The organism is Ascidiimonas aurantiaca (assembly GCF_037646345.1).
GTDB lineage: Bacteria > Bacteroidota > Bacteroidia > Flavobacteriales > Flavobacteriaceae > Ascidiimonas > Ascidiimonas aurantiaca.
In genome coordinates this window covers 1-111,731 of the sequence record NZ_JBBEWR010000015.1, presented here as the reverse complement: position 1 = coordinate 111,731, position 111,731 = coordinate 1, and the positions used below count along the sequence as shown (strand labels likewise).

112 protein-coding genes are annotated in these 111,731 nt (G+C 38.5%); 58 read left to right on the top strand and 54 right to left on the bottom strand.

Annotated elements, in window-relative coordinates; translation table 11 throughout:
- Window positions 1-202: 202 nt before the first annotated feature.
- Window positions 203-520 carry a DUF6933 domain-containing protein gene (locus WAO84_RS17240; RefSeq protein ID WP_422614493.1) on the bottom strand — a complete coding sequence of 106 codons (318 nt, stop codon included), beginning with the start codon at window positions 518-520 and terminating at the stop codon, window positions 203-205.
- Between the two features lie 244 nt (window positions 521-764).
- On the opposite strand from WAO84_RS17240, the gene WAO84_RS14925 reads away from it, so the two are divergent.
- The 5 genes from WAO84_RS14925 (at window position 765) to WAO84_RS17235 (ending at window position 6,405) form a co-directional block, all read left to right on the top strand.
- Window positions 765-1,670, top strand: coding sequence for a DUF6607 family protein (locus tag WAO84_RS14925; RefSeq protein ID WP_340066799.1), 906 nt, complete (start codon window positions 765-767; stop codon window positions 1,668-1,670).
- A 1-nt stretch (window position 1,671) separates the two neighbouring features.
- On the top strand, window positions 1,672-3,171 hold the full coding sequence (locus WAO84_RS14920) for an ankyrin repeat domain-containing protein (RefSeq protein ID WP_340066798.1): 1,500 nt from the start codon (window positions 1,672-1,674) through the stop codon (window positions 3,169-3,171).
- 1 nt (window position 3,172) lies between these two features.
- Window positions 3,173-3,661, top strand: coding sequence for a DUF2271 domain-containing protein (locus tag WAO84_RS14915; protein ID WP_340066797.1), 489 nt, complete (start codon window positions 3,173-3,175; stop codon window positions 3,659-3,661).
- Window positions 3,662-3,674: 13 nt separating this feature from the next.
- On the top strand, window positions 3,675-5,870 hold the full coding sequence (locus WAO84_RS14910) for a PepSY domain-containing protein (RefSeq protein WP_340066800.1): 2,196 nt from the start codon (window positions 3,675-3,677) through the stop codon (window positions 5,868-5,870).
- Window positions 5,871-6,228: 358 nt separating this feature from the next.
- Window positions 6,229-6,405, top strand: coding sequence for a DUF2135 domain-containing protein (locus WAO84_RS17235; protein ID WP_422614492.1), 177 nt, complete (start codon window positions 6,229-6,231; stop codon window positions 6,403-6,405).
- A 131-nt stretch (window positions 6,406-6,536) separates the two neighbouring features.
- Here WAO84_RS17235 and WAO84_RS14905 read toward each other — a convergent pair whose 3' ends face one another.
- Genes WAO84_RS14905 through WAO84_RS14895 form a run of 3 tightly spaced genes read right to left on the bottom strand, consistent with a single transcriptional unit; the run spans window position 6,537 to window position 11,182 of the window.
- On the bottom strand, window positions 6,537-7,841 hold the full coding sequence (locus WAO84_RS14905; RefSeq protein ID WP_340066796.1) for a hypothetical protein: 1,305 nt from the start codon (window positions 7,839-7,841) through the stop codon (window positions 6,537-6,539).
- Between the two features lie 11 nt (window positions 7,842-7,852).
- Window positions 7,853-8,743, bottom strand: coding sequence for a DUF4625 domain-containing protein (locus WAO84_RS14900; RefSeq protein ID WP_340066795.1), 891 nt, complete (start codon window positions 8,741-8,743; stop codon window positions 7,853-7,855).
- Window positions 8,744-8,800: 57 nt separating this feature from the next.
- Window positions 8,801-11,182, bottom strand: coding sequence for a TonB-dependent receptor (locus WAO84_RS14895; RefSeq protein ID WP_340066794.1), 2,382 nt, complete (start codon window positions 11,180-11,182; stop codon window positions 8,801-8,803).
- Window positions 11,183-12,236: 1,054 nt separating this feature from the next.
- Here WAO84_RS14895 and WAO84_RS14890 point away from each other — a divergent pair.
- Window positions 12,237-14,342 carry a serine hydrolase gene (locus tag WAO84_RS14890; RefSeq protein ID WP_340066793.1) on the top strand — a complete coding sequence of 702 codons (2,106 nt, stop codon included), beginning with the start codon at window positions 12,237-12,239 and terminating at the stop codon, window positions 14,340-14,342.
- 77 nt (window positions 14,343-14,419) lie between these two features.
- Here WAO84_RS14890 and WAO84_RS14885 read toward each other — a convergent pair whose 3' ends face one another.
- Window positions 14,420-15,556: a TlpA family protein disulfide reductase gene (locus WAO84_RS14885; protein WP_340066792.1), complete on the bottom strand. Its 1,137-nt coding sequence runs from the start codon at window positions 15,554-15,556 to the stop codon at window positions 14,420-14,422.
- Between the two features lie 221 nt (window positions 15,557-15,777).
- Between WAO84_RS14885 and WAO84_RS14880 the strand changes: the two genes are divergently transcribed.
- Window positions 15,778-16,977, top strand: a complete 1,200-nt coding sequence (locus WAO84_RS14880; RefSeq protein ID WP_340066791.1) for a PDZ domain-containing protein — start codon at window positions 15,778-15,780, stop codon at window positions 16,975-16,977.
- Between the two features lie 151 nt (window positions 16,978-17,128).
- Here the strand turns inward: WAO84_RS14880 and WAO84_RS14875 are convergent, their stop codons facing one another.
- The 3 genes from WAO84_RS14875 to WAO84_RS14870 form a co-directional block, all read right to left on the bottom strand.
- On the bottom strand, window positions 17,129-17,341 hold the full coding sequence (locus WAO84_RS14875) for a YgaP family membrane protein (protein ID WP_340066790.1): 213 nt from the start codon (window positions 17,339-17,341) through the stop codon (window positions 17,129-17,131).
- 159 nt (window positions 17,342-17,500) lie between these two features.
- Window positions 17,501-17,599: a hypothetical protein gene (locus WAO84_RS17230; RefSeq protein WP_422614491.1), complete on the bottom strand. Its 99-nt coding sequence runs from the start codon at window positions 17,597-17,599 to the stop codon at window positions 17,501-17,503.
- Complete coding sequence (locus WAO84_RS14870) at window positions 17,578-18,129, bottom strand: Crp/Fnr family transcriptional regulator (RefSeq protein ID WP_340066789.1); 552 nt, start codon at window positions 18,127-18,129, stop codon at window positions 17,578-17,580. Before WAO84_RS14870 ends, WAO84_RS17230 begins: the two co-directional genes overlap by 22 nt.
- 223 nt (window positions 18,130-18,352) lie before the next feature.
- Here WAO84_RS14870 and WAO84_RS14865 point away from each other — a divergent pair, with 223 nt between their 5' ends.
- Window positions 18,353-18,994 carry a 4'-phosphopantetheinyl transferase family protein gene (locus WAO84_RS14865; RefSeq protein WP_340066788.1) on the top strand — a complete coding sequence of 214 codons (642 nt, stop codon included), beginning with the start codon at window positions 18,353-18,355 and terminating at the stop codon, window positions 18,992-18,994.
- Here the strand turns inward: WAO84_RS14865 and WAO84_RS14860 are convergent.
- Genes WAO84_RS14860 through WAO84_RS14840 form a run of 5 tightly spaced genes read right to left on the bottom strand, consistent with a single transcriptional unit; the run spans window position 18,984 to window position 23,632 of the window.
- Window positions 18,984-20,144: a metal ABC transporter permease gene (locus WAO84_RS14860; RefSeq protein ID WP_340066787.1), complete on the bottom strand. Its 1,161-nt coding sequence runs from the start codon at window positions 20,142-20,144 to the stop codon at window positions 18,984-18,986. The two genes, WAO84_RS14865 and WAO84_RS14860, sit on opposite strands and share 11 nt — an antisense overlap.
- On the bottom strand, window positions 20,125-21,264 hold the full coding sequence (locus tag WAO84_RS14855) for a metal ABC transporter permease (protein WP_340066786.1): 1,140 nt from the start codon (window positions 21,262-21,264) through the stop codon (window positions 20,125-20,127). The genes WAO84_RS14860 and WAO84_RS14855 overlap by 20 nt, the downstream gene beginning before the upstream one ends.
- A 14-nt stretch (window positions 21,265-21,278) precedes the next feature.
- Entirely contained in the window at window positions 21,279-22,034 is a 756-nt protein-coding gene (locus WAO84_RS14850; RefSeq protein WP_340066785.1) for a metal ABC transporter ATP-binding protein, read from the bottom strand.
- Between the two features lie 9 nt (window positions 22,035-22,043).
- Window positions 22,044-22,982: a metal ABC transporter solute-binding protein, Zn/Mn family gene (locus WAO84_RS14845; protein ID WP_340066784.1), complete on the bottom strand. Its 939-nt coding sequence runs from the start codon at window positions 22,980-22,982 to the stop codon at window positions 22,044-22,046.
- On the bottom strand, window positions 22,979-23,632 hold the full coding sequence (locus tag WAO84_RS14840) for a metal-dependent transcriptional regulator (RefSeq protein ID WP_340066783.1): 654 nt from the start codon (window positions 23,630-23,632) through the stop codon (window positions 22,979-22,981). The genes WAO84_RS14845 and WAO84_RS14840 overlap by 4 nt, the downstream gene beginning before the upstream one ends.
- A gap of 103 nt (window positions 23,633-23,735) precedes the next feature.
- Between WAO84_RS14840 and WAO84_RS14835 the strand changes: the two genes are divergently transcribed.
- From WAO84_RS14835 to WAO84_RS14780, 12 genes are all read left to right on the top strand, one after another.
- The gene (locus WAO84_RS14835; RefSeq protein ID WP_340066782.1) at window positions 23,736-26,102 is read left to right on the top strand and encodes a TonB-dependent receptor; all 2,367 of its coding nucleotides are present in this window, start codon (window positions 23,736-23,738) and stop codon (window positions 26,100-26,102) included.
- Between the two features lie 3 nt (window positions 26,103-26,105).
- Window positions 26,106-26,591, top strand: coding sequence for a thioredoxin family protein (locus WAO84_RS14830; protein WP_340066781.1), 486 nt, complete (start codon window positions 26,106-26,108; stop codon window positions 26,589-26,591).
- Between the two features lie 129 nt (window positions 26,592-26,720).
- On the top strand, window positions 26,721-27,530 hold the full coding sequence (locus WAO84_RS14825; RefSeq protein ID WP_340066780.1) for a sulfite exporter TauE/SafE family protein: 810 nt from the start codon (window positions 26,721-26,723) through the stop codon (window positions 27,528-27,530).
- Window positions 27,531-27,697: 167 nt separating this feature from the next.
- On the top strand, window positions 27,698-29,113 hold the full coding sequence (locus WAO84_RS14820) for an MBL fold metallo-hydrolase (protein WP_340066779.1): 1,416 nt from the start codon (window positions 27,698-27,700) through the stop codon (window positions 29,111-29,113).
- Window positions 29,114-29,263: 150 nt separating this feature from the next.
- Window positions 29,264-29,620, top strand: a complete 357-nt coding sequence (locus WAO84_RS14815) for a rhodanese-like domain-containing protein (RefSeq protein ID WP_340066778.1) — start codon at window positions 29,264-29,266, stop codon at window positions 29,618-29,620.
- A 79-nt stretch (window positions 29,621-29,699) separates the two neighbouring features.
- Window positions 29,700-30,962 (top strand): NAD(P)/FAD-dependent oxidoreductase, encoded by a 1,263-nt coding sequence (locus WAO84_RS14810; RefSeq protein WP_340066777.1) that lies wholly within the window; start codon window positions 29,700-29,702, stop codon window positions 30,960-30,962.
- Window positions 30,963-31,301: 339 nt separating this feature from the next.
- Complete coding sequence (modA, locus tag WAO84_RS14805) at window positions 31,302-32,072, top strand: molybdate ABC transporter substrate-binding protein (RefSeq protein WP_340066776.1); 771 nt, start codon at window positions 31,302-31,304, stop codon at window positions 32,070-32,072.
- A 1-nt stretch (window position 32,073) separates the two neighbouring features.
- On the top strand, window positions 32,074-32,469 hold the full coding sequence (locus WAO84_RS14800) for a TOBE domain-containing protein (RefSeq protein WP_340066775.1): 396 nt from the start codon (window positions 32,074-32,076) through the stop codon (window positions 32,467-32,469).
- Complete coding sequence (gene modB, locus WAO84_RS14795; protein WP_340066774.1) at window positions 32,466-33,140, top strand: molybdate ABC transporter permease subunit; 675 nt, start codon at window positions 32,466-32,468, stop codon at window positions 33,138-33,140. Before WAO84_RS14800 ends, modB begins: the two co-directional genes overlap by 4 nt.
- Window positions 33,137-34,009: an ATP-binding cassette domain-containing protein gene (locus WAO84_RS14790; protein ID WP_340066773.1), complete on the top strand. Its 873-nt coding sequence runs from the start codon at window positions 33,137-33,139 to the stop codon at window positions 34,007-34,009. Before modB ends, WAO84_RS14790 begins: the two co-directional genes overlap by 4 nt.
- A gap of 139 nt (window positions 34,010-34,148) precedes the next feature.
- Window positions 34,149-35,033: a DnaJ C-terminal domain-containing protein gene (locus WAO84_RS14785; RefSeq protein WP_340066772.1), complete on the top strand. Its 885-nt coding sequence runs from the start codon at window positions 34,149-34,151 to the stop codon at window positions 35,031-35,033.
- 8 nt (window positions 35,034-35,041) lie between these two features.
- The gene (locus tag WAO84_RS14780; protein WP_340066771.1) at window positions 35,042-35,332 is read left to right on the top strand and encodes a chaperone modulator CbpM; all 291 of its coding nucleotides are present in this window, start codon (window positions 35,042-35,044) and stop codon (window positions 35,330-35,332) included.
- A gap of 220 nt (window positions 35,333-35,552) precedes the next feature.
- Here WAO84_RS14780 and WAO84_RS14775 read toward each other — a convergent pair whose 3' ends face one another.
- Window positions 35,553-36,002, bottom strand: a complete 450-nt coding sequence (locus tag WAO84_RS14775; RefSeq protein WP_340066770.1) for a hypothetical protein — start codon at window positions 36,000-36,002, stop codon at window positions 35,553-35,555.
- 225 nt (window positions 36,003-36,227) lie between these two features.
- Here WAO84_RS14775 and trxB point away from each other — a divergent pair, with 225 nt between their 5' ends.
- From trxB to WAO84_RS14760, 3 genes are all read left to right on the top strand, one after another.
- Window positions 36,228-37,196 carry a thioredoxin-disulfide reductase gene (gene trxB / locus WAO84_RS14770; RefSeq protein ID WP_340066769.1) on the top strand — a complete coding sequence of 323 codons (969 nt, stop codon included), beginning with the start codon at window positions 36,228-36,230 and terminating at the stop codon, window positions 37,194-37,196.
- A 182-nt stretch (window positions 37,197-37,378) separates the two neighbouring features.
- Window positions 37,379-40,468 carry a SusC/RagA family TonB-linked outer membrane protein gene (locus WAO84_RS14765; protein WP_340066768.1) on the top strand — a complete coding sequence of 1,030 codons (3,090 nt, stop codon included), beginning with the start codon at window positions 37,379-37,381 and terminating at the stop codon, window positions 40,466-40,468.
- A gap of 3 nt (window positions 40,469-40,471) precedes the next feature.
- A complete protein-coding gene (locus WAO84_RS14760; protein ID WP_340066765.1) occupies window positions 40,472-41,965 on the top strand; it encodes a SusD/RagB family nutrient-binding outer membrane lipoprotein in 1,494 nt (497 codons plus the stop codon).
- 54 nt (window positions 41,966-42,019) lie between these two features.
- On the opposite strand, the gene WAO84_RS14755 is transcribed toward WAO84_RS14760, so the two are convergent.
- From WAO84_RS14755 to WAO84_RS14730, 6 genes are all read right to left on the bottom strand, one after another.
- The gene (locus tag WAO84_RS14755; protein WP_340066764.1) at window positions 42,020-43,069 is read right to left on the bottom strand and encodes an aminotransferase class I/II-fold pyridoxal phosphate-dependent enzyme; all 1,050 of its coding nucleotides are present in this window, start codon (window positions 43,067-43,069) and stop codon (window positions 42,020-42,022) included.
- Window positions 43,066-44,082: a dipeptide epimerase gene (locus tag WAO84_RS14750; RefSeq protein WP_340066762.1), complete on the bottom strand. Its 1,017-nt coding sequence runs from the start codon at window positions 44,080-44,082 to the stop codon at window positions 43,066-43,068. Before WAO84_RS14750 ends, WAO84_RS14755 begins: the two co-directional genes overlap by 4 nt.
- 118 nt (window positions 44,083-44,200) lie before the next feature.
- The gene (locus WAO84_RS14745; RefSeq protein WP_340066760.1) at window positions 44,201-44,929 is read right to left on the bottom strand and encodes a head GIN domain-containing protein; all 729 of its coding nucleotides are present in this window, start codon (window positions 44,927-44,929) and stop codon (window positions 44,201-44,203) included.
- 58 nt (window positions 44,930-44,987) lie between these two features.
- Window positions 44,988-46,649, bottom strand: coding sequence for a PspC domain-containing protein (locus WAO84_RS14740; protein ID WP_340066759.1), 1,662 nt, complete (start codon window positions 46,647-46,649; stop codon window positions 44,988-44,990).
- The gene (locus tag WAO84_RS14735) at window positions 46,646-46,984 is read right to left on the bottom strand and encodes a PadR family transcriptional regulator (protein ID WP_340066758.1); all 339 of its coding nucleotides are present in this window, start codon (window positions 46,982-46,984) and stop codon (window positions 46,646-46,648) included. The genes WAO84_RS14740 and WAO84_RS14735 overlap by 4 nt, the downstream gene beginning before the upstream one ends.
- A 99-nt stretch (window positions 46,985-47,083) precedes the next feature.
- The gene (locus WAO84_RS14730; RefSeq protein ID WP_340066757.1) at window positions 47,084-47,554 is read right to left on the bottom strand and encodes a DUF4870 domain-containing protein; all 471 of its coding nucleotides are present in this window, start codon (window positions 47,552-47,554) and stop codon (window positions 47,084-47,086) included.
- A 145-nt stretch (window positions 47,555-47,699) separates the two neighbouring features.
- Here WAO84_RS14730 and WAO84_RS14725 point away from each other — a divergent pair, with 145 nt between their 5' ends.
- Complete coding sequence (locus WAO84_RS14725) at window positions 47,700-48,155, top strand: DUF4442 domain-containing protein (RefSeq protein ID WP_340066756.1); 456 nt, start codon at window positions 47,700-47,702, stop codon at window positions 48,153-48,155.
- A gap of 78 nt (window positions 48,156-48,233) precedes the next feature.
- The gene (locus tag WAO84_RS14720) at window positions 48,234-49,031 is read left to right on the top strand and encodes a TIGR00266 family protein (RefSeq protein ID WP_340066755.1); all 798 of its coding nucleotides are present in this window, start codon (window positions 48,234-48,236) and stop codon (window positions 49,029-49,031) included.
- A gap of 6 nt (window positions 49,032-49,037) precedes the next feature.
- Here the strand turns inward: WAO84_RS14720 and WAO84_RS14715 are convergent, their stop codons facing one another.
- Window positions 49,038-50,297, bottom strand: coding sequence for a D-alanyl-D-alanine carboxypeptidase (locus WAO84_RS14715; RefSeq protein ID WP_340066753.1), 1,260 nt, complete (start codon window positions 50,295-50,297; stop codon window positions 49,038-49,040).
- Between the two features lie 154 nt (window positions 50,298-50,451).
- Between WAO84_RS14715 and WAO84_RS14710 the strand changes: the two genes are divergently transcribed.
- Window positions 50,452-50,652, top strand: coding sequence for a hypothetical protein (locus WAO84_RS14710; RefSeq protein ID WP_340066751.1), 201 nt, complete (start codon window positions 50,452-50,454; stop codon window positions 50,650-50,652).
- A 136-nt stretch (window positions 50,653-50,788) separates the two neighbouring features.
- Here the strand turns inward: WAO84_RS14710 and WAO84_RS14705 are convergent, their stop codons facing one another.
- The 10 genes from WAO84_RS14705 to WAO84_RS14660 all read right to left on the bottom strand — a co-directional run bounded on the left by WAO84_RS14705 (window position 50,789) and on the right by WAO84_RS14660 (window position 55,146).
- The gene (locus WAO84_RS14705; protein WP_340066750.1) at window positions 50,789-51,013 is read right to left on the bottom strand and encodes a hypothetical protein; all 225 of its coding nucleotides are present in this window, start codon (window positions 51,011-51,013) and stop codon (window positions 50,789-50,791) included.
- A 20-nt stretch (window positions 51,014-51,033) separates the two neighbouring features.
- On the bottom strand, window positions 51,034-51,210 hold the full coding sequence (locus WAO84_RS14700; RefSeq protein ID WP_340066748.1) for a hypothetical protein: 177 nt from the start codon (window positions 51,208-51,210) through the stop codon (window positions 51,034-51,036).
- Between the two features lie 340 nt (window positions 51,211-51,550).
- Entirely contained in the window at window positions 51,551-51,721 is a 171-nt protein-coding gene (locus WAO84_RS14695) for a hypothetical protein (protein ID WP_340066747.1), read from the bottom strand.
- A 539-nt stretch (window positions 51,722-52,260) separates the two neighbouring features.
- Window positions 52,261-52,461 carry a hypothetical protein gene (locus tag WAO84_RS14690; protein WP_340066746.1) on the bottom strand — a complete coding sequence of 67 codons (201 nt, stop codon included), beginning with the start codon at window positions 52,459-52,461 and terminating at the stop codon, window positions 52,261-52,263.
- 34 nt (window positions 52,462-52,495) lie between these two features.
- Entirely contained in the window at window positions 52,496-52,699 is a 204-nt protein-coding gene (locus WAO84_RS14685; protein WP_340066744.1) for a hypothetical protein, read from the bottom strand.
- A 27-nt stretch (window positions 52,700-52,726) separates the two neighbouring features.
- A complete protein-coding gene (locus WAO84_RS14680) occupies window positions 52,727-52,939 on the bottom strand; it encodes a hypothetical protein (protein WP_340066743.1) in 213 nt (70 codons plus the stop codon).
- Window positions 52,940-53,011: 72 nt separating this feature from the next.
- Entirely contained in the window at window positions 53,012-53,176 is a 165-nt protein-coding gene (locus WAO84_RS14675; RefSeq protein WP_340066741.1) for a hypothetical protein, read from the bottom strand.
- Between the two features lie 287 nt (window positions 53,177-53,463).
- Window positions 53,464-53,640, bottom strand: a complete 177-nt coding sequence (locus tag WAO84_RS14670; protein WP_340066740.1) for a hypothetical protein — start codon at window positions 53,638-53,640, stop codon at window positions 53,464-53,466.
- A 284-nt stretch (window positions 53,641-53,924) separates the two neighbouring features.
- A complete protein-coding gene (locus tag WAO84_RS14665) occupies window positions 53,925-54,134 on the bottom strand; it encodes a hypothetical protein (protein ID WP_340066738.1) in 210 nt (69 codons plus the stop codon).
- 67 nt (window positions 54,135-54,201) lie between these two features.
- Window positions 54,202-55,146: a LysR substrate-binding domain-containing protein gene (locus WAO84_RS14660; protein ID WP_340066737.1), complete on the bottom strand. Its 945-nt coding sequence runs from the start codon at window positions 55,144-55,146 to the stop codon at window positions 54,202-54,204.
- Window positions 55,147-55,260: 114 nt separating this feature from the next.
- On the opposite strand from WAO84_RS14660, the gene WAO84_RS14655 reads away from it, so the two are divergent.
- The gene (locus WAO84_RS14655; protein ID WP_340066736.1) at window positions 55,261-55,740 is read left to right on the top strand and encodes a Dps family protein; all 480 of its coding nucleotides are present in this window, start codon (window positions 55,261-55,263) and stop codon (window positions 55,738-55,740) included.
- A gap of 53 nt (window positions 55,741-55,793) precedes the next feature.
- On the opposite strand, the gene WAO84_RS14650 is transcribed toward WAO84_RS14655, so the two are convergent.
- The 7 genes from WAO84_RS14650 to WAO84_RS14620 form a co-directional block, all read right to left on the bottom strand.
- On the bottom strand, window positions 55,794-56,225 hold the full coding sequence (locus WAO84_RS14650) for a DUF2141 domain-containing protein (protein ID WP_340066734.1): 432 nt from the start codon (window positions 56,223-56,225) through the stop codon (window positions 55,794-55,796).
- Between the two features lie 137 nt (window positions 56,226-56,362).
- Window positions 56,363-57,697, bottom strand: a complete 1,335-nt coding sequence (locus WAO84_RS14645; protein WP_340066732.1) for a DUF58 domain-containing protein — start codon at window positions 57,695-57,697, stop codon at window positions 56,363-56,365.
- A 3-nt stretch (window positions 57,698-57,700) separates the two neighbouring features.
- Window positions 57,701-58,687: an AAA family ATPase gene (locus tag WAO84_RS14640; protein WP_340066731.1), complete on the bottom strand. Its 987-nt coding sequence runs from the start codon at window positions 58,685-58,687 to the stop codon at window positions 57,701-57,703.
- A 4-nt stretch (window positions 58,688-58,691) separates the two neighbouring features.
- On the bottom strand, window positions 58,692-59,891 hold the full coding sequence (locus tag WAO84_RS14635; protein WP_340066730.1) for a DUF4350 domain-containing protein: 1,200 nt from the start codon (window positions 59,889-59,891) through the stop codon (window positions 58,692-58,694).
- Complete coding sequence (locus WAO84_RS14630) at window positions 59,892-60,617, bottom strand: DUF4129 domain-containing protein (RefSeq protein ID WP_340066728.1); 726 nt, start codon at window positions 60,615-60,617, stop codon at window positions 59,892-59,894.
- Complete coding sequence (locus WAO84_RS14625; RefSeq protein WP_340066727.1) at window positions 60,614-61,492, bottom strand: hypothetical protein; 879 nt, start codon at window positions 61,490-61,492, stop codon at window positions 60,614-60,616. The genes WAO84_RS14630 and WAO84_RS14625 overlap by 4 nt, the downstream gene beginning before the upstream one ends.
- Entirely contained in the window at window positions 61,485-62,441 is a 957-nt protein-coding gene (locus WAO84_RS14620; RefSeq protein ID WP_340066726.1) for a stage II sporulation protein M, read from the bottom strand. Before WAO84_RS14620 ends, WAO84_RS14625 begins: the two co-directional genes overlap by 8 nt.
- 51 nt (window positions 62,442-62,492) lie before the next feature.
- Here WAO84_RS14620 and WAO84_RS14615 point away from each other — a divergent pair, with 51 nt between their 5' ends.
- Both WAO84_RS14615 and WAO84_RS14610 read left to right on the top strand, forming a co-directional pair.
- On the top strand, window positions 62,493-63,209 hold the full coding sequence (locus tag WAO84_RS14615; protein ID WP_340066725.1) for an RDD family protein: 717 nt from the start codon (window positions 62,493-62,495) through the stop codon (window positions 63,207-63,209).
- Window positions 63,206-63,808, top strand: a complete 603-nt coding sequence (locus WAO84_RS14610; protein ID WP_340066723.1) for a trimeric intracellular cation channel family protein — start codon at window positions 63,206-63,208, stop codon at window positions 63,806-63,808. The genes WAO84_RS14615 and WAO84_RS14610 overlap by 4 nt, the downstream gene beginning before the upstream one ends.
- A 2-nt stretch (window positions 63,809-63,810) precedes the next feature.
- Here the strand turns inward: WAO84_RS14610 and WAO84_RS14605 are convergent, their stop codons facing one another.
- Window positions 63,811-64,530 (bottom strand): peptidylprolyl isomerase, encoded by a 720-nt coding sequence (locus WAO84_RS14605; protein WP_340066721.1) that lies wholly within the window; start codon window positions 64,528-64,530, stop codon window positions 63,811-63,813.
- Between WAO84_RS14605 and WAO84_RS14600 the strand changes: the two genes are divergently transcribed.
- Both WAO84_RS14600 and WAO84_RS14595 read left to right on the top strand, forming a co-directional pair.
- Window positions 64,529-65,185 (top strand): NUDIX hydrolase, encoded by a 657-nt coding sequence (locus WAO84_RS14600; RefSeq protein WP_340066719.1) that lies wholly within the window; start codon window positions 64,529-64,531, stop codon window positions 65,183-65,185. The two genes, WAO84_RS14605 and WAO84_RS14600, sit on opposite strands and share 2 nt — an antisense overlap.
- Before the next feature lie 33 nt (window positions 65,186-65,218).
- Window positions 65,219-66,022, top strand: a complete 804-nt coding sequence (locus WAO84_RS14595; protein ID WP_340066717.1) for a lysophospholipid acyltransferase family protein — start codon at window positions 65,219-65,221, stop codon at window positions 66,020-66,022.
- Between the two features lie 62 nt (window positions 66,023-66,084).
- Here the strand turns inward: WAO84_RS14595 and WAO84_RS14590 are convergent, their stop codons facing one another.
- Both WAO84_RS14590 and WAO84_RS14585 read right to left on the bottom strand, forming a co-directional pair.
- Window positions 66,085-66,717: a hypothetical protein gene (locus tag WAO84_RS14590; protein WP_340066715.1), complete on the bottom strand. Its 633-nt coding sequence runs from the start codon at window positions 66,715-66,717 to the stop codon at window positions 66,085-66,087.
- 1 nt (window position 66,718) lies between these two features.
- The gene (locus WAO84_RS14585; protein ID WP_340066713.1) at window positions 66,719-67,213 is read right to left on the bottom strand and encodes an RNA polymerase sigma factor; all 495 of its coding nucleotides are present in this window, start codon (window positions 67,211-67,213) and stop codon (window positions 66,719-66,721) included.
- Between the two features lie 314 nt (window positions 67,214-67,527).
- Here WAO84_RS14585 and WAO84_RS14580 point away from each other — a divergent pair, with 314 nt between their 5' ends.
- Entirely contained in the window at window positions 67,528-68,829 is a 1,302-nt protein-coding gene (locus tag WAO84_RS14580; RefSeq protein ID WP_340066711.1) for an NAD(P)/FAD-dependent oxidoreductase, read from the top strand.
- Window positions 68,830-68,850: 21 nt separating this feature from the next.
- Here WAO84_RS14580 and WAO84_RS14575 read toward each other — a convergent pair whose 3' ends face one another.
- Both WAO84_RS14575 and xerD read right to left on the bottom strand, forming a co-directional pair.
- Window positions 68,851-70,545 carry a glycoside hydrolase family 13 protein gene (locus tag WAO84_RS14575; RefSeq protein ID WP_340066710.1) on the bottom strand — a complete coding sequence of 565 codons (1,695 nt, stop codon included), beginning with the start codon at window positions 70,543-70,545 and terminating at the stop codon, window positions 68,851-68,853.
- Complete coding sequence (gene xerD, locus WAO84_RS14570) at window positions 70,542-71,450, bottom strand: site-specific tyrosine recombinase XerD (RefSeq protein ID WP_340066709.1); 909 nt, start codon at window positions 71,448-71,450, stop codon at window positions 70,542-70,544. Before xerD ends, WAO84_RS14575 begins: the two co-directional genes overlap by 4 nt.
- Window positions 71,451-71,629: 179 nt before the next feature.
- Here xerD and WAO84_RS14565 point away from each other — a divergent pair, with 179 nt between their 5' ends.
- The 5 genes from WAO84_RS14565 (at window position 71,630) to WAO84_RS14545 (ending at window position 75,830) form a co-directional block, all read left to right on the top strand.
- The gene (locus WAO84_RS14565; protein ID WP_340066707.1) at window positions 71,630-72,166 is read left to right on the top strand and encodes a porin family protein; all 537 of its coding nucleotides are present in this window, start codon (window positions 71,630-71,632) and stop codon (window positions 72,164-72,166) included.
- A gap of 197 nt (window positions 72,167-72,363) precedes the next feature.
- Window positions 72,364-73,899, top strand: a complete 1,536-nt coding sequence (locus WAO84_RS14560) for a hypothetical protein (protein WP_340066705.1) — start codon at window positions 72,364-72,366, stop codon at window positions 73,897-73,899.
- Between the two features lie 82 nt (window positions 73,900-73,981).
- Complete coding sequence (aroQ, locus tag WAO84_RS14555) at window positions 73,982-74,401, top strand: type II 3-dehydroquinate dehydratase (protein WP_340066703.1); 420 nt, start codon at window positions 73,982-73,984, stop codon at window positions 74,399-74,401.
- Window positions 74,402-74,406: 5 nt separating this feature from the next.
- Complete coding sequence (locus WAO84_RS14550; RefSeq protein WP_340066702.1) at window positions 74,407-75,108, top strand: Dph6-related ATP pyrophosphatase; 702 nt, start codon at window positions 74,407-74,409, stop codon at window positions 75,106-75,108.
- A gap of 170 nt (window positions 75,109-75,278) precedes the next feature.
- Window positions 75,279-75,830, top strand: a complete 552-nt coding sequence (locus tag WAO84_RS14545) for a porin family protein (protein ID WP_340066701.1) — start codon at window positions 75,279-75,281, stop codon at window positions 75,828-75,830.
- 93 nt (window positions 75,831-75,923) lie between these two features.
- Here WAO84_RS14545 and lpdA read toward each other — a convergent pair whose 3' ends face one another.
- The 6 genes from lpdA to WAO84_RS14515 all read right to left on the bottom strand — a co-directional run bounded on the left by lpdA (window position 75,924) and on the right by WAO84_RS14515 (window position 80,881).
- Window positions 75,924-77,315: a dihydrolipoyl dehydrogenase gene (lpdA, locus tag WAO84_RS14540; RefSeq protein ID WP_340066700.1), complete on the bottom strand. Its 1,392-nt coding sequence runs from the start codon at window positions 77,313-77,315 to the stop codon at window positions 75,924-75,926.
- A gap of 88 nt (window positions 77,316-77,403) precedes the next feature.
- A complete protein-coding gene (locus WAO84_RS14535; RefSeq protein WP_340066699.1) occupies window positions 77,404-78,417 on the bottom strand; it encodes a YncE family protein in 1,014 nt (337 codons plus the stop codon).
- Between the two features lie 48 nt (window positions 78,418-78,465).
- Window positions 78,466-78,873 (bottom strand): peptide-methionine (R)-S-oxide reductase MsrB, encoded by a 408-nt coding sequence (gene msrB / locus WAO84_RS14530; RefSeq protein WP_340066697.1) that lies wholly within the window; start codon window positions 78,871-78,873, stop codon window positions 78,466-78,468.
- Window positions 78,860-79,366, bottom strand: coding sequence for a peptide-methionine (R)-S-oxide reductase MsrB (gene msrB / locus WAO84_RS14525; RefSeq protein ID WP_340066695.1), 507 nt, complete (start codon window positions 79,364-79,366; stop codon window positions 78,860-78,862). The genes msrB (WAO84_RS14530) and msrB (WAO84_RS14525) overlap by 14 nt, the downstream gene beginning before the upstream one ends.
- A gap of 90 nt (window positions 79,367-79,456) precedes the next feature.
- Window positions 79,457-80,002: a collagen-like protein gene (locus WAO84_RS14520; protein WP_340066694.1), complete on the bottom strand. Its 546-nt coding sequence runs from the start codon at window positions 80,000-80,002 to the stop codon at window positions 79,457-79,459.
- A gap of 6 nt (window positions 80,003-80,008) precedes the next feature.
- Complete coding sequence (locus WAO84_RS14515; RefSeq protein WP_340066692.1) at window positions 80,009-80,881, bottom strand: alpha/beta fold hydrolase; 873 nt, start codon at window positions 80,879-80,881, stop codon at window positions 80,009-80,011.
- 78 nt (window positions 80,882-80,959) lie between these two features.
- Here WAO84_RS14515 and WAO84_RS14510 point away from each other — a divergent pair, with 78 nt between their 5' ends.
- The 7 genes from WAO84_RS14510 (at window position 80,960) to WAO84_RS14480 (ending at window position 91,804) form a co-directional block, all read left to right on the top strand.
- On the top strand, window positions 80,960-82,900 hold the full coding sequence (locus WAO84_RS14510; RefSeq protein ID WP_340066691.1) for an alpha-1,4-glucan--maltose-1-phosphate maltosyltransferase: 1,941 nt from the start codon (window positions 80,960-80,962) through the stop codon (window positions 82,898-82,900).
- 2 nt (window positions 82,901-82,902) lie between these two features.
- Window positions 82,903-84,537 carry a maltokinase N-terminal cap-like domain-containing protein gene (locus tag WAO84_RS14505; RefSeq protein ID WP_340066690.1) on the top strand — a complete coding sequence of 545 codons (1,635 nt, stop codon included), beginning with the start codon at window positions 82,903-82,905 and terminating at the stop codon, window positions 84,535-84,537.
- 10 nt (window positions 84,538-84,547) lie between these two features.
- Complete coding sequence (gene glgB, locus WAO84_RS14500) at window positions 84,548-86,455, top strand: 1,4-alpha-glucan branching protein GlgB (protein WP_340066688.1); 1,908 nt, start codon at window positions 84,548-84,550, stop codon at window positions 86,453-86,455.
- 60 nt (window positions 86,456-86,515) lie between these two features.
- The gene (locus WAO84_RS14495; RefSeq protein ID WP_340066687.1) at window positions 86,516-88,918 is read left to right on the top strand and encodes a glycoside hydrolase family 31 protein; all 2,403 of its coding nucleotides are present in this window, start codon (window positions 86,516-86,518) and stop codon (window positions 88,916-88,918) included.
- A gap of 37 nt (window positions 88,919-88,955) precedes the next feature.
- A complete protein-coding gene (locus WAO84_RS14490) occupies window positions 88,956-89,768 on the top strand; it encodes a M48 family metallopeptidase (RefSeq protein ID WP_340066685.1) in 813 nt (270 codons plus the stop codon).
- An 81-nt stretch (window positions 89,769-89,849) separates the two neighbouring features.
- Entirely contained in the window at window positions 89,850-91,160 is a 1,311-nt protein-coding gene (locus WAO84_RS14485; RefSeq protein ID WP_340066684.1) for an MFS transporter, read from the top strand.
- Window positions 91,161-91,285: 125 nt separating this feature from the next.
- The gene (locus WAO84_RS14480; RefSeq protein ID WP_340066682.1) at window positions 91,286-91,804 is read left to right on the top strand and encodes a DUF6252 domain-containing protein; all 519 of its coding nucleotides are present in this window, start codon (window positions 91,286-91,288) and stop codon (window positions 91,802-91,804) included.
- Window positions 91,805-91,886: 82 nt separating this feature from the next.
- Here the strand turns inward: WAO84_RS14480 and WAO84_RS14475 are convergent, their stop codons facing one another.
- From WAO84_RS14475 to WAO84_RS14460, 4 genes are read right to left on the bottom strand one after another with little or no spacing between them, the layout of a single operon-like run.
- Entirely contained in the window at window positions 91,887-92,615 is a 729-nt protein-coding gene (locus WAO84_RS14475; RefSeq protein ID WP_340066681.1) for a head GIN domain-containing protein, read from the bottom strand.
- Between the two features lie 22 nt (window positions 92,616-92,637).
- The gene (locus WAO84_RS14470; protein WP_340066680.1) at window positions 92,638-93,714 is read right to left on the bottom strand and encodes a hypothetical protein; all 1,077 of its coding nucleotides are present in this window, start codon (window positions 93,712-93,714) and stop codon (window positions 92,638-92,640) included.
- Entirely contained in the window at window positions 93,695-94,237 is a 543-nt protein-coding gene (locus tag WAO84_RS14465; RefSeq protein WP_340066679.1) for a hypothetical protein, read from the bottom strand. Before WAO84_RS14465 ends, WAO84_RS14470 begins: the two co-directional genes overlap by 20 nt.
- Before the next feature lie 2 nt (window positions 94,238-94,239).
- Complete coding sequence (locus tag WAO84_RS14460) at window positions 94,240-94,785, bottom strand: RNA polymerase sigma factor (RefSeq protein WP_340066678.1); 546 nt, start codon at window positions 94,783-94,785, stop codon at window positions 94,240-94,242.
- Between the two features lie 289 nt (window positions 94,786-95,074).
- Here WAO84_RS14460 and lon point away from each other — a divergent pair, with 289 nt between their 5' ends.
- Both lon and cmk read left to right on the top strand, forming a co-directional pair.
- Entirely contained in the window at window positions 95,075-97,525 is a 2,451-nt protein-coding gene (gene lon / locus WAO84_RS14455; protein ID WP_340066676.1) for an endopeptidase La, read from the top strand.
- Window positions 97,526-97,666: 141 nt separating this feature from the next.
- The gene (gene cmk / locus WAO84_RS14450; protein WP_340066675.1) at window positions 97,667-98,362 is read left to right on the top strand and encodes a (d)CMP kinase; all 696 of its coding nucleotides are present in this window, start codon (window positions 97,667-97,669) and stop codon (window positions 98,360-98,362) included.
- Window positions 98,363-98,385: 23 nt separating this feature from the next.
- Here the strand turns inward: cmk and WAO84_RS14445 are convergent, their stop codons facing one another.
- Window positions 98,386-98,766, bottom strand: coding sequence for a LysM peptidoglycan-binding domain-containing protein (locus tag WAO84_RS14445; RefSeq protein WP_340066674.1), 381 nt, complete (start codon window positions 98,764-98,766; stop codon window positions 98,386-98,388).
- 259 nt (window positions 98,767-99,025) lie between these two features.
- On the opposite strand from WAO84_RS14445, the gene rpsA reads away from it, so the two are divergent.
- The 12 genes from rpsA (at window position 99,026) to WAO84_RS14385 (ending at window position 111,087) form a co-directional block, all read left to right on the top strand.
- The gene (gene rpsA, locus WAO84_RS14440; RefSeq protein ID WP_340066673.1) at window positions 99,026-100,804 is read left to right on the top strand and encodes a 30S ribosomal protein S1; all 1,779 of its coding nucleotides are present in this window, start codon (window positions 99,026-99,028) and stop codon (window positions 100,802-100,804) included.
- A 153-nt stretch (window positions 100,805-100,957) separates the two neighbouring features.
- The gene (gene pyrR, locus WAO84_RS14435; RefSeq protein WP_340066672.1) at window positions 100,958-101,497 is read left to right on the top strand and encodes a bifunctional pyr operon transcriptional regulator/uracil phosphoribosyltransferase PyrR; all 540 of its coding nucleotides are present in this window, start codon (window positions 100,958-100,960) and stop codon (window positions 101,495-101,497) included.
- 28 nt (window positions 101,498-101,525) lie between these two features.
- A complete protein-coding gene (locus WAO84_RS14430) occupies window positions 101,526-102,452 on the top strand; it encodes an aspartate carbamoyltransferase catalytic subunit (protein ID WP_340066671.1) in 927 nt (308 codons plus the stop codon).
- Between the two features lie 7 nt (window positions 102,453-102,459).
- Window positions 102,460-102,792: a ribonuclease Z gene (locus WAO84_RS14425; protein ID WP_340066670.1), complete on the top strand. Its 333-nt coding sequence runs from the start codon at window positions 102,460-102,462 to the stop codon at window positions 102,790-102,792.
- 6 nt (window positions 102,793-102,798) lie between these two features.
- Window positions 102,799-103,704, top strand: a complete 906-nt coding sequence (locus tag WAO84_RS14420; RefSeq protein ID WP_340066668.1) for a ribonuclease Z — start codon at window positions 102,799-102,801, stop codon at window positions 103,702-103,704.
- A 99-nt stretch (window positions 103,705-103,803) separates the two neighbouring features.
- Window positions 103,804-104,451 (top strand): pyridoxamine 5'-phosphate oxidase, encoded by a 648-nt coding sequence (gene pdxH / locus WAO84_RS14415; RefSeq protein ID WP_340066667.1) that lies wholly within the window; start codon window positions 103,804-103,806, stop codon window positions 104,449-104,451.
- A 12-nt stretch (window positions 104,452-104,463) separates the two neighbouring features.
- Window positions 104,464-104,949, top strand: a complete 486-nt coding sequence (locus tag WAO84_RS14410; protein WP_340066666.1) for a SixA phosphatase family protein — start codon at window positions 104,464-104,466, stop codon at window positions 104,947-104,949.
- A 1-nt stretch (window position 104,950) separates the two neighbouring features.
- Window positions 104,951-107,053 carry a polyphosphate kinase 1 gene (gene ppk1, locus WAO84_RS14405; RefSeq protein ID WP_340066665.1) on the top strand — a complete coding sequence of 701 codons (2,103 nt, stop codon included), beginning with the start codon at window positions 104,951-104,953 and terminating at the stop codon, window positions 107,051-107,053.
- A gap of 11 nt (window positions 107,054-107,064) precedes the next feature.
- Window positions 107,065-107,961, top strand: a complete 897-nt coding sequence (locus tag WAO84_RS14400; protein ID WP_340066663.1) for a Ppx/GppA phosphatase family protein — start codon at window positions 107,065-107,067, stop codon at window positions 107,959-107,961.
- A 245-nt stretch (window positions 107,962-108,206) separates the two neighbouring features.
- A complete protein-coding gene (locus WAO84_RS14395) occupies window positions 108,207-109,148 on the top strand; it encodes a hypothetical protein (RefSeq protein WP_340066661.1) in 942 nt (313 codons plus the stop codon).
- Window positions 109,149-109,310: 162 nt separating this feature from the next.
- The gene (locus tag WAO84_RS14390; RefSeq protein ID WP_340066660.1) at window positions 109,311-110,345 is read left to right on the top strand and encodes a ligand-binding sensor domain-containing protein; all 1,035 of its coding nucleotides are present in this window, start codon (window positions 109,311-109,313) and stop codon (window positions 110,343-110,345) included.
- Window positions 110,346-110,508: 163 nt separating this feature from the next.
- Window positions 110,509-111,087, top strand: coding sequence for a putative glycolipid-binding domain-containing protein (locus WAO84_RS14385; protein WP_340066659.1), 579 nt, complete (start codon window positions 110,509-110,511; stop codon window positions 111,085-111,087).
- The last annotated feature ends 644 nt before the right edge of the window (window positions 111,088-111,731 follow it).

Genomic DNA, 111,731 nt, shown 5'->3' with positions numbered 1-111,731 from the left:
TACTTTTGTTTTACGTTACTAACGTCAAAAGTAAGTAAAAAGTTTGTTTTGTGCAAATGTTGCTTAACGGTCTCGTATAACCGTCAGTTACGGGTTAAATAAGCGATTATTTTCGGTTTAGCACTGGCGTTAGCAATTCCGAGTGGATTCGGACGTAGTCGAATCCGCCGTAATTGCGGTTATACATTGTTGTAAACCGTTTTTATCCCATTATTAATTTCCTCATTTCTTTAGTCGAATAGGTATAATCAGACATTTTTCGTCCTTTTCCAATATGGATTGGACTTGTGTTCATTCGGTTGGTCAATTCTTTAATCGGCATATTTTCTAAATTTCCAAAATCATATTTCCACCAGTCCAGTTCGTATAATCGTTGGTTTTGAAATCCAGTTGTACTTCGGTCATTGTCGGTCGTGAAAAATTCAAGCTCGCCAATCATTGACTCTATATTCTCAAATTCCGTTATAATTCCGTCGTAAGTTAATTGTCCGTAGAGAGCGTTTTTAAAAATTTGTTCGATATTTTTTTAATCCGATGCTTTTGTGTATGACAGATCTAAATATATCCTAAAGCATATATATAGCAATTTTAAAAGACACCCTTGAAATGTCTTGTAAATGAAACAAGTAAAATAAACCAAGTGACAATCGCATTTTCACATTCAAGAAAAAAATAAAACCATTCAAAATAATTTCACTGGTTTTATTTAGATTAAATTTAAATAGTTATTTTTGCGCAATAATTCAATAAAAAACAATCTTGCGATGAAAATAGCAATTTATCTTCCGTTTATTTTATTTACACTTTTTGGGGCAAATGCGCAAAGCAAAAAAAACTTGGATGCCGATGCCATTAAAAAAATGTGCGGCTGTTACGAAGTTACGTTCAATTTTGCTGAGACTTTCAATTACAGTAAGGACTCACTTTACCAGCCTTCCAAAACAAAACTTGATGTAGGTTTGGAGTGGGCACAATTGGTAACCGATGAAAAAGGGAAAATTGTCATTCAGCATATCCTTCAAATGGGAGAGGCTTCTAACCCTTATATAATAAAGCACTGGAGACAGGATTGGATATATGAAAACCAGGATTTTTATATGTATGACGGTGATAATAACTGGAAATACATCAAGAAGCCAAAAAGTGAAGTAAAAGGGCAGTGGACCCAAAAAGTCTATCAGGTAGATGACAGTCCCCGTTACGAAGGTTCAGCTACATGGGTACATGTAGATGGAAAAAGTTATTGGGAAAATACAACAGATGCTCCTTTACCTAGAAGAGAATACACCACGAGAAGTGACTATAATGTAACCGTAAGAGGTAACCGGCAGGAGATCACCCCCTATGGCTGGGTACATGATCAGGACAATGACAAAGTACTACGAGAAGCTGGAAAAGAAGATATTATAATAGCTAAAGAAAAAGGGTACAACGTATATAAACGTGTGGATGACAGTCGTTGTGCCGGAGCTAGCAAATGGTGGGCAGAGCATCAGGAAAAATGGTCTCTGGTGCGTTCTAAATGGGATGAAATATTTGCCCGCAATAAAGATCTATCCCTTGAATCTAAAGTTGATAATAAAACATTGTATAAATATCTTTTTTCCGAAGAATATCAGGCCGCGGCAGATATTAGTGAAGTTATCGAGTCTTTTGTGAAAAAATCATAATATGAAAATAGTTAACATAGCTATTATAGCACTCATTTTTCTATTAACAGGAGCGAGTGTCATAGCACAGGAAAATGTGTTTCTGGCAAGAGACTATTGGAAATCCGGGCCTTCTTTACAGCAGGTAAAGAATGATATGGCTTTGGGAAATGACCCCACGCAACTTAATCAAAATGCCTTTGATGCGGTTTGCTGGGCATTGATAGAAAAAGCAGATAATGAGATCGTAAAGTTTTTACTGGAACAGGATGGTAATGGTGTAAACAAACTTACACACGACGGGCGAACCTATATTTTCTGGGCAGCTTATAAAAATAATATGGAAATCATGAAATATCTGGTTAGTAAAGGTGCTAAAACCGATATTATAGACAGTCACGGATATTCCTTGCTTAATTTTACCGCAGTATCAGGACAACAAGATAGAGAATTATACGATTTTATTATAGCCCTTGGAGGCAATCCGGTGACAGAAAAAAATCATGATGGAGCTAATGCATTACTTTTAGTAGCCCCCTTCCTAAAAGATGAAGCCCTTATTAACTATTTTACGGCAAAAGGTGTAGATCTGCACAGTAAAGATGACAACGGGAACGGAATTTTCAATTATGCTGCAAAAATGGGAAATATTTCTTTCCTGAACCTGCTTATTGAAAAAGGCGTAGATTATAAAACACCTAATAAAAAAGGAGGTAATGCCTTTATTTTTGCAAGCAAGGGAACACGCAGCACTTCCAATACTTTAGAAACGTATAAATATCTCGAGAGTCTGGGGCTTGAGCCTAATGTGGTCAATAATGATGGTGTTACCCCGATGCACGCAATTGCTTATAAGAATAAAGATCTGGCTATCTTTAATTATTTTATTGAAAAAGGAGTTGATATTAATATACCAGATAGTAATGGGAACAATGCCTTTATGAATGCTGCTTATAGCAACGATCTGGAAATTGTGGCCTTTCTTGCAAATCATGTATCAGATGTAAACCTGACTAATAAAAAAGGACAAACAGCATTAACTCTTGCCACGCAAAGCAATAGTCCTGAGGTAGTTAAGTTTCTTCTGGATAAAAATGCAGATATCCATACAAAAGATAATGATGGCAATACGCTCGCTCACTATGTAATTAACGGTTATAGTGACGAAAATGCAGAGGCATTTGACCAAAAATTAGCACTTTTACAGAAATCGGGTTTAAATATGAATGAAACGCAGGCTGATGCGCAAACCCTCTGGCACCTGAGTGTAAAAAAGAACAATCTTTCTTTACTTAAAAGGATAAAGCAGTTTGATGTTCCAATAAATACTAAAAACAAAGAGGGGCTTACTCCTCTTCATCTGGCAGCTATGAAAGCTACCAATATAGATATTCTGAAGTTTTTGCTCAACAATGGAGCCAGCAAAGAAGTAAAAACAGACTTTGACGAGTCAGTGTATGATCTTGCACTGGAAAATGAATTACTTCAAAAGCAACAAACAGAACTAAACTTTTTAAGATAAAATGAGAAGAATTTTTAAAAGAGCTCCCGTACTACTTATAACTCTTCTTTCTTTACTGGCTTTCACCCAGCCTGCTGAAAAAACTACCGTAAAATGCATGGTACAAATGATCAACTATACGGGTGAAGGGGCTTACATAGTAATCTCACTTATAAACCCCGAAGGTGAATATGAGGAAACACTTTATGTTTTAGGCAAAGACCCGGAATGGTATAGTGATATTACCGAATGGTGGAAATTTTATGGAAAACGTCGCCCTGATATTGATGCCATTTCAGGAGAGACTATTGCCGGAGGTGAGCGTAGTGTGAGTGTTATCAAAATACCATCTGATAAAATAGATGCAGGATACCGTCTTCGGTTTGAAACTGCTGTAGAAGATCAGGAATATTATGAATCGGATATAGAGTTTGAATTAACCTCCGAAAATTTAAAAAGTAAACTGGAAGGTAAGGGTTGGATACGCTATGTTAGAATGATACCTCAATAGCATTTATTACGTGATGGGTTCCCTATGGCGATATAGTCATTTTTTGCTGGCAACCGTCTCTGCGGTATTTCTATTAATGGCCTCTTTAACAGGGGCCATTTTGGCAATACAACCTATAAAAGACACAGTACAGCCCTACAAAACCGTTAGCCTGGATAATGTACAGCTTTCACAAACAATTACTGTATTAAAAAACAGATATGCAGAGGTACTAGAACTGGAGATTACCCCGGAAGGCTTTGTAAAAGTATCCGTTCTTACTAAAGACGGAGAAAGTGCCAACCTATATATCGACCCCGAAACCGGAGATAAACTGGGTGAAGTATCACCGCCATCGGCCTTTTTCAGTTTTGTGACCAATTTACACCGTTCTCTGTTCCTGAAAAGTGTAGGGCGGGCATTTGTGGGTATCGTTTCTCTATTGCTTTTTTTTATTGCCATTTCAGGAGTTTTTCTTCTGGCACAACGTCAGGGAGGTTTCAAAAAGTGGTTCTCAAAAGTACAGGAAAGCAATTTTGGCCAACGTTATCACGTAATTCTAAGCAGATGGTTTTTACTACCTATTAGTATTATTGCTCTGACCGGAGTGTATCTTTCGGCTGAAAAGTTTGCATTACTTCCGGAAGTAAAAATGGCACATCAATTGGAAAGCATTGCTGATTTTGATGCGGAGCTGGTACCTCAAAACATAGCACTTTTTGAGAGTACCAGACTTAGTGAAGTTCGAAAACTTATTTTTCCGTTTTCTGATGCTCCGGAAGATTATTTTGAATTAGCACTTAGGGACCGGGAGATACTTGTACACCAGTATTCGGGAGAGGTATTGAGTGAAATACCATATCCGTTTGTTTTACTGGCTTCTAGATGGAGTTTGAAATGGCATACCGGTCAGGGCAGTATATTTTGGTCAGTTGTCTTGTTGATAGCCAGTTTGAGTATTCTGTTTTTTATATATTCCGGGCTCCAAATGAGTATAAAACGCAGGCGCAGATATAAAAAAGCAGTAGTAAAATATACAAAGGATGAAGCTGAGTATGTGATACTGGTAGGGTCAGAAACAAGGAATACCCATACGTTTGCAAATGCATTTCACAAAGCACTTGAAAAGGCAGGTAAAACCGTTTATCTTTCAACACTAAATGCATATAGCACATATGAAAAGGCTTCACATCTTATAATTTTTACAGCAACATATGGCGATGGTGACCCACCGGCAAGCGCCCGAAAATTTGAACAAGTATTTAAGAAGGTTACCCCACATAAATCACTACAATTCTCGGTTGTGGGATTTGGCTCTTTGCGCTACCCGCACTATTGCCTATTCGCAGTTAAAGTACATACGTGGTTGTCAAACCATTCAAATTTTGTTTCTGTACAGCCTTTGGCAAAGATCAACGATCAGTCACATAGTGCATTTATGGATTGGGTGAAGGCATGGAATGAACAAACCGGAATGCAGTTGAAGGTAACATTACCCAATCTCCCTGAAAAAAAATTAAAAGAATACTCCTTTAAAGTAATTGAGCGCACACCGCTAAATACAGATAATACAGCTTTAATAAGACTGCGGCCCTCGAAAAAAAGAATACGTTTTCAATCAGGAGATCTACTCAATATTATCCCCCCCGAAGATCCTCTGGTTATTCGTAAATATTCCATTGCAAAAATGGAAAATGATATTTTATTAAGCGTAAAGTGGCATCCCAAAGGTATCTGTTCAACCTATCTGTGCCATTCTAAAATAGGCGATACTATTACCGGCAGTATAGAAAACAATACAAACTTCCACTTTCCCAGACAGGCTTCCTCAGTTTGGATGGTTGCTAACGGAACAGGAATAGCTCCTTATTTGGGAATGCTTATTGAAAACCGAGAGGTGACTACGCGATTGACATGGGGCGGACGCACGGAAACATCTTTTGATTATTATAAAGATTATATTGAAGAGGCCCTTTCAAAAAACACACTTGATGATTACCAAATTGCTTTGTCTCGTACAGTCCATAAATCCTATGTTCAGGATATTTTATTTCAGCATAAGGAAAAAGTAGCCCAAACACTTACCAGTGGCGGCGCCATTATGTTATGTGGCTCATTGGCTATGCAAAATGGTGTTCTGGATACTTTGGAAGAGATCACACAAACAGAGCTAAAAAAACCTTTAAGTGATTTTGAAAATAATGGTCAGCTACTTATGGATTGTTATTGACTAGTAGTATTCATTCACAATAATTACCTCAGGAAAATAATAGGTAGGCATTGAAATTACCTTTCTGCTAAAACCCAACTTTCAATTGTAGCGTCTATACAGGTACTTACACCTGAAAAATCACGAAACTGAATTGCGGGGAAATTAAAAAATGCAACAAATAAATGTAAGAAATAGCATAGTTAACTCATTTAAATAGCCCTTTCACTCGTTGTATATTTTTTTTATGAGTATGAATACAGAGTTTTACTGCCAATAACCAAAACAGTATCCATTATGAAAAAATTGGCCCAATTCATGATCCTGCTCATTTTTTCGCAGGTTTTTGCCCAGGGATCTTTAGAAGTAAAACTAAAAGATTCTGGCAGATTATTATGCTGACAATGTTCAAAAAATATCCGGACCCACTATTTTAAAAGTCACTATGTTTACCAATTACGGAAAGCCAAATGAAAAGAAAAAGCTAATCATTGTCAGGCTGGACAAGGAGGAAGATGAGCTGGAGGTGGGAAGTTTAAAATTTAACTTACGTTAAGTCTTTTTTTGAAATAGTGTATTCTTTATACTCTAAGTACGTCTGGTTTAAAAACGGTGCAGAAATAAAAATAACCCTGATCCGGAAATGTAAATTCCGGATCAGGGTTATGATATGGTAAAAAGTGTTTATTAGTGGCTATAGTCAGGATGTTGTTCTCCTTCTATTGAAAATCCGTTTTTCATAATGCTCTCTGCAGGTGCTCCCAGTTCCATGGTGTGTACATGCTTCAGGCTTTTAATTTCCAATACTTTTATCTGTGTTCTGTTAGGTGCCAGCACATAGAGGAACTTATCTGAACATACCAGTACCGGGCTGGGTCCTTCCATATCTCGTAAAATATCGGTTTCTGAAGGTCTTTTTTGTGCCGCAGGCTGAGGGATATTGGCCATATCAATGGTTCTTTCTGTAATAGGGCTTCCGGTTTGTCCGTCAAATACCCGTATGGTATTATCTGAAGTATGTACCAGATAGTAGGCTCCGTCAAAGCTGTACATATCTCCCACAACATCCGATCCCTTATAGAGGCTGCTAAGGCTCTTGTCAGCAGGGTCAATCATGAAAACACCCTGGTTTCTGGATCTGGCAAAAAACAGATCTGAATTATCATGCCCTTTTAAGGTTCCTAACCAGTTGAAACGTTCTGCATTTAATCCTTCTACATTGGGAATAAGGTCAATATTATTTTGGTTATCTACCAGGATAACTCCATCAGTAGAACCAAAAACGCCATAGGTGCCATTTACGGCATCACCGTGAATTCCCACCACTTCTACTCCGCCATTATCGTCAATTACATTTCCGTTGGCATCAATGAATTTTACCATTTGCGGAATTCCGCCGGGCTCGTTGGTATTCTTAAAAGTAGCTACGAACATACCATTATTTAACCGGAAACCGGCTCCATGATGCGCTACGGTGTTTGCCAGAGCAAACGTCTCGGGTTGATATGAAGGGATCTCCAGTTGGGCCTCATTTATGTATGAAATAGAACCGTCACCGTCATTGAAGATTACAATATGTCCGCCGGTACTGGCATAATGGGTAGGTAAGAGAGTATTTAATCCAAGGTTTAACCATTTGGCCTCGTACTCATGTCCGTGATCATCATGGTTTACAATACCGGAATCAAAAAAGCGTACTCTTCCTTCGTTTCTCTCGATAACGGTAAGGTACCGCCCGGAGTTACTTGTGTAATAACGGGCCCCATCTACGAGTTGCCCTTCTACACTAAATACAATTTCGCCTGTATTGGCCTGCATAACGTCTATTTTACCGTCACGCATCACAGAAAGGCGCACCCAGTCACTTTCTATATCTCTAAACTCTAAAGCCACCGGCTCTTCATCTATAGAACCGTTATCATCATCACTACAGGAAGTAAAAAAAATGAGGCTAAGTAAAAAAGTTACGAATTTAAAATTTGATCTTTTCATGTTAAATTTTTTTAGTTATTAAATTGATTTACTGTAATATTACCGTTGGTATCTTCTATCCAGAATACCAGTTTGTTCCCTTGCAGGGCGTTAAAAAAATCTGAGTTACCACTCAGTAGCTGTTCTATTTCAATTTCCTGTGTGTTGGGCAGGTCTTGACCCTTATTGGGTCGAAACTGGTGAGGCCAGTTAGAATTACCCCATATCCACTCTTCAATGATAGTACCTTCCTGATTAGGAGTACGTTCATTAGGTTCTTCAATATATATCCAAAGAAATGTTATGTCTGAAGAGGCCTCGTGTGATGTGTTTTTATAAATACGGCCGGAAATGGTATTTTCTGATGTGTTCACCTCTGTAAGTTCTACCTGTGGAGCATAGGGTTTATTAATGTATAGCGTGGTATGGTAGGTAGAATTATCCCGATAATTGGTTTCATTGCCTTCTATATCAGTGGCCTGAATAGAAAAGTGGTACGGGCCGGCCAGAATAAGTTCATCGGAAGCAATTTCAGGATTACGATCGTCTAAATAAATATTTGACGTATAGGTAAATTGATTGGAATTTCCAATTTCTTCTTCTCCAATTACCTGATTATGGTTGAAGAGCTTGAATTTAAGGTTTCTCGCAAACATTGATCTCCCGTGGGTGTGTCCGTCAAAACCGCTATGGGATTCTATTTTGATTTCACGTATTCCGGTGGCATCGGTAATAGTAAATGCTAACGGAATTTCAGGATCATCTATCGAAGTTTTGAAAAAAAACGTTGGCTGCACGTTGCTTTGCCCATCGCTTGCAGAAATGGCAGGTGCTGCCAGATCTGTCAGGTCGTCTCCATCTTCATTTAAGCAGGAAGAAAAGAGAAACAAACTACATAATGGTATTACTACATGTTTTCTCATTTTTATAGAATTTAATTTTAGGGTTAAAAAAATAGTCATGTTCATATGCTCATAGCTTTAAAAGTGTATAGGTACACTGGCGGAAAACACAATGTTTCGTCCCTGCTCGGGTAAATTGAGCAATCGGTACCGGCTTATATGGTTAAAATAGGCGGTGTTTAAAAGGTTATTGGCACTTACTCTAAACCTGGTAGTTTGTCCAAATAGTTTTATATCAAAACCAAACCCTGCGTTTAAGAGAAAGCTACTTGGGGTGTCTCTTTCGTTCCTATCGGTTCTGTTTTGGGCAAAATTGTATCGGCCCAAGACGAATATGTAGCTATCCCGGAAGACTGTTGATAAGGGTAAAAGGTTATACTCCAGGTTTATTGAGGTAGATGGTTGCGGGGTAAGAGGTAGCGGTAGACGGGTATCCTGATTTAAATTTTGTACGAAATCGGCAGCCAGGTCTGCTTTTAGTCCGAAAGCAAAACGATAACTGCTCATGATCTCAAAGCCATTAAAAACCGCATCATTTTGCCGGTATTGCCACAAAGTACCTCCTGAGGCCAGAAATGAAAAATTTCCGGTAGGAGCCAGGTATATGTAATTGTTATAATACCCGTAAAACGCGGCTATTTCTAAAAAGAAGTTATTAGATTGGTGTACATAGGTCACATCTGCCTGATAGCCTCTTTCCATCTTTAAATCGGGATCACCTAATTCATGCCTGAAATTACCGTGATGTACCCCATTACTGGATAGTTCTATAGCGGTAGGGAACCGGAAACTGTTGCCGAGGTTGAGCTTAAAGAGGTTTCGTGCGTTAAGTCTGTAAGTAGTTCCCAGAGCTCCGCTAAAATTGGAGAACTGTCTGTCAAATTCAGGGGTACGCTCTGTAAAATCACCGGTAGGTTGCAGGGTGCCTCTATCATATACAGGTTGTAAATGGCGCTGGATATCATGACTACCCAAATCATAACGTATGCCGCCATTAACGGTCCATTTTGTAGAGAGGTTCCACAACTGATAATGGAAAAAACCATATTGAAAACTGTTAAAATTTGGTAATAAAAACTCAAAACCATCCCTTTCGTTATTCATATACTGTAATTGAGCCCCAAACAGGAATTGGCGATCTGAATCGGGATTGATCTCATAGCGCATATTGGCCGTATATGTATCCAGATACAGACCGAGTGCCAGATTGCCATTTGCCTGATCGGGTGATACACCATGTGCGCCGGGAAATGATAATTCTTCTCTTATATTATGTTGATATCCCAGATCTACTTCCAAACGGTCAGAACCAATGGAAAGGGTAGTATTACTGGTAACCATATGGTGATGATTTTCCTGCCGGGGTATATCGATATCGCGGAATTCTCCATTGTGTTGCAGATTATAGACCCTGGGTAAACCAATGGCTCCGGTAAATATACCTGCCTTTTGATTGAAACTGGAAAACCGAATACTGGTTTTTATGTTTTGGGTTTTATACCCGGCAACTCCACTAAAATGGATTTCGTTACCTGCAGTATTTTTAAGTCGGTTATCAAAAATGGGAAGATTAAAACCGGCGTACGTAAATTCATCGGAAGGAACGGTATAGTCACCGTAATCCTGATGTGTAATACGGGTACTAAAAAACCACTGGTCTTTTCGGCTTTTCCATTCTATTGAGTTTGAAATGGCACCGTTATTGGTTTGATAACCGGTACTGTAATGCAATACATTTCCGTTTTCGGGCAAAGATTCATTTTCTTTAATGTTGATGACACCTCCCAGTCCGTCTGAACCAAAAAGAAGGGTAGCAGGCCCTTTAATAATATCTACCTGTTCCACATCAAAAGGATCTACTTCGAGCCCGTGATCTGAACCCCATTGTTGCCCTTCACGTTTTATACCTCTGTCGTTTACCAGTATCCTGTTAAAGCCCATACCTCTTATCATGGGTTTGGCAATACCAACACCTACATTCATGGTATTTACACCGGGCAGTGCTGCCAGAGCCCCTGAAAAAGTTCCTGTACTGTTCTTGGAAATAAAATCCTGATCTATGGATACGACCGATTGTGAATTATTGATGACTTCCTGTAAAATACGGGTTTGTACAACTGTTACTTCTTCCAGATCGGTTACTGCATCGGTCATTCGTATTTCCAGTGCAGAGAGTTCTTTTAATGCAGAAAGTTCAACTCGTTCGGTCAGGTAGGCTACATGACTCACTTCTAATAACCGGAAAGCATTTGCATCTCTTCCGGAGAAGCGGAAATACCCGTTCCTGTCTGTAATGGCATATTTTCCGCCAGGATATGCTCTAACGGTTGCAGCTTCTATAGGCTGCCCTTCACCGTTGCGTACGTACCCGTTTATTTCCTGTGCTGAGCATAGATTGTGAACGCAGGCGAACAGGAAAAAGAGTGAGTAATGTAAAAAACTGAATTGAAAGTTTTGCATATAATGTATTTTGACTCTTTAGTTTTAAGAGGAAAATGAACAGTACTCTTTTGTTTGAGCATACCTTTGGTTCATGTTTTTATAGAACCGATACATGTACCTCTAATCTAAAGTGAGCTGATAGCTATACTTTGTAACTGGCGCACCTGCGACAATTGCAGAGTGACACTCAGTAAACAATAATGAAATACGATAAGGGCATGGTGATCACACCATAGACCTTGTGGATAATAAGGATGGTTCTTTTATGAATTTACAAGGGGTAGCCCGCAAAAAATAACATGGAATCCGTTTATGTGATATTAAATGATATTCATAATATCTATTTTAAGGATGGATACATAAAATAAATGCCTGATAAAACATTTATACGGGCCAAAAGAACATATTCCTTTAAGGATTATAAAGCCGGAGGGGGTTTATTGTGGAAGAAAACAGGAGTAACAATACAATGAAGGGGCTCTTCATAAACAAAATTTATTTGTGGATACTGAAAAAATGCATGATTTTTATCTTCAGTATCCGTTGAGGCATTATCAAGATAAGGGGTAAGCTGTTGAGATACTGTTATTATCTCACACAACTCACAGTGAGTGGTCTCATCACTTTCGTTTAAATGTGAAAAAGTATGTGCATTGGCAACCCTTAAAAACAGAAAGGTTGACAAAAAGAAAAATGCGAATATATTTTGTCTAAAGCTTTTTTTCACGTGCTAAAAATAGCAATTTTTAAAATAACATGTAGTTAAAATTCTTCAATAATACATTCCATGTCTTATGCAGGTCAACAGTTTATCTGACAGTTATTTTTACTTTTTGATATAGCTTTTATTTTAAGTAGTGGCTTTACATTTTGCAAATTTTTGTGAATCAATAATTTATCAATAGCCCTATATCATACGAATGACTCCAAAACATTTTTTAAGTGATGTTACGGTACTTAAATGCTCCTGTTTAAAAAACTGTAACAGTTTTTTTAAAATAACATCCTTATATCGAATTGTTTTTCCGGAAAAACATTTTCAAGTACAGACATAAATCTAAACCTATTTAAAATGTATCAAAAGTTAACCAACATTATATCTTTAGGAAGCGAAAACTTTTATGTAAAGTATAAAGTTCTCGTATCACTACTTTTATTATCGTGTTTTTTAGTTGCTTCGGCAGCACTTGCCGATAATATACCAAATAGCACATTTGCATTTTCCAATGGTGAAATGGCTTATGCGTACCCAATCACAAATATTACCGTAGATGGAAATATAGCAGACTGGCCTGAAGAACTAAAAAAGTATTCTATTGAAAAAAGGCCTATTGGTAAAGCTTCTGATGATCCTGGTGATTTTCAGGCATATTTTAAAGTAGGCTACAACGTTTCAGAAAAGGCCTTGTACGTAATGGTTATGGTAACTGATGATGTGTATATTACAGATACAAGAGATACGGCGGGCTGGAATACACAAGATATCCTTAATTTTTACATAAATGAAAATCATGCTCCCGGAGGCTCGGGTGTAGATCTGTACCAGTTTGGAAAAGTTTTTCGAAAAACCAATGATTATAAGGCCAGTTGGGATCCTTCAAAAAAAGAAACGAATTGGGATGATGTAGAAATTGCTTATGTTCAGGAAGGCACTGCTACCATTTATGAGATCAAAGTAAAGCTTAAAAACAAGATTACCAGAAATAAAGCCATAGGTATGGACTTTGTTTTGGTAGATAAAGATATAGATGACGGGAAAAGTAGCAATGCTTACGTTACATGGGGCGAAAAATTGGGAAAAAGTAGTTATCCGGGCAGATTGGGTGATGTGATACTGGCAGGAAGCGCGGTAAAAACAGGAACCGTTAGCGGGAAATTGGTATGGAAAAATAAAGATTCAGACAAATATCCTGAATACGTACGGTTTACCTCTGTCAATACTCCCGGTTTGTGGGTAAATACGCGGGTAGATTCAACAGGAAATTACCGTCTTGATCTTCCTGTTGGTTCATACAAGATCACTCAACCCATTGAAAAGATTACACACAAGGGTGACTTTCATAGAATAGATATCAAAAATACAACCTATACCGTAGAGGTTAAACATGAGAAAGCAGTGTTAGCACCTACAATATATTTAACCACTTTACAAGCTCCGGATCTCATCTCTGATAGAGGTATTCTTCATGAGTTTACCCCTCAAAAAGCAACCATGGTAGATGCATTTGTAGAAAACTATATGGAGTACTATCAGATCCCGGGAGTATCACTGGCGCTCATTAAAGAAGGAAAGTTGATATATCACAAAACATATGGTGTAAGAAGTACCTTTACCCAAGAGAAAGTTGACCATAACACCCTTTTTGAAGCAGCTTCCATATCAAAACCGGTTTTTGGGTTTGCCGTTATGAGGTTGGCAGAACGTGGTATGATAGATATAGATAAACCTTTATATCAATATCTACCTTTTGAAGCGATCGCGCATGATGAACGCTATAAATTAATAACAGCCAGACATGTATTATCACACCAAACCGGATTTCCTAACTGGGCCTATAATAACCCTGATGGTAAGATAGATATTAAGTTTACGCCGGGTACGGGATACGGATACTCGGGAGAAGGGTTTGAATACTTAAAAAGAGTAATACAGCATATAACCCAAAAGCCGATAGATGAAACTTTAAGCGAAGAGGCGATAGGTATTTTTAACCTTGAGAACACGTTTTTTCAGGGGAATGATTATCTGGCCAGAGTAAAAGCAAACGGGCATTATGACGGTCTGGCTTCTTTAAAAGATATGCCGGAAAGTCCGGGAGTAGCTTCAACCATGCACACAGAAGCCAGAACGTTTGCCAACTTTTTAATTGGCATATCTGATCGAAAAGGATTGAAAAAAGAAACGTATGATGAAATGCTTAAAATTCAAACGGTGATACCGGTAGATGAAGAAGACCCATTACCCGAAGGGTACGAGAATTTCTTTGGTTTAGGGCTCGCTCTCAAGAAAACCCCGCTTGGGAAGGCTTTTGGGCATGGAGGGAACAATGGAGATTTTCGCTGCCTTGCAAGGATGTATGAGGAACTTGACATGGGGTTTGTGATATTTACCAACAGTAATACCGGACACTATCTTCACAACGATCTGGAAGCGTTTTTAGTAACCGGTAAACTTTAAATGACTAAATAACCGGAAAAATAACAAAGAGCATAAAACCATCTCAAGGCCGAGATGGTTTTATGTTAATGGTTTATTTATTCTAACACCTTTTTTAGTATTTTGGCAAGGTTTTTCTCTCTTACATCGTTATCCATAGCAATGATCGTTCCCTTACTATCTATTAAAACAGGCTTGGGAATAGCTAAAACCTGAAATTTTTTCACAATATCACTTTCAAAACCATTATCTGTATAAGCACTGTATTCCCAGGGAAAAGGATTTTTGTCTGAATAGGCTCGTAGTTTTTCCAGGTCTTCATCAATTGATATACTCACCACCTGAAAACCCTTATCCTTATATTTCTGGTAGTTTTCTTTAATATTGGGGAATTCATTAATACAGGGTTTACACCAGGTAGCCCAGAAATCAATAAGAGTTACTCTCTGGGTGAGGTTATTATTGGAAAGAAGTTTTTCACTATTTAACAGGGGAACTTCAAAATCAGGAATAGTTTGTCCGGCCGCCAGGGAATTCCAGCTTTTATCTTTCTCAAAAAAACCGTCTGTAAATTTGGGGTTTACCTCAATTTCAGAATACACGGTTTCTACCTGATAGCCGGAAGCGGGTATATCTAATACTTCTTTAAAAGGGAACATTAAACCATTAACTTCCCTGTAATCAGAATAAAACGTAGTCGATTCTCCATAAGGATTGTTGGTTATGTACGCCAGTAGCATTTTGCTCTCTTTGTCAAAAACATATTTTTCTTTTGGTTCTTCTCTGTACAAAATGTAAGTGGCTGTACTGTTGTATATAGTATCTTTCATAGTAAGGTCATCTGCCTTTTCCATGAGTGCGATTATCGGGTTTAATGCTACAGGTTCTCGGGGTATGGCATTCATACCTACATACTCGCCTTTTTGGAATAATACGATCCAGCTTTCGTTTTCTCCTGTTAGAATAATGTTTACAAGCTCATCACCCGTAAATATTTCTTTTTTTTGCAGGTTCGGTTGCTTTGTATTTACAATGACCCGGTTTTGTGCCACTGACTTTCCCTCAATTAATGTATTTATTTCAGAAACCGACTTTTTACCCCGAAAGGAACTCCAGTCTGTACCATTACTGGTGGCTTCCAGGTTTGCATTGAGAACATCGACCGGGAGTTGTATAGGTTTTTCACAAGCATAAAAAATAATAAGAGTAAATGAAAGAAAGATCGTTTTTTTCATGTTTTCAGAGTTTAATAAAAGCGTTTTCGTAAACAATCATCGTATATTTTCATAATCTATGATCATGATTAAAGGTATAAAAAAATGGTAAACATTTAAGATAAACAACTTAAAACAAGGAGCCTGGCAAGGTTTAATACAGAGTTAAAAGTTAAATTTTAAAGATGCAGGCAACCATTTATTAGCAAATGGCTTCTTTATGAATAAGAAAACATACTTATATGATAAGATTTGTTTCATTAATCCTGCTTTTTATTATCAATTCAATATATGGACAAAGTGCCGGAGAAACCTTGCAAATTATCAATTCAGCTAATTTAAGCGATGTTGATTTTTATAAAGAGATCCCTTTTGAAGATCGCTTTGGATATTTCATTATCCCGGTTACCATAGGTAATGATACCTATGAATATATTTTTGACACGGGAGGATATAATACCATTACTTCCTGGGCTATGGAAAAAAATGGTATTGCCACTATTTACGAAGTAGAAGTGGGAAGTGTTAACAGCGTAAAGTCTAAAACAGGACTTACCAAAATACCCGAATTAACCATAGCCGGGCTGAATTTTCGGGAAGTAGGCGCCTTAAATTTTGATTTTCATGAAGCACCCAGAATAAAATGTTATACCAACGGCGGACTCATAGGAAAAGGTATCATTAAAAATGCGATCTGGCAAATTGATTATCAGACTAAAAATATAATAGTGACTGATCGGTTAGATAAACTAACGCATATAGACGGGTCTTTCAGGATAAAGGTAAAACTGGACAAAACATTTAATCCCTTTATAACTCTTAAAATAAATGGAAAAAAAGAATCTTTCCTGTTAGATCTTGGCTATGGAGGATTTATTTCGTTAACTGAAAAAACCGGGCAAAAATATGCCAATGATAAGGTCGTGACGATTGTGGGAGAAGGTTCTATAGGAGCAAACGGAGTTATTCAGGAAGAGAGTTCTGTGATTTTACTTGATAATCTTGAAATTGGAAAACAAACGATCCTGGCACAGGAAGCATATTATACCCCTTCCAATAATTATAACTTAATAGGAAGCGAATTGGCCAAACATTTTATTATCACTTTGAATTTTCAGAATAAAGAAATGTATTTGAAACCGCTAACCAATCCTTACTCTAAACAAGGCAGAACTACTTTTGGCTTTAAACTTAATCGTAATGACCACGGAGTTTATGTGAGCCAGATACAGAAAAACTCCGTGGCAGAGAAAGCAGGAATGGAATTAGAAGATAAGGTTCGCTCAATTAATGGGATATTGCTGGAAACACTTGAGTATTGTGATTTCTATTTCAAAACCCTGAAGGTATTAAAAGGTAATACACCAATTGAGATAGAAGTTCTGCAAAATGGTACATGGAAAACCTTGAAAATTGAGAAAGGGACCATAATAAACCCATAGCTTTTGTGTTCTCTTGAATAAGATGTACACAAAGAAGTAATTGTCAAAAAAACAATTTATACGGAGTAAAGTTCTTGCCGGGTCTTTACCAAAGAGTAAATTTAAAAAACGTGTTCATGCGGGTTGTTTCAAAAGGCATGAACACGCTTTTCTATTGGTTATCCTTAACTGAACAGGAGGATAACCCAAAAGGGGCATAAAGCGGACAAAAACCAACAAAGCTTGTCAATACAAATACACCAGCCAGTACCAAAAGTACAATACCCAGTGTGCCAGCTATAATTCCCTGGTAAAAAAGAATTCCCAAAGCAGCAGCTATTACTATCCTAATAATTCTGTCTGCATTTCCCATATTTTTTTTCATAGTATAAATATTTAATAAAACATTTGAACCAGAAGCACAATAGCAGTGATTATGCACAGGCATAAAATACATACCACTATAAACTTAAATACTTTGTGCTTCATTATTTTATGAGTTAAAAATAACACTGTAAAAACTATTATACAGTGACTAAGGTCACTATACTTCAATTTTTATACTATTGCCAAGTTGTTTTACCTTTCCGTTATTTTCCAGTTTTTTCATGATCCTGCTTACTACTTCTCTGGCTGTACCCAGATCACCTGCAATTTGCTTATGCGATATTTTATAGGGTTATGCCCCAGCAGCTCTGCTTTTTCTTTTAAGTACTCGTAAACGCGTGTATCCATCTTATCAAAAAGAATATGATTAATAGTATCCAGCAGCTCACTATACCGTAAATGATATTGTTGGTAGAACAGTGTATTAAAAGCGGGATATGTATGCAGCCACCCTGATATTTTATCTACAGGCAGCAGGAGTGCTGTTGTGTTCTCGAGAGCTTCTGCAAAAACTTTACTGGGTTCGTTTTGTAAACCGGCGTTAAAGGTCATGATACAGCTTTCATTAGGGCGTATATAGTATAACAACAGGTCTTTTTCCTCATATCTGGCAAATACTTTTATAGCACCGTTGAGAACTATAGGAACTACCTGTACATATTGTCCCTCTCTTAAGATAGTAGTATTTTCAGGGATGTCTTTTACTGAAGAGGCATTGTATATCTCTTTTTTGAGTTCTTCACTCAGGAAGGGTAAATTGGGTAACAAATTAGAGAGATTTGTCATTTTATAAAATATTTATATCCCGATATGGTTTTAGGAGTTGTATATCAGGTAAATTACTAAAAAAAAGTGGTTTACAATGCAAGGTTTTACTTTCACCCGGGTTACGGGTACCCTGGTAAAAAAGAACGTTTTAATAAATATAACTGAACACTTTGTAATTTTCTGTTAGTTTTGTAGGGTGTTACGCCTTTTTAAATATTCTATATAAAACAGCTTACGGGCAATGGTCTATATTTATTATGCCTACATTTCTCAGGAAAGACACACACTTCTTTTCGACCGATATGCTAAAGGATTTCCCCAGGCGTTCATAGAACGGTTATACCGTTTCAGGCGTTGGCAGGATGCCCAATTATCCCTAATAGGGTGGGTGTTGATCCAGAAAGGAATGCAAAAGCTACAAAAAACATTTCGGTACGAAGATCTGCAGTTTACAAAATATAACAAGCCTTATCTGGCTAACGATACTGTGCAGTTTAATATTTCTCATTCGGGAAATATAGTGGTTTGTGCCATCTCTCCCACACATACCATAGGTATAGATGTAGAAGTTATACACGATATTGATCCTGCTGATTTCAAATCTCAAATGACACTTTCTGAGTGGAAAAGTATCATAGGAGCTAAAGATCAACAAAGATGTTTTTTTGAGTATTGGACCCAAAAAGAGTCTGTTATAAAAGCACATGGTATGGGACTTTCCATTCCATTGCAATCATTTGAAGTAAACGATTATGGTACCCGAATAGGGCATATGATTTTTCAAGTAAAAAAAGTGGAGTTGGATAAAGATTACATTTGTCATATTTCATTTCCCGGAGAAATATGTCCTGACATTGCATCACCGGCAGAGATTATCCCCTGAAAAGGAAAAAGCGTTTTTTCATATCCTCAAGAGCGGCACTTTTATTATTGACAATATAATTGATCGCTTCTAAAGTAAAGTCCTCACCTTTTTTGGTGAGCGCTATAATATCGTTTTCAACCGTGATCATATTATTTTTAAAAGCGAGCTCCAATACTGATTTTGATTGTACTTTTTGCCAGTTTATATGCTCATTAAGGTGATTGATATGCCTTTCAGATTCTTCTTCATGATTTTGAAGATGGAGTAACAGGGCCAGCAAATGTACCTCAATACGTTGTCTTCGTTGTCGATAAAGTACCGAGATAAGTCCGTTTTTAGGCGCAGCGAGATAAGTGACCAAGAACAGAATACCCAATACGGTAGTTATAGAACCGGCAATGGAAGCATCCAGCCCATGTGCCAGCCAATATCCTGCGAGTGCTCCTATAATCCCAAACACTACGGATAGTACCAGCATTTTTTTAAGGTCATCGGTCAATAAATAGGCAGTAGCAGGAGGGGCGATCATTAGTGCTATCACTAAAATGGCACCTACGGCATCAAAGGCCCCTACGGTGGTTACCGAAGCCATACTCATGAGACTATAATGAATTATTACCGGAGAAAAGCCGAGAGCAGCTGCCAGTTCGGGGTCAAAGGTGCTTATTTTGAGTTCTTTAAAGAAAATACGTAATAAAATGAGTGTACATAACAAAATCGAGCCAATTACCCAAAGCGATTTGGGCCCCATATCCATACCATTTATGACAAACCTGTCAAAAGGGGCAAAGGCGAGTTCCCCTAGCAGAACGGCATCTATATCAAGGTGTATATCATCTGCATTTTTAGCAATAAGAATCACACCAATACTAAATAAAGCAGGAAATACGAGCCCTATGGCAGTATCTTCTTTTACCAGTCCTGTTTTTTGAATAAATTCAACTATGAGTACCGTGAGTACTCCGGTCATTGCCGCCAAAACAATAAGTAAAGGCGAGTTGAGGTCTTGAGTTAGGAAAAAGCCAGCCACGATACCTGGTAAAATAGAGTGGCTTATGGCATCACTTATCATGGCCATTTTTCGCAACACTAAAAATGTTCCGGGTATGGCGCAGGCTACGGCAACCAGACTGGCAATTAATTGTATTTCAATTTGTGCGCTCGTCATAGGGTATGTCCTGTTGGGTATATAGGTTAACAGCTTTATGATATCCTTTAGGTGTCAGGGACCACATGCCGCTGTGAACTTTAATAAATTCTCGGTTTTCCAGTTTACTCAGGGATCTTCTGGTATATCCCTGAAAGTTGTTAAGTATTTTTACGGCATGGGGATGCGATATATCTTCATGGTCTTTGGCAATATTATACATAAAAGCAAGTGTTTTATGCATTTGAAGATCGTTTCTGTTTTTTTGATAGCGGATCTCACGGAACAGTAAACCTCTCGCCGGTGAAAAAATGAAAGAAATAATAACAAAAAAGGCGGCTACGAGCACAATTACCGGGCCTGTTGAAAGATTATTTGAACTGGCACTAATGGCTGTACCCACTACACCCGATAACGCTCCGAACAGCGCACCCAGGAAAATCATTATTCCTAACCGGTTAGTCCATTGGCGAGCCGCTGCTGCCGGTGCCAGTAACATAGCACTCATAAGTACTACGCCTACTGTTTGCAGTCCCATTACAATGGCAATTACAATAAATGAAGTGATAAGAATGTCCAGAAAACGCGTATTAAACCCCAGGGATTTAGCATAATCTACGTCAAAAAGCAAAAGTTTTAGCTCTTTCCAGAAAATCAATAATACTAATAAACTAACTCCTGTTACGATACACATAAACCATACATCGCTCTCAACCAGTGTAGCAGCCTGCCCAAACAGGTATGTATCCAGGCCTGCCTGGTTGGCATCGGGCATTTTTTGAATAAATGTGAGCAATAAAATTCCAAATCCAAAAAATAGAGATAAAATAAGCCCCAGGGCAGTATCTGATTTTAAGCGTGTTTTAGTAACGATACCGCGTATCCAGAAAGCACCTATCAATCCGCTAACAAGTGCTCCTGTCATTAATACGGTACCTGTTTTGGCGCCTGTAAAAAGAAATGCAAGAGCAATACCAGGTAATGCAGCGTGTGAGATAGCATCTCCCAAAAGGCTCTGCCTGCGCAGTACGGCAAAGCTTCCCAACATTCCACAAACGGCTCCCAGTACCGCTGTGCCCAAAGTAATGGTGCGAAGGGTATAATCGTTAAAAAGCTGTAACAGGTATTCTTCGAAGCTCATGTGTTGCTTTTGGGTTAGGGTTGTATGCTCACTTTATAATTAATTCCATACGTTTGGGTAAGGTTGTTATCATTAAAAATATCTTTTACGGGGCCGGTGGCAATCTTTTTTACATTTAGAAAGGTCACCCAGTCAAAATATTCGGGTACTGTTTGCAGATCATGATGCACCACAATTACGGTCTTGCCTTCTTCTCTAAGGTCTTTTAACAGTCGTATAATGGCTTTTTCGGTGGTGGCATCTACTCCCTGAAAAGGTTCATCCATAAGGTATATCATTGCATCCTGAACCAGTGCCCTTGCAAGAAATATACGCTGCTGTTGTCCGCCACTTAACTGACTTATCTGTCTTGATTTAAACTCCAGCATGCCTACTTTTTCCAGGGCTTCGAGTGCTTCTTTTTTTTCTTTTTGCCCGGGCCTTCGTATCCATCCTAGTTTTCCGTAGGTGCCCATCATTACCACATCCAGGGCTGTGGTAGGGAAATCCCAGTCAACACTTCCTTTTTGCGGGACATAAGCCACCAAATGATTTTGTTTTTTATAAGGTTTCCCAAAAATGGCAACACTTCCTGCTATGGGTTTGATAATATCAAGAATAGCCTTTATTAAGGTTGATTTTCCCGCACCATTAGGTCCTACAATTGCCATAAGTACGCCTTCTGGTATGTCGAGATCAATATCCCAAAGCACAGGTTTGTAGTTATATGCTACCGTGAGGTCATTTATGCTTATAGCTATAGAGGGTTGTTTGTAAGGTGTTGCGATCATATACTTTTTTTACTTAAGCGCATTTACAATAGTGTTTACATTATACCTGAACATACCTGTATAGGTTCCCTCGGGAGTTCCGGGATTACCCAAAGCGTCAGAATATAAAGTACCGCCAATGGTTACATTATGTCCTTTAGACCGAACCGCAGCCTGAAGTGCTTCTATGGTTTTGCGTGGAACTGAACTTTCTACAAAAATGGCTTTGATCTTATGCGTGATTATAAAGTCTGAAAGTTTCTGTACATCCTGTACACCTGCTTCGGTAGCGGTAGAAAGTCCCTGGAGCCCTACCACTTCAAAACCGTAGGCATTTCCAAAATAGTTAAAGGCATCATGAGCCGTCACAAGAATCCTTTTTTCTTCAGGCAATTCTTCTATAATCTTACCAATATCCTGTTCTAACCGGTTGAGCTCCTGAAGAAATTCTTGTCCGTTTTTTTCAAACACACTTGCATTTGAAGGATCTGATTGTTTTAATGTATTAATTACCAGCAGAGTGATCTTTTTCCAGAAACGGATATTAAACCAAATATGCGGATCATAATTAGACGCGAAATACTCAGAACGTATTAACTTATCCTTTTCAAGTGTATGCGCCACCGCTACGGTGTGTATATTCTGGGTATTCATTTTTTCAAATATATCTACCAGTTTGCCTTCCAGGTGCAAGCCGTTATAAAATACGAGATCTGCTCGAAACAGTTTGTTTACATCTCCTTCACTGGCCCTGTACAGATGAGGATCTACACCACTGCCCATGAGCCCGTTTACGTGAATAGCATCGCCACCAATAGTGGTAACAAGATCAGTGAGCATTGTAGTGGTAGTAACTACCTGTAACATGCTGTTATCTTTTGTGGTAGCTGACTTTTTACAGGAAATAAGCGCTAAAAACATTCCTGCGACAAGAAAGTTTTTTCGAGATGAGAAAAAAGAACAGGTCATAATTTTTGAATGTAAATGTTTTGAGCTACTATGGCAGAAACTGTTAATTCTCTGCCGTTATTAAAAATGCTCATAGATTGATCAAAAGACTCTTTACTAATAACCTCTATGGTATTTCCCAGTCCTATATGTAGTTTATCAAGGTATTTTAAAAACTCTGAAGAAGTGTCGGCAACCCCCACGCAAATACCTTTGTCATTTTTTTGACAGGCAGATAAGGTGGTTTTTGATAGTGTTTTTATATTGCCTTCATGATCGGGAATAGGGTCTCCGTGAGGGTCCCTGTCGGGATACTCTAAAAACTTATCCAGCTCTTTTATAAGTTTTTCAGATTTGATATGCTCGAGCTGCTCGGCAACATCATGCACTTCATCCCAGGCAAAATTTAGTTTTTTTACTAAAAAAACTTCCCATAAACGGTGCTTACGCACTATCCTGGCAGCATATAAATGACCTTCACGGGTTAGTTTAACACCCTGGTATTTCTTATATATGACAAGTTTTTTTTCCGATAATTTTTTCAGCATATCTGTCACCGAAGATGCCTTAGTGTCCATCTGTTCAGCAATAGCATTGGTAGGCACACCATCTTTATAGTTCCGGGAAAGATGATAGATCGCTTTTAAGTAATTCTCTTCGGAAAGCGTCATGAATTTTTCTTTTATACAAAAATATCATTTTTTTTACTAATAAATTAATTTTTAGATTAAACTAAATTTTTATTTACCTTTGCAAAAAAAAGAAACAGCTTTTATGAGAACTTTTAGTTTAGTATTACTACTATTATTTACCTATACACAACTTGATGCACAAGCGGGAGGTATTCAGGGTACAATTTCCTCCGCGGATGAACGCCTGGCTTTTGCTTCAGTAATGCTAAAAGGAGAAAAGATCTCAAAAGGAGTAACAGCCGATGAGAACGGTTATTTTCAGTTTACAGACCTTTCATCTGGTGATTATAAGGTTACAGTGGTTGCTATGGGATACCGGCGTGCCACAAAATATGTATCCATTTTTTCAGGTAAAACCGTTCAACTGGATTTTGATCTGCAGGAAGACCGGCTCAACTTAGATCAGGTAGTGGTAAGTGCTACCCGAAACAGTGTAAACCGACAGGACGCTCCTGTAGTAGTGAATGTTTTAGGCTCTAAACTCTTTAATGCGACCCAGTCTCTTTCACTGGCAGAAGGGCTCAATTTTTCTACGGGAGTACGAGTAGAAAATAATTGTCAGAATTGCGGTTTTACACAAGTACGGCTTAACGGGCTTGAAGGAAGCTATACTCAGGTGCTGGTAAATAGCCGCCCGGTTTTTAGCGCACTTAACAGTGTTTACGGATTGGAGCAAATACCTGCTAATATTATAGATCGCGTTGAGGTTGTTCGCAGTGGAGGGTCTGCTTTGTATGGATCTAATGCCATTGCCGGAACCGTAAATATTATTACCAAAGACCCTATATTGAACTCCTGGGAAATAGGCAGTAATTTTGCATTAATAAATGGAAATACACCTGATAGGCTGCTTAACTTCAACACCTCTATGGTTGCAGACGATTTGCAAAGTGGTGTGACTTTTTTTGGTATGTTCAGAGACCGGGAGGAGTTTGATGCCAATGATGACGGATTCACTGAAATTACCACATTAGTTAACAATACCTTAGGTGCCAAAGCCTACTGGAAGCCCACGGAGCTTAGCCGACTTTCGGTAGATCTAACTACTATAACCGAATACCGAAGAGGAGGAGATCGTCTTAATCTGGCTCCCCACCTGACAGATATTACAGAAGAACTGGATCATACCACTTTTTTAGGGGGTATTAACTACGATATTCAAAATCAAGATCTTTCCAACCGTTTATCAGTATATGCATCTACACAGTACACCAATCGCGATAGTTATTATGGCGGATTAGGGGGCGGACGCACCAGACAGGACAGCTTACTGGCACTTAATGCTTATGGAAACACCAAGGATCTTGCCATAGTAGGTGGGATTCAGTTTACCCGAAAATTCAAAAATGAGGACGTATTAACAGTGGGAACTGAGTATAACGTGTCTGATATAGAAGATAATATAGAGGGGTACAACCGTCTTATAGACCAACAGGTAAACACACTGGGATCATACGTACAATATGAATGGAAACCTGTTGAAAAATTCACAGCCCTTCTGGGTACCCGGTTTGATTATATAAATGTTGACGGACGATATGAGATTGGAGGAATTGACAGAAACGCTTCAGCAGACCAGGGCGTATTGAGCCCCAGAGTTACTTTTATGTACGATGTAAACAAAGACGTTCGTTTAAGGGCCGGGTATGCTCGCGGTTTTCGTGCTCCGCAGGCGTTTAATGAAGATTTACACATATCATCGGTAGGAGGGGAGCCTCAGTTTGTAATACTTTCCGAGGATCTTGAAACAGAGTTTTCCAATGCATATACTGCATCTTTAAATTACAGTAAAAATTTCAAAAAAGTTCAGACCAACTTTTTACTGGAAGGTTTTTTTACAGAACTTCAAAACCCTTTTACACTGGTAAGTACGGGAGCTGTACTTGAAAACGGTTCTATTTTAGAAGAAGTTCGTAACGGCTCAGGAGCTAATGTATATGGTGCTAATTTTGAAATAGGAGTATCACCTAATGAAAAATGGCAATTTCAACTCGGCGGGACCCTTCAGCGTTCTGAATATGAAGAAACACAAATACTGTTTGAATCAGATGGTAGTTTTCAGGGAGAGACCGATGTAGTAACAGATGAATTTGTTAGAAACCCTAATTTTTACGGGTACTTCAATACTTCCTGGACACCGGGAAAAGAATTTAATGTAGCATTGACAGGAACCTATACCGGCAGTATGATAGTTCCCAGGGTAATAAGCGAGTCTGGCTTTCTGGACCTGGTAGATGCAGACCCGTTTTTGGACCTAAATATAAAAATGGAGTATCACGTAGATTTTTCGGAAGACATACACGCTACTTTTAGCGGAGGGGTTCGAAATGTGTTTAACAGTTTTCAGGATGATTTTGATACAGGCCCTGAAAGAGATTCAGATTATATTTATGGCCCTGCACTGCCAAGAACCTTTTTTATAGGAGTTAAGTTTGGAAAATTACATTAAAGCATGCGTTATAAAAAGCTGGTATTTACACTTCTTCTTACAGGTTTCTTTTTAAACCATGCCTTAAAGGCACAGGGAACAGAAGAAATTACATGGCTTAATTTTACACAGTTGGAAGACTCTTTAAAAAAGAAACCAAAAAAGGTATTAATCTCTTTTTATGCTGACTGGTGCAACTACTGTAAAAAGATGGAACGCGTAGCTTTTTCAAAAAAAGAAATTATCAAAACATTGCGGGATTCATATTATGCAGTTCGTATGAATGTAGAATCAACCGATACTATTGTCTTTGACGGCCGAATTTTTAATAATCCCCAGCATAAAGTCCAGCGTAATGCCATTCACGAGATCCCTTTACTGCTTGCCAGCAGGGAGGGATCTCCTTTTTCACTTCCGGCAATGGTTATTCTTACCGAAGAATTTACGGTTCGTGACAGGTACTTTGGTTATCAACCCCCTGAAAAGCTCATAAAAGCTTTGCAAAAGTAAATACCTTACTTTCGCAAAGTTTTTAGTACCCTATCTTTTATTTACGGTATGCTGTACCGTATTTATATTATTCATTGGTATGTAACCTTTGTTACTGTCTGTTTTGTTTGTGCCGGTTACATTTGGCATATGCTTGATTTATTAGAAATTGCCGGTTACATCGGGGCACTTATCATAGGAATTACGTTGGGCCTTATTGGAGGCGGGGGCTCTATTTTAACCGTTCCTGTACTGGTATATCTATTGCATATAAATCCTGTTACCGCTACGGCTTACTCTCTGTTTGTAGTAGGGGTGTCTTCTTTAGTTGGGGCTTTGCAAAACATTAAAAAAGGACTGGTTGATTTTCGCACTGCGATCGTTTTCTCAATTCCTGCTTTTATTTCAGTATATCTTACCAGAAAGTATTTATTACCCGCACTTCCTGAAGAAATGTTTACCGTAGGAAGCCTTATCATTACTAAAGACATCGCCATTATGGTGTTTTTTGCCCTTATTATGCTACTTGCTTCTTTCTCCATGATACGTGGTAAATGCAAAAATTGTGACGACGATAACTCAAAAGTAATTTATAATTATCCTTTAATAGTTTTAGAGGGGTTGTTAGTGGGGGTACTTACCGGTATTGTAGGGGCTGGCGGTGGGTTTCTTATCATTCCTGCTTTGGTAATGCTTGCCAGGCTACCCATGAAAAAGGCAGTAGCAACTTCATTGCTTATTATCGCAATTAAGTCATTAATAGGGTTTATAGGTGATGTTGAGAATTTAACGATTGCCTGGGATTTTCTATTGAGCTTTACACTTGTTTCTGTACTAGGTATTTTTCTGGGAGTATGGCTTAACCGGTTTATTAAAGGCAGTAAACTTAAAAAAGGGTTCGGGTGGTTTACTTTGTTGATGGGCGTATATATTTTGATCAAAGAACTTGTTATAAGTTAGATTGATTATACCGCACATATTTAGTTGCAAACAGTTAATAAACGGCCATCATTAGCAACACCTTGTGTGAAAAAAATGTTAAAAGTGCGTAATGTAACAAATGTCACTGTATAGGTGTACACAGTTATTTACTTTAGTACAAACCTAATGATAAAATAACAGTAATTATGAAAGTAGAACAAATTTATACAGGGTGTCTCGCACATGCTGCTTACTATCTCGAAAGTAAAGGCGAAGCAGCTGTATTTGATCCGCTCCGGGAAGTGGAACCCTACTTAGAACGCGCCAAAAAAGATAACGCTACCATTAAATATGTATTTGAAACTCACTTTCATGCAGATTTTGTGAGTGGGCATCTCGACCTTAGAAAAAAGGCAGGGTCTGAGATTGTATTTGGTCCTACCGCAAAACCAGGGTATGAAGCGATAGTAGCCAGTGACGGGCAGATCTTTGAAGTGGGGGATTATAAAGTAAAAGTGATTCATACTCCCGGACATACTATGGAGAGTACTACCTATTTATTAATAGATGAAGAAGGAAAAGAACATGGTATTATAACAGGAGACACACTTTTTATAGGTGATGTAGGAAGACCAGACCTTGCCCAACACGTGGTTTCAGAACTTACCGAAGAGAAACTTGCCGGGCACCTTTACGATTCACTTCGTAACAAGATTATGCCACTTAGTGACCATCTCATTATCTATCCCAATCACGGAGCAGGTTCGGCATGTGGCAAGATGATGAGCAAAGAAACTACAGATACCCTGGGGCATCAGAAAAAAGTGAATTATGCATTAAACCCTGAACTTTCCAAAGAAGAATTTGTAAAAGTGCTTCTTGAAGGGTTAACCACTCCTCCCGGGTACTTCCCTCAGAATGTGTTGATGAACATTAAAGGGTATGAGAGCCTGGATACCATTATCGAAAGAGGCACCCGGCCACTCTCTGCCGAAGCTTTTGAGGCAGCAGCCAACGAAACCCGCGCATTGATGCTGGATACACGCAAGGCCGCAGATTTTGCAAAAGGTTTTATTCCTAACAGCATTAATATTGGACTGGAAGGTAGTTTTGCGCAGTGGGTAGGAGAGATGATACCCGATGTAAAACAACAAATATTACTTATAACAGATCCGGGTAAAGAAGAAGAAGCCATTACAAGACTTTCCAGAGTAGGTTATGACAATACCATTGGATATCTGGAGGGTGGATTTGAAAGCTGGAAGAAAGCAAATAAAGAAACCGATCAGGTAAATAGAATTAATGCTAAAAAACTGGAGACTATTTACAAAGATGAAGCTCCAATGGTGATTGATATACGAAAAAAGAGTGAATATGATTCAGAACACCTTATAGAGGCCGTGAACGTTCCGTTAAATGAGATAAATACTCATTTATCAGAGTTCCCAAAAGACAAACCTTTTGTTCTGCATTGTGGCGGAGGATATCGAAGTATGATAGCCGCTTCCATATTAAAACAGCGTGGCTGGGATAATTTTGTAGATGTAGAAGACGGGTTTGATGGGATCTCAGAAACCAGTTTGCCCAAATCCGATTATATAGCTCCCACTACTATGTTATAAAGATAAACAGTTAACAAAAGGAATTCACAAATTCGTTTTTATATACACTTAGAGAAGTGTATAATTTCTGAGTTGTTTTTAAGTTGGTTGATATGTAAGCAGCCATGTAATTATATGGCTGCTTATTTTTATAAAGTAAGAAAACAGTACATGAGTATTTTAAATTTATTTTTCAAGAAAAAAAACAGTACAAAGGTAGATGTGCAGGTATTACCTACAGAAGCGTATCAAAAAGCAATAAAAGATAACCAGATATTGCTGGTAGATGTTCGTACACCCGGAGAATACAGACAGGGCCATATAGCAAAGGCCATCAACCTCAATATATTTAACCGGGGGGCTTTTAAGAGCCATTTTGAGAAAATAGCCAGAAATACACCTGTGTATCTCTATTGCAGATCAGGTCAACGAAGTCAGCAGGCAGCCAGATTACTGGCCAAAATGGGCTTTACACAGCTTTTTGACCTTAGAGGAGGCTATATCGCATGGCAACGTGACATACAATAGTACAGATGCAATTTTTACCAGGCTTCCCCAAATACTTTGTTGAAGGCATTCATTATAAATTAAGCAAAATCAAAACAAGATGAAAACGCACTATCAAATACTTATTATAGGAGGTGGTACCGGGGGGATTATGACTGCGGCGAGGCTGCTAAAAAAAAGCCCTTCTTTAGATATTGGTCTTCTCGAACCCTCAGATACACATTATTACCAGCCCGCGTGGACCCTGGTAGGCGCCGGCACATACGATTATAAAAAAACAGCAAGGCCTATGCACTCCATAATACCCAAAGGCGTTGACTGGATAAAAGATAAAGCTACCGGTTTTGACCCCGAAAACAATAGCGTAACCACAGAAAACTCGGGTAATATTAGTTACGATTATTTAGTAGTTTCTCCCGGTCTGGTTATGGATACTTCTCTTATTGAAGGTCTTACAGAAGCTCTCGGAAAAGGAGTAGTTTGCAGTAATTATACAGATCCCGAACATACCTGGGAAGTGATCCGTAATTTTAAAGGAGGTAACGCCGTGTTTACACAACCTACCACTGCCATAAAATGCGGGGGCGCTCCGCAAAAAATAGCATATCTCGCAGCAGATTATTTCAGAAAAAAAGGAATTGCCGGGAAAACCAATGTTGTTTTTGCGACCCCGGGCTCTGTGATCTTTGGAGTAAAACCCATTAGAGAAACACTAATGAAAGTAATTCATCGTTACGGTATCCATTTCAAACCTTTTTATGCTCCCTATAAAATAGATGGAGAAAAACAGATTGTATATTTTAAGAATACAGCACCCGAAGAAAACAAATGTGTAATTGTTGAAGATAATACTTTGGGAGAGCGCATAAGTGGAGAATCAATCATAGAACTGCCTTACGACCTGTTGCACCTGGCACCTCCGCAAACAGCACCTTTATTTGTGAAAAATTCAGTCCTTGCCAATAAAGACGGCTGGCTTGATGTGGACCATTTTACGCTTCGTCACAATACCTATAAAAATATTTTTGGATTAGGAGATGTAGCTGGTTTGCCCACGGCAAAAACCGGTGCAGCCATCAGGAAACAGGTACCTGTACTGGTAGATAATATTCTCACTTTAATAGCGCATAACACGTTGAGTAATAAAACCTACCAGGGGTATTCTTCGTGCCCTCTGGTAACCGGTTATGGTAAAATGGTACTGGGAGAATTTGATTATACAGGTAATTTTACACCAGATCCTAAGCTTAAGCGCATGTTGGTTTTTAATAGCGATAAAGAACACTGGCGGCTCTGGATCCTTAAAAAATATATATTGCCTTATTTTTACTGGCATAAAATGCTTAAGGGAAAAGATGTTTAATAAGTATCGTATTCCTATCTAAAAATCAAAATCGTTTGCCTTTAAAGCCAGAAAATATTCAGTTTTAGGCATAGTGATATAAATTAACGTAGAAACAGTTCCCGGCATACTTAATTTATTTCTTCATCATACTTTTGTATATACTCAAATTAAGAGGTGTAACAGTCATGGGTTAAAATACAACTATAAGTACTTTCAAGACACCACCTTAAACCATTTAAAAAAGGTTTAGTGCCTGAAATACTTGTTTTCATACCCGTAAGATGACAAAACATAATATCATGGGTTATCTGGTTTTATTCTATATTTGAAAGAATTGTTTAATTATAGATAAAGCTATTGAAAGGTATCCGACTACTGCATGTTTTCTTTATTAGTGCCTCGATTTTTCTTCAATCCTGTGGAGAGAGAGAATCTGAGGAAATCACCGTTGCGGCTGCGGCCAATATGCGTTTTGTAATGGAAGATCTCACTACGTTGTTCACGAAAGAAACCGGGATTATCTGTAATTTGGTTATCGCATCTTCCGGAAAGTTAACAGCACAAATAAAAGAAGGAGCTCCTTATGATATATTCATCTCTGCCGATATGAAGTATCCTGATTTTTTATATGCCCAGGGCCTTACCACAGGACCACCGCAAGTGTATGCTTATGGAAAACTGGTTTTATGGACTGCTTACCACGATCAGGTTCCTTCTATGGAAAGGCTTATTGATGAAAATGTAAAACATATTGCTGTGGCACAAACAGAAACGGCTCCTTATGGCAGAGCCGCCCTGGAAGCGATAAAACGAAAAGGATATTTAGAAAAAATACAGAACAAACTCGTGTATGCAGGCAGTATCTCTCAGGTAAATCATTTTGTGTCTTCTCAATCGGTAGATGTGGGGTTTACATCTCTCTCTACTGTTCTTTCTCCCGATTTACACACTTTAGGGTCGTGGGCAGAAGTTCCGGATAATTTATATGAGCCTATTGTACAGGGTTTGGTTTTGCTCAAAAGTAAAGAAGGAACCGTAAAGAAAGAAACTCAGAAGTTTTATGAGTACTTATCTACCAATACCGCCTTAAGCGTTGTAAAGAAATATGGGTACATAACCGCATTGTGAAATGAATATACTCAAAGGAGATATCACAAACAGAGAAAGTGCAGGGCACCTTACACGCGTAACGATACAGGTAAAAGGTTGTGAAATGAAAGTATTGGTAATAGATACTGCCTCCGCCGGCTATCTTCAGGAGAAAAAAGATGTCACCTTATATATAAAAGAAACCGAGGTTATTCTTACCGAACCTAACCAAATAAAAACGAGTATAGATAATTGTTTTCCGGGAGAAGTGAGACAAGTAGATCAGGGAAAACTGCTTAGCAATCTAATACTGGGCACTCCTTTGGGTGAGGTAACCTCCCTGATTTTCACAGACGTGGTAAATACATTATCGTTAAAGAAGGGAAGTAAGGTGTTCGTAATGATACGAAGTACAGATATAATGCTATCGGAATGAGTTTTTGGGACCCTTTATTATTGTCTTTAAAATTAGCAGTAATTACTACAGCCATCCTGTTTTTGGTTTCACTGCCACTTGCCAACTGGCTGGCTTTCTCCAAAAGCAGAACGAAAATTGTTGTAGAAGCCCTGGTAAGTATGCCCCTGGTACTGCCTCCTACGGTCTTGGGCTTTTATTTACTACTGGCCTTTAGCCCTTCTAATGCTTTTGGAGAATGGCTGGATCAATGGCTGGGAATTCAGCTTATTTTCTCATTTGAGGGTTTAGTACTCGCCTCAGTAATATATAGCCTCCCCTTTATGGTACAACCTATTCAGTCCGGATTATCGGCCTTACCGGTATCACTTAAAGAAGCCTCCTATGTATTGGGAGCATCCCGATTACGTACTTTTTTTAGTATTCTTTTACCCAATGTTAAAAGATCTCTATTAACGGGAGGTATTTTGTCATTTGCTCATACTATAGGTGAGTTTGGAGTAGTACTTATGACCGGTGGAAATCTCCCGGGGAAAACCAGAGTGGCTTCTATTGCTATTTATGACAAAGTCGAGGGGCTTGATTACACAACTGCAAATACGTATTCACTCATTTTATTTGCAGTAGCCTTTAGTATTTTGCTTTTGGTGTATATATTAAACGGCACCTATTTTAAACCGGTATCCAAATGATAGAGCTCACACTCAAAAAAAAATTATTCTCAGCAAAGGGTAGTATGGACCTCTATATGGAACTGTTTGTTAAAAAAGGGGAACTGGTTACTTTTTTTGGAGAATCAGGAGCGGGAAAGACCTCGGTATTGCGAATGTTGGCAGGGTTAATGACTCCTGACGAGGGGTATATTGCTGTTAATGAACGTACGTTTTTTGACAGTAAAAGAAACATCAACCTCCCACCTCAAAAAAGAGACATAGGGTACGTTTTTCAGGATTTTGCATTATTTCCTCATTTAACGGTGAAACAAAATCTGCTTTATGCCAGAGACCGCGATACTTCTGCGTCAATTGTACAGGAGCTTTTGGAAGTCATGGGGCTTACCGGATTACAGCACAAAAAGCCTTCTGTTTTATCCGGGGGCCAGCAGCAGCGGGTAGCTTTAGCAAGGGCTTTGGTACGTAAACCTTCTGTACTTATGTTAGATGAGCCTTTGTCATCCCTTCATGAAGAGATGCGTTATAAATTGAGGGAGTACTTACTACAACTTCATCAGGAACTATCATTAACCCTGTTGCTGGTGAGTCATGATATAGGGGATGTAGTAAGCCTTTCTAATAAAGTACTGGTACTGGAAGAAGGAAAAGTAGTGAAGTCGGGAGATCCGTTAGAAGTATTTTCGAATACACGCATAAGCGGAAAATTTCAGTTTACCGGGAAAATACTTGCTATTGAAAAAGAGGACATTGTTTTCGTAATTACAATTCTTGTAGGGAAAGACCTGGTGAGGGCGGTCGTACCCGAAGCAGAGGCGCTTGCATTGGCACCGGGTGATACGGTACTGGCAGCATCAAAAGCGTTTAGTCCTATTCTTAAAAAAATTTAATTTGTAAAGTGATTTAAAGACGGTACGGAAACGTGTTATTTTTTCAATTATATCTTATTTTTGAAGTACCAGTCACCAACAGAAATCATTACAAAGCATTCTGTATAATTAAAAAAGGTGTATTGAATACATAGTATATATGGAGTTTATAGATTATTACGAGGTTTTAGGGATTGCGAAGAATGCCACACAGGAAGAAATTAAGAAAGCTTACAGAAGGCTGGCCAGGAAGCATCACCCGGATGTAAACCCTAATGACAAAGATGCGCAAAAACGCTTTCAGCAAATAAACGAAGCCAATGAAGTGTTAAGCGACCCGGAGAAAAGGAAAAAGTATGATGAATACGGGAAAAACTGGGAGCATGCGGAAGAGTTCGAAAAAGCAAAACGGGCACAAAAACAGTATCAAGAACCTTTTACCTATTCCGGTCAGGCATCTGGTGCAGATTTTTCAGATTTTTTTGAAGCCATGTTCGGCAGAGGGTTTTCTTCCGGATCCCGGCAAACGAGGTTTCGCGGCCAGGATTACAATGCAGAATTAAGCCTGTCGCTAAGTGAAGTATATCGTACCCACAAAAGAGTGATCACTATAAACGGTAAAAACATTCGTATTACTATTCCTGCCGGAATAGAAAACGGACAGACCATAAAAATTGGGGGGTATGGAGGCCCTGGTGAAGGCGGAGGGAGTGCCGGAGATCTATACATAACCTTTGCCATTGTAAACGATACTCCTTTTAAAAGAGAAGGAGATGCTCTATACAAAACAGAAGAAGTAAAGTTAACTACAGCTGTTTTAGGTGGTGAAATAATAATAGATACTTTTGACGGAAAAGCAAAACTTAAGATAGCTGCCGGTACCCAAAACGGTACAGTGGTAAAACTGAAAGGAAAAGGGTTTCCAAAGTATAAAAAAGAAGGCCAGTTTGGAGATCTTTTCATTACCTGGAAGATTAAGATCCCTGAAAATCTTACTCCGGAGCAGGAAGAATTGTTTAAAGAACTGAAAAAAACCAATGTTTAAGGTATATAATGAAAGCAGAAGAGTATATAAAGTTAACAGAGTTTTGCCAAACATATAGTATTGATTATACTTTCGTAGAGGCTTTAGAAGAGTCATGTTTAATACGGTTTACAACTATTCATAGTGAGCGTTGTGTTTTTAACAAAGACCTCCCGTTATTGGAACGCCTGACACGAATACATAAAGAATTGGGTGTTAATTTTGAAGGCGTAGAAACCATTTATTATATGTTGAACCGAATGGAAGAAATGCAGCAAGAGATATTGCGGCTCCAGAACCGTATATCCAGACTTGAATAAACCGGGATTTAAACACCACTCCTACCTATATAAAGAGCAAGATGCTGGCAATTGAAGGCCTTGCTATTGAAATTGCAGATATACAAGCCCAATTTAAACTATCGCAAAGCCAGTGAGAAGGTAATCATACCAGCGTCATTCGGCATTTGGAAAAAACAAATGATCCACAGGTATATGAGATCGTTTCAGAAATGAAAAAAAATATCAAAAAGAAAAAGAGTTAATTCGAGATACGCCGGTAGTTTTCTGAGAAGAGGCGATTTCCTTCACCGTCCGTTGTAATTTGCTGGTAATAGTTTTTTCTTAACAGCAACTCAAAATTAAACACCCTCATGGTATCTACAATACCCATCATAGAGGCAGAGCCGTATTCAAGTGTTTCCGTAAGAGTTGAGTCTGTAGTAGTATAGGAACCATACCCAAACCATTCTATGGAGTCTTTGGGTACATATCGCGTCCACATTACTTTTCCTTTATAAAACATTTTGATCTGGCGATAGCCATCACTGTTGTCTATGGTATCTATGATCTCCATGCCTTCATACGAATATTGATTTATAAGTTCCCATGTACCCTCTATACGATAAGGCATATCAGGCTGTACCTGTTCATAGAGCAGTAAGGGAAATCCAAGAAAGCATATATATAAGGTATGAACTAATGTTTTCATAGGGAGTAATTATAAATTTGATTTTCAAAAGGTTAGGTGTTTTAAATTTACAAAAAAATATACAAAGTTAAAAGAAAGTACCTATACTTTTCCCGGGTTCTGTATGCTTTAATGACTGTTTTGTTACGGCTTGTATATAGCAACTTTTAATGGTTTGTGTGTAAGCTTTTGTTTAAAAAAGCTACTTTTGTTATGTAAACCATAATATAAATCAAGAAATAGTATATGTCTGATTCAGTTGAGAGAATAAAATGCCTGATTATTGGTTCCGGTCCTGCGGGATATACGGCGGCTATTTATGCTGCCAGAGCAGATATGAAGCCTGTAGTATATACCGGTATGGAGCCTGGAGGACAATTGACAACGACTACTGAAGTTGAAAACTTTCCGGGATACCCTGATGGTATTGACGGGCCCGCTATGATGGTAGAGCTTCAGAAGCAGGCAGAACGTTTTGGTACCGATGTGCGAATTGGTATGGTAACCTCAGTAGAATTTAGTGATGTACCCGGGGCCTATCATAAAATTGTAGTAGATAACAACAAGCATTTGGAAGCCAAAACCGTTATCATAAGTACCGGAGCTACCGCCAAGTATTTAGGGTTGCCAAGCGAACAGCGTTTACGGGGCGGAGGTGTTTCTGCCTGTGCAGTTTGCGATGGCTTTTTCTATAAAGGGCAGGATGTAGCTATAGTAGGAGGAGGAGATACCGCGGCAGAAGAGGCTACCTATCTGGCTAATATTTGTAGAAAGGTGACCATGCTGGTGAGAAAAGGAGAAATGAGAGCTTCCAAGGCCATGCAGCATAGGGTTAATAATACGCCTAATCTAGAAGTACGTTATTTTTCTGAGGTAGATGAAGTATTGGGAGATCAAGTAGTAGAAGGGCTTCGTATCGTTAATAACCAGACCGGAGAAAAAGACGAGATAGAAATAACCGGCCTTTTTATAGCCATAGGGCATAAACCCAATACCGATATCTTTAAAGGACAATTAGATATGGATGATACCGGATATATTATTACACCGGGAAAATCAACCAAAACCAATAAACCAGGAGTATTTGCCAGTGGCGATGTTCAGGATAAAGAATACCGTCAGGCAGTTACCGCAGCCGGTACGGGTTGTATGGCAGCGCTCGATGCAGAGCGTTACCTGGCAACAGTAGAATCTCCTCAGGAAGTTACCAGTTAAGACTAAACTTTACACATATTTTAAGGTAAAACCATTATATTGATATGGTTTTACCTTTTTTATTTATTTTTAACATATTACTTGAATAATTCGTAAAAATAGATTTACTTTTTAATTAAAAGGGGGGTTATTGTGGAAAAACATGTAAATTTAATTCATCATAACCAATTTTTTTCAAACCTATGAAGTTAAAAGTATTAACAATACTTTTTTTGTTTACTGCTGTTTGGTCGTATGGGCAAACAATAACAGGAAAAGTAACTGACCAATCTGGTGTGCCGCTACCCGGCGTTTCAATTGTGGTAGAAGGTACAACCAACGGAACATCGACCGATTTTGATGGTAATTTTATTATCAATGCCCGTCCGGGCGACAAACTCATATTCTCTTTTATAGGGCTTGAAACCCTTACCGTTACCCTGGGATCTGAGAGCACCTTGAGCATTATTATGAAAGAAGATGCTACCCAGTTGGGGGAAGTGGTGGTAACCGCTCTGGGTATAAAAAAGGAGAAGAAATCTGTAGGGTATGCTATTCAGGAAATAGGGGCAGACGATCTTACACGGGATAACCGTGGTGATGTGCTCGGTGCCATACAGGGAAGAGTAGCCGGGGTTACTATTAATGCATCTGGGGGTGCTGCCGGAGCAGGTTCTAACATTGTGATAAGAGGGATTACCTCACTCAACCCCAATGGAGATAATCAGCCTTTATTTATTATTGATGGTATTCCTGTGAGTAATGATACATTTACCGGAAGCTTATTACCCAGCACAGGTTCCAATTCTCCCTCTTCCTCAGAGCAGTTTTCATTCACCAACCGGGGAGCAGACATTAATCCTAATGATGTGGAGAGTGTGTCTATCCTTAAGGGGCCTGCAGCGACTGCTTTATATGGGTTGCGAGCTGCCAATGGAGCTGTTGTGATCACTACTAAGCGAGGTGCCAGCGGAGATCTTAAGTTTAACCTTAGAACTTCTTTTGGATGGAATGAAGTTAATAAAACCCCTGACGTGCAAAGGCAATACAGAGAAGGTTTTAACGGAGAACCGGTTTCTTTTGATGACCCTACCGCTCCCGGAGGATACCGGTATGCAGATGGTTTTAGTTTTGGGTTCTGGAGTTTTGGACCCGAATACGGTCCGGAAGATCGCTTTTTTGATAATTTCAGAGACTTTTTCCGAAAAGGCTATTCTTCAAATAACTCTTTTAACTTAAGCGGAGGAAGTGATAAACTTACCTATTTTGCATCATTATCCCGTATTGATGACCAGGGTATAGTACCAAACACATTTTTTGACCGTACCACACTTAAGTTCTCAGCCAATTATAAAGTAAGTGAAAAGTTTTCCATAGAACCTTCCATATCATACATCATCTCAGATGGAAGGTTACCTAACGGAGGGGATAAATCAGTCATGAGTTCCTTATCTTATTGGTCGCCAACCATAGATGTAAATGACTATCTGGTTAACGGAGAAGAAAAAAATTATACCAATGGTATTGTAGATAACCCGCGCTACTTTGCAGAAGTAAGTTCGCTGGATTCAAGAGTAAACAGGATATTGGCGAATGCCAGTTTTCGTTACAACCCCTATAACTGGTTAAACCTCCAGTTTCAGGTAGGGGTTGATAATTACCACGATAACCGCAGGCGCTTTGTGCCACCTGATATTGATCCGGGCTCAGCCGCTCAGGGTTTTATAGTAGAAGAAGCCCTTAATTACAATGAGATAAACTCAAACTTTTTCGCAACATTTACACATGAGTTCTCTGAGGACTTTAAGGGATCATTATTACTGGGAAACCAGATTACTGAGATTACCACCCGCAGAGTCACTAACCGTGCAGAAGGACTCAACCCCAATAGCCTGAATGAGTTTGACAGTGCCAACAACTTTTTTAATCAGGTGTTTGGAACAAAGCGCCAGATTGTAGGTCTTTTTAGTGACTTGAGGCTCGAATATAAAAATACTCTTTTCTTAAATATTACAGGCCGTAACGACTGGTCCTCAACCCTGCCGAAAGAAAACCGCAGTTTTTTCTATCCGTCAGTCAACCTGAGTTATATACTCTCTCAAACCCTTAAGGATCAGGGAATGTTGCCAGATTTCCTTACCTATGCAAAATTCAGGGCTTCCTGGGCCGAAGTGGGTAAAGATGCCCCTGCTTATCTAGGGATTTATTTTGACGAACCGTTAAACTTCCCTTTTAGCGATGGCAATACTAATGGTTTTTCCAGAGATACACAGGGAGCCACAGCAAACTTAAAACCGGAAAGAACCGAAGCCTATGAGTTTGGAACCGAAATGAAATTCTTTAACAATCGCTTTGGTTTTGATTTTACCTATTATAATCAAACCAGTAAAGACCAGATATTACCGGTTCCGGTGGCTCAAAGCTCCGGGTTTTCAACCTTTGTTCTCAACGCCGGAGAAATTGAGAATCGCGGATACGAGTTACTGGTAAATGTGGTACCCGTTAGGAATAATGATTTTCAATGGAGTATAGATGTTAACTGGTCTAAAGTAAACAGTGAAGTACTTTCCCTGCCTAACGAAATTGATGAAATTATATTTGCAGACAGTGGCTTCCCCGGAGTGATATCTAAACTGGTAGTGGGAGGTGCTCCAGGAGATCTGTTTGGCTTTACCTATAATTATAATGATGATGGTGAACGTATTATTGAACCAGACGGCTTGCCAAGAATAAATACTTCTGAAAGAGTAAAAGTAGGAAGTGCCATTCCCGACTGGCTGGGCTCTGTGATCAATACGGTTTCCTGGAGAGGTGTAACACTCTCATTTATGTTAGAAAGAAAACAAGGAGGCGATGTGTATGATTCCGGACAACGAAACGGAATACGTAACGGAGTACTGGCCATTACAGGCCTTCGTAACCAGGAAGTGATTCTTGACGGGGTTTTTGCTGATGGAACGCCTAATAATGTGCCGGTTTTTATAGATCAGAACTATTACCGTAATTCTGCGGTTTACAACAGAGCTTCTGAGATACTTGTGGAAGATGCTTCCTGGTGGCGTTTGCGAAATGTAACTCTTTCGTATGATCTCCCGGCCAAACTTATGGATAAACTTCCTTTTGATACGGCTACCTTTAGCTTTACAGGAACAAACCTCTGGCTCGATACCCCTTTTAGAGGGTATGACCCCGAAGGTACACAGTTTAGTGCCGGTTCTAATGCTTTTGGCTTTACCGGGCTTAATATACCCAATACAAAAAGCTATTTTTTCGGTGTTAATTTAAACTTTTAGGAAATGATGAAATTATTAAGATATAGTTTATTCACCGCACTAGTATGCTTACTCATAGTAAGTTGCGATGATTTTTTTAATGATAATATAGACCCTAATAAAAAGGGAGAAGAGCAGGTAACTGAAGCAGAACTACTCACCCCCGGTATTTTTTATACCGCCCGGGCACAATATAATGCGGCCTTTGGTATGTGCCAGTACTCGCAGCAGCTGGCTTCATATTTTACCCCGGGTACAGATACCCATGAAGAGGTGCAGTTAACAGGTGCCTGGACCGCAATTTACCTGGAGGCACTGCCAGATCTCAATACATTGGTTCAAAGAGCCCAGGTAAATGGTTCGCCATCCTATGAAGGTATTGCGAAGATATTAATTGCCACTAATATTGCTTTAGCGACTGACCAATGGGGGGCAGTGCCTTTTTCCCAGGCGACCATTGGGGAAGAAGATTTTACACCTTCTTTTGACGCTCAGGAAAATATATATCCTGTTATTGTTAATTTACTGGATGAAGCCATAACACTTCTCAATCAAAATGATACCTCCGGCCTGGTTGTAGAAGAAGACGATCTCATTTTTGGAGGAGATCTTTCCAAATGGATTAAAACAGCTTACGCTTTAAAAGCACGATATGCTATTCACCTTACCGAAGTAGATCAGAATACGGCGGTTACTGAGGCATTGGAGAGTATTGCCAACAGTTTTGACAGTAATGCCGATGATTATCAATTAGTGTATAACAGCAGAAATTTTAATCCCTGGAATGCCGGGGTAGCACTCCCAAACAATACCGGGAATCTTTCCGTTCTTTTATCAGATCAGTTAGTGAGCCTTATGGACGGGACGTCTATTCCCTTTAATTCTGTAACCGTTGACCCTCGACTGGAACGTATTTCGAGTATAAATACGGAAACCGAAGATTCTTTTACCGGCGCGGTAAACGGAACAGGCGGGGAAGATGCAGAAGGCAACAGCGCTACAGCAGACCTGGGAGAAGAAGATTTTTATTCGTCTCAGGCAGCACCATTGATCATTATGAGCTACGCCGAGTTGAAGTTTATTGAAGCCGAAGCGTTGTTTCTGCAAAACGGAGGTACTCCTACCTCAACAGGAACTTCGGCAGGGGCGTATAACGCCTATCTTGAAGGGATACGCGCCAATATGGATAAGCTGGGAGTACCCGTTGGTGAAAAAGAAGCCTACCTTGCAGATACTTCAATAGCGGTTGGAGCAGACAACCTTACACTGGCACTGATCATGCGAGAGAAATTTATAGCTACTTTTCTCAACGCAGAGTCTTTTGTAGATTTAAGAAGATATGATTTTGACCCTAATGTTTTTGTTGGGCTGGAGCTGCCTGAAAACCATGAAATTATACTTAATGGGGAATGGGTGCGCAGAGCACAGTATCCTGCATCCGAACAAACGCGTAACGGAGTGGAGGTAGAACTTGTAATGGAAAACCTTGACGTAGGAGTATGGTGGGATCGTGACTAATATAACTCAATATGAAATCTGTAAAGCGCCGTTCCCAAAAAAGAACGGCGCTTTTTACTGATAAAAAGAGTTAATGGCTGCTGCCAGAATATCGATATCACGCTCTGTATGCATGGCACTTAATACAATACGATTAATAAGATCTGAATTTTCATTAGGATATCTGAAACTGGTGATCTCTATCCCGCGACTTCTCAGGAATTCAATAAGCTTTTTATCAGAAAAAGTAAAAACGGGGTACGTTTTTAAATACGATAATCCGTGTCCGGGAAGTATTAGCGAATGAAACCGCTTTATATGCGAGTGTAATAAGGCCTGTTGTTGTCTAAACAAAACAATGCTCTCCAGCAGAGTAGCTATGGAAGCGGGCGATGCAGGGCTGGAAGCAATGAACATTTCCTTTTTTTGCAATGATTCTATTCTTTTTTGCATACCGCAAATAACCCCCGCCTGTATGCCAAACCCTTTTCCCAAAGAGCCACAAACAATAAGTTCTAAAGGATGAAACGCTTTTAAGGTACGTGCCACTCCGCAACCGTCAGGCCCGAGAACACCAAAACCATGTGAATCATCTGCTACCAGTATAATTTTTTCAAGGGGTAGTGTTTTAAGCCAGGCAAATGAAGGGTAGTTATCTCCCGAGCTTATTACAGAATCAAAAAAAACTACTGGTATTTGTGGTTGCCCCGATGCGATGTGATTTTTTATCTCAGAGATAAGTGTATCAAAACTTCCGGCATTAAATGAATTTATTGAATGTAAGGAAGAATGGGTTTCGGGAGCATAATAACATGTGAACTGAGGTTTGTGAAAGTAGGAGGCAAGCAACTGGCCGGCAAGATAACCGGAAGATACAGTTAGAGCACTTTCATTACCCGTAAACTTGGCAAGAAAAGTGGCTGCTTTCTCATAAATGGAAAGCCGTACATTTGCCATGCCGGAAGCGGCATAACCTGTTCCATAGATCTTAATATTATTTTGATAGGTTTCCTGGTATTCGGGAAGTGTTTGCAATCCCAGATAAGCGGTACCACCAAAATAAAGCCAGGTTTTGCCTTGGGATTGAAAAGTTCTCCCGGGAAAGGTATCTATTTCATGTATCATCCTTTTAGTAAATTTATGCCACTACCTCCTTCCCTCGAAAAGATCACTTTTCCATTAGCTTCAATAGAAACTCCTGTAGCAATATCTTCTTTTAAGAGAAGGGCTCCATCCATGTCAACATAATCTAACTGAGGTAACAACTGCGCAATGGCTGAGATGCCAACGGTAGATTCGGTCATACAGCCTACCATTATTTTAAGCCCTGAACTTTTGGCATTGGCAATCATCCTTCTTGCCGGAGTGAGTCCGCCGCATTTCACCAGTTTAATGTTTATACCGTGAAAATGACCTTTACATAGGTCCACATCAGATTCCAGGATACAGCTTTCATCAGCAATAACGGGAAGAACACTTTTTTCCATTACTTTTTTCATACCGCTCCAGTTATCGGCTTTTAAGGGTTGCTCAATGAATTCTACTCCCAGTTCTTTTAAGGCTATAGCATTTTCAATGGTTTCTTCAGGAGACCATGCACAATTGGCATCTACCCGGAATATGGCGTCTGTGTGGGCTCTTAACTCTTTAATGATCTCTACATCATGATCTGTACCCAATTTTATTTTATAAAGGGGCCAGGGCTTTTCTTTCATTTTCTCAATCATTTTTTCAATAGAAGCAATACCAATGGTATAATTAGTTACCGGATAGGTATCAATGGAGGTGTTCCATAAGCTATAGAGCGGTCTTCCCTGTATTTTACCAAAGAGATCGTTGGCCGCAAGGTCTAAGGCACAAATGGTGAAATTAGAGAGTGGGAGGGAACACAGAAAAGCATGAAAATCTTCGGGTGTGGTAAAATCGTATAACTCTAACTTTTCTTTTACATCTTCTATTTCACCTGCCATTAATTGAGTAGTGATTTTGTAATAAGGGTTTGCTGTAGCTTCTCCATACCCTGTATGGCCTTTATGGTGCATACATACAATAAGGGTATTTTGTGTATCATGCGATTCGCGGGAAATGGTAAAGGTGTGCGCAAGCTTTAATGTAAAGCTTTTGGTTTCTATTCTCATAAAATTGACTTTGTATAACGAAGATAGGGAAAAGCACAGAGCTATTTTATAAAAAAACACCGTTGCTTGCAACGATGTTTTTTCAGGTTAACTAGGAACTTATAAAAGGTTGGTTGTTTTATTGTTGGGAAACACTTCCTGATGAAGATTTATTCTTTTTTACGATTTCCGGGTTTCCTAGATAATTAATATCTGCACCGCTGCTGGCTGAAGCAGACAGTTCTTCGGTAGCATTTACAATAATGTCTGCACCGCTACTGGCTTCTGCAATACATTTTTTAACCGTTAGCTCCCGGGCATTGATATTACTGCCGCTACTGGCATCGGCAATAAGTACATTTGCTGTACCACTTACTTTAATATCTGCACCACTGCTGCTGTCGCAATTTACCTCAGAAGCGGCTACTTCAACTTTCAGATCACTACCACTGCTGGCATCGAGAATAAGATTATCGGCAGTAATTACACCTTTGCCATAAAGGTCTGCTCCACTATTGCTATACAATGCCTTTACTTCGGGTAAACGCACGTGAACTTTTTTAGATTTGGCTCTGCCAATACGCTCTTCCGTGTGTATTTTTAAAACTCCGTTACTGATATCTGTACGAATGTATTCAATGATGTTTTCATCGGCTTCTACTTCAACAGCCATATTATCACCTTGTTCTACATATACATCGAGTCCTTCGGTTGCTTTTACCGTGTGAAAGTCTTCTGTTACATTTCTTTTTTCGCTTACTACGTTCCCATTTCCTTTTTTACCTTCTCCTATATTAATATCCCAGTTGCAGGAAGCAAAAAATAAGGAAACCAGTGCCGTAATTAAGATTTTGGTTACAGTTGTCATAATGTTTGTTTTTGTGATTGAGTGTAAAAGTGTTAAAGCTAAATTAGTAATTATTGGTTTATATCCTAACGGTTTTTTGGTCTTTGTTAGGTAAAGTGTCGTTTTTAATTTGCTGATTATCTTGGTCTTGGGTGTTTTCTTTATATTCTGAAGGGCAATCAAGACATTTGAGTTCGCCGTCTTCTCCCATTTTCCAGATGTGTCCTGCTATACCGCTTCTATAATAGTTCTGATCATTTTTGGTACCTCGCCCCATAAATGAACTTACTGACGCATCCAGCATTACGATAGCTCCCGTAGGAATATAGATATCGGTATCTACTTCCTGATCCCGAAACTTGTTTTTCACGGGAGTAGTCAGGTAGGTATTGAGAAATATTGTATTACCACGGGTTTCGTATTCATATTCTATTCCCGAGGCACGCTTTTTAGCGATATCATAAGAACCGCCGTGTGCCTCTTTTCGAACTTTTATAATAAAGTCGGCATCTGTGGTATGGCGTATGTTAAGATCAACGTCTTTTGACCATATTTTTTCATTTCCGTCTTCATCACGTATCATATCGAAGTCACTGTTACGATAGTAACGATCTTCATATGTACTTTCTTTATTCATTTTAATAATAATAGTGTCATTTACAGACAGTGTTAGTATTTCTTCACTGGTTACGGTTTCTTCAAAAGCATATTCTGAAGCCTGTCTTACTCCTGCCATGAGTATAATGATTATAGAAATTATCCAGAGCCCGAGCAGGGAAAATTTAGCAACGTTTCCAATAGATTTCAGGTTGGTAACCAGTATCTTAAGTCCTAAATAGAACAAAAAGAAGAATGGGATCCCTACAGCAAAGAAAACCAACAGAGATATAAGCCAGATAGGTACTCCCGAGGTATTAAACACATCTACAAAATCAACTCCTGGAATATGAATAATATCGGCAAACCCTACGGTAAACATACCTATAAAAAGCCCTATTAAAGTGGCTGCTCCGGTAATAAGCAGGACAACCCCAATAAATTTACCGATAACTTTAAAGAAAAACATGATGATATTTCCAATGGTATCAAAGAACGAGCGGGAACTTGATTTTACTTTCTTGCCCACTTTTTCATAATCGACATTTTTCACTTTTTCGCTGACATCGTCAAAACTTTCTTTAATTTTTTTTTCAATATTACTTATGTTCACCGGCTCGCCTTTCATGGCGAGCTTGCGAGCTGTGGTATTGGCTTCAGGGACCAGTATCCAGAAAAGGATATAAGCAATAAAACCAAAACCGGTAAATACGGCAAATAATATGAAAGCCAGGCGTATCCAAACAGGATCGATACTTAGATAATGCCCTAAACCTGAACAAACCCCTCCTATAAATTTGTCATCAAGATCCCGATAAAGCTGTTTTGCTTCTGTTTTTTGACGGTGTGGCCGTGGAGGTGAATCTTCAAAGATATCTTCATCTACCAGATAATCTTCCGGTTGCCCCATAATGGTGATTACTTCCTCAACTTCTTTAATACTAATGACCTGTCGGTCATGTTGTATTTTTTCTGAGAATAGTTCAGAGATGCGTGCTTCAATATCTGATATGATCTCATCGCGCCCCTGTGTAGTAGAAAACGAACGTTTTATAGCCTCTAAATAACGCTGAAGCTTAGCATACGCGTCCTCGTCTATATGAAAAAACGTTCCTGCCAGATTTATGTTAATTGTTTTGTTCATTGTTCGTGTTTTTGACTAGTTACCAGGTTGACCGCGTTTTGCAGTTCATCCCAGGTGATGGTTAATTCCTTTAGAAATATTTTTCCTGTTTCGGTTAATGTATAGTACTTTCGGGGTGGTCCCGAAGAAGACTCTTCCCAACGATAGTTGAGTAGTCCTGAGTTTTTGAGCCTGGTAAGTAAAGGGTATATGGTTCCTTCAACCACCAGCATCTTAGCGTTTTTGAGCGTGTCTAAAATTTCTGAAGCATACTTATCCTGTTCTTTTAAAATGGATAATATACAGTATTCTAACACACCTTTACGCATTTGCGCTTTAGTGTTCTCAATGTTCATAGATCAGACTTTTAATAAGATTAAACTGTTCATTTTTTGATTGATTTGATTGATTTGATTGATGAATAATGGTCTGTTTATTTATTGATTGGATGAATGTTATTTAATAAAGTTTATAGTAAGCGGGTATCGGTACCAAACACCTTCTCCTGCTTTAAGAGCAGCTACAATACTGCATATAACATCAAGGGCAAAAATTACCAGGGCAAAAGCAGCGGCCAGCCCGAGAAATGGAAGGCCTCTTCTGAATTCAAAAAGACTGGAAAAGTCAAAATGTACATCGTGCGTATTGTGATCCAGTAAATTGGCAAACCCAATAAAGTCATGTGCAAAGAATATAAAGAATGGTATAGACAACAGGCCAATACATATACTGTATAAAAGAATGCTTATTTGAAAATTAAGCGCCTGTTTGCCGTGGTGGTCCATATATTCTGATTCCTCTTTTTTAGATATCCATAACACCAGTGGCACTATAAAATTCCCAAAGGGAATAAAGTACTTGGAAAAAGTGGACAAATGGGTGATGGTGGCCAGTGTTTTGTGATTTTGTGTGATTGATGATTCCATTACATATTATTTTCTTATGCAAATATATATCCAAAATAAGGTATTATGCAAAACATAGTACTAAATTTTAACAAAAATTTAAGAAAAAGTATATTTTTGACATGTAATTATTTTATCTATTTTAGGGCTTCTAAAAAGGAATGTTATGAGTTTGTCTCCAGCCCAGCTTAATAAGTTTTTAATGTTTAAACTCCCTTCTGCGTGGCTATGCGGAGTACGGGTACGATCGTTAAGTGCCACTACCTGTAAGGTGAGTGTAAAACATCGCTGGATCAATCAAAATCCTTTTAACTCTATGTTTTGGGCTGTACAGGGTATGGCGGCAGAACTTGCCACAGGCGCTATGGTAATTTCGGCTATTCGTATATCGGGCCAAAAAATATCAATGTTAGTGGCTAATAATAATGCTAATTTTTCTAAAAAGGCAACAGGAAGAATAACGTTTACCTGTGAAGACGGACACCTTATTGATGCTGCTATAAAAGAGACCATTGCTACCGGAGAAGGGCAAACCTTTTGGATGAGATCTACTGGTGTAAATGAAGAGGGGATAGTGGTTTCGACTTTCAATTTTGAATGGACCGTAAAGCTAAAATCCTAAAGTGCGTTAAGGGTACAGTTAATTCTCTTTGAAATTCATTCATATAGATCTAGAATCACATAAAAAACGAATACGATTATGACTACACATGAAATTGATTATTGTATTTACGGAGAAGAAATGCAATATGTTGAAATAGAACTTGACCCCCAGGAAGCCGTAGTGGCAGAGGCAGGAAGTTTTATGATGATGGATACCGGTATCAAAATGGACACTATTTTTGGCGATGGTTCCAATCAGGATAAGGGAGTTCTGGGAAAACTGTTTTCAGCCGGGAAGCGCTTGCTTACGGGAGAAAGCCTATTTATGACAGCTTTTCTCAATATAGATAGAAGTCGCAAAAAAGTAAGTTTTGCGGCGCCTTACCCGGGTAAGATCATTCCTTTAGATCTCACAGAACTTGGAGGGAAGTTTATATGCCAGAAAGATGCATTTTTATGTGCCGCAAAAGGAGTAAGTGTAGGTATAGAATTTTCCAGAAAACTGGGCCGTGGCTTTTTTGGGGGAGAAGGGTTTATCATGCAAAAACTGGAAGGTAGCGGAATCTCTTTTGTACATGCCGGCGGTACGCTGGCAAAAAAAGAACTTTTGGCAGGAGAAGTCATTAAAGTAGATACCGGTTGCCTTGTAGGCTTTACACAAACAGTAGATTATGACATTGAGTTTGTTGGAGGTGTACGGAATACCGTTTTTGGTGGAGAAGGCTTGTTTTTTGCTACTTTGCGGGGTCCGGGAATAGTATATATACAATCATTACCTTTCAGCCGACTTGCAGGAAGAGTATGGGCAGCTGCACCTCAGGGAGGTGGTAAAGACAAAGGAGAAGGAAGCCTTTTGGGAGGACTGGGAAATCTGCTTGATGGCGATAACCGATAATCGTTTTTAATAGCGTTCCCTTACGTAGGTGAGTAGCTGTACTGCCTGATCTTTTATTTCATTAGTAGGTATTTTATAGTGATTGGCCATAAAACTAAAGAAAAGTGTTTTCCCCGATTTAGTTACGAGATACCCGCTAAGGCAATAATTGTTACTGAAATATCCCGATTTTGCATAAATGCTTCTGGGCTGTGAACCAAAAGTTCCATCTGTATTATTACCAATAGGAAAAAACTGATATAAGCGTTCCCTGTTGATCAAATGATACAATTTTCCCAGTATATAAATAAAAGATTCCGGTGTGAAAAGATTATATCTGGAAAGTCCTGAACCATCTACCCATCGTGGTTTTTGAGGAATATCATTTAGAAGTGAATCCAATGAATAGGCAATCGTTTTTTTCACACTTAGCGTATCAGAAAAAAGTTGTGAAGATCCCAGTACCATCATTTGCTCAGCTAAAAAATTATCACTTTTTTCCATCATGCGCTTATAAAGGCTGTCTGAAGGGATGCTTCTCACTAAGTTTCCACTCACAGGGTATGGAGAATGACTTCCAGTGGCTACGTTTTTTCCAGTGAGTTGTGCTACTATTTTTTTTGTTAGTGAATCTCCTGTAATATAAGGTATATGAAGTGTATCACCGTTTAAAGGCACATGATAAAAGAGGTTTTCTCTGTAGGGTCGGGTATAAGGGGCTTCAGAAATAGTGGCATAATCTCTGAAAAGAGAAGGTTGTACCATAAGAGAATCTTCCCGGGTAAACGTTTCCACTACGTTCCCGTATAAAGGAAAAGCATTGCGTTCCGGCATGAAGTAAAACATATAATCTTCCCAGGACCAACCGGGGCCGTAGAGTTCATCTTTATAGGCAGACGTATTGATGAATACCGTACTGGCTTCGGTGCTTTTAATAAGTTGTATTGCTTTTTCCTGTTTGAAATAAGGGTGCAGTAAAGTAGGGTCGCCGGTGGGGTATATAAAAAGGGTATCTTTTTGTTCCATGTATCGAAAAGAGGGAACAGAGTCACCTAAAAGCCTAAGTGAGGTGTACAAAGTAAATATTTTGGTAGTAGAAGCCGGGTTAAAATACCGGTTGGCATTGTACTCCAGAATACTTTTATCTTTTTCGGGATCGTATATTTTAAACCCCAGGAGATAATTAGCCGTATGTGCATGCTCTAGGGCGTTGTTGCGAATAGTACGTTTTGATGTTGCACAACTGGCGATGAGTAAAAGAATTATAATACCGGTGACATATTTCATAAAACAGGAATTGATAAAAGATAGCGTAATACAGATTGCGAATACTAAGTTATAAGATTAACTTTTAAAGGGAAAATTTTAACTTTTTGAAAACAATAAATTCAAAGTTAAAGATGTTATTTAGAGGTATTATAAATGCTTAAAAGAAACACTTATGGCAAGAGCTATGTATGAGTACACTCAAACTATTTTGCAAAAAGTAAGTTTTGAACCAAAACTGTTTATAAAGGAACTTCAAAAGGCACTTAAGCGGTTGTTGCCTTATGAGATTGAAGAATTAAAAGAATGGCTTAAAGTGTATGTAAAAGACAGGCCAGAGCTAAATCACTGCCTGGTTTATATACATACCCAGTAAGTATTTTACAGTTCAGGATGCGGAAGAAGGTACATCTTTTGTAGTTTCAAACAGTTAGTTATACGATTTTTAATTTATTAGAATAAGCTCCAGATATAAACTATACCTGGAGCTTGTTTTTTATGATCTGTATGTTCTATGCTTCACATCCCCCCCTGCAGGAAGGAAAATCACTTATACAAGGATCGCGAAAAGAAATCGGAAACGGATCGCAGATACGGGGATCTGTAACACAGGTTCTTTGAAAAGTTTCAGGTAGCGGAATAGGGTCGCTAACCAACTTTCCTCCGGAAAGTGAGGAAAGATTACTTACAGTTATCCTGGACAGTGTAAGTTTTTTTAAAGTGATGTTCTTTTTCATTTTTATCAGAGTTTTAATGCTTATGGAAATTCACAGACGTTTTGGTCACGTGATACAGGGAAAAAACAAATAACCGGACTGGTTTCACAGTTGGGTTCAAACGTTTCGGAAAGCTGGAACCCTCCCGACAGTGCAGAAAGGTCACTTACGGTTTTCTTGGAAAGCCTGAGTTTCTTTAAGGAAATATTTTTTTTCATTTCAAACGTTTTTTAGTTTAATTGCCCAAACAGGTAGTATTGTTGAAAGTATCTGGAAAAAAACAGATTCTGGGATCAGTTTCACAATTGGGCTCAAAAGTTTTGGGAAGCTGTGTTCTATTACCACCCTTAACATTTGAGAAAGTACTGATCACGTTTTTTGAGAGTTTTAATGTTTTGAAAGATTTGCTTTTTTTCATAATATTTGATTTTAATTAATACTAAAATATTTTCTAAACCTATACCTGTAAGGGTTGGGATGATAGCTTTTCCAGAGTAAAGAAGTCACTATATAAATAATAATAAGAGATATTATAGGATTTCTTTATCTTACTAAAACTCATAAGTCACAAATAACACAACATCTAAAATCGGTAGTGGTCTGACATCTAAAATCTCCTGAAGTCTGGCAAACGGGAAGTGTATTAACGTTGCCTCCTTTGGGAGAAGACAGTGAACTAATCGTGTTTTTGGCAAGCTTTAGCCTTCGAATGGAAACTTTCTTTTTCATGATATAAAATTTAAGGGTTTAAAATTCAATATTTAGTAACGGTAAATCTGCCATATCATCACGGACGCGTGCAAAAAGGTACACAACTTATTTGTGTGTCACATGAGGTGTCTAAAGATCCTGGAAAACAAATAATTGGATTGGTAACACAACCCGGCTCCCGAGTTTTTTTATCAACATATAAGTTTCCTCCGTTTATTGCCGAGAGTGAACTTATTTTATTTTTTATGATCGGTAGTTTTGTAAATTTTTTTTTCTTTTTCATAGCAATATTTTTAGAGTACATAAACAAGTTTTAATTTGTTCTATAGTTAAGGACAAGTAGTGCCATCGGGATTTTCACACACTTTCGCACAATCTATAAATATGGATGTTTCGCAGGCATTACAATTACTTTGAGGCAGCCCACCTTTAACATGAGGTAAAGAACTGATCTTTCTTTTATTTAAAAAGAGATCTTTTGATAAGAACTTTTTTTTCATAAGTATTTGAAAAAAGAAGGCTAATTAAGTTATAAATAATTAGCCCTCGATTATTATTTACTCTATGGTACAAAGGTTCGGACAGGTGTGAAAGGTATCACACAAAGGAACGGATACCGGGTCACAAAGTACCGGGTTGGTTAAACAGGTTCTTTCAAGGGTTTCCGGAAATGGGAAACGGCCTCCTCTTTGATGCGTAAGTTTGCTTACCACCTTTTTAGATAGTATAAGTTTTTGAAAAGATTGCTTTTTTTTCATGATTTCTATTTTAAGTATGATATGTACTTTACTATTAAAACGTACAGATATCTCTTGAAGGAACAGCAAAATCATCACAATCCAGATTTCTGGTTTCATCAACCACACAATTAGTGCGATAGGTAAAACATGCAGCCACTCTTGGGTCGGTATAGGGCAATCCGCCCTTAACGGTATCTAAAGTACTAATGGTGCTTCTGAAAAGCTCCAGTTTTTGGTTGATTCTCTTTTTTTTCATAATTAGTATTTTATAAAGGTTTAATGATTAACCGGATACGCATATATTACCATTAGAAGGTGTATCATCCTGGCATCGTAAATCATTTACAGTCCATCTAATACAGTTCATAGGATGTGTAAAACAAGCCGCTATCCTGGGATCAGTAAGTTCCAACCCCCCTTTTATATCCTCTTTTTGAAGGCGACTGATGGTGTTTTTGCTAACGGTTAGTTTTTGGCTGATTTTCTTTTTTTTCATGTATTGGTAATTATAATTAGTTAAATGATACTTATGTATGGTACTAAACAGGTGGTCACACACGTATGGGTGCTAGCATCCTCCCGCAAAAGAAACAGGATCACATATCCTAATGTCGGACACACAACCTTCTACAGTAGGAAGCCCTTGATTATTTAACAATCCTCCTTTCAGGATAGAAATAGCACTGATGGTTTTCTTTGAAATACTGAGTTTTTTGCTTGAAAGCTTTTTCATTTGGTTACTTTTTTAGAAATATTACTATTATTTATTTAATGCTTCATTTGTTAGTTGAACGGGCTCACAGTGTGTACGATTACTGTCGCATGGCGGATCATAAGTCATGCATAAACAGGTGTTCCCTGTTTGTCCGGGTTGCAAGGTATGTATTTGATTATTTATTAAAAGAAATCCGCCTTTAATGTGGCTGATGGTTTCTTTAGACAGATGGAGTTTTTTGTGAAGATCTGATTTTTTCATTTTGTCGTTTAAAATTGTTAGTTAAAAATTATTTTGGATAAATATTATACAGGTATATTGGTCTCTTCACATAGAGTGAAGCCACTCTTACAGGGAGGACCTTCACTGGCACACAAACAGCTATCTTCTTTTGAAGCTCCTGAATGATCAATACCTCCTTGTAATGAAAGAATAGTTTGCTTTGAAATACTAAGCTTTTTCTTTTTTATATAGGTTTTCATAGCCTACAATATTATATGATTAAAACTTAAATTTAAGTAATATTTTACTACAAAATTTAAATTTAACATTAAAAAACAGGAGTTTAACACTCCCGTTTTTTTCGAAAAAGCTAATAAGTTGGTTTTAGCAAACCAATATTTAAGATAGGTTTATTTGGTAATAATAACACTTTAAAAATATGGAAAAAGATATAAGTAATAAAGGGGAAAAATCCTGATTTTCATGCGGATATATAAACAAAAAGCAGGGCGACAGCCCTGCTTTTTATCATGTTTTAATTAAATTAGGGACATTCAAAACTATCACCGGAAGAACACCAACAGTTGGATGCAATATCTCTTGACTGGGTCCAACAAACAGTTTCAATAGTAAGGGGTTGTGGCTCTGCCGGGTCACTGCCATTATGAGGAGGGCGCCCTCCATGAATGCCACTTAAATTACCAATTGTTTTTTTGTTTAACGATAAACTTTTTTTAACACTTTTTTTCTTCATTACGTTAATTTTTAGTTATTTAATAACTAAAAATACGTATTTTATTTATAAAAAAAATCCAGTTTTATTATTTCTTTTTTCCTACAGGGCTAATAATCCTAACATTATGAAAGGCAATGGCCCCTCTTATAATTCCCGATATAACATCCTTTAATGCCTCGATGATGTGTATTTTGAGTTCGCTTCTATGATAAATAAGGCTCACCTCTCTCGCGGGACTGGGATCGTTGAAAAAATGAAGATACTGTTTTTGTTCCTCAGGGAGATCTAAGGTATGTAAATAGGGTAGCAGTGTCATGCCGAGTCCTTCATTGGCCAGTTTAACCATAGTTTCAAAACTACCGCTTTCTAACTGAAAATGGTCATTACTGAAATTCTTTTGGTTACTGCAAAGATTTAGCACATGATTTCTGAAGCAATGGCCGTCTTCCAATAATAAAATATCATCTACATTGAGATCGGAAGTATTGATTTTTTCTGATGTGTGCAGTCTGTGATCATCTGGTATATAGCCTACAAACGGTTCATAATACAGAACTTTTTCCCTGATGTGATCATTTTGTAACGGAGTAGCCGCTATAGCTGCATCCAAATGCCCGTCTAAAAGCTTCTGAATAATAGCCTGTGTATGTAGTTCTTCTATTTTGAGTTTAACTTTAGGGTGTTTTTTAGAAAAACTTTTAAGGAACATAGGGAGCAAAGTGGGCATAATGGTGGGGATAATTCCCAGCTTGAACTCTCCACCTAAAAATCCTTTTTGCTGATCTACAATATCTTTAATGCGACCGGATTCATTTACAATGTTACGTGCCTGTTCCACTATTTTTTTTCCTATTTCTGTTAGTTGAATGGGTTTCTTACTTCTGTCAAAAATAAGTATGTCCAGCTCGTCTTCCAGTTTTTGTATTTGCATGCTTAATGTAGGTTGAGTAACAAAGCTTTTTTCGGCAGCCAGTGTAAAGTTTTTGTACTCTGCTACAGCCAAAACGTATTGAAGTTGTGTAATTGTCATTGCGATAGTTTAAGACAATAAAAATATAAAAACAATCGATAAAACTTATTATTTAAAACTATCTTTTTACGGTTAATTTTAAATTGTATTTCACAACCTTTAAAATATATTGATATGAGTGTAAATAGCCTTGGATTGGATGTATCCAAAACCGAAGAATTAATAAAAGATCTCAACAAACTATTAGCCAATTTTCAGGTGTATTACCAAAACTTACGGGGTATTCACTGGAACATAAAAGGAAAAGGTTTTTTTGACCTCCATGCCAAATTTGAAGAGCTCTATACCGATGCTCAATTAAAAGTAGATATGGTAGCAGAAAGAGTGCTTACGCTTGGGGGTGTGCCTTTACACACATTTAGTGATTACACAGAAGTTGCTGAAGTACCTGTAGGTAAAAACATTTCGATAGATGAAAAAGCGGTGACCCTGGTGGTAAACTCATTAACAGAATTATTGCAAATAGAACGCTATATCCTTGATAGATCTGGCGATTTGGGCGATGAAGGAACCAATTCTATGGTAAGTGACTTCATAAAGGAACAGGAAAAGACTATATGGATGATGAAAGCATGGCTCAATGAAAGTGTTTGAGTTATGACAAATAAAGAAAAGCCGGGAAAGTGTCAACTTTCCCGGCTTTCTTATTAAAAACGTATGTTTAGATTAAGGTTTTTGTCATTTACGGTAAATTCAGCATCCTCATACGTAGGAGGCCCCATTACCATTACATTATTACTGCTGCCAAAGTCTTCCAGCGGCATACCACTACTGTCAAAATCCATTCGTCCATTTGAGTTTTCATCGTGAAGTGCCAGTATGGCATAAGAACCGGGTGCCACATCATCAAAAATACCTTTTGCCACATTGCCTTCTACTGTAGCCAATACATTTGCAATACCTTTTCCTTTCATAAAGGTGTCTTTGGTATGCAAGGCAAGTACTACCTGGCCTTTTTCATTGCGAAGGTTGTCAATGGTTATTTCTATAGTTACTTTTTTACTTTCCGTATCTGTGTCCTGAGCAAAAGACAGTGATGTGGTCATTAACAATACTGCGAATAGTTTTAGTGTTTTCATGAGTGAATTTTTTAATGATTTACACTGCAAAGATGCTGGAAACACTCTACGTAATATAATAAATAAGTACGTATTGTAGTATTTACTGAATGAACTGTAGATTTCTGTACCTGAAGGGTTTTTTCTGTTTTACCAAGTTATAGCATACCTCTGGCTTTTACTTCCAGATATTTGTTAATGGCATTAATAGTAAGGTTTTCCGGTGCGGTAAGAATGGTTTGTATTCCGCATTTTAATAATTCTTGCTGCATAAGTCTTTTTTCAAAAGTAAATTTTTGGGCCAGTGCTTTATGATAAATTTCCTGAAGGCTATCTGCTTTTTTATGAACCAATTGTTGTAATTGGGTATTCTCAAAAAAAATAACGATTAATAAATGCTTTTGAGCTATACCTTTTAGATAGGGCAGTTGTCTCTTTAATGCTGAGATATGCTCAAAATTAGTATATAACATGAGCAGGCTTCTATGAGATATTTTTCGTCGTACAAAAGCGTACAGGTATCCAAAATCAGCATCGGGGAATTGGGTGTCTATATTGTAGAGATGCTCCATCACGGTATGTAACTGAGCTGATTTTTGTAGAGCAGGTACAAAGTGATCTACGGTTTTATCAAAAGAAAGCATACCCGCTTTATCGTGTTTTTTGAGAGCAACATTGGTAAAGGCAAGTGTAGAATTAATAGCGTAATCCAATAGTTTAAGTTCGTTAAAAGGCATTTTCATGGCCCTGCCGGTATCTATAAAAGAATACACGGGTTGTGACCGCTCATCCTGATATTGATTGACCATGAGTTGTGACCGTTTTGCGGTTGCTTTCCAGTTTACGGTACGAAAATCTTCTCCGGGAATATATTCCTTTATCTGCTCGAATTCAGTAGTGTGGCCAATTTTCCTTATTTTTTTGAGTCCGGCCAGTGTAAGATGTTGACTAATAGCGAGGAAATCATACTTCTGCATTTGAATAAAGGAAGGATATACCAGTACCTCTTGTTCATTTAGAAAATGATATCTCCTTTTTATAAGCCCTAAAGGAGACGTTACATAAACGTTGAGTTTTCCAAAAGTATATACGCCTCTTTCCAGGGGCCTTACCAGGTACTCAAAATCGTGTTTTTTTCCGGGACCTATCCGGCATACATACCTAAAATCTCTTTTTTGGAACTGCACGGGCAACTCATCTATAACTGTTATTTCAGTTTTAAAATTGTATAAATTTTGAATAGTAACAGGAACCGGATTTTCATCACTATTTGAAAATTTATCTGGCAGGTGGCGGTGTGCCTTTAGTGCACTTTTTGGAATAAAAAGCAGCAAAATATCAATTAAAACTGCTACCACCAGGGTCATAACGCCCAGCCATATAATGGCATACCATTCTTTAAACCAGTACGACAGTAAGAACAGAAAGGCCAGGCCGAGCAGTACTTTAAAGAAACGGTTACAAAAGTAAAATGCTTTTATGAAATGAAGCATACTTTATCTTGGGATTTCGATAGACTGTACGATCATATCAATTACGTTTTCGGGGGTCATACCCTCCATTTCTCTCTCGGGAGCAAGGAGAATACGATGGTTAAGCACAGGGTAAAGTACCTTTTTTATATCTTCCGGCACTACGAAATCACGTCCGTTCATAGCGGCTATGGCCTTAGCAGTATTTAGAACGGCAATGGAGGCTCTGGGTGAAGCTCCAAGAAATAAATGCGGGTGGTTGCGTGTTTTAACAACAATATCGGCTATATAGGTAAGTAATTTATCTTCTACCAGTACTTCCTGAACTTTCCTTTTATAATCCTCCAGTTGTTCAGGCTTCAGGATAGCATGAACATTGGCATGGGGCGACGCCCCTTTACGGTCGTGATGAGTTTTAAGTATATCGATCTCTTCTTGCTGAGACGGGTATGTTATTTTAATCTTAAATAAAAAACGATCTAACTGTGCCTCGGGAAGTGCGTAGGTACCTTCCTGTTCTATTGGGTTTTGGGTAGCGAGTACCATAAATGGAGGGTCCATCGGGTATTTTGTTCCGTCAAGAGTAATTTGCCGTTCTTCCATAACTTCAAATAAGGCCGACTGTGTTTTGGCAGGAGCCCGGTTTATTTCATCTATAAGCACTATGTTGGAAAAAATGGGCCCTTTTTTAAACTCAAAATCAGAAGTTTTCATGTTAAGTACAGATGTACCAAGAATATCTGAGGGCATTAGGTCGGGTGTAAACTGTATTCTACTAAAATTGGTTTTTAGGGTTTTGGCAAAAAGCCGTGCCGTTATAGTTTTGGCTATACCCGGTACACCTTCAATCAATACATGTCCGTTGGCAAGAATACCTGCCAGCAACAGCTCAATAAAGGTTTCCTGGCCTACAATAACTTTACCTAATTCGGTTTTAATGGCGGTAACCGCATTTTGCAGATTTTCAAGTTCTATGCGGCTTTTAAATTCCATATTATTTTCTGAGTCCATATATTTACTCGTTAAAAGTTTCTATCATTACATTGAGTTCTAACAACTCTTCTTTAGTTATTTTGGGTTTATCTCTTATCTCTGAGATTTTGTTAAAAAGATTCTTGGCAGTCTCCTGGCTTTTCCCCATTTTCTCTGCTGCAATTTGTAAAACTTTCTCATCAGTTTCTGCATAGTTCAGCATACTTTTTCTACGCAAAGACTCGAAAAAATACTTAATACGATATGTGGCTATTGCCTTGTGCTCCTTCTTTTCAAAGTACATATTGGCAATAGTCTTTACAAAGCTTAGCGACTGGTTTTTTAAAGGTACAAGTACGGGGATGCTGCGTTGTTTTCTTTTACCTTCAAAAATGATGAAAATAAGTAATGCTATTAGGGTAATGTAATAAGCCCATTTAAGCTCCCGTGTAGATAGAAGTAAATACAATGGAGAACTGTATATTTTTTTTCCGGCCTTATAATAATTATCAATATAAATGGTGGGATAGTCCTGAAAATAAGACAGTAAACCAGAGGTATATTGATCATTGGGCTCTTTTAGAATAAAATAATTGGTAAATGCTTCCGGAAAATGAGAAAGTATAATTTTTCCGTTTCCAAAGGAGCTTTGAATAATATTTTTATAAGAACTGCTATCTGCGTTGATCACAATTTTCCCGAGAGAACGTATTTCTGAAGAATCACTTTCTTTTTTAGCCTTAAAATAGGAAACAGTAGTCCCCCGGTCATACACGGCTTCCGGTATATTTTTAAATACAGGGTTGGAAAGTACAAGTCTGTAATCTGCCTTTAGTGTAGCATAATTAGTAACTTTTTTACTTTCTATCCCTAAGGTATCCATAAGTTTTTCTTCAATAGTATTGGCGGCCACCCATAAAGTATTTCCTTTGGCAACCCATTCTATTAAGGTTGTAAACTCCTCTTCTCCCAGAACCAGTGTCTGGTTGGCAAATACATATATGCCTTTCGCATCGGGCTGCTGTTTTAAGAACTGATATGGAGGTTTCCGGATATTTTTTACCTGGTCTCTGTACATTACGTTCAATTGCTCATTAAACACCCGGGTACCCATAGGTATTTTATGAGAACGGTCATATGAAGGAAACCAGTTTATTTTTCTGGGTTTATTGTATTCAAGTACAATAAAAAGAGCAAGCAGTAAACCGGCAATGGCAATATATGTTTTACCTTTTTTCCCCATTTACTTCAATTTTTGTTCAAGGTTATTAAACACCTGTTGTATTTTTAAAAAACCAGGTTCGTCAACACTAAAATTACCATACCAGACAAAGTCATATATCCGGGTTATTTCCAGAAAGTGATTTTTTAACGGTTTAACTGTGAGTTCCTTTAAGTATTCATCATTGGTTTTTTGAGGTTCCCATTTCACATATCCCTTACCGGAGAGTTGTTTTAATGCTTTCAGGTACAAATAGCGTATAGCAAGCCGGTAGTTTTTTTGCACAAGCGCTTTATTAATTAGTGCCGACAGATCTTCCTGCTGCATGAGGGCCTCTTCTTCTGTGATCGCTACCGTTTGCGGATTTGGGTGGGTAGAAAGAAAAGACCGTGTTGGTACTTTGGCAAATAGCATAATAAGAAGGAATAACAACAGGGCAAGACTTCCATAAATAAGTACATAGAAGAATGTATTTAAAAATCCTGAAGTAACTTCATACCCGAAAACAGATTCCAGAAAACGCTTTAGCACACCAAGGAACCACGTTTTGAAATGCTCCCACCAACCTGAAGTATTTTTCTCCGGGGTATAATCATATTCTTTTTTAGACCTGTATGCTTCAAGAGCTTCCGGATCTATTTGTTTTTTTTCAATATAGGTGCTGTCTGCCGGAAATTCCTGGGCAGTACTTATGGAAGGTGCGATGCCTCCGCATAAAAGCAGTATAAAAGCGAAATATTTTATCATTTTTCACTGCGGTCTCCAAGAGAACTTATACGCTGATAGGTACCGGTAAAATTCTTTTTTTCATTGAGGTGAAAATAAATAAGAATGGAAGCAACTACTGAAATAAGATTCAGAAAGAAACGAAATGTATATGATAAAAGGTTTAGAACGACATATACAGGATCGATGAAACTAGTGGGGTCTGCAAGGTTCATTTCATTCATAAACACCCCCATTTTGATCCAGGAATACACGGCTGCCGGAATACTGAATACATATCCGGCAACACCTACAATAATGCCTATAACCAAAAGATACAAGAAAGTATTCCACCATTCATCTTTTATCAGTGTAAAACTTTCACTAATCGCATCGGTAACCGAATGATTGCGGTAAATGAGAATAGCAAAAGTCATAGTGAGCGGCACCCACAGGTAAATACCGGGAATAAGGCAAAGAATGAACCCCACCAAAAGCATAATACCGTTTAGTATGCCCAGACCCAAAATGCTCCAAAAACTTTCTTTTACCCATTTTCGTACATCGGGTATGTGTACTTCTCCCTTATTTTGATCGTATGATTTAATATAGTTTAGTGTAACAGAATATGATAATACATAAGAGGCCACTCCTCCAAAAAACAACAGCAGGAACCCCAATAGCATAGCAAATACAGAGATCATCCCAAAGTCTATACCTGATTCGGTATCTATAGATGAAAAGAAGCCGTAAAAATATAATACTCCGCCTGCTGCCGCTATTAAAAGATAAGGGCCGGCAATCTGCAATATGAGTTTAAAAAACGGCTTGAATTCATTTCTGAGAAATGCGAAAGTATCTGTTAAGATCTCCCCGAGTTCACGTTGTTTTTTTAATATTATAAATGTTTTATTCATGGATTTTGTTAAGTTTAAAAGGGTAAATTACATAGTAGTATATGATCACAAATAGAGAAAGGCCAATAATAGTAATTGCCAGCCAATCTGGCATTTCCGTATGTCTGGTAACAAAGCCTTCTAGAAAACCGGCAACCATAAAAAAGGGAATGGTACTTACCAGTATTTTCAGGCCGGCCTTTACCCCCCGTTTAAATGATTCCAGTCTGGTATAAGTGCCCGGGAAAAGAATACCGTTACCCAGCACAATTCCTGCGCAACCTGCTATAATGATCACAGATATTTCGATAGTGCCGTGAATCCATATCGTCCTGACCGATTCCCAAAGGAGCCCCTGATCGTAAAAAAAGTATTGAAAACTACCCAGCATGAGCCCGTTTTGCATTAATAACACAACCGTTCCAATCCCTGTAAAAATACCGAGGGCAAAAGCCGTGAGAGCTACTTTTATATTGTTGATGGTAATCCCCAAAAACATGTTAATTTCACTTTGTTGTTTATACACTGCCATAGGATCTCCCTGTTCAATATTCTCAAGTGTCATATTTACATAGTTATCTCCCAGAAAGGCTCTTACAAAATCTCCGTCTGTAGCAGCGGAATAGGCACCGATGATGGTAAAAGTCATAAATACCAGAAAAGAAAACAACAGTGCTTTCCTATAGTGATAAAACTCTTTGGGAAACTCTTCTTTCCAGAAAGAAATAATCCTGTTTTTATTTTCCTTTTTGGTTTTATAGATATTTTGATGCGCCAGAGAAGCTAAACTATTGAGATAAGCAGTAGTTTTGCTATTGGGGTAGAAAGTCCTGGCATAACTAAGATGATCTGTAACTTCAATGTACAGATCTGCGAGTTTACCGGGGGTTATTTGTTCTTTATTTTTAAGAACACTTTCAAAAATTAACCATTTGTCTTTATTTTGCTTGACAAAAGCAGCTTCACGCATTAGAAAGTATAAAAGGATTCAGTATTAACCAGAATCCAAAGAAAAGAAAATATGGACAAATTCCAAATAGAAACTTCCCAAAATGTGGGGATACATCAAAAGGTTGCCAGTATTGTAGATCGTATGGTTGCATTTCTGTTAGATACAGTAGTATTAATTACCTATATGATCATGATATTTTGGTTGCTGTCTTCTTTAAATATTGATATGGAAGATGCCTGGGTATTTTACATGGTGGCCAGTTTACCCGCATTTCTCTACTATTTGTTGCTGGAAACCTTTACCGATGGAAAAACAATAGGAAAATATGTAGCAAAAATACGGGTGGTTAAACTCGATGGAAGCCGTCCTTCTTTTTCCAGTTATTTTATCAGGTGGATGCTGCGAATAATAGATGTGTCACTTACTTCCTGCGGAGGAGCGGTACTTACCATTCTTCTCAGTAACAAAGGGCAGCGCCTGGGAGATATCGCGGCGGGTACCACTGTTATTAGCGAAAAACACATAGTTTCTATTCAGGATACTCTTCATAGTGATATTCCCGCAGACTATAAACCGTCTTATCCTCAGGTCACTATTTTCAATGACAGGGAGATAGAAGAAATAAAACTTATGTACAAAGAAGCACTCAAGCACGGCGATCACCATATAGTAGTAAGGCTTGGGCATCGGGTAGAGGAGGTTTTAGGAATAAAAAGCGAGGAGAAGCCTATGGTTTTTTTGCAGAAAGTAATATCAGATTATAACTTTTATACCCAGAACATGTGAGTCTTTTATACGCTTTAGATATACTGGGTACCTTTGTTTTTGCTATTTCGGGTGTGCTTACTGCATTTGGCAAGCGCTTTGATCCGTTTGGTATTTTTATCATTGCTTTTGTTACTGCATTGGGAGGAGGTACCTTACGGGATATTCTTATAGGAAGAACGCCCGTAGGATGGATGTTTGATCTTAACTATGTATATACTATTACCATAGGAGTAGTATTTGCTATTATTTTCCGTCGTAAACTCGATTATTTAAGAACTTCCCTTTTTCTTTTTGACACTGTAGGTTTAGGTGTTTTTACCATTATTGGTGTTGAAAAGGGAATAGAGGCACAGTTACATCCTATTGTTTCTATTGCTTTGGGTGCCATGAGTGGTTCTTTTGGAGGGGTTATCAGAGATATTCTTTGTAATGAGGTTCCGGTGATATTTCATAAAGAGATCTATGCTACGGCCTGTATTGCCGGAGGACTGGCTTATTTTATACTGGATGCTTTAGGGTTACCAGAGAACAGTATTTATATTATCACAGCTTTGGTAGTTATTGTGATCAGGTTATTAGCAGTATATTTCAAGTTAAAGCTCCCTTCAATTGGCTAGCATCATTCTGTAACCTCAGCTTTTATGTACACGTTTTGCAGGGGCCATTCTCCATCATCGGTAGGCAAAGCGTTTATGGTATCAACAACATCCATACCCTGTATTACACGACCAAAAGCCGTGTAATTTCCATCCAGATGATAGGATCCCGGATCTTTTACAACAATAAAAAATTCGAAAGGAGAAGCCAGTTTATGCGGGTTATCTATATCACTACTGGGCATAGAAACTACACCCCTGTGATGTTTAAACCCTTTTTTAGTGTCCGGTGGCAGCAAATACCGGCCTATAGAGGCCCTTTTTTCCCCCGTTTTACGATTATCTGAGTTTCCCCCCTGAATTATGAAGCCTTTTACCACACGGTGAAAATACGTAGTGTTAAAATACCCAGATTTGGTTAAGTATATAAAATTAGCACGGTGATAAGGGGTTTCTTCAAACAGCTCTATCACAAAACTACCAAATTGAGTAGTGATCTTTACACGCTTCTCAGAAGTTTGTTGGGCATAGTCAAAAAAGAAAGGAATCGCATTATCTTCGTCTAACTTAAAGGGTTCTTCCTTTTTGGTTTCTCTTGTAGTCGTATTTGGGTTAGCAACCGTATCTTTAACTTTATTTTTAGTACCGGGTTTAACTGATATTGCCTTTTCATTTTTTTGATGACAGGCTGTTAAACATATAAATAGTAATATTGTAAAAATCGCACGTAGAAATAAAAGCATGAGATTTGATCTTTTTTTAGAATCGATTCCAAAAATAACAAATATGCCCCTTCCCGGGCAAGAGTCTCATTACAAAATGACCTCCTCACTTCGATTTAAAGAGCTTAAAAATTTTACAGAGCAACGCTTACATGCCAAAAAAGCAGGGGTATTGATGCTTTTTTATCCAAAACAGTCGGTTGATACAAGTTTTGTATTGATACACCGCAAAAGCTATCCCGGTGTTCACTCAAATCAGGTAGGTTTTCCGGGGGGTAAAGTAGAACAATACGATAGGGATCTAAAAGAAACAGCTTTGCGGGAAACATTTGAAGAAGTTGGAGTACCCCCTTCACAGGTACAGATAATACGATCATTAACCGATGTATATATTCCCCCCAGTAACTTTCTGGTATCACCTTACCTGGGGTTTACGAGGGAAGAACCTTCTTTTATTCCTGAAGAAGCGGAAGTCGAGCAAATTATAGAAGTACCTCTGGCGGAGTTTTTACATGAGAAAGCTGTTTTTGAGACCGTCGCCACTACTTCATTTGCCTCAAATATTCAGGTACCTGCATTTAAACTACGGGGTTATACGGTCTGGGGGGCTACCGCCATGATGTTAAATGAGGTTAAAGAACTCCTCAATGCGGCAATTACCAGGCATTATTTGTAATTTTGTGAAGTTAGGTTAATATGAACATTGTATATGGGGTTGTTTAAAGAAAATCCATTTGGGCACATACTTTTTTTAAAAAAATGGCTTATCAGAGTTTTTGGGATATTAACACACCGAAGATATCGCGGGTTTAATGAACTGCATATTGAGGGCTCGGAAGTAATTAAAGAGCTACCTGAAAACGGCGTATTATTTGTCTCAAATCACCAAACCTACTTTGCAGATGTGGTAGCCATGTTCCATGTTTTTAATGCCAGTTTATCGGGAAGAGTAGATTCTATTAAGAATGTTGGTTATTTATGGAGGCCCAAACTCAATATTTACTACGTAGCCGCCAAAGAGACTATGAAATCAGGTTTATTACCTAAAATACTGGCGTATGCAGGAGCAATTACCGTAGAAAGGACCTGGAGAGAGAAAGGTAAAAATATTAACAGGGATGTAAATTTTAATGATACTGAAAACATAGGAATGGCTTTAGAAGACGGTTGGGTAATTACTTTCCCTCAGGGTACCACAAAACCCTGGAAACCCATTCGTAAAGGAACCGCACATATAATAAAACAATATAAGCCTTTGGTAATACCTATTGTTATTGATGGTTTTAGGCGTTCTTTTGACAAAAAAGGCCTTATGGTGAAAAAGAAAGGCATTTTACAATCAATGCAAATAAAAGAACCCCTTGAAATAGATTATGATACTGATACAATTGAAGAAATTGTAGAAAAAATAGAATATGCTATTGAGCAGCACCCCTCTTTCTTAAAAGTAATTCCTCAGGAAGAACTCATAGAATATGAAGAAATGCACAAACAACGTAAGTGGCAATATTAACTATAATTTTTTCTGGTTTTTAATATATCTCGCTTAGTTTTATCAAAACCTTATAGCACATTTTATTCAATGCTCTGCAGTTCCTTGTAATTTTTACGGAGTCCTCTAAGTAATAACCCGTAGAATAACTGATAGATAAGCCACATAATCCCGATAGTGATAAAAACGGTGATAATTCCGATTATAATCATCATGAGCCAGAAATAATCAGGCAGAACACCGTCGTTTTCAACCAAAGTTTGGGCAATCACCTCCTTTTGCATGATAGAAATAAAGAAGTAGATACTGTAAATACCAGAAATAGTAAGGGCGATGGCAATATAACGCTTTACGGTTTTTCGGGTCCTGAAAATATTTTCCATAAGCTTACTGGTAGAATCTGCCGCCGAAATAAGCTTGTAGTTTCTGTAAAAAAGTACAACGAAGTAAATCGCTATAATGTATGTGATAGAGTAGGTAAAAATAGTGATCCCCACCATATCATATTTTTCAAGATCATCCCAATAATCTTTATCGGCTATGAAAAAAGTGAGTAAGATACCAAGAATGATTTCTATAATGCTTATGTAGAAAATCCATCGTACGATTGAGGACGACTTTTTCCAGATCATTCGGTATATATCATCGTAAGACAGTTTGGGAAGTGTTTCTTCTTTACGTTTCCAGTCTTTTTTTAAAATATCTAATTCTTCCATATTATGGATTCAAAATGGTTCTTAATTTTGTTTTTATGCGGTTCATTTTTACTCTGGCATTCACTTCGGTAATACCGAGCGTTTCAGAGATCTCGGTATAATCTTTTTCTTCCAGGTAAAGAAAAACCAGGGCTTTTTCAATATCGTTCAACTGTTTGATCGCTTCATACATTAACTTTAAATGTTTTTCTTCAGTATCGTCATAAGGCTCTGTTGATATCTTGAAGTCCACATGGTCAATATTCTGAGTATTTACCGATCTTTTGGATTTTCTGTAGAGTGTTATGGCCGTATTCAGGGCAACCCTATACATCCAGGTACTTAATTTTGATTCTCCCCTGAACTTGGGATATGCTTTCCATAGCTGGATAGTAATTTCCTGAAAAAGATCTTTATGGGCATCTTCATCATTCGTATAGATTCTGCATACTTTATGAACAATGTTCTGGTGACGTTCAAGTTCGGTAACAAAATTATGTTCAAGTTGTTTAATCACAAATAGTATCCAATATTTTTATAATAAGTAGTGCTTGTCATGACATTGTTACATAAATCAGCATTAATTTCTTTTATGATTTCTATAATCCCTATACAAATAACTGTATATATACTTGATGAATTTAAAACCTAATAAAAAGGTCATCAAAAAAATATCATAGTTTTAGGGATGGCTGCTTTATAAATTACAGAGACATATTAACGTATTTCATTCATGATTATTTGAGTTTCGTAGGGTCTTTCAAAAGATAAAATAAAACAAACATCACAATATCCTGCCGTTTGGTTATTTTTGTGTTTTAAAATACTGCTATGAATATACCCAGAACGAGTACCCCCAGGATAGTTATTATAGGAGGAGGGTTTGCCGGGATCTCACTGGCTAAGCAACTCGGTAAACAGGAGGAGGTACAGGTAGTACTTCTTGACAAGCATAATTACCATACATTCCAGCCACTTCTTTATCAGGTTTCTACCGGAGGGCTTGAGCCAGATTCAATAGCATATCCCATACGAAAGATCTTAAAAGATTATCCTAATTTTTTCTTTCGGCTGGCACATGTGGAAGAAGTAGATGCGAGTGCCAAAAAGATACATACCGATATAGGGCCATTAAAATATGATTACCTGGTAATCGCTACGGGATCTCAGACTAATTTCTTTGGGAACGAGAAGATACGAAAGTACAGTATGGCTATGAAAACCATTCCACAGTCTTTAAATCTCAGGAGCCTTATACTGGAAAATTTTGAACAGGCATTACTTACCTCAAACCTGAATGAGCGCAATGCACTTATGAACTTTGTTATCGTAGGGGCCGGCCCTACGGGGGTTGAACTGGCAGGGGCACTTGCCGAAATTAAAAAAGGTATTTTGCCTAAGGACTACCCGGATCTGGATATACGGCGCATGGAGATCAATCTGGTACAGGGTGCAGATCGTGTGCTGGATGCTATGAGTGAAAAGGCGTCTGCCAAAGCAGAAGATTTTTTAGAGGCTCTGGGTGTAAACGTTTGGAAAGAAGTACGTGTTACTGATTATGACGGTAATTTGGTCACCACCAATACCGATCTTCAGTTTGAATCGGCTACTGTAATATGGACCGCGGGTGTAAAAGGAGCTACCGTAAAAGGTCTGGATGCCGGAGAATATGTAGTGCAGGGAAACCGCCTCAAAGTAAACCGTTTTAACCAAATAGAAGGGTTTACTGATATTTTTGCGGTGGGCGATGTGGCTTTTATGACGGAGGAAGCTTTTCCCAAAGGCCATCCCATGATGGCGCAGCCTGCCATACAGCAGGGAAAATTGTTAGGTGTAAACCTTATACGCCTGGTACAGGGTAAAGAAATGAAACCTTTTAGTTATTACGATAAAGGCGCTATGGCCACCATTGGCAGGAACAAGGCAGTGGTAGATCTTCCAAAATTTCGTTTTCAGGGTGTTTTTGCCTGGTTTGTATGGATGTTTGTGCACCTTTTCTTCCTAATTGGTTTCCGTAACCGTTTGGTAGTTTTTATCAATTGGGTATATAATTACATCCGGTTTGACAGAGAGGCCCGATTAATCATACGGCCTTATAAAAAGTATTCTAAAGAACTGCAGAAAGTAGAGTAAATCTAATTAAATAGGTGCACTTTAGCCTAGTTTATATACTGAGGCCTGATAGGGCCGTAGTTTAAAAACAGTATGAGAAGTTTCTTTTTTTGCCGGGGCATTAGAGAGAAGCAGGGATGCTTTTTTATAAACCTGTTCTTTTATTTCAAAGTCAACACTTTCTTTAGAAAAACTGAGGAGTACGAGAATGCAGTCTTCTTCCCGGGTACGCAGATAGGCATATACCTGTTCATTAGCAGGGGATAATATGGTATAATCACCATACACCAGTGTTTTGTGCTGCCTGCGCATTTGTACCAGTTTTTTAAAATAGTTGAGCACGGAGTTTGCCTGGCGTTCCTGATGCGTTACATTGATCCCGTTTACATAATTGGTATTTACACGTATCCACGGTTCAGCTTTACTAAAACCGGCGTGGGTAGAAGTATCCCATTGCATGGGTGTGCGGGCATTGTCACGTGCAGTATGTTTTTCATTTTCCATAAAAGCTTCCAGATCCTCTCCATTATGAGCTGCAGCATGGTAGGCATTCAAGGTGTTGATATCCCGATAATCAGCCATGTTCTCAAAGCGTATATTGGTCATCCCAATTTCATCTCCGTAATACACATAGGGGGTACCTCTCATAGTGAGTAAAAAGGTTTGCAACATGGTGGTTGAGTAATACCAGAAATTTGGATGGTCATTTCCCCAGCGACTTACCATACGTGGAAAATCGTGATTACCCAGAAAGATACTGCCCCAGCCTTTGGATGAAAATACTTCACTCCAGTCTGAATGGATTTTTTTAAATTCTGAAAGTAGCCACGGTTCTTTGCGCATACTAAATACATCGCCCGGAGCCCTGTCCAGTGACATCAGGTCAAAATGAAAAAACATTTGTAACTCTTTACGATCTTCATTTACAAGATCGAGTGCATTAGCAAGGGATATGCCCGGAGCCTCACCAACCGTCATAACATCGTATTGAGAGAGTACCTCTTCATGCATCTCATTCAAATATTTATGTAAATGTGGTCCGTTGGCATAAAACGAGACAAAATCACCTTTATACTTTTCAGGAAGTTCAGGAAAAGCAGTGTCCTTGGAAATAAACGAAATAACATCCATACGAAAACCGTCTATCCCTTTCTCAAACCAAAAACGCATCATTTCGTAAATCTCTTTGCGTACCACCGGGTTTTCCCAGTTAAGGTCGGGCTGCTTTACAGAAAAATAGTGTAGGTAATAGGCATCGGTTTTTTGGTCATATTGCCAGGCATTGCCATTTACATCAAAATAGCTCCAGCGTTTTGGCGGGGTTCCTTTTTCGGCGGGCCACCAGTGGTAATACTCTCTGTAAGGGTTGTCTCTGGAGCTGCGAGATTGTTTAAACCACTCATGTTCATCGCTGCTATGGTTCACTACCAGATCCATCACCAGGCGAATGCCTCTGTCATGCAAACCGGTGAGCAACTCGTCAAAATCAGACATCGTTCCAAACTCAGCCATGATGTCACGATAGTTGCTTATATCATACCCGTTGTCATCATTGGGAGATTCATATACCGGATTGAGCCATACAATATCAATACCCAGGCTCTCCAGATAGTCCAGCCGGTTGATGATACCTCTAAGGTCACCAATACCGTCCCCATTGCTGTCCTGAAAGCTTCGCGGGTATATTTGATATACAATCCCTTCTTTCCACCAGGTATAGTGAGTATCTGTACTCATATGTTTATTTTTTTACGCGGATGGTACTTGTTTAATACCGCAGCCAGGTGACTACGGTCAATATGCATATAGATCTCGGTGGTGGTAATGCTTTTATGACCCAGCATTTGCTGAATAGCTCTCAAATCGGCCCCATTTTCCAGTAAATGGGAGGCAAAAGAGTGCCGAAAGGTGTGCGGACTTATCTTTTTTCGAATACCGGCTTTTTGGGCCAGTTCTTTTACGATCTTAAAGATCATGGCCCTGGAGAGCATTTTACCGTTTCTGTTCAGGAACAGAATATCTTCAAATCCTTTTTGTATCGGTACATGCGGGCGCAACTCTTTGAGGTAAATGGAGATATACTTTTGGGTAATGTTTCCCAGAGGCACCAGGCGCTGTTTATTCCCTTTACCGGTTACTTTTAAGAAACCTTCTTCAAAATAAATATCAGAAATACGCAAAGAAATAAGTTCCGATACCCGTAGTCCGCAACCATATAAAGTTTCCAGAAGGGCCCGGTTTCGTTCGCCTTCCGGTTTGGAAAGATCTACCGTAGTGATGAGTTTGTCAATTTCTTCTACACTAAGCGTATCAGGCAGGTTACGTGGTGTTTTAGGGGCCTCTATAAGCTCCATAGGATTGGAAGTACGGTAGTCTTCAAAGATAAGATAGTTAAAAAAGCTACGCATACCCGAGATAATACGTGCCTGTGTCTTGGGGTTATGATGAAGCGCTATGTCGTGAATAAACAACCTTATATTGTTTTCCGCGATGGTTATCGGGTTTTGGGTAATGCTTTGTGTTTCCAGAAAGTCAATCAGTTTTCGTATATCCCTTTCATAGCCTTTTACCGTATTATTGGCAAGGCCTCTCTCTATTTTCAGATAGTGACAATAGTCTCTTATGGCGTGTTCCCATTTCATAACAGGGTAAAGATAGTAAACAGAAAGTGTAAAAAAACAGTTTAAGGTATGGCAACCGGTATTAAGGTAACTGTTTGAATTTCTTGTAATTATATAAAAATCACTAAAAAAAAGCTAGCAATTTGTTAATAATTCAATAAGAATCCTAAATTTGTCTCGGAAATTTAAACATATTCATCATGAAAAAACTATTTTTTGTAGCAGTTTTCGCTGCTGGTTTTGTATTTACTTCACAAGCGCAGGATATTAGTCTTGGTGCTAAAGCAGGTGTAAACTTTGCATCACTTAACGGCGATGATTCTGATGGCTTTGATGGAAGAACCAACTTTCATTTGGGGGCTATCTTAGAAGTAAAGTTCTCTGAAAAATTTGCGTTTCAACCAGAGCTTTTATACTCAGCTCAGGGAGCTTCTGTGAGTGATATAGATATTAAACTTGACTACATCAATCTTCCTTTAATGCTAAAGTTTTTCGTAGCAGAAGGATTAAGTCTTGAAGCAGGGCCTCAGATTGGTTTTGTAATTAATGATGAGCTTGTAGGAGAAGATATTGATGCAGAATCAATTGATTTCGGAGCTAATTTTGGCCTTGGCTATCGTCTTGACAATGGTTTTTATTTCCAGGGAAGATATAACCTGGGATTAACTGATACCTTTGACGGTGGAGATCTTCAAAATGGAGTTTTTCAGCTTTCAGTAGGCTACTTCTTTTTGTAAAAAAAAATTAAAATTAAAAAGCGTATGGGTTTACTCATGCGCTTTTTTTTTTGCAGTATATTCTTTAAATTTTGTTTTCTTCACAGTATATGTTATATATCTAGTTTTAATATTTTACTTTTTGGATACTGATATTTATCATATTTTGATAATTCATATAAAAATAGATTTGTAATCTAAATCTTAAATATTTTTGTATGAAAAATTTTATTTACCTATGTTCTTTATCTACATTATTTCTATTGCTGTCATGTGAATATGAGCCAGAGAATACTATTGATGAAATAAGCTCATCTCCAGAGACAGAAAAGGTATTTACCCATCCAAAAGACCTGTTAAAACGAGAATTTAGTATGGCCCTTAAAGCGGGCATGATGCAAAGTGACGCTTTAAGACAATTGATCAAACAAGAAGCCCTCAAAATGTTTGACAATGATTATGATGTATTGTATGCAGCGATTAAGCACCAAAAACTCGAGAATGACCTTACCGTAGATGAATATTTACGATCGTATATGATCGATACCTCAACTATGAATGTGATTGAAAGTGAACTCCCCACATTAACTATTTTTGTCCCGGTTTTACCTGAAGACTCTTTTTCGGCAGCACTTTGGGATACGTATAATGATGTGCCGGAGGTAGCCATACAACTCAGTAACAGCAATGTGGTACCTGTTGTTCGTGAGAATACCATTGACCTTATACAACCCGGCAGTATTCCGGCTTTTCCGGTAGTAGTGGTTAAGGAAAATGAACGGGTGGTAAAGGCTCATAGCGGGTTACCTGTTTCCAAATCCAGTATAAAAGGCGGGTATTTTAGAACCGCTTCTAATGAAGAGTTTGTGTTTTTAGACGATGTTTTTAATGGTATAGACAAAAAACTAAATCAAGGAGATCATGTACTCAAGTCAGACAATTTTGATAGATTAACTTCCACTTTAGACCAAACTGTTGCTGATGCCTACAATATTTATAACACGGCTGACGGCTGGCAACGCGATTATATTTACTATAATATATCGCCCGCTACTACCAAAGGACAGTTTTCGTATGACTTTCAGGAGCATATTAGCTTTTTCAAACTTAATGGAGATCCGAGAAGTGTGTATGATAAGATCTCAGATCAATCAGGAGATCCGGAGATGTACGGATACAAAATAGGAAGCAGTTCTTCCATTTGGACCGAAGGTTTTTTTGAGTTTAAGGTACGGGTACTTTTTAATGGTAGAAACGGGCTTGGTTCTGAGTTAATCACCTATTTTTCGGCGCAACCTGAAGAATTATTTGATATAGAGTTCAGGAAAGCAGCGAATTTATATTTTCCAAACAAAATCAATTTAATCGATTATCACCCCAGATTACCTATTTTTAACTGGGACCTTAACCAGTATGCCTCTTCTATCAAGATAGAAATTGAAGAAATAGACTTATTAGTTACGACCACGATCACAGATACCAGAAGTGTCAAGTTTGCCAATAATTTTTCAATAGACCCTATCGATGGGATCCTTAAAAAAATAGGTCTGAAATTTGGATCATCTCTGGAAACGACCGATAGCCAGACTATTCAAAAAACATTTACCCAGGGCAATGATCAATTAGGAGCTGTGATCATTAATTTTGGTGATGATGTAGTGGTAGGACGTTCTGTTATGACCACACTGTATTTTATCAGAAAATATTCAACAGGTTGGTTTGAATTAAGCTTGGAACCACAACGCGTACAATAAACATATTAAAAAGCGGAAGTTCTCTTCCGCTTTTTTCTGTCTTGGGTTTTGGTTACCTTTACATTGCAAGAACCTGTATTGTATGAAGATCATTATTATTAACGGCCCTAACCTTAATTTACTGGGTAAGCGGGAACCAGACGTGTATGGCAATACTACTTTTGAAGACTACTTCCGGAACTTACAAATGAAATACCGGGATGTAGAACTGGAGTATTATCAGTCTAATATAGAGGGAGAGCTTATCAATAAAATACAGCAAACCGGTTTTAGTTATGATGGCATAGTTTTAAATGCGGCTGCCTATACACATACTTCCGTAGGGCTGGGTGATGCTGTAAAAGCCATAAAAACCCAGGTGGTGGAAGTGCATATCTCCAATACATTTAAACGCGAATCTTTTCGGCACACCTCATATATTTCACCTGCAGCAAAAGGTGTGATTTTAGGATTTGGCCTGCAAAGCTATGACCTGGCCATTCAAAGTTTTTTAGCATCCTGATACCTATGAAAGTATTTTGTAACTGGAGCAGCGGGAAGGACAGCGCATTCGCCCTTCATAAGATCATGGAAAACCCGGAATTAGATGTCCCCCTGTTAGTAACCACCGTAAACGAAACGAACCAAAGGGTTTCTATGCACGGTTTGCGGGAATCGTTGCTAAGAGAACAAGTAGAACAAACAGGATTGCCTTTACATATAATACACCTTGCAGGTGCAGTTTCTATGGAATCGTACAACGCTGTTATGCACAGCGAAATGACCGCACTTTCAGATCAGGGTTTTAAGGGTTCAGTGTTTGGAGATATCTTTCTTGAAGATCTTCGTGCCTACAGAGAAGAGCAACTCGCTCAGGTATCCCTAAAAGGCATCTTTCCTTTATGGGGTATGAATACCCGAGAACTGGCCCTGCAAATTATAGAATCCGGATTTAAAGCCATTACGGTTTGTGTGAATGCCCGTTTACTGGGGCCTGAGTTTGCAGGAAGACTGGTTGATAGACAGTTTCTGGAAGATTTACCGGAAGGAGTGGACCCCTGCGGAGAAAACGGAGAGTTTCACACCTTTGTTTTTGACGGCCCCATTTTTAAGAAGCCTGTACTATTTACTCGTGGTGAAATTGTGAAACAGGGATATGCATCAAATGAATCAACCGCCTCTAAAGTTTCCTGGGATCATGAATTCTGGTTTTGTGACCTTCATAAATAAGCAGTTCTATTCCATTTTACAGTTCTGTAGAAAAAAAATCACTTTATGGAAAATTTTTAACTGACTGACGTTCTTTTTCTTATAAAATCGCGGCAAAAAAAAGATAAATTCACAATAAAAAATTTCCCGGGAACAGTACTTTTGCGCGAAATTTATAAATATAATTCATCATGAAAAGACTTATTTTAGTAGCGATTTGTGCTTTGGGAGCACTTTCTTTTTCCAACGCACAGGAGCGTGTGGTATTTGGTATAAAAGGCGGGGGTAACTACGCTATGTTCAGAGGTGAGGACTCTGATAACTTTGACAGCAAAGTCGATTTTCACCTGGGGTTTGTGGCACTGGCCAGACTATCTGAAAAATGGGCTATACAACCAGAGTTTTTATATACATCTCAGGGAACTACCATTACTGAAAATAATATTGATTTTGACGTAGATGTAGATTACCTGGCGGTTCCTGTACTGCTCAAATATTATATTACAGATAATTTTAGTGTAGAGGCCGGCCCTCAGTTAGGGCTTTTGGTAAATGATAAACTGGAAGGTCGTGACATAGATGCGGAGATCTTTGATCTAAGTGCCAACCTTGGATTGGGGTATCAACTGGAAAACGGCCTGTTTTTTCAGGCACGATATAACATGGGCTTTACCGATGTTTTTCAAATGCTGGAAGTAAACAACAGCGTGTTCCAGTTATCTGTAGGGTACTTGTTCCTGTAATAGAATCAAAACAGCATACACAAAAAAGCGAAAGGAAATCCTTTCGCTTTTTTTATGAGCTGAACAATAAATTAATAAGCTAAAAAATAAGGTTTACAGATGGATAACCTCATCGTAGGCATCGGCAACTGCTTCCATTACAGCCTCACTCATAGTAGGGTGGGGGTGAACTGCTTTTAATACCTCATGTCCGGTAGTTTCCAGCTTTCGTGCAACTACAGCTTCTGCGATCATATCGGTTACGCCATTACCTATCATGTGGCAACCCAGCCACTCACCATACTTGGCATCAAAAATTACTTTTACAAAGCCTTCGGCGTGTCCGCTAGCTTTGGCTTTCCCTGAAGCAGAAAAAGGAAATTTACCTACCTTAATATCATAGCCTTTTTCTTTTGCCTGTTTTTCGGTAAGTCCAACCGAAGCCACTTCCGGTGAGCAATAAGTACAACCTGGGATATTTCCATAATCTAACGGCTCTACATGCATACCGGCTATTTTTTCAACACATAAAATACCTTCGGCAGAGGCTACGTGAGCCAGTGCCTGCCCTTGAGTTACATCGCCAATGGCATAATAACCGGGTATATTGGTTTCGTAAAAATCATTTACCAGTATTTTATCGCGATCTACGGCAATACCGGTTTCTTCCAACCCTATGTTCTCAATATTCGATTTGATACCTACGGCCGAAAGTACTATATCGGCTTCCAGTACCTGCTCGCCCTTAGGCGTTTTTACGGTAGCTTTTACACCTTTGCCTGAAGTATCTACACTGGTGACTTCAGAAGAGGTCATTATTTTAATACCACTCTTTTTAAAACTTCGTTCCAGTTGTTTGGAAACCTCCTCATCTTCTACGGGAACAATTTTTGGTAGAAACTCTACAACCGTAACTTCCGTACCCATTGAATTATAGAAATAGGCAAATTCTACGCCTATGGCACCACTTCCCACAACGATCATTTTCTTAGGTTGCTCAGGTAAGGTCATGGCCTCCCGGTACCCAATTACTTTTTTGCCATCTTGCGGTAAACTGGGCAGCTCCCTTGATCTGGCTCCCGTAGCAATAATAATATTTTGGGCACTGTATTCGGTAGTTTTCCCGTCCTTATCCTGAACATCTATTTTTTTTCCGGGCTTTATCTTTCCATTCCCTTCCAGCACATCTATTTTATTCTTTTTCATAAGGAATTGTACGCCTTTACTCATACCATCTGCTACATTGCGGCTTCGCTTTACAACAGCATCAAAATCCTTATCAAAATCATTCACCGTCAGCCCGTAGTCACCTGCGTGTTTCAGGTATTCAAAAACTTGTGCCGATTTAAGCAGGGCCTTAGTAGGAATACACCCCCAGTTAAGGCATACTCCGCCCAGACTTTCTCTTTCTACAATGGCGGTCTTTAACCCTAATTGAGAGGCCCTTATTGCGGCTACATATCCCCCGGGACCACTTCCCAGAACAATGACGTCATATGTACTCATTACAATATAGTTTTATTAGCTGATTTTTTTGAAGTGACGAAGTTACGCAATAACTTTCTAAGGAGTAAATTTTTAACCGTATTTAAATCTACAGGGGCGAGTATCCCAAACCGTCCGGTTCTTTACCGGCCGTTAGCCGCTTTACTACCTGTAGTGTATTGAGATCAATTACTGTAATAATATCAGCATTGGTATTTGCTACAAAAGCCGTTTTGCTATCAGGAAGGACAAGGATACCCACTGGAACCGGGCTTTCACCAAAATCCTGAAAAAGTCGGGAAGCTTCTTTTTCCTTTGCTGTAGCTTCCATAGAGATCTTGGTTATTAGTTTTTTCCCTACAGCCTCAAAAACACTGATATCTCCTGATTGCGCATTTGAGACCAGTACATATTTCCCGTTGGGAGTTGCTTTGGCCCTGATGGGAAACTTTTCACAGGGAAGTGTCTCTTTGATCTCAAGTGAAGAGGCATCCACCACACTAATGGTATTGGAAGCTCTGTTAGTAACCCATATTTCTTTTCCGTTGGCAGAAAGTGCCAGTCCTTCGGCCCCGTTTCCGGTAGGAAGTATTTTTTCCAGTTGCTCCTGTTTTACGTTGATTACAGAAACACTACCCGAGCGTATATTGGCAACAAAAGCACGCTGGTATTTAGGTGCATAAGTAACCATGTGACTGGTTTGTTGTTCCGTATCTATCGCTTTCTCAACAATACCGGTTTTAATATTTACCTGTATGAGTTTTTTACTTTCTTCGCAGGTTACCAGCACGGTATTTTTTTCTATGTATTCAATTCCGTGTGGTGCCTTATAGTCAAGCGTAATGGTTTTTATAATTTTTTTTCCGGGAATATCCAGTACCGTTAGTGAGTTTCCCGGCCATGAGGCCCTGCCATAGTTGGTGATCACCGCGGTTTTGCCATCAGGCGCTACAGCTACTTCATGTGGGCCATCACCGGTGGGCAGGGTAGCCATACTTTTACCGGAATCAAGATTGATAAAGTCTGCCGTATCATCTGATTTATTAAGTACTATCAAAGTACCTGATTGGGCAGTTATCAGCAGTGTATTTAACAGACTAAGTAAAAGTACCCATTTTTTCATAAAAGGATAATTAATTAACAACGGCTTCGGGAGAAGCCGTTGCTAAAGTTAAGAAATATCTTTAAAATCAATGCTGGCAGAATTTACACAATAGCGCATGCCCGTAGAAGTCGGGCCATCATTAAAAACATGCCCCAGATGCCCGCCGCAACGGGTACAAACAATTTCGGTACGTATCATACCGTGAGAGGTGTCTTTACGATACTCTACAGCCCCTTCTTTGGCATCGTCAAAACTGGGCCATCCGCATCCGCTTTCAAATTTTTGATCACTTTCAAACAGGGGCTGCTTACAACCCTTGCATACGTACGATCCTTTTTCAAAATGAAGGTTATATTTACCCGTATTCGGGTACTCCGTACCTTGCTCCCTAAGTATTCGATACTCTTCCGGGGTCAATACCTCCTTCCATTCAGCTTCGCTTTTTGTAAAAGGATATGATTTAGTTGGTTTCATTTTTTGGGATAAATTTAAGTGCTACCGAGTTAATGCAATGTCTTTTCCCTGTAGTATCTGCAGGTCCGTCATTAAAAATATGGCCCAGATGGCCGCCACAGGAGCCGCAAAGTATTTCTGTGCGTACCATTCCGTGTGAAGTGTCATTCTCATAGGCCAGGTTGGCATCAAAGCCTCTGTCAAATGAAGGCCAACCGCTACCACTGTTATATTTATACGGACTTTCATAAAGTTTTGTGCCACATCCGGCACAAACATATGTACCTTCTTCATAAAACTTATTGTATTTTCCTGTAAAGGCCCTTTCGGTTCCTTTTTTACGCAAAACAAAATATTCCATATCGGTTAACTGCGCTTTCCATTCTGCATCAGTTTTTTGTATTGCATATGTTTTCTCTTCTTTTTGTGTTTTTGATGCCTTGTGTTTTTGCTGGGCATTTCCCTGACAACCGACAAGGCAAAACAACACACCTAACAACCAAATATGTTTCATAAACTTCGTTTTTGTAAAGTTACGGATTATATGATAGGTAGGTCGTAAGCAATACCTTAGGATTACAATTTGTAACCTGATTTTAAAGTTTTAAAAAGTTTTAATTATATCTTTTTGGGTTTTATTCAAGGCCTGCATGACTTCCTGCATGCTGTTGAGGTTTACATCAGTCATTTGAGAGAACTCATCTGCCGGGATAATAGCAATTCTAAACACTTGATCCAGAGCTAAGCCCTGAGGGACATTATTGAGATTAAAATCAGCCTCCAAAGAAACCTCAACATCAAAAAAAGAATGGTTAAAATTATATTGTAGGGTGCCTTGAGAGGTAAATATTGTTTTTGGAAGCAGGGTCCAAAGGTCGGCAGTACCTCCAACCCCATCATTTACTACATCCTCTAAAAGATATACCAAAACGATATCTGTTCTTAATACCTCTATATTTTCCGGAAATGGGATTAACTCTTTGTAATTATTAGCCTGTGTGAAATTTACCCCTATCTCTTCAAAAACGACTCCTACTATATTAAAGCCATCTTCTCCACGCGGGCCGGGAGGACCCGGAGGGCCGGGATCGCCTTCACAGGAAATAAAAAGTATTGAGGTAAATGCTAAAAGTGACAGTAATTTTTTCATGATATTTTATGATTTATGTATGAATGAAATAATTTTATCAATAACCGTACCATTCCCTAAAATCTTTCGGTGCCCCAACCCCCGGGTAATAAAGAGTTCGCCATTGGGGAGGTGTTTTACAATGTTCTTAGCGCTGCTTACCGGAACCTCTACATCATTTTCATCGTGCACTACTAACACGGGAGCCTGTACTTTTTTGGCGGCTTCACTGGCCGCATAATTATTCATGGGTTCGCCAAAAGTGTTTTCAAAGTTATATTGCATAAGATGTCGTATTTCAGGTTTTAACTCCAGTTTTGACACAAAATCATCCATAATATCGGTTACAATATCCCCACTTCCCACAATGGCTATTTTTTGAAGAGATATTCCCATTCGTACCGCATTGAGAAGGGTCATACCACCCAGAGAATGTCCTACACCTATGTCAAAAGGCCCGGTTTTCTTATCCAGCAATAAAACAGCTTCAATAAACTCACGTAAGTTGGTCGTACGTCCTTTGGCTTTACCGTGGGCGGGTGCATCAAAACTAACTGTTTTGTATCCCTGTGCCAGCAGAGCTTCGGCAATTTTAACTAACTGTGTACCTCTGCCGCTCCAGCCATGAACCAGAAGCGCCGTTTTGGGGCCGTCTCCGTATTCATAGACTACAATTTCCTTTTGACTCTCCGGGAGTTGTAAAGTATATTGATTACTGGATCGATCCATTTCAAATTCCCTTTTCGGCATAGGGTGTTTCATAGGGGTTATAAAGAGCCTGGCTGCATATCGGGAAGCCCATTTTTTAGAGAAGGTCTGTAAAAGTTGCCCGGTATAAATTATAGGTTTGGGAACCTGAATATCCTGTCTGTAAGAAGCGTTTTTGTTTTCTGATGACATAGCGAATCTATTTGGGAGTGCAAGTTATTTAATTTAAAAGCTTTTTTATATTTTTAGCAGGTACTAAATTTTTTAAAAATGTTGAACCAAACACGGGTTATTATTGAAAATGTTCTTCCTCAGTTAAATGGAGGGCTTTATTATGTGAAGCGAGTTGTAGGGGAAAAGGTAACCGTCACGGCAGATGTGTTTTCAGACGGGCATGACGTAATAGAATGTGCTCTGCGTTATAAACATGAACATGATACAAACTTTAAGGAGGTACGCATGTGCCCTAAAGGAAATGATTTTTGGGAAGGCACTTTTATAGTTGAAAAACAAGGTTTGTATTCATATTACCTGGAAGGGTGGGTTGATTATGCACTAAATTGGCAACATAGTATTGAAAGAAAAATAGAAGATGACCAGCATGTAGTTTCAGAATTGCTGGAGGGAATTGATTTTCTTATGAAAATAAGTTCAAAGGCCGATGAGCAGGATAAAAAGTATCTGGATAATTTGATAAAATGGTTTTCAAGTGAAGATCATTATGAAGAATCTATCAAAGAAGCAGCTTCTCAAAAACTCAGAGAGATCTTTAAAAAGTTTCCTGAAAAAAAACTGGCCTATAGCTCTCCGGAGTTAGAGGTATATGTTGACAGGTTAAAAGCCCGGTTTTCTACCTGGTACGAGTTCTTTCCCCGTTCCGCTTCCGAAAAACCAGATACCCACGGCACTTTTAAAGACTGTGAGCGCCTGTTGCCCCGTATTGCCGATATGGGTTTTGATGTGTTGTATTTTCCACCAATACATCCTATTGGAGAGGTAAACCGAAAGGGTAAAAATAATGCCACTACTGCAGAAGAGAACGATGTAGGCTCCCCCTGGGGTATTGGTTCTCGTTATGGAGGACACACGTCCGTACATCCGCAGTTAGGAACGCTGGACGATTTTATTGATCTGGTAAATAAAGCAAAGGCCCTGGGTATCGAAATCGCTATGGATTTTGCATTACAGGCAGCACCAGATCATCCGTATGTAGAAAAACATCCGCTATGGTTTAAATGGAGACCCGATGGTACCGTGCAATATGCAGAGAACCCTCCTAAAAAATACCAGGATATACTTCCTATTTATTTTGAGAGCAAAGACTGGGAAGCTCTTTGGGAAGAACTGAAAGACATTATGTTTTTCTGGATAGAACACTGTAACATAAGGATTTTTAGAGTAGATAACCCCCACACCAAACCATTTCATTTTTGGGGCTGGCTTATCAAGAAAGTAAAAAGCCGCTATCCCGATGTACTTTTTCTGTCTGAGGCATTTACCCGCCCTAAAGTAATGCAGCAACTTGCCAAACAGGGTTTTACACAATCATATACCTATTTTACATGGAGGAATACCAAAGAGGAACTCATAGACTATATGACCGAGCTTACACAAACCGATCAAAAAGAATATTTTAGACCCAATTTTTGGCCCAATACACCCGATATTAATCCGTATTCTCTTCAGGGAGCCAACGAAGCTACCTATTTACACAGATATTTTCTGGCAGCAACTTTAAGCTCTAATACAGGTATTTACGGACCCGTATTTGAACAAATGGTCTCAGAACCATATCCCGGGAAAGAAGAATATCTCAACTCTGAAAAATATGAGATACGGCATTGGAACTGGGCATTGGAAAACAAATTAACCAGTATCATAAAAAAGCTGAATGCCTCTCGTAAAAAATACACCTCCTTACAACAAACTCATAACATTCTTTTTTGTGAGACCGATAACGACAAGGTCATGGCGTATTACAAATATGATGACGACAGAAAAGATGAAACCCTCATGGTAGTTAGCCTGGATTCTTATTATAAGAGGCAGGCATGGATCAAAGTGCCTTTGGCCGAACTGGGCCTTAAAGAAGGGCAACAAATGCATTTGTTAGATACGGTTACAGGCAGTAGTTATGTATGGGACAAAGAATGGTGTTTTGTAGAGCTCGACCCTTCATTACCTTTTCACCTGTTTAAAATCAATACATAGTCATGGAAAAAGCAACCGGGCAGGAGATATTCAAAGCTTCCTTTTCGTTTAAAACGAACTGGGATACAGTTTTTGATGATGAAGAGTTTGTGAAAGTATTTTCAGAAGACATACTTGAAAAGTATATTGTTCAGAAAAGGTGGTATGCCGGTAAAGCCAGTACTTTAAAATATATTGAGATTGTAGATCACTTTCCTATAGTTTCCGGAAACGATCTGTACTACGGTGTGTTGTTAGAAGTAAACTTTAAAGAAGCATTTTTTCAAAACTATTTCATACCACTGGCATTCAGTTCCGTTCATCAAAATGAAGATTATACCACCATCTGCAAATTACAATGCAATGACCGAGAAGGATATCTGATAGATGCACTGCACCTGGAAGCTTTTAGAAAGCATTTGTTTGAATGTATCCTGCATGCAGAAAGCAAAGAAGAGGCGCTTAAAGTACGATTTCACAAAGGCAGGAGCCTGGAGGAAAAGAAATATATATCTTCCCGTTTTATGGGGGTTGAACAGAGTAATACCTCTATTATTTACAATGACAAACTCGTGCTTAAGTTCTTTAGACGTATTTACATAAATACAAATCCTGATTATGAGATAAGCCGATTTCTCACCGAAAACAGTTCTTTTACCAACACACCTGCATATACCGGAAGTATAAGTGTAAGTCATAACAAAGAAGAAGTAATTACACTGGCTCTTATGCAGGAACTGGTGCCCAATGAAGGAGATGCCTGGGCATACATGCTGAAGGAACTGCATAAAGTTTTTTCCAATCTCGAATACAAAAAGATAACAGTAAACAGCTTACCGGAAGTTTCTCTTTTTAAACGATTGCGTATTACAGACATTCCGCCAGAGATTATAGATTGGGCAGGACTTAATCTGTTTACTAAAATACGTCAGTTAGCACTTCGTACTGCCCAAATGCACATTGCCCTGGGGAGTGATATTCACAACACAGCATTTACCCCGGCCCACTATAACGGAGATTATACCGTTTGGCTCAAAAACCGTCTTATTTATCAGTTCCAGAACCGCTTAAACACTATTGAGAACAATTTACACAAACTAGACGGGATAGCTATGGAGCTGGCACAACAGTTCCTGGAACGAAAAAAAGAGATACGAAAGCGATTTTTAGATTTTGACTGGACTCAGCTCAAAGGGGAGCGTATTCGTATTCATGGCGATTACCATCTGGGCCAGGTACTGGTACATGGAGATGATTTTTATTTGCTTGACTTTGAAGGAGAGCCTGAAAGTACCATACGTGACCGTAAAGTAAAACAACCCCCTCTCAAAGATGTTGCAGGGATGTTTCGTTCTTTTCATTATGCCATTTACTCCACTATTTTTAACAACAGTGACAAGTATTCGCATGATAAACACGAATTGTTCAAAGCCGGAGAAATACTATATCGTTTTATGGTTGGTGTCTTTATGGAAACCTATGTAGAGAAAGTACAGCATGAAAACCTTAACATAGGGTACAGCCGGGAAATAGAATTTATACTAAAATATTGTATGCTCGAAAAAGCCGTTTATGAGTTAGGATATGAACTTAATTCGCGTCCGCGATGGGCTGTCATTCCTCTGGAAGGAATAGCCAGTATTATGAATTATAACTAATTGATAAAAAATGAATAAAGCGTTAGCGCACAGTCTGTTTACAGATTTTGATATCAATCTTTTTAAATCGGGAAAACATTACCGGCTTTATGAAAAATTCGGGGCGCATTGTATTGAAAAAGATGGCGTAAAAGGCACTTATTTTGCAGTGTGGGCACCCACGGCCAAAAGTGTATCTGTTATAGGGGATTTTAATTACTGGCAGGAAGGAGAACACAAACTTTTTGTGAGGTGGGACGAAAGTGGTATCTGGGAAGGCTTTGTGCCCAACGTAAGTAACGGCGCCCTGTACAAATACAAAATTGAATCTCATGCAAGCGGCATACAAACAGAAAAAGCCGATCCTTTTGCCAGATCTTGTGAGCACCCTCCCAGAACGGCATCCGTGGTGTGGGATAAAGAATATGCCTGGAAAGACAGTAAATGGATGGGGTACCGGGAAGATAAGAACAGCCTGGACAGGCCCTATGCCGTATATGAAATGCATCTGGGGTCCTGGAAGAAAAATGTAGATGAAAACCGGTCTTTAACCTATAAAGAACTGGCTCAGGAACTGGTAAACTACCTGAAAGAAACCGGGTTTACCCATGTAGAGTTTATGCCCGTGATGGAGTATCCTTACGATCCTTCCTGGGGTTACCAACTCACCGGATATTTTGCTCCAACATCACGGTTTGGAAACCCTGAAGACTTTATGCTGCTTATAGACACACTACATCAGAACAATATAGGTGTCATTCTTGATTGGGTACCTTCTCATTTTCCCGAAGACGCACACGGATTGGGTTTCTTTGACGGCTCTCATCTCTATGAACATCCTGACAGGCGTAAAGGCTTTCACCCGGACTGGAAGAGCCTTATTTTTAATTATGGCCGCAATGAAGTACGCTCTTTTCTTATTAGTAATGCACTCTTCTGGTTGGATGTCTTTCATGCAGACGGCCTTAGAGTAGATGCCGTGGCTTCCATGCTATATCTTGATTATTCCCGTGAAGATGGAGAGTGGGAACCCAACCAGTACGGAGGGAGAGAAAACCTGGAGGCTATTTCATTTCTCAAAGAGCTTAATCAGGAAGTATATAGCAGTTTTAAAGGAGTACAGACCATAGCAGAAGAATCTACCTCTTTTACAGGTGTATCCAAACCCGTATATACCGGAGGCCTTGGTTTTGGAATGAAATGGATGATGGGATGGATGCATGATACCCTGGAATATTTCAAGAAAGATACTATTTACCGAAAATATCATCAAAATGATATTACCTTCAGTTTGACCTATGCGTTTACCGAAAACTTCATGTTGCCGCTATCTCATGATGAGGTAGTATATGGAAAACGTTCCTTACTCGGGCGTATGCCTGGTGATGAATGGCAAAGATTTGCCAACCTCAGAGCCCTGTATAGCTATATGTACACCCATCCCGGCACAAAACTGCTTTTTATGGGAGCAGAGATCGCTCAGTCAGAAGAATGGGATTTTGAGCAAAGCCTGGACTGGCATCTTTTACAATATGATTTTCATAAAGGGATCAAGAAACTCATTACCGATCTGAATGAAGTTTATAAGAGCCATCCTGCATTGTATGAAAAACAGTTTAGCGATAAAGGCTTTGAATGGATAAACTATAATGATGCCGCCAATTCCGTACTAACCTATATGCGTAAGGGGCATAACCCTGAGCAGGACCTTGTCATAGCCTGTAACTTTACTCCCGGGGTATTAAAAGAGTACAGAATTGGTTTAGACAGAAAAGGAAGGCTTGGCCAGATATTTAACAGTGATTTCAAAAAATACGGAGGAAGCGGTGTAAGTAATAAAAAAGAAATTCCCATTCAGGAGCATGCCTTTCAGCAACATTCCTTTTCAGCAACCATTACCATTCCGCCTTTAGGAGTGGTCGTTTTTCAATTTTTATAAACATTTATTTCTTTTTAAGCCTAAAAGTATTTCATTTGTAGGCTATTATAAATATCCGCCATGATTACGAACACAGAACTTGAGTATAAAGGTAATTTATACCCTTCTTATATTGTAAATTACAAAAAAGAGGTCGATCGTATTTACTTCTACACGCGTAACGATGTTATTCTGGAAGTTTCTGTTCTAAGAGACAGTGTGATCCGTTTTCGGTATGCCACAGAAGGGGTTTTTGAACCCGATTTTTCATATGCTATAGATCAGGAAGCCAATTTCGGATACAATCACCTGGAAGTGTCAGAAGTAGGAGATGAATATAAAGTAACTACCGCCAAATTAGTACTTACCATACAAAAAGAGAACTTGAGAGTTAGTATTTATGATCTGGAAGGAAACCTGATCAATGAAGATGAGCAGGGTTTTCACTGGGAAGAAAACTATGAATTTGGAGGTAATATTGTAAAAATGAGTAAAGCCATTAATGAGGCAGAAAGTTTTTATGGCTTGGGAGATAAACCGGTTCATGTAAACCTCAAAGGAAAAAGGCTTTATAACTGGGGTACCGATCAGTATGCCTTTGGTAAAGATCAGGATCCTTTATATAAAAATGTACCTTTTTATATTGGGCTAAATCGTAAAATGGCCTATGGTATTTTTTTCGATAATACTTTTCGAACACATTTTGATTTTTGCCACGAACGAAGGAACGTAACCAGTTTTTGGGCAGACGGTGGTGAAATGAATTACTATTTCTTTTATGGCCCTTCTATAGCCCAGGTAGTTTCCAGCTATACAGACCTTACAGGTAAACCCGAGCTTCCCCCGCTTTGGACTCTGGGCTACCATCAGTGTAAATGGAGCTATTACCCCGAAAGTAAAGTACGTGACATCGCTTCCAAATTCAGAGAATTAAAAATTCCCTGCGACGGGATTTATCTCGATATAGATTATATGGATGGTTTTCGCTGTTTTACCTGGAACAAAGAATATTTTCCAGACCCGAAACAAATGGTAAGCGACCTGGCAGATGATGGATTTAAAACTGTAGTTATTATTGATCCCGGAATAAAAATAGATAAAGATTACTGGGTGTACCGACAGGCCATTGAAAATGATTATTTCTGCAAACGGGCAGATGGCCCCTACATGCGTGGAAAAGTATGGCCCGGAGAATGTAACTTTCCCGATTATACAAAACCCGAAGTGCGTGAATGGTGGGCCGGCCTTTTTAAAGAACTCATAGCCGATATTGGCGTAAAAGGCGTATGGAACGATATGAACGAACCGGCTGTGATGGAAGTACCGACCAAGACCTTTCCTCTGGATGTGAGACATGATTATGACGGGCACCCATGTAGCCATCGTAAGGCACATAATGTATATGGTATGCAAATGGCCCGTGCTACCTATGAGGGAGTTAAACGCTTTGCTTTTCCCAAGCGCCCTTTTATCATTACCAGATCTGCCTATTCCGGAGCGCAGCGATTCACATCTTCCTGGACCGGAGATAACGTAGCTACATGGGAGCATCTCTGGATAGCGAACATACAGGTACAACGTTTATGTATGAGCGGAATGAGCTTTACCGGCACCGATATTGGAGGATTTGCCGAGCACCCTACCGGAGAGCTTTTTACCAGGTGGATACAACTCGGTGTTTTTCATCCGTTTTGCAGAGTGCATTCCAGTGGAGATCACGGTGATCAGGAACCCTGGTCATTTGATGAAGAAGTGCTTACTATTACCCGAAAATTTATTGAATTACGGTACCAGTTGCTTCCCTACCTTTATACCATGTTTTGGAAATATGCCAACGAGGGAATACCCATGATCAAATCACTGGTTTATTATGACCAAGACGATTCACAGACCCACTATCGCACAGATGAGTTTATTTTTGGAGAACATATTCTGGTATGCCCCATCCTTGAACCCAATGCTCAGGGAAGAAGAATGTACATTCCCAAAGGGCAATGGTACAACTACTGGAACGAAGAAGTCGTAACCGGAGGTAAAGAACACTGGGTAGTAGCCGATCTGGATAAGATACCATTGTTTATAAAAGAAGGTGCCGTAATACCTAAATATCCCGTACAACAATACGTAGGAGAAAAAGAAATTAAAGAACTCACTCTGGATGTGTATTATAAACTTGGGAAAGAGAAATCATCGGTCTATGAAGACTCAAACGATGGGTACGACTATAAAAAAGGGCGTTTTTGCCTGCGTACGTTTAAACTTACTGGCAAACCCAACGAACTGATCATACAACATCACAAAGAAGGAAAGTATAATACTACCTATGAAAAATTTTGTATAAAGCTTCACGGATTACCTTTTAAAGTGAAAGCCATACAATTTGATAACGTAGAGATCCCTTTTGAAGATGTAAAAGTGAACGGAAACAATACACTTAGTATAGATAAAGATTTTACCGAATTGCATATTATTGGCGAATTATAATATTTTGTAACTTTAATCAGAACAATTTTAATCAAAGATGAAACGAACAGTATTCTTTTTCTCTGTATTTTTCTTTGTTTTCTCATGTAAAACCAACCCTTTTACACAGAGGAGCACGCTTAATTTTTATTCAAACACTCAGATATTCCCAATGGCTTTTCAGCAATACGACCAGGTGTTGACGGAGAGTGAAGTCGTTACTGGAACCAGTCAGGCAACCATGGTTAAAAATGTAGGTGAGCGAATTGCCTCTGCTGCCGAACGATGGTTAACCGCCAATGGCCATCCCGGATATCTCAAAGATTATCGTTGGGAATATACACTCATTAAGTCTGACCAGGTAAATGCATGGGCTATGCCCGGAGGTAAGATTGCTGTCTATACCGGTATTTTACCCATTACGCAAACAGAAACCGGGCTGGCAGTAGTTTTAGGGCATGAAGTTGCTCACGCTTTGGCAGATCACGGAGCGCAGCGTATGAGTGCCGGCACATTGCAACAATTAGGAGCGGTAGCAGGAAACATTGCCTTGAGTAAAGACGAGCAGGACCAGCAGTTGTTTAATGTGGCGTATGGGTTAGGCTCCAATGTACTGGGCATGTTGCCCTTTAGCCGTAGCCATGAAAATGAAGCAGATGCCATAGGAATACAGCTTATGGCCATTGCAGGATATGATCCTTATGAAGCTTCAGAGTTGTGGAAGCGAATGAAAGAAAAAAGCGGAGGGCAGGCACCGCCAGAGTTTCTCAGTACACACCCCTCTAATGACACAAGAATTCAAAACCTGAAAAGACTGGCACCAAAGGCAGTAGAAGAAGCTAAAAAGTTTGGCGTTACCAGTTTTAGATAATCTTTTTTTTACAGTCTTTACAGAATTAATTTCTATATTACCAGCTGTTCCTTTGGAACAGCTTTTTTTTAATATCATTTTATGACCACCACATCTGTAAAAGGAAATAAAAAAGTACTTAATGCCTGGGCGTTTTATGATTGGGCAAATTCAGTATATAGCCTTGTAATAGCTTCTGCCATTTTCCCTCTTTTTTACGGAGCCCTTTTTAGAGAGGCCAATATTGAGAAAATTGAAGTATTTGGCGGGTATATTGCACGTGCTCCCTTAATAAGTTATGTTACAGCTGCCGCCTTTCTTGTGGTTTCCGTTTTATCTCCCATTTTATCAGGTATCGCAGATTATACCGGAAACAAGAGAATTTTTCTGAAATTTTTCTGTTATCTGGGGGCTATTTCCTGTGTGGGCTTGTATTGGTTTTCTCTTGATAACATTTACTATGGCCTTACCTGTTATTTTCTGGCACTTATAGGGTTTTGGGGGAGTCTGGTTTTCTACAATTCATATTTACCTGATATAGCTTATCCCGAACAACAGGATCATATTAGCGCCAAAGGGTATTCCCTTGGCTATATTGGCAGTGTTTTACTGCTTGTAATAAACCTGATAATGATCCTGAAATACGAGTGGTTTGGTTTTGAAGGTGCAGGAGCGCCTACCAGATTGTCTTTTATAATGACTGGTATCTGGTGGATAGGTTTTAGCCAATATACATTTTCATATTTGCCAAAAGGACACCAGGAAGGAAAAAAAGTAACCCGTAAAATACTCATGAACGGTTTTAACGAACTCTCGGGGGTATGGAACCGGTTAGGAGAAACTCCACGGCTTAAAAGATACCTCAGGGCTTTTTTTGTGTATAGTATGGCCGTTCAGACAGTGATGTTAATAGCTACCTATTTTGGAGAAGAAGAATTACAATGGGGTAGTGCCAGTGAACGTACTTCCGGGCTCATTATCAGTATTCTCCTTATACAGATCGTTGCAGTTGCCGGTGCATGGCTTACCTCCCGAGCCTCCGGTAAATTCGGGAACATTACCACACTCTTGTCTATTAACCTGATTTGGATAGGGATATGCATTTATGCATATTTTATTGAAACACCCAACCAGTTTTATATTGCAGCAGGTTTGGTAGGTATGGTAATGGGAGGGATACAGTCACTTTCAAGATCAACATATTCCAAATTTTTACCCGAAACCGAAGATACCGCTTCTTTTTTCAGTTTTTACGATGTAGCCGAAAAGATCGGGATCGTAATAGGGATGGGTATTTACGGGCTGGTAGCACAGTTAACAGGAAGCATGAGGTCGTCTATACTCGCTATTACCTTATTTTTTATTGTAGGGTTTATTTTATTAATGTATGTACCCGGACAAAAAAAGGAATAACTTAAATTTCTTATTTTTTCAGTAGTTTTAATTCGTATTTCAACGATTCTTTTATGTATTTCATCGAAGTTGACCTTTAGCTAACGTTATTAAGGTTATATTCGTTAACATAAAATTTTAGGAATATGAAATTTATTAAAGTATTCCTACTATGCTGTTTGTCCCCTCTTATTTTTCTTACTGTTTCCTGTTCAGGCGATACACTCGGAGATTCTTCTGTCGATCTGGTTCCTGACACCGATTCGGATGTCATAGAGAACATGATTAAAGTGGAAGTAAACCGCGAAGTTTTTGAACCAGACAGGCTGGTGGTTAACACCGAGTCTTCTATTATTAATATTGTTGGTACCCAGACGTCTTCCAACCGTTCTGTTTTTCTAACCTTTAAAGTAAGCGGTACAGGTGTGTTAAAACTGGGTAGTGCCAGAAACAATCCTGATGGAAATGTTGCCGGTTTTTTGATAAATGCTGAAAACCGCGGCTTTCTTACCAATGCATTGGAAGGTGAATGGGGAGAGATCAGGATTACCAAATACGATCCGGTTGGTAAAAAGATATCCGGTGAGTTTCATTTTACCGCATACGATATTGATTACAGGCCTATAGTTTTAGAGAATGGGTCCTTTACTGATGTATCGTTCTAAAAGCATAGTTTTTAATTTCATACCATTAAAAAAAGGAGCCTGTACGTTCAGGCTCCTTTTTTTAGGGTATATATTTGGAATGTCAGGCTTTCTTTATTTTTCCGGAACCTGCACTTTTACTATCTTCCATGGTAGGGGTTCCTTTATAGTGTACATCACCAGATCCGGCAATACGGGCTTTCAAAACCCCGTCGCAGTGAACATTCACATCACCAGATCCTGAAATATTCACTTTTACATTTTGGGCTTTTAAATCAAAAGCATCGATGTCTCCCGAACCTGCAAGGCTGTATTCTGCCTCAGCAGCATCTCCTTTTAGACCAATATCTCCTGATCCTGCCATTTTAACCCTCATACTTTCCGTTGAAATATGCGCATTGATATCTCCTGAACCCGCTAATCTTACTTCAAAATCAGTTGCTTTTAGTTTCGTTTTTGTAACAATATCTCCAGATCCTGCCAGTGAAATACTGGAAATATCATTAACAGGGACGGTAATAAGTATTTTATTGCCTGCGGAGGGACGTAATTGATATCCTTCTTCTACTTTTATTTTCAAAATACCTTTTTTGATCTCGGTTTCAATATGTTTCAATAGGTTAGATTCACCCTTTAGCGTGATCTCACCTTCTTTACCAGATACAATTTCTACATCCATAAAACCGGCGGAAGCTACACCGTCAAATTCTCCCAGGTTCCTGTTTTCCGTAATAACGTTTCCATTTCCTTTAACCTTGTCTTTACCCCACCATTGGGCATTCATTGAGGTAGTAAGTGCCAGGGCAATAACTAGAGTAATTAGTTTTTTCATTTTTATCGTATTTATGGGTTTATTAAACTTTGTAAAGATGTACACTACCGTATTCAGAATCTATTTGCATTTGTTTCCCGCTACCGGCAGTACTGTGAAAACCTTCATAGTACTTATCATTATTGTCTGTTTTTTTTATCTTAAAATCGAGTCCTTCGCTTTTTAAACCGGCATATTCCAGTCTTATGGTAAAATCAAAACTATAATCCTGATGATAGCCTATTTTAATACCGGTATATTCAGATCGTATTTTTACATTGCCTGCATCTTTAGAGAGTTCAGCGATACGTATGGACCCATACGTAGAACCGAGATCTACATTCCCAGACATTTTTCCAAGTTTTACGGTAAGGTAATCAGCCCTTCCTTTTACATTTTTAGCATGGTCAATAATAACAGAACCATAATCACAATTATAAGAAAGTGTATTTACATCTTTGATCCTTGAGGTGGTATAATCGGCATTTAGAATTAAATTTCCCGCTTTTTCAATTTCAAAACCCGAATAGTCTGCACGAATTTCACCACTTTTCATATACTCGATTGAGGAGCCACTGGTATAGTCAAAACTTAAGATATTATTGTCTGAGAGTAGTTCTCCGATATTCAGCTTACCATAATCACAACTTATTTTAGCACTTCCTTGTAATTTGTCAAGATTTATACCTCCGTAATCATTTGACAGATCTACCCGGTTGGTAACTGGTACCTTAATAGTGTAGTTAACTTTGATATTAACATTGTTATTACGGCCCCAGTTCCATCCCCATTTTTTCTTTTCAAAAATAGTTTTAGCATAGACCATTCCGGGATCTGCTTCAAACTCAACATCTATTTCGTCAAGTCTTTCTTGTACTTTTTCTTCATTGTTGCCATTGGTCTTTATATGTACTTCAATAACTACTCGGTTTTCGTTCCAGGAAGTAATATAAAGATTGCCATAACTGTTTTTTACTTTGAGCAGCGCTTCTGCATTTACATTAAATTCTTTATTAATTTTCTTTTCTTTTGTGTGTTTACCATTAAAGCCTTTGTTTGCCAGGATAAATGACGGTAAAAGCAGGGCTATAATAACAAATTTAAATAGTATGGTTTTCATGAGAGGATTCTTTTAATAGTTTAATTTCTTCTATTTGGTTCAGTACATTTTTAAGTAAGTCTATTCGTGTTTGGAAATTGGTAATCATGGCATACAGGATTTGCTTGCTGTTGCCGCCTTCTGCCAGTTCGGCTTCAAGCAATACATAATCAATTTCCAGCTTTTTCATTTGCGTGATCGCATCAGATACCATTTTTTCGGTGTCTTTATCAGAAATGGCTTCAAGTTTTTCCATTTCTTCATTGATCAAAGAAGTGAAATACACCTGTGTTTCTATTATTTCAGGTGAAACTTCGGGTGCCGAAGGTCGCAACAGTGACATTCCGGTTGCTATTAAGAGTATAAAAGAAGCAGCAATACTAAGAGGTTTCCACCAGGTTCTTTTTTTGCGAGATATAGAGATCACTTTCTCGTTTTGTGCATTTAACTTTTGCAAAAACCTATTTTTATGATCGGGTGCAGGTTCATGAACATCCCAGTCATTCTGCAAGCTTTCAAACAATTTTTCAATTGAATCTTTCATTTTCAGTTCATTTTTTTTCTTAAACTTTCCTTGGCACGAGATATGATAGTTCGGCAATTTGCATAGCTTATTCCCATTATCTCACTTATTTCTTCATAATCGTAACCTTCAATTAAATGTAAGGTCAAAGACACTTTGTAGCTATCTTTCAGTAAATTCATGGTTTCCAAAACCTTTTGAGCCTGAACGTTTGTAAACTCATGGTCTGAAGTCACTCCATCGTAATCTTCGACCCTGTACATTACTTCATTAAGAGGGGTTTCTCCCTTTTTTTGATTTTTACGATAATGATAGATACTGTTGTTAATAACAATACGTTTTAACCACGCACCGAAAGTAACTTCGCCTTTAAATGAATCCAGTTTCGTAAACGCGTTTAAAAACGATTCCTGCATTACATCTTCAGCTTCAAAGCTGTCCTGTACAATCCTGAGTGCCGTATTATACATGGCTTTGTAATAACGATTGTAAATCTCCATTTGCGCCCTTTGGTCTCCTTGAGAACACTTCTGGATTAAAGCTTTGGTATCTAACTTTGTTTGGCTCAAAAAGTTGCTAATTTATAGTAAGGATGACAGAAATATTATATTGTTACAGTTGAGAGTAATTTTTTTTTTTGAATTATACTAAAACTACAAATAAAACGTTATTCCACCTTCTTAACATAAAATTACCTATTGCTTTTTACGCTTGGCATAACTATTGACATATACAAGATGAATTTCTTTTATCAATGAAGTTAAGCATTGTTTTTTAAGAAGTTTACTAAAATTCATACCAATATTTTTAAAAGTAACCGGAGGCAATATATGACATTATGGCCTTCATAAATACATTATGACAAAAGATAAGTTTTTAAATATTGACAGTTTGTCACTTCAGGGAATTGAAGAGGATGCGGAGTTGATACCTTTAATGACACCGGAAGATGAAGAAGAAATAAATAACGAGGCTCTGCCCAAAACGCTTCCTATACTTCCTTTGCGAAATACCGTACTTTTTCCCGGGGTAGTGATCCCTATTACTGCAGGGAGAGATAAGTCCATTCAACTTATTAAAGACGCCAATAACGGGAGCAAAGTTATGGGTGTGGTGGCTCAGAAAGATGAAGAAGTAGAAAACCCGGGTATAAATGATATACATACAGTGGGTACAGTAGCCCAGATACTCAGGGTACTAAAGATGCCCGATGGTAATACCACAGTGATCATTCAGGGTAAAAAACGTTTTCAACTGAAAAGTGTTATCACTACCGATCCGTATATGACTGCGGAAGTGAGTGAAACTTCTGAAAAAAAGGATGAAAAGGATTCCAGTGAATTCAATGCCATAATAGACTCTATTAAAGAACTGGCACTCAAAATTATCAGGGATAATCCTAATATTCCCAGTGAGGCCTCTTTTGCCATCAAAAACATAGAAAGCAGTTCGTTCCTTATCAATTTTGTTTCCTCCAATATGAATCTCTCTGTAGCAGAGAAACAGGAATTGCTGGAAGTAAATAACTTAAAGGAAAGAGCATTGGCTACCCTTAAATATATGAATATCGAGCTTCAGAAACTGGAACTAAAAAATGATATTCAGTCTAAAGTGCGTCATGATCTCGATCAACAACAGCGGGAATATTTTCTTCACCAGCAAATGAAAACCATTCAGGAAGAGCTGGGAGGAGTTTCTCATGAAGAAGAGTTTGAAGAAATGCGACGGCGTGCCAAAAGCAAAAAATGGAGTAAGCAGGTAAGTTCTCATTTTGATAAAGAGTTGGCCAAAATGCAGCGAATGAACCCGCAGGTAGCAGAATATTCTATTCAGCGAAACTATCTGGACCTGATTCTGGATCTTCCCTGGAATGACTATTCTGAGGATCGTTTTGATCTGAAACGGGCCCAAAAAATTCTCGACAGAGATCATTACGGTCTGGAAGATGTAAAAAGGCGGATCATTGAATATCTGGCAGTACTCAAATTAAGGGGTGACATGAAATCTCCTATTTTATGTTTATACGGACCTCCGGGTGTGGGAAAAACATCATTGGGAAAATCGGTTGCAGAGGCATTGGGAAGAGAATATGTGCGTATGTCCCTGGGAGGGCTTCGGGATGAGGCAGAAATACGAGGGCACCGTAAAACATATATAGGCGCCATGCCGGGAAGAATTGTACAATCCATCAAAAAGGCAGGTAAATCAAATCCTGTTTTCGTGTTAGATGAAATAGATAAATTATCATTAAGCCATCAGGGAGACCCTTCATCAGCTATGCTGGAAGTGCTGGATCCCGAGCAAAATACCGATTTTCATGATAATTTCCTGGAGATAGGCTACGACCTTTCTAAAGTAATGTTTATTGCCACAGCCAATACACTTACCTCCATACAGCCGGCATTGCGGGACCGAATGGAAATTATAAATGTTACCGGCTATACAATTGAGGAGAAGGTTGAGATCGCCAAACGGCATTTACTGCCCAAGCAATTAAAAGAGCACGGCTTAAATACTACGCACCTGAAGATAGGTAAGCGTCAAATGGAAAAAATAGTAGAAGGATACACTCGTGAGTCCGGAGTACGTACCCTGGATAAGCAAATAGCAAAAATGGTTCGTTACGCTGCTAAATCCATAGCTATGGAAGAGGAATATAATGTAAAAGTGACCGATGAAGATGTAGTGAATATTTTAGGTCCGGCGCGATTAGAACGCGATAAATACGAGAACAATGAAGTGGCCGGTGTAGTTACCGGTTTGGCATGGACCCAGGTGGGGGGTGATATCCTTTTTATTGAATCCATCTTATCCAAAGGTAAAGGTACACTTAACATTACCGGAAATCTGGGACAGGTAATGAAAGAATCGGCTACTATTGCTATGGAGTATATAAAGGCCAATGCAGACAAATGGGGTATTGATACTGAAGTGTTCCCCAAATATAATGTACATATTCACGTACCCGAAGGGGCGACTCCCAAAGACGGACCCAGCGCAGGTATCACCATGCTTACCTCTCTGGTTTCCTTATTTACCCAAAAAAGAGTTAAAAAGAGCCTGGCCATGACAGGAGAAATTACATTAAGGGGTAAGGTGCTTCCCGTAGGAGGGATCAAAGAAAAAATACTGGCCGCCAAACGCGCCCGTATTAAAGAAATTATTCTTTGTAACGATAACCGGAAAGACATAGATGAAATAAAGCCAGAGTACTTAAAGGGACTTACTTTTCATTATGTTACGGAGATGAGTGAAGTAATTGACATAGCCATTACCGATCAGCCGGTAAAAGACGCTAAGAAGCTATAAGTGAAAAACCCGGAAAACTCCGGGTTTTTTCTTAAAAATTTTCTAAACCTTATTTTCATATCATACGAATATCTACCTATAATGTACCTTTGTACTGTATTAGGAAGACACATTATATAAAACTTCATAATCTTCTGTTTTATGACCAAAAAAATCACCATTGCCATTGACGGGTACTCATCTACTGGTAAAAGCACGGTTGCCAAAAAACTGGCCAAAGCCCTTGAATATATTTATGTAGATACAGGCGCCATGTACCGGGCGATCACGCTTTTTGCTATTGATCACGGTTTTATTGGAAAAGACCGGCAAAATACGTCAGGATTAATACGTTTATTGCCCAATATCAGGTTGCAGTTCAAGTTTAATGAAGAGTTTGGGTATTCGGAAATGTATATGAATGGGCGTAATGTAGAAAAAGAAATACGTACTATGGAAGTATCCCGTCAGGTAAGCCAGGTTGCTGCCATCTCAGAAGTACGCCAAAAACTGGTAGATATGCAGAAGAAAATGGGTAAGAACAAAGGGATTGTAATGGATGGTCGTGATATTGGTACCGTAGTTTTTCCTGATGCCGAACTTAAACTCTTTCTTTCAGCCTCGCCAGAGACCAGAGCACGAAGACGCTATAAAGAGCTTATAGACCGGGGAGATAAGGTAACTTTTGATGAAGTGCTTAAAAATATAACTCAAAGAGACACCATTGATTCTACGCGTAAAGACTCTCCTCTTAAAAAAGCACCTGATGCCATAGAAATAGATAATTCAGATATGGGTATAGAAGAACAGTTTGAGCGCATTTATCACCATGCCTTGCGAATAATCCAGAATCCATAAAAAAGCCGCGTAAAGCGGCTTTTTTATGGATTGGGTATAATCAGTTCCTGATCAGGGTAAATAAGGTTTGGATCTTTTAGTTTATTAGTGTTTGCGTTGAAGATAAGCATATATTTAGATGCATCCCCATAATAATGTTTGGCAATTTTACCTAAGGTATCTCCTTTATTTACTACGTGTTTGTGATAGACAGAAGAGTCTGCTACCGTGATATTAGCTTTGATATCTCCGGGATTTTGCCCGCCAATTTCTTTGATCTTATCCCAAAGTATATTTTTCTCATATGGTGTCCGGGCCTCTCCTTTTATTTTTAGGATGCCATTTTCTTCAGAAACTGCTCCGTTTTTAATAGCTAGTTTTTCTCCCATGTCAAGCACGGGTTGGTATTTGTTTTTCACACTCATAATTTTAAGGTTTTAGGTTTATCCAAATATACTTATTTTATTGATTTTCAATACTTAGTTTAAGCATTAAATCCTTTGTGCATTCTGGCAAATATTTTGAAGCTAATAGTTTGTAAATCAAATATTATAATTGTACTTTTGCAGACCTTTTTGCAACCCGTGGGAGGAAAAGGAAAAATCGAAAAAACAAGTTTAAAACGCTTCTGTGTTTATGTTGCATTCTCCCTGATGAGCTCAGAATACAAATTTTAGATCAGCAATGGCTGAAACAGATATTAAAATAGAAACTCAGGAAGGAAAATCCAATCCTGAAGAATTTTTAGCAAACTTTAACTGGGAAAAATACGAAGAAGGTATTGAGCAGGTAGAGGATGTAAAGCTTAAAGAATTCGAGACCCTGGTTGAAAAAAACTTTGTGGACACGGCCGATGAGGAAGTGGTAGAAGGTACAGTTGTGCATCTTACCGAAAGAGAAGCAATAATTGACATTAATGCCAAGTCGGAGGGTGTGATTTCTTTAAATGAGTTTCGATACAACCCCAGTCTTAAAGTAGGGGATAAAGTAGAAGTACTTATTGATGTACGTGAAGACAAAACCGGACAACTGGTTTTATCACACAGAAAAGCGAGAACCATTAAAGCATGGGATCGTGTAAATGCAGCACATGAAAATGGCGAGATCGTAAACGGATTTGTGAAGTGCAGAACCAAAGGAGGTATGATCGTTGATGTTTTTGGAATTGAAGCCTTCCTTCCCGGATCTCAAATAGATGTAAAACCTATTCGTGATTACGATCAGTATGTAGGAAAGACCATGGAATTCAAAGTAGTTAAAATTAACCATGAATTCAAGAATGTGGTAGTTTCTCATAAAGCGCTTATTGAAGCAGATATTGAAGAACAGAAGAAAGAGATCATTGGTCAACTTGAAAAAGGACAAGTACTGGAAGGAGTGGTTAAAAACATCACCTCTTACGGAGTATTTATTGACCTTGGAGGTGTTGACGGACTCATTCACATCACCGATCTTTCCTGGAGCCGTATCAATCACCCCAACGAAGTAGTTGAACTGGATCAAAAACTAAATGTAGTGATCCTTGATTTTGATGATAATAAGTCAAGAATCCAATTAGGTCTTAAACAGTTGCAAAAACATCCTTGGGAAGCACTTGGAGATGAAATAAAAGTAGGTGACAAAGTGAAAGGTAAAGTAGTGGTTATTGCAGACTACGGAGCCTTTATAGAAGTAGCCGAAGGAGTAGAAGGACTCATACACGTATCAGAAATGTCATGGTCCACCCACCTGCGATCTGCTCAGGATTTCGTAAACGTAGGAGATGAGATAGAAGCTGTTATTCTTACCCTTGACAGAGAAGAGCGTAAAATGTCACTGGGTATTAAACAACTTACTCCAGACCCATGGACCGATATTACTACCAAATACCCTGTAGGTTCAAAACATAACGGAGTGGTTCGTAATTTCACCAACTTTGGTGTCTTTGTAGAACTGGAAGAAGGTATTGACGGACTTATTTATATTTCAGATCTGTCATGGACCAAGAAAGTAAAACACCCTTCAGAGTTTGTCAACGTAGGAGACCAACTGGATGTGATCGTTCTTGAACTGGATGTAGAAGGAAGAAAACTCAGTCTGGGACATAAGCAAACTACTGAAAACCCATGGGATAAGTATGAAAGCGAGTTTGGTTTAGGTACTGTTCACCATGCAGAGATTGCAGAAATAGTTGATAAAGGCGCAACCATTAATTTTAATGAAGATATTGTAGCTTTTGTACCTTCCAGACATCTTGAAAAAGAAGATGGTAAGAAACTTAAAAAAGGAGAAGCCGCAGACTTTAAGATCATTGAATTCAACAAAGAATTTAAAAGAGTAGTAGCTTCCCATACAGCCATCTTTAAAGAAGAAGAGCAAAAGAATGTAAAAGCTGCTGCCAATAACACAGTAGAGCGTACCACACTTGGAGACCTCGATGCGTTACAGGAGCTTAAAGACAAAATGGATAATAAAGAGAAGTAATATCTTTTTATAATACAATTGTTCCTCCCCCCTTTATACAAGGGGGGTTTTTGTTTTACTATGGCTGGTTTACGCTATCGCTTCTTATGGTTTCATATTTTTATTATTTAAAAATTGCATACCTTTACCAGTGTATAATTCTGCCCGAATATTATGAGCCAGAAAGTCTTGCTAACCGCAAAGGAAGTAAATATTATACTGCATCGTCTTGCATGCCAGCTAATAGAAAATCATCTGGATTTTTCGAGCACTGTTTTAATAGGAATTCAACCCAGAGGTACCTATCTGGCAGACCGGTTGGCCAGAGTTTTAAAAGAATCATATCAGATACCCGATATAAAACTGGGGTATCTTGACATTACTTTTTTTAGGGATGATTTCCGTAGAGGAGACAAACCGCTGGAAGCCAATAAAACGCACATTGATTTTATTGTTGAGAATAAGAAAGTAGTTTTTATCGATGATGTTTTATATACCGGACGCAGTATCAGAGCAGCTTTAACCGCGATACAATCGTTTGGCAGACCTGCTGAGATAGAATTACTAACTCTTATAGACCGAAGGTTTAGCAGGCACTTACCTATACAACCAGATTACAGAGGGAGGCAGGTAGATGCAATTAATCAGGAAAAAGTAAAAGTACTATGGGAAGAAAACGACGGCACAGATGCAGTGTATGTAATAAACAGATAACCTCTTTTCTTAAACCTACCAATTAACAATGAGTGAATTAAGTGTAAATCACTTACTGGGTATCAAATATCTGAAACCATCAGATATTGATCTTATTTTTGAAACGGCAGATCATTTTAAAGAAGTCATTAACCGGCCCATTAAAAAAGTACCTTCTTTACGTGATATTACCATAGCCAATTTATTTTTTGAGAACAGTACCCGTACCAAGCTTTCTTTTGAGCTGGCTCAAAAACGTTTATCTGCCGACGTGATCAATTTCTCAGCATCACAATCGTCTGTTAAAAAAGGAGAAACTTTAATTGACACGGTTAACAATATACTATCTATGAAAGTTGACATGGTAGTTATGCGGCACCCCAATCCCGGAGCAGGAGTTTTTCTCTCCAGGCATGTGGATGCGAGTATAGTGAATGCAGGAGATGGCGCTCACGAGCACCCTACACAAGCCCTTTTAGATTCTTATTCCATAAGAGAACGTTTGGGAGAAGTAGCGGGAAAAAAAGTAGTAATTGTGGGCGATATTTTACATTCCCGGGTAGCACTTTCCAATATCTTTGCCTTGAAAATGCAGGGAGCACAGGTAAAAGTATGTGGTCCGGCCACACTTATCCCCAAATATATTCACAAGCTGGGGGTAGAAGTAGAACTCAATCTTAATAAGGCATTGCAATGGTGTGATGTAGCCAATATGTTAAGAGTTCAAAACGAGCGTATGGATATCAGTTACTTTCCGTCCACCAGAGAGTACATTCAGCAATATGGCGTAAACAAAGCCCTGCTGGAGCGTCTTGATAAAGAAATTGTGATCATGCATCCCGGGCCCATTAACCGCGGTGTTGAGATAACAAGCGATGTGGCCGATTCTGATCAGGCTATTATTCTTAATCAGGTAGAAAATGGAGTAGCCATTCGTATGGCTGTTATTTACTTATTAGCTTCAAAAATTAAATAGTAAACACATGCTTTTTGATAAACAGGGAAATATCGTAGTCATTACCAGAGAGTCTCAGTCTTTTGATATGTTTTTTGAAAAATTCCGTACGGCTTACGATCAATTTAAAAACGATCATATCATACTTAACCTGTTTTCTTTGAATACATTAAAACCTTTGCAGTTACTGGAGTTTATTTCATTTTCAAACACCCATCGTAACCTTAAAAAATCTTTTGTAATAGTAACCGATGCCCTTCAGGTAGATGATATTCCTGATGAGCTCGTAATAGCCCCAACCCTTCAGGAAGCTTTTGATATTATAGAAATGGAAGATATAGAGAGAGACCTGGACTTTTAAAATCTTATGAAATTAACCATACTGGGCTGTTATTCGGCCACCCCAAGAACTTTTAATAACACTACCTCACAAGTGCTTGAGATCAATAACCGTATGTTTTTAATAGATTGCGGGGAAGGTACGCAAATGGCACTAAGAAAACAAAAGATCAAATTTTCCCGTATCCGGCATATTTTTATCTCGCATCTTCACGGAGATCACTTTTTTGGGTTGCCGGGAATTATATCTACTTTTCGTTTATTGGGTAGAGAAGCCGAGCTGCATGTTTACGGCCCCAAAGGGATAAAACAATTAATTACTTTGTATCTAAAACTGGGAGAATCCTGGACCAACTATCCGCTGTATTTTCATGAGCTTACCTCCAAAGAGAGCGAGCTCATTTTTGAAGATGAAAAAGTAACCGTCCATACCATTCCGTTAGATCATCGTGTATATACCAACGGGTACCTGTTTAGTGAAAAACCAGGTCTTCGTAAACTAAATGTAACCCAGGCAGAAAAGCATAACATAGATAAATCGTATTACCAGCGTATTAAAAGCGGTAAGGATATCGTACTTGATGATGGTACCGTTATTCCCAACGAAGAACTTACTTTTGATCCCGATCCTCCTAAAAGCTATGCGTTTTGTAGCGACACTGCTTACAAACCCGAAATTGTACCTATTATTAAAAAAGTAGATGCACTCTATCATGAAGCTACTTTTCAGGAACAACACAAACACCTGGCAGAAAAAACAGGCCACACTACAGCGACAGACGCGGCCAGAATAGCTAAAGAAGCCAAAGTAAAAAAACTGATACTGGGGCATTATTCTACCCGCTATGACGGGCTGGAAGGATTTGCCGAGGAAGCATCACAAATTTTTGACAGAGTAGAGCTCGCAGAAGACGGAAAAGTATTTACCTTTTAATACCACCGTATATTTCTTGTTTTACAGAGTGCTGTTATCACGCTAATTTTCTTTTAAAGCTTTGGAATAACTCGTAAATTGCATGTTGAAAACGAGGCTATGAACAAAGACTTTAGTAACTACCGAAAAACGTATCAAAAAGATGAACTTCTTGAAGAAAATACTCCTGGAAATCCTATGGAGTTGTTTCAGAAATGGTTTTTTGATATAGAGAAGGCAGGGGGGGTAGATGAGGCAAATGCTATGACACTCTCTACAATGGGGCTGGATGGATATCCTAAAAGCCGGGTAGTACTACTTAAAAAATATACATATGAAGGGTTTATTTTTTATACTAATTACGAAAGTGAAAAAGGGCGCGCTATTGCGCAAAACCCCCAAGTATGTCTTTCTTTTTTCTGGCCCAACCTTGAAAGACAGGTAATTATAAAAGGTAAAGCAGAAAAAATACCCGAAAACTTGTCTGACGGCTATTTTGAATCCCGCCCCGAAGGAAGTAAACTGGGGGCCATAGTATCCCGTCAAAGTGAAGTGATCCCTTCAAGGGAATACCTCGAAAACAAGTTAAAAACACTGGAGAATAGTTATGAGGGCCGTGAAATTTCCAGGCCGCCCTACTGGGGTGGGTATTTGGTTAGACCCTACTCAATAGAGTTTTGGCAGGGAAGACCCAACAGGCTTCATGACCGTTTACGTTATTTGTTAAATGAGGAATTAGACTGGAAACGCGACAGGCTTTCCCCTTAATAAGCACAGTATATGAAAAAAGTACATTTGGTAAGGCATGCAAAATCATCCTGGGACTATTCTGTTGAAGATAAGGACAGACCTTTAAATGAAAGAGGCATTAGTGATGCACATTTGGTGTCTCGTTATCTTGCGAGAGAGTCATTTTCATGTGATACTGTTTTTTCAAGTCCGGCGAACCGGGCACTACACACCTGCATGATCTTTATGAGAAACCTTCAAACCCCTTTGGGACAGGTAACCATTACTAATTCACTTTACGATTTCAGTGGTGATAGCGTAATTTCTTTTCTCAAAGATCTCAATTCTTCCCTTGAGGAAGTAATGCTCTTTGGACACAACCATGCATTTACCCATCTGGCTAACAGTTTTGGCAATGAATATATAGATAATGTGCCTACAAGCGGTTTTGTAAGCATACAATTTGACATTGCTCATTGGACAGATCTTACAAAAGGTAGTACTTTGCAAACCGTTTTTCCCAAGCAGTTAAAATAATATGGAAGAAATAACAAAAGAAGTAACCAACAGGTATATTAATCGTGAAATAAGCTGGTTGTTATTTAATGCCCGGGTATTGCAGGAAGCCGAAGATGAAACCGTGCCTCTCATTGAACGCTTACGGTTTTTAGGGATCTTTTCTAATAATCTGGATGAGTTTTTTAAGGTACGGTACGCCACCGTAAAGCGAATTGAACAATCCGGTAAAACAGGAAAAAGTGTTTTGGGCGGTGCCAATGCCAAAGATCTCCTAGAAGACATTACCAGAATTGTTATCAAGCAACAGGCCGAAAGCCTGGAAATACTGAGCAATATTGAAAAACGGCTTCAGGAAGAAAACATTTTTATGGTAAACGAAAAAGTAGTTTCTCCCTCTCAAAGCGACTTTATCCGGAATTATTTCCTCGCGAAAGTAAGTCCGGCATTAATGACCATTATATTAAATGATATCACTGAGTTTCCCCTGTTAAAAGACAGTGCTGCATACCTGGCCGTTAAAATGGTGCTTCGCGTTAAATCAAAATCAAAAAAAGGAAAAACAGATGCGTTAAAAGAGGTGCGCTATGCCCTTATTGAAATACCCCGTACCATAGATCGTTTTGTAGTACTTCCTTCAGAAGGAGGAAAAAGCTATATTATTTTGCTTGATAATCTTATTCGTCACTGTTTGCATAGCATTTTCGGGATATTTGATTACGAATCCATCTCGGCGCATATGATCAAGATCACCCGTGATGCTGAACTGGATATTGATAATGACCTTAGTAAGAGTTTCATCGAAAAGATATCTACCAGTGTAAAAGGGCGTACCGTAAGTGAACCCGTTCGTTTTGTGTATGATAAGGAGATTGAAAAAGATACACTTACATTTCTTATGGATAAAATGGGGATTGCCAGTACAGACAGTATTATTCCTGGAGGGCGGTACCACAACCGAAGAGATTATATGGACTTCCCCAGCCTGGGACGTTTAGATCTTATGTACAAACCGTATCCGCCTTTGCTGGTAAAAGGGCTTTCTATGGAAGGGAGCCTTTTCGAAAAGATCGCCAAAAAAGACTATTTACAGTTTACTCCATATCATACGTTTTCATACGTAGTTAAGTTTTTAAGAGAGGCCGCACTAGACCCCAAAGTAAAAAGTATAAAAATCACCGTTTACAGGCTGGCAAAAGTTTCTTTAGTGGCTAATTCACTTATCAATGCTGCCAAAAACGGCAAAAAAGTAACCGTTCAGATCGAATTACAGGCCCGGTTTGATGAAGAAGCCAATATAGGTTTTGCCGAACAGTTTCAAACCGAAGGCATTCACCTTATTTTCGGTATTCCCGGTTTAAAAGTACATAGTAAAATATGTGTGATAGAACGCCTGGAAGATAAAAAACTGAAACGTTACGGCTTTATAAGTACCGGAAACTTCAATGAATCTACCGCAAAAGTATATTCTGATTATACACTTTTCACTTCCAACCAGCAAATACTAAAAGAGATCAATAAAGTTTTCGATTTTTTTGAGACCAGTTATAAAGTATTCAGGTTTAAGCATCTTATCGTTTCCCCTCATTATACCATGAGTTCCTTTACCAAATTAATTGATGATGAAATTAAAAATGCCCGCGCAGGTAAAGAGGCTTATATAAAATTGAAAATGAATAGCTTAACCAGCTATAAAATGATCGATAAACTGTATGAGGCGAGCAGGGCAGGAGTAAAGATACAAATGATAGTGAGAGGTATTTGCTGTTTAATACCCCAGGTGCCTGGTATGAGTGAAAATATAGAAGCCATTAGCATTGTAGATAAGTATCTGGAGCACCCTAGATTGTATATTTTTGGCAATGAAGGCGATCCTGCGGTGTATATTTCTTCGGCAGACTGGATGACAAGAAATATAGATCACAGAGTAGAAGTGAGCTGCCCTGTTTATGATACCGATATTAAGCAGGAACTCATCGATACCTTTGAAATAGGGTGGAGCGATAATGTAAAAGCACGTGTGTTTTCCGACCAGCAGGATAATGCCTATCGAAAAAATGACCTTCCCCCCGTTCGCTCTCAGTTTGCCACGTACGATTACTACCTTGACAAAAACATTAATTAAAACCAGTTGTTTTGAAAATACGCAAGTTTGCTGCTGTAGATATTGGTTCTAATGCCATTAGACTATTAGTGCATAATGTAATTGAAGAAGAAGGAAAAGAAACACAATTTAGAAAAAGTGCCCTGGTCAGGGTACCGGTACGTTTGGGGCAGGATTCGTTTACCGTAGGAGAGATCTCCAAGGGCAATGAAAAACGTATGATCGATACCATGAAAGCATTTAAGCTTATCATGAAAGTACACGGGGTAGAAAAATACATGGCCTGTGCTACTTCTGCTATGCGTGAAGCCAATAATTCCCATGAAGTAGTTGAAAAAATATATAAAAAATCAGGCATACGCATTGAGATCATAGATGGTAAAAAAGAAGCCGTGATCATAGCCTCTACAGACCTTCATGAACTTATTGAAAAAGACAAGTCATACCTATACGTAGATGTAGGTGGAGGGAGTACAGAGTTCACCATATTCTCAGGGGGAAATCTCGTGAATTCCCGTTCGTTTAAGATAGGTACCGTTCGATTGCTAAATGAAGTAATTGAAGAAAGAATATGGAGGGAAATTGAAAAATGGATCGTAAGCCATACCAAAAACCTCAATAAAATGTCTATTATTGGGTCTGGAGGGAATATTAACAAACTGCACAAAATGTCTAACCGGGCACCGGGAGAACCGTTGTCTCTTATCTGGTTAAATGCACAGTACCAGTTCTTAAAAAGCCTTACGTATGATGAACGCGTTACCGAACTGGGGCTCAATCCCGACAGAGCCGATGTAATTATTCCTGCTACCCGTATTTATCTCGCTGCTGCCAAGTGGAGTGGCGCCAAAAAAATTCACGTACCCAAAATAGGGCTTTCAGACGGGATCATTAAAATGCTCTATTTTAATGAAAAGAAAGAAAAATAAACATTACTTTAGAAATAACAGGTTCTTTTAGATAATGGATAATTATGGCGTAATAGATCAATAGCCAAGTCTTTTAAATACTTTTTTTGTTGGTGTTATAATCTGTTTTTTTAGTTACTTATCCTTGTTAAGATATTTATAAGAGTATTTGGATAACCGCCATACGTATATTTGGGTGTTATATTGAATTCAGCTTTTGGCTGCACAAAATCAGGATAAACTCAAGCTAAATAATTAAGATAATCATGAAAAAGTCAATTCTATTAATCGCAATGTTTTTTTATTTATTCAATAGTTACAGCCAGACAAACATATTCCCACCAAATGGATATGTGGGTATAGGTGTAACTAGTCCCAATGAATTACTTCATATACAAAACGGAAAACTACTTTTGAGAAGCACAGATAACAGTAATAATAGTGTGCATCCTGTAGGATTAAAATTTACCACTGACAATACTGGTGCATATTCTCAGATATTAGTTAAAAGGGGTACAGGTTCAACCGATATTGGATTACAGTTCAGGACTTATTTGACAGACCACACAATTGATGCCATGACACTTATGCGTGATAAAATAGGAATTTCTACAACCAACCCTATTGAGAAGTTACACCTTGAGAATGGTAAACTACTTTTGAGAAGCACAGATAACAGTAATAATAGTGTACATCCTGTAGGATTAAAATTTACCACTGACAATACTGGTGCATATTCTCAGATATTAGTTAAAAGGGGTACAGGTTCAACTGATATTGGATTGCAGTTTAATACTTTTTTAATAGATCATGTTATAGAAACGATGACATTAACAAGAGGAAGTGTTGGAATAGGAACAACGAATCCTGGAAATTATAAATTAGCAGTTGAGGGTGTAATTGGTGCTAGAGAAGTAAAAGTGACTTTAGATAGTTGGTCAGATTTCGTTTTCGACAATGATTATAAACTCAAAAATCTAGAAGAGGTTGAAACTTATATTAATGAGAATAAAAAATTACCAGATATTCCATCTGAAACCGAAGTGGTCGAAAATGGTGTGAACCTTGGTGAAATGGATGCAAAACTGCTTCAGAAGATTGAAGAATTGACTTTGTATATGATTAAGATTAATAAAGAAGTTAAAATACTAAGACAAGAAAACGCTGAATTAAAAGAGGAAATTAATGAAATAAAATCCATACAATAGCAACATGTTTATAACTATGTGTAAAGTGTATAAGGGTTTCAGAGGTATACGAGCGGTATCACCCGCATCAATTTTGGGTGGTAACTTGATAGGTTTGAAGCCCGCAATCCCTTACGAAATCATACACAAACCGTTGTGCGTCATATTAGAACAAACCAGAAAATGAAAATATTTATACTAGCGTTCGTAACCATTCTACATACTTCTTGTAATTCGCAAGAGAAAAAAATAGTGACAACAGAAGTAGAAAATCCTATTGAACAAATCGGACAATACATTACCGGGATTTTTGAGGATTCAGAAGGAAACTTATGGTTTGGCACCATTGAAAACGGAATAGCAAAATATGACGGAAAGACGTTGAGGTACTACACAAAAAAAGATGGACTGCCATCAAACAGAGTTACTAATGTAGTAGGAGATTCAAAAGGGAATTTATGGTTTAATACAGATAAAGGTATTTCTAAATATAAAAATGGAAAATTCACAAATTATTTGATAGATAAAAATAACTTTTCGGCAAATTTGATTAGTGAATTTTTTATTGACAGTAATGGTAGGTTTTGGATTGGAACTTGGAATGGTGTTTACAAATTTGACGGAGTAGAATTTACACACTTCCCAATTCCTTATCCTAAAATTGAAACATCTATTAATGACGACACAAAGAATTGGATAACAGATATTGAAGAGGACTCTAATGGAAATATTTGGTTTTCAAGAGATGGGTACGGAATAGCAAAATATGATGGTACTTCATTTACACACATTGTTAAAAAAAATGGATTACATTCTAATAATGTAACAGAAATCGAAATTGATAATCAAAACAACTTTTGGTTTGGAATGCGAAATGGAGAAAAAGACAGTTCAGATGAAGGAAAACTTATTGGGAAAGGTGGAATTAATAAGCTAACAGCTCATATAATAAGTTCGTTTCCTGAAATAGATTCGTTGACCAACGATGATGTTTACCAAATATATAAAGACAACTCTGGAAATATCTGGATTTCAACGACCCAAAATGGTGTTTATAAATTTGATGGAAAAGAATTTAAAAATTACGATATTCCAATTTCAGTTATGAGTATCACTCTCGATAAGAAAGGAAACTTATGGTTAGGTGGTGCAGGTGGTTTATACAGAATTGATAGAAAGGGAAAAATTGTAAATGTGGGAATAAATGGACCTTGGTAATAAAAATACGAACGCACAACAATGGTTATAAGTAATTGTTTAGTTGGTTAAGATTATCAAACTTCCTACAAGTAAATAGCGTTAATTTTCAACGGAAAAAAACGTATTTTTAAAAACGCAACTCCTCATAGCCAGAGCCGTTGTAAGTAATTATCAAATTACGATGAGCATTGAAAAAGAAAAAATAATAATTTGGAGAAGAGATGATGAATCAAGTACATCAGAAACCCTGCAATTCAAAAAATATGGAAAAGGCTTTATTGTAAAAAGCACTGTTAACGGAATTTTGGAAAGTCAACCTATTCTAATGGAATATCAAATCATAATTAATAGAGATTGGGTAGTCAAAGAAGTTGAAATAAAATCCTTACTTGGCGAACTCAATAAAATCACTCTGAAATCTGATTTAAATGGAAAATGGTATGATGTTGAAAATCAAGAAATATCAGAATTAAATGGTTGTATAGATATTGACATTTCCATAACACCTTTCACGAATACATTACCCATCAAGAGGCTTGGAAATTCACTAGAGCAAAGAACAAAAATAACCGTCCTCTATTTCGATATAAAGAATTGGGAATACAAAAAGGTGAAACAGTATTATACTAAACTTACTGATAACTTATACAAATACGAAGGGGTTTTTAGGAATTTTGTAGCAGATATACCAATTGACAATTCTGGGTTTGTTACAACTTACCCTAAGCTATTTAAAAGATTGTATCCCAAAAATGAATAAAACTACTTACAACACAGTGTATATAACATAGCTATTAAGTGCTAATTAGAAAGATTTGTCCTTATTTGCAAAGTTCTACTTGTAAAATTTCGTGCTAACCCACCTGCCTCGCGGCAGGCGGGCGCAACTACTCATAGCCGATACCGTTAGCGGCTTTAAAATAAAACGACACAAATGAACTATAAGCTTAAATATTTAATTGCAGGATTAATTGTCTTGTATCAAGACAGAAAAGAGAACTATTGGTTTGGAACAAATGGTAATGCAATTTAGAAAGCTTTCCTTTTCCTCAGGGTAGTACGAGAAAGCACTGGTGGTACACCAAAAGGAGGAGGTACTCCTTTTGGGCAGTGTTTCGAGTACGGTTTGCGTAGCAAAACCCCTAGGGAAAAGGCGTCCTTTTTCCGTTCCTTTTTAGACGAGTAAAAAGGAACAAAATCAAAAAACAACATAAACATACCCCCTTACAAAAAAACAAACCATCATTGCTATATTAGTAATAACCGCCATACGTATATGTAAGCATTAGCCACAATATGAAATGAGTATAGAATTAGTACCAAAGCCTTTTAGAAAGCTTTCCTTTTCCTAAGGGTAGTACGAGAAAGCACTGGTGGTACACCAAAAGGAGGAGGTACTCCTTT

Excerpts from the sequence above, each read along its gene's own strand:
- WAO84_RS14925 (WP_340066799.1), top strand. The coding sequence starts at position 765 with ATGAAAATAGCAATTTATCTTCCGTTTATTTTATTTACACTTTTTGGG.
- WAO84_RS14920 (WP_340066798.1), top strand. The coding sequence starts at position 1,672 with ATGAAAATAGTTAACATAGCTATTATAGCACTCATTTTTCTATTAACA.
- WAO84_RS14915 (WP_340066797.1), top strand. The coding sequence starts at position 3,173 with ATGAGAAGAATTTTTAAAAGAGCTCCCGTACTACTTATAACTCTTCTT.
- WAO84_RS14910 (WP_340066800.1), top strand. The coding sequence starts at position 3,675 with ATGGGTTCCCTATGGCGATATAGTCATTTTTTGCTGGCAACCGTCTCT.
- WAO84_RS14905 (WP_340066796.1), bottom strand. The coding sequence starts at position 7,841 with ATGAAAAGATCAAATTTTAAATTCGTAACTTTTTTACTTAGCCTCATT.
- WAO84_RS14900 (WP_340066795.1), bottom strand. The coding sequence starts at position 8,743 with ATGAGAAAACATGTAGTAATACCATTATGTAGTTTGTTTCTCTTTTCT.
- WAO84_RS14895 (WP_340066794.1), bottom strand. The coding sequence starts at position 11,182 with ATGCAAAACTTTCAATTCAGTTTTTTACATTACTCACTCTTTTTCCTG.
- WAO84_RS14890 (WP_340066793.1), top strand. The coding sequence starts at position 12,237 with ATGTATCAAAAGTTAACCAACATTATATCTTTAGGAAGCGAAAACTTT.
- WAO84_RS14885 (WP_340066792.1), bottom strand. The coding sequence starts at position 15,556 with ATGAAAAAAACGATCTTTCTTTCATTTACTCTTATTATTTTTTATGCT.
- WAO84_RS14880 (WP_340066791.1), top strand. The coding sequence starts at position 15,778 with ATGATAAGATTTGTTTCATTAATCCTGCTTTTTATTATCAATTCAATA.
- WAO84_RS14875 (WP_340066790.1), bottom strand. The coding sequence starts at position 17,341 with ATGAAAAAAAATATGGGAAATGCAGACAGAATTATTAGGATAGTAATA.
- WAO84_RS14870 (WP_340066789.1), bottom strand. The coding sequence starts at position 18,129 with ATGACAAATCTCTCTAATTTGTTACCCAATTTACCCTTCCTGAGTGAA.
- WAO84_RS14865 (WP_340066788.1), top strand. The coding sequence starts at position 18,353 with ATGGTCTATATTTATTATGCCTACATTTCTCAGGAAAGACACACACTT.
- WAO84_RS14860 (WP_340066787.1), bottom strand. The coding sequence starts at position 20,144 with ATGACGAGCGCACAAATTGAAATACAATTAATTGCCAGTCTGGTTGCC.
- WAO84_RS14855 (WP_340066786.1), bottom strand. The coding sequence starts at position 21,264 with ATGAGCTTCGAAGAATACCTGTTACAGCTTTTTAACGATTATACCCTT.
- WAO84_RS14850 (WP_340066785.1), bottom strand. The coding sequence starts at position 22,034 with ATGATCGCAACACCTTACAAACAACCCTCTATAGCTATAAGCATAAAT.
- WAO84_RS14845 (WP_340066784.1), bottom strand. The coding sequence starts at position 22,982 with ATGACCTGTTCTTTTTTCTCATCTCGAAAAAACTTTCTTGTCGCAGGA.
- WAO84_RS14840 (WP_340066783.1), bottom strand. The coding sequence starts at position 23,632 with ATGACGCTTTCCGAAGAGAATTACTTAAAAGCGATCTATCATCTTTCC.
- WAO84_RS14835 (WP_340066782.1), top strand. The coding sequence starts at position 23,736 with ATGAGAACTTTTAGTTTAGTATTACTACTATTATTTACCTATACACAA.
- WAO84_RS14830 (WP_340066781.1), top strand. The coding sequence starts at position 26,106 with ATGCGTTATAAAAAGCTGGTATTTACACTTCTTCTTACAGGTTTCTTT.
- WAO84_RS14825 (WP_340066780.1), top strand. The coding sequence starts at position 26,721 with ATGCTTGATTTATTAGAAATTGCCGGTTACATCGGGGCACTTATCATA.
- WAO84_RS14820 (WP_340066779.1), top strand. The coding sequence starts at position 27,698 with ATGAAAGTAGAACAAATTTATACAGGGTGTCTCGCACATGCTGCTTAC.
- WAO84_RS14815 (WP_340066778.1), top strand. The coding sequence starts at position 29,264 with ATGAGTATTTTAAATTTATTTTTCAAGAAAAAAAACAGTACAAAGGTA.
- WAO84_RS14810 (WP_340066777.1), top strand. The coding sequence starts at position 29,700 with ATGAAAACGCACTATCAAATACTTATTATAGGAGGTGGTACCGGGGGG.
- WAO84_RS14800 (WP_340066775.1), top strand. The coding sequence starts at position 32,074 with ATGAATATACTCAAAGGAGATATCACAAACAGAGAAAGTGCAGGGCAC.
- modB (WP_340066774.1), top strand. The coding sequence starts at position 32,466 with ATGAGTTTTTGGGACCCTTTATTATTGTCTTTAAAATTAGCAGTAATT.
- WAO84_RS14790 (WP_340066773.1), top strand. The coding sequence starts at position 33,137 with ATGATAGAGCTCACACTCAAAAAAAAATTATTCTCAGCAAAGGGTAGT.
- WAO84_RS14785 (WP_340066772.1), top strand. The coding sequence starts at position 34,149 with ATGGAGTTTATAGATTATTACGAGGTTTTAGGGATTGCGAAGAATGCC.
- WAO84_RS14780 (WP_340066771.1), top strand. The coding sequence starts at position 35,042 with ATGAAAGCAGAAGAGTATATAAAGTTAACAGAGTTTTGCCAAACATAT.
- WAO84_RS14775 (WP_340066770.1), bottom strand. The coding sequence starts at position 36,002 with ATGAAAACATTAGTTCATACCTTATATATATGCTTTCTTGGATTTCCC.
- trxB (WP_340066769.1), top strand. The coding sequence starts at position 36,228 with ATGTCTGATTCAGTTGAGAGAATAAAATGCCTGATTATTGGTTCCGGT.
- WAO84_RS14765 (WP_340066768.1), top strand. The coding sequence starts at position 37,379 with ATGAAGTTAAAAGTATTAACAATACTTTTTTTGTTTACTGCTGTTTGG.
- WAO84_RS14760 (WP_340066765.1), top strand. The coding sequence starts at position 40,472 with ATGATGAAATTATTAAGATATAGTTTATTCACCGCACTAGTATGCTTA.
- WAO84_RS14755 (WP_340066764.1), bottom strand. The coding sequence starts at position 43,069 with ATGATACATGAAATAGATACCTTTCCCGGGAGAACTTTTCAATCCCAA.
- WAO84_RS14750 (WP_340066762.1), bottom strand. The coding sequence starts at position 44,082 with ATGAGAATAGAAACCAAAAGCTTTACATTAAAGCTTGCGCACACCTTT.
- WAO84_RS14745 (WP_340066760.1), bottom strand. The coding sequence starts at position 44,929 with ATGACAACTGTAACCAAAATCTTAATTACGGCACTGGTTTCCTTATTT.
- WAO84_RS14740 (WP_340066759.1), bottom strand. The coding sequence starts at position 46,649 with ATGAACAAAACAATTAACATAAATCTGGCAGGAACGTTTTTTCATATA.
- WAO84_RS14735 (WP_340066758.1), bottom strand. The coding sequence starts at position 46,984 with ATGAACATTGAGAACACTAAAGCGCAAATGCGTAAAGGTGTGTTAGAA.
- WAO84_RS14730 (WP_340066757.1), bottom strand. The coding sequence starts at position 47,554 with ATGGAATCATCAATCACACAAAATCACAAAACACTGGCCACCATCACC.
- WAO84_RS14725 (WP_340066756.1), top strand. The coding sequence starts at position 47,700 with ATGAGTTTGTCTCCAGCCCAGCTTAATAAGTTTTTAATGTTTAAACTC.
- WAO84_RS14720 (WP_340066755.1), top strand. The coding sequence starts at position 48,234 with ATGACTACACATGAAATTGATTATTGTATTTACGGAGAAGAAATGCAA.
- WAO84_RS14715 (WP_340066753.1), bottom strand. The coding sequence starts at position 50,297 with ATGAAATATGTCACCGGTATTATAATTCTTTTACTCATCGCCAGTTGT.
- WAO84_RS14710 (WP_340066751.1), top strand. The coding sequence starts at position 50,452 with ATGGCAAGAGCTATGTATGAGTACACTCAAACTATTTTGCAAAAAGTA.
- WAO84_RS14705 (WP_340066750.1), bottom strand. The coding sequence starts at position 51,013 with ATGAAAAAGAACATCACTTTAAAAAAACTTACACTGTCCAGGATAACT.
- WAO84_RS14700 (WP_340066748.1), bottom strand. The coding sequence starts at position 51,210 with ATGAAAAAAAATATTTCCTTAAAGAAACTCAGGCTTTCCAAGAAAACC.
- WAO84_RS14695 (WP_340066747.1), bottom strand. The coding sequence starts at position 51,721 with ATGAAAAAGAAAGTTTCCATTCGAAGGCTAAAGCTTGCCAAAAACACG.
- WAO84_RS14690 (WP_340066746.1), bottom strand. The coding sequence starts at position 52,461 with ATGAAAAAAAAGCAATCTTTTCAAAAACTTATACTATCTAAAAAGGTG.
- WAO84_RS14685 (WP_340066744.1), bottom strand. The coding sequence starts at position 52,699 with ATGAAAAAAAAGAGAATCAACCAAAAACTGGAGCTTTTCAGAAGCACC.
- WAO84_RS14680 (WP_340066743.1), bottom strand. The coding sequence starts at position 52,939 with ATGAAAAAAAAGAAAATCAGCCAAAAACTAACCGTTAGCAAAAACACC.
- WAO84_RS14675 (WP_340066741.1), bottom strand. The coding sequence starts at position 53,176 with ATGAAAAAGCTTTCAAGCAAAAAACTCAGTATTTCAAAGAAAACCATC.
- WAO84_RS14670 (WP_340066740.1), bottom strand. The coding sequence starts at position 53,640 with ATGAAAACCTATATAAAAAAGAAAAAGCTTAGTATTTCAAAGCAAACT.
- WAO84_RS14665 (WP_340066738.1), bottom strand. The coding sequence starts at position 54,134 with ATGAAGAAAAAAAGTGTTAAAAAAAGTTTATCGTTAAACAAAAAAACA.
- WAO84_RS14660 (WP_340066737.1), bottom strand. The coding sequence starts at position 55,146 with ATGACAATTACACAACTTCAATACGTTTTGGCTGTAGCAGAGTACAAA.
- WAO84_RS14655 (WP_340066736.1), top strand. The coding sequence starts at position 55,261 with ATGAGTGTAAATAGCCTTGGATTGGATGTATCCAAAACCGAAGAATTA.
- WAO84_RS14650 (WP_340066734.1), bottom strand. The coding sequence starts at position 56,225 with ATGAAAACACTAAAACTATTCGCAGTATTGTTAATGACCACATCACTG.
- WAO84_RS14645 (WP_340066732.1), bottom strand. The coding sequence starts at position 57,697 with ATGCTTCATTTCATAAAAGCATTTTACTTTTGTAACCGTTTCTTTAAA.
- WAO84_RS14640 (WP_340066731.1), bottom strand. The coding sequence starts at position 58,687 with ATGGACTCAGAAAATAATATGGAATTTAAAAGCCGCATAGAACTTGAA.
- WAO84_RS14635 (WP_340066730.1), bottom strand. The coding sequence starts at position 59,891 with ATGGGGAAAAAAGGTAAAACATATATTGCCATTGCCGGTTTACTGCTT.
- WAO84_RS14630 (WP_340066728.1), bottom strand. The coding sequence starts at position 60,617 with ATGATAAAATATTTCGCTTTTATACTGCTTTTATGCGGAGGCATCGCA.
- WAO84_RS14625 (WP_340066727.1), bottom strand. The coding sequence starts at position 61,492 with ATGAATAAAACATTTATAATATTAAAAAAACAACGTGAACTCGGGGAG.
- WAO84_RS14620 (WP_340066726.1), bottom strand. The coding sequence starts at position 62,441 with ATGCGTGAAGCTGCTTTTGTCAAGCAAAATAAAGACAAATGGTTAATT.
- WAO84_RS14615 (WP_340066725.1), top strand. The coding sequence starts at position 62,493 with ATGGACAAATTCCAAATAGAAACTTCCCAAAATGTGGGGATACATCAA.
- WAO84_RS14600 (WP_340066719.1), top strand. The coding sequence starts at position 64,529 with ATGAGATTTGATCTTTTTTTAGAATCGATTCCAAAAATAACAAATATG.
- WAO84_RS14605 (WP_340066721.1), bottom strand. The coding sequence starts at position 64,530 with ATGCTTTTATTTCTACGTGCGATTTTTACAATATTACTATTTATATGT.
- WAO84_RS14595 (WP_340066717.1), top strand. The coding sequence starts at position 65,219 with ATGGGGTTGTTTAAAGAAAATCCATTTGGGCACATACTTTTTTTAAAA.
- WAO84_RS14590 (WP_340066715.1), bottom strand. The coding sequence starts at position 66,717 with ATGGAAGAATTAGATATTTTAAAAAAAGACTGGAAACGTAAAGAAGAA.
- WAO84_RS14580 (WP_340066711.1), top strand. The coding sequence starts at position 67,528 with ATGAATATACCCAGAACGAGTACCCCCAGGATAGTTATTATAGGAGGA.
- WAO84_RS14575 (WP_340066710.1), bottom strand. The coding sequence starts at position 70,545 with ATGAGTACAGATACTCACTATACCTGGTGGAAAGAAGGGATTGTATAT.
- xerD (WP_340066709.1), bottom strand. The coding sequence starts at position 71,450 with ATGAAATGGGAACACGCCATAAGAGACTATTGTCACTATCTGAAAATA.
- WAO84_RS14565 (WP_340066707.1), top strand. The coding sequence starts at position 71,630 with ATGAAAAAACTATTTTTTGTAGCAGTTTTCGCTGCTGGTTTTGTATTT.
- WAO84_RS14560 (WP_340066705.1), top strand. The coding sequence starts at position 72,364 with ATGAAAAATTTTATTTACCTATGTTCTTTATCTACATTATTTCTATTG.
- aroQ (WP_340066703.1), top strand. The coding sequence starts at position 73,982 with ATGAAGATCATTATTATTAACGGCCCTAACCTTAATTTACTGGGTAAG.
- WAO84_RS14550 (WP_340066702.1), top strand. The coding sequence starts at position 74,407 with ATGAAAGTATTTTGTAACTGGAGCAGCGGGAAGGACAGCGCATTCGCC.
- WAO84_RS14545 (WP_340066701.1), top strand. The coding sequence starts at position 75,279 with ATGAAAAGACTTATTTTAGTAGCGATTTGTGCTTTGGGAGCACTTTCT.
- lpdA (WP_340066700.1), bottom strand. The coding sequence starts at position 77,315 with ATGAGTACATATGACGTCATTGTTCTGGGAAGTGGTCCCGGGGGATAT.
- WAO84_RS14535 (WP_340066699.1), bottom strand. The coding sequence starts at position 78,417 with ATGAAAAAATGGGTACTTTTACTTAGTCTGTTAAATACACTGCTGATA.
- msrB (WP_340066697.1), bottom strand. The coding sequence starts at position 78,873 with ATGAAACCAACTAAATCATATCCTTTTACAAAAAGCGAAGCTGAATGG.
- msrB (WP_340066695.1), bottom strand. The coding sequence starts at position 79,366 with ATGAAACATATTTGGTTGTTAGGTGTGTTGTTTTGCCTTGTCGGTTGT.
- WAO84_RS14520 (WP_340066694.1), bottom strand. The coding sequence starts at position 80,002 with ATGAAAAAATTACTGTCACTTTTAGCATTTACCTCAATACTTTTTATT.
- WAO84_RS14515 (WP_340066692.1), bottom strand. The coding sequence starts at position 80,881 with ATGTCATCAGAAAACAAAAACGCTTCTTACAGACAGGATATTCAGGTT.
- WAO84_RS14510 (WP_340066691.1), top strand. The coding sequence starts at position 80,960 with ATGTTGAACCAAACACGGGTTATTATTGAAAATGTTCTTCCTCAGTTA.
- WAO84_RS14505 (WP_340066690.1), top strand. The coding sequence starts at position 82,903 with ATGGAAAAAGCAACCGGGCAGGAGATATTCAAAGCTTCCTTTTCGTTT.
- glgB (WP_340066688.1), top strand. The coding sequence starts at position 84,548 with ATGAATAAAGCGTTAGCGCACAGTCTGTTTACAGATTTTGATATCAAT.
- WAO84_RS14495 (WP_340066687.1), top strand. The coding sequence starts at position 86,516 with ATGATTACGAACACAGAACTTGAGTATAAAGGTAATTTATACCCTTCT.
- WAO84_RS14490 (WP_340066685.1), top strand. The coding sequence starts at position 88,956 with ATGAAACGAACAGTATTCTTTTTCTCTGTATTTTTCTTTGTTTTCTCA.
- WAO84_RS14485 (WP_340066684.1), top strand. The coding sequence starts at position 89,850 with ATGACCACCACATCTGTAAAAGGAAATAAAAAAGTACTTAATGCCTGG.
- WAO84_RS14480 (WP_340066682.1), top strand. The coding sequence starts at position 91,286 with ATGAAATTTATTAAAGTATTCCTACTATGCTGTTTGTCCCCTCTTATT.
- WAO84_RS14475 (WP_340066681.1), bottom strand. The coding sequence starts at position 92,615 with ATGAAAAAACTAATTACTCTAGTTATTGCCCTGGCACTTACTACCTCA.
- WAO84_RS14470 (WP_340066680.1), bottom strand. The coding sequence starts at position 93,714 with ATGAAAACCATACTATTTAAATTTGTTATTATAGCCCTGCTTTTACCG.
- WAO84_RS14465 (WP_340066679.1), bottom strand. The coding sequence starts at position 94,237 with ATGAAAGATTCAATTGAAAAATTGTTTGAAAGCTTGCAGAATGACTGG.
- lon (WP_340066676.1), top strand. The coding sequence starts at position 95,075 with ATGACAAAAGATAAGTTTTTAAATATTGACAGTTTGTCACTTCAGGGA.
- cmk (WP_340066675.1), top strand. The coding sequence starts at position 97,667 with ATGACCAAAAAAATCACCATTGCCATTGACGGGTACTCATCTACTGGT.
- WAO84_RS14445 (WP_340066674.1), bottom strand. The coding sequence starts at position 98,766 with ATGAGTGTGAAAAACAAATACCAACCCGTGCTTGACATGGGAGAAAAA.
- rpsA (WP_340066673.1), top strand. The coding sequence starts at position 99,026 with ATGGCTGAAACAGATATTAAAATAGAAACTCAGGAAGGAAAATCCAAT.
- pyrR (WP_340066672.1), top strand. The coding sequence starts at position 100,958 with ATGAGCCAGAAAGTCTTGCTAACCGCAAAGGAAGTAAATATTATACTG.
- WAO84_RS14430 (WP_340066671.1), top strand. The coding sequence starts at position 101,526 with ATGAGTGAATTAAGTGTAAATCACTTACTGGGTATCAAATATCTGAAA.
- WAO84_RS14425 (WP_340066670.1), top strand. The coding sequence starts at position 102,460 with ATGCTTTTTGATAAACAGGGAAATATCGTAGTCATTACCAGAGAGTCT.
- WAO84_RS14420 (WP_340066668.1), top strand. The coding sequence starts at position 102,799 with ATGAAATTAACCATACTGGGCTGTTATTCGGCCACCCCAAGAACTTTT.
- pdxH (WP_340066667.1), top strand. The coding sequence starts at position 103,804 with ATGAACAAAGACTTTAGTAACTACCGAAAAACGTATCAAAAAGATGAA.
- WAO84_RS14410 (WP_340066666.1), top strand. The coding sequence starts at position 104,464 with ATGAAAAAAGTACATTTGGTAAGGCATGCAAAATCATCCTGGGACTAT.
- ppk1 (WP_340066665.1), top strand. The coding sequence starts at position 104,951 with ATGGAAGAAATAACAAAAGAAGTAACCAACAGGTATATTAATCGTGAA.
- WAO84_RS14395 (WP_340066661.1), top strand. The coding sequence starts at position 108,207 with ATGAAAAAGTCAATTCTATTAATCGCAATGTTTTTTTATTTATTCAAT.
- WAO84_RS14390 (WP_340066660.1), top strand. The coding sequence starts at position 109,311 with ATGAAAATATTTATACTAGCGTTCGTAACCATTCTACATACTTCTTGT.
- WAO84_RS14385 (WP_340066659.1), top strand. The coding sequence starts at position 110,509 with ATGAGCATTGAAAAAGAAAAAATAATAATTTGGAGAAGAGATGATGAA.